Here is a 113918-nt window from a genome sequence, read left to right as displayed (position 1 = left end):
TGTCCCGCGAGGTCATCGACTTCCAGCGCGCCACCCATCCGCTCTCCGCGGTGATGGTCGCGCTCGAACGCGGCACCGCGAAGTACGGCGTCACGCAGGAGCTCGAACGCCGCCTGCGCGACGTCGCCGACCACCTCACCCAGGTCAACGAGCGGGTGGACGGCTTCCGCTACCTCCTGCGCGACATCCTCACGGTGAACTCCACTCTGGTGTCCGAGCGTCAGAACGAAGAGATGACCCGGCTCGCGCTGTCGACGCACGAGCAGGGCGAACAGGTCAAGAAGATCTCGTCCTGGGCGGCCATCCTCTTCGCCCCGTCGCTCATCGCCGGCGTCTACGGCATGAACTTCACGCACATGCCCGAACTGGAATGGCAGTTCGGGTACCCCCTCGCGATCGTCGCGATGCTGGGGCTGAGCACGCTGCTGTACGTGCTGTTCAAGAAGCGCGGGTGGATGTAGCGGCACGCACTCGTCAACAGGCCCTCGTCAGCGCGCGGTTGGCAGCTGCTCAAATGAGCAGTCGCCAACCGCGCGCGCGTTTGTAACGCTTGCATGAAGAAGCCGGATTTTCGAACGGAGCGGTTCGTCACATTCGGTAACGTCAATGCATACCCTGGCCGGCGGGCACCCACGCCGGTCACGCATCTTGGAGGACAACCTTGACAATCACAGCTCGTAAGGCCGGCCTCGTCGGTCTTGCAGCGACCGGCGTCATCGCGCTGCTCGCCGCATGTTCCGCTGCTCCGTCCGACAGCTCGTCGACCGGCGCCGCGAAGAGCGACTTCCTGCCCTGCATGGTCTCCGACTCGGGCGGATTCGACGACCACTCGTTCAACCAGCTCGGCTACGAGGGCCTGACCGAGGCGGCCAAGTCGCTCGACGTCACCCCGAAGTCGGCCGAGTCGAAGAGCGAGAACGACTTCGCCCCGAACATCCAGAGCATGGTCGACGCGAACTGCAACATCGTCGTCACCGTCGGCTTCCTGCTCGCCGACGCGACGAAGAAGGCGGCCGCGGCCAACCCCGACGTCAACTTCGCCATCATCGACGACAACTCGATCCAGGCGAAGAACGTCAAGCCGATCATCTTCGACACCGCCCAGGCGGCGTTCCTCGCCGGCTACGCGGCCGCGAGCTACTCGAAGACCGGCATCGTCGGCACCTTCGGCGGCATGCAGATCCCGACCGTCACCATCTTCATGGACGGCTTCGCCGACGGCGTGAAGTACTTCAACGACCAGAAGAGCAAGTCGGTCAAGGTCGTCGGCTGGGACGTCGACGCCCAGAACGGCTCCTTCACCGGTGGCTTCGACGCCAACGAGACCGCGAAGAACACGGCTCAGGGCATCATCGACCAGAACGCCGACGTGATCATGCCGGTGGGTGGCCCGATCTACCAGTCGGCCGCGCAGGCCATCAAGGACTCGGGCAAGTCGATCGCCATGGTCGGCGTCGACGCCGACGTCTACGAGTCGGACCCGAGCGTCAAGGACCTGCTCCTCACCTCGGTCATGAAGGGCATGAAGCCCGCCACCAACGACGTCGTCAAGCAGGCCGCGGACGGCAAGTTCGACAGCACCCCGTACGTGGGCACGCTGAAGAACGACGGCGTCGGCATCGCCCCGTTCCACGACTTCGCCTCGAAGGTGGACTCGGGCCTGCAGGGCGAGCTCGACAAGATCAAGGCCGGCATCATCGACGGCTCGATCAAGGTCACCTCGCCCTCGTCGCCCAAGCAGTAACGACGTAGGACGCGCACTCGACGGGGAGGTCAGCGAAGCTGGCCTCCCCGTTGTCGTGCACTTGCCCAGATGCTCATCTGAGCAGAGACTGACATATGCGCAGAAGGTAGATTGAAGGCGCGCAACGGGGCCTCTGCCGCTGTCGCGTGCCATCGCTCAATCACTCTGCGCTCACACCGGGCGAGTAGAGAAGGAAACCCACCCGAATGAAGCTCGAACTCCGCGGCATCACCAAACGGTTCGGTGCCCTGGTCGCAAACGACCACATCGACCTCACGGTCGAACCCGGCGAGATCCACTGCCTGCTCGGCGAGAACGGCGCCGGCAAGTCGACCCTCATGAACGTGCTCTACGGCCTCTACCAGGCCGAGGAGGGCGACATCCTCCTGGACGACGTCGTCCAGCACTTCGCCGGCCCGGGCGACGCCATGAAGGCCGGCATCGGCATGGTGCACCAGCACTTCATGCTGATCCCCGTATTCACCGTCGCCGAGAACGTCATGCTCGGCCACGAGCAGACCAAGTTCGGCGGTCGCCTCGACCTGGCCGCGGCCCGCGCGAAGGTGCGCGAGATCTCCGCCCGGTTCGGGTTCGACGTCGACCCCGACGCCCTGGTCGAGGACCTCCCGGTCGGCGTCCAGCAGCGCGTCGAGATCATCAAGGCGCTGTCCCAGAACGCGAAGGTCCTCGTCTTCGACGAGCCCACCGCCGTGCTGACGCCGCAGGAGACCGACGAGCTGATGGCGATCATGCGCCAGCTCAAGGAGCAGGGCACCGCGATCGTCTTCATCACCCACAAGCTGCGCGAGGTGCGCGAGGTCGCCGACCGGATCACGGTCATCCGCCTCGGCAAGGTGGTCGGCGAGACCGAGCCCACCGCCACGAACGCCGAGATGGCCTCGATGATGGTCGGACGCGCCGTGTCGCTCACCGTCGAGAAGCAGGCCGCGACCCCGGGCGAGCCCGCGCTCGTCGTCACGGAGCTCTCGGTGATCGACCCGATCGGCCAGCTCGTGGTCAACCGGGTCAGCTTCGAGGTGCGGGCGGGCGAGATCCTCGCCATCGCCGGCGTCCAGGGCAACGGCCAGACCGAGCTCACCGAGGCGATCCTCGGGCTCCAGCCGCGCGTCGAAGGCCGGATCGTCCTCGACGGCAAGGAGATCCAGGGCAACAGCCCGCGCAAGGTCCTCGACGCCGGCGTCGGCTTCGTACCGGAGGACCGCAACGAGGACGGCCTGGTCGGCGAGTTCACCATCCAGGAGAACCTGATGCTGGACCGCTCGACGGGCGAGCCCTTCGTCAAGGGCGGCAACATCCAGTTCTCGTACCTCAAGCAGTTCGCCGAAGAGAAGGTGCGCGAGTTCGACGTGCGCACCCAGTCGATCGACACCGCCGTCGGACGGCTCTCGGGCGGAAACGCGCAGAAGGTCGTCCTCGCACGCGAGCTCAGCCGTGAACTGCGGCTCTTCGTGGCGGCGCAGCCGACCCGCGGCCTCGACGTCGGCTCGATCGAGTTCGTGCACAAGCGCATCGTCGAGACCCGCGACTCGGGAGTGCCGGTCATCGTCGTCTCGACCGAGCTCGACGAGGTCGCGGCGCTGGCCGACCGCATCGCGGTCATGTACCGCGGCGGAATCGTTGGAATCGTGCCGGGGGACACGTCTCGCGACGTCCTCGGCCTCATGATGGCCGGCGAATCGCCGGAGCAGGCAGGAGCAGCAGCATGACGGGGACCCCCACCCCCAGCCAGCCCGTGGCACCGGCCCAGCCGGCACCGGCGGGTCAGCCGGCCGGCAAGCCGGAGAACGACGACCGCTGGAACAAGGCGGTCCGCGACATCATGGGCGGACCGGTGATCATCTCGATCCTCGCCGTGGTGCTCGCCCTCATCGTCGGCGCGATCCTGATCGCGGCCACCGACCCCGAGGTCCAGAAGGCGGCCGGCTACTTCTTCGCCCGCCCGGGCGACACGTTCAAGGCGATCTGGGACTCCGTCTCCAGCGCCTACGTGTCGATGTTCCAGGGTGCCATCTACAACTTCCGGCGCCCGAGCTTCGCCGCCGGCATCCGGCCGCTCACCGAGACCCTGACATTCGCGACCCCGCTCATCGTGAGCGGTCTCGGCGTGGCCCTCGCCTTCCGCGTCGGCCTCTTCAACATCGGCGGCCAGGGGCAGATCCTCATCGCCGCCGCCGCCTCGGCCTGGGTCGGCTTCTCGTGGAACCTGCCCCCGGTCATCCACCTCGTCCTCGCGGTCGTCGCGGGAATCGCGGGCGGTGCGATCTGGGCCGGCATCGTCGGCGTGCTGAAGGCCAGGACGGGCGCGCACGAGGTGATCGTGACGATCATGCTCAACTACATCGCCTTCTACCTGATCTCGTACATGCTGCGGACCCAGGGGCTGCTGCAGGCGCCCGGATCGAACAACCCGAAGGCCCCGCCGATCCACGCCAACGCGGTGTTCCCGCCGCTCTTCGGCGAGCAGTACAACCTCACGTGGGCGTTCGTCGTGGTGATCGCCGCCACCGTGTTCGTCTGGTGGCTGATCAACCGCTCGAGCCTCGGCTTCCGCTTCCGCGCGGTCGGTGAGAACCCGAACGCGGCCCGCGTCGCCGGCATCAACGTCAAGAACATCTACCTCTACGCGATGCTCATCGCGGGTGGTCTCGTCGGCATCGCCGGTGCGAGCCAGGCGCTCGGGGTCTTCCCGCAGGGCATCAGCTCGGGTGTGGACGCGGGGATCGGCTTCGACGCCATCACCGTGGCACTCCTCGGCCGCTCCCGGCCGTGGGGCGTCTTCATCGCCGGTCTGCTCTTCGGCGCCCTGAAGGCGGGCGGCTACACGATCCAGGCCGCGAACGACATCCCGATCGACATCGTCCTCGTGGTGCAGTCGCTCATCGTCCTCTTCGTCGCCGCCCCGCCGCTGGTGCGCGCGATCTTCCGCCTCCCGACGCCGGGCAGCACGCCCCGGAGACAGCGTCCCATCGTCACGAAGGAGGTGGCGGCCAAGTGACCACCACGGCCCCCGTCGTCCCCGACTCCGCACCCATCGTGCTGGAGAAGGCCGAGATCCGCTCCTGGAAGGCCCCGATCGCCTTCGCGGTGTTCGTGGTCATCAGCCTCGTCCTCTTCCTCGGCTTCTCGCGCCACGGCCAGAGCACCTTCCGGTTCTCCGAGTCGTCCGACGCGATCAAGCTGCCCAACCTCGTCGTCGACACCTTCTCGACGACCATCGTCGTGATCGTGCTGCTCGCGATCGTCACCGGGTACAGCGCCTGGCTGTCCTGGAACGCGCGCAAGACGCCGATCTGGATGGTCGTCGTGTTCGCCCTCGTGTTCATGTTCGGGTTCCTCTCCTGGGCCGGCTCGGGCGAGCTCCCCGTGCCCGTCACTGGTCTGCTGCTCGGCACGATCAGCCTCTCGGTCCCGCTGGTCTTCGGTGCGCTCGGCGGAGTGATCTCCGAGCGCGGCGGCGTCGTGAACGTCGCGATCGAGGGGCAGCTGCTCGCCGGCGCCTTCGTGTCGGCCATGACCGCGACGCTGACCGGCAGCTGGGTCGTCGGCCTCCTGGCCGCGATGGTCGCCGGTGTGCTCGTGTCGTTCGTGCTGGCCGCGTTCGCGATCAAGTACCTGGTCGACCAGGTCATCGTCGGCGTCGTGCTCAACGTGCTCGTCACCGGGCTCACGAGCTTCCTCTACTCCAAGGTCCTGGCGGCCGACCCGACAGTTCTCAACCACCCGCCGCGTCTGCCGGACTGGCCCATCCCGTTCCTCAGCGACATCCCGATCCTCGGCAAGGTGCTGTTCAACCAGACGATCATCGAGTACCTCATGTACATCGCGATCTTCGTCGTCTGGTTCGGCCTGTTCAAGACCCGGTGGGGCCTGCGCCTGCGCTCGGTCGGCGAGCACCCGGAGGCCGCGGACACCGTCGGCATCAAGGTCAACAGCACGCGGTTCTGGAACGTCTCCCTCGCCGGTGCCGTGGCCGGCCTCGGCGGTGCGTACTTCACGCTGGGCTCGGTCGGCGCCTTCTCCAAGGAGATGACGGCCGGACAGGGCTTCATCGCCCTCGCCGCCGTGATCTTCGGACGCTGGGACCCGATCCGCGCCACCCTCGCCGCCCTGCTGTTCGGCTTCGCGTCGAACCTGCAGAACGTCCTCGGCATCATCGGCTCGCCCGTCCCGAGCGAGTTCATGCTCATGCTCCCGTACGTGGTGACCATCTTCGCGGTCGCCGGTCTCGTCGGGATGTCGCGGGCTCCCGCCGCCGACGGCAAGCCGTACATCAAATCATGACGGAGCAGACCGACGTGACCGCGACGATCGACTGGGAGGCCCTGCGCGTCTCGGCGACCGAGGCGATGTCGCACGCCTACGTGCCGTACTCGAAGTTCCCCGTGGGCGCCGCGGCGCTGGTGGACGACGGGCGGATCGTCAGCGGCTGCAACGTGGAGAACGCCAGCTACGGCGTGACGCTCTGCGCCGAGTGCGGGCTCGTCTCGTCGCTCGCGATGACCGGCGGCGGACGTCTCGTCGCCTTCACCTGTGTGAACGGCGGCGGCGACATCCTCATGCCGTGCGGACGCTGTCGCCAGCTGCTCTACGAGCACTCGGCCGAGGGGATGCTGCTGCAGACCGTCTCCGGCATCCGCACCATCGACGAGGTGCTGCCCGACGCCTTCGGGCCGCGCCAGCTCGACGAGTACCGCAACAACGACTAGGAAACAGATCCCGTGACCCAGACTGCAGGAGCGGTCGAGGCGTTCGACGCCGTCGACCTGATCAGGACCAAGCGCGACCGTGGAGAGCTCGGCACCGCCGAGATCGACTGGCTGGTCGACGCGTACACGCGCGGCTACGTCGGCGACGAGCAGATGTCGGCGATGATCATGGCCATCTTCCTCAACGGGATGACGCGCCGTGAGATCAAGGACCTCACGATGGCCATGATCGCCTCGGGCGAGCGGATGGACTTCTCGGGCCTCGACAAGCCGACCACCGACAAGCACTCCACGGGCGGAGTCGGGGACAAGATCACCCTCCCGCTCATGCCGCTCGTCGCGACCTTCGGCGTCGCGGTCCCGCAGCTCTCGGGTCGCGGGCTCGGTCACACCGGCGGCACCCTCGACAAGCTCGAGAGCATCCCCGGCTGGCGCGCCAACCTCACCAACGAGGAGATGTTCGCCCAGCTGCAGAACGAGGGCGGCGTCATCTGCGCTGCCGGATCGGGCCTCGCGCCGGCCGACGGCAAGCTGTACGCCCTGCGCGACATCACCGGCACGGTCGAGGCCATCCCGCTGATCGCGTCGTCGATCATGTCGAAGAAGATCGCGGAAGGGACCAGCGCGCTGGTCCTCGATGTGAAGTTCGGTTCGGGCGCGTTCCTCAAGGACATCGAGAAGTCGCGCGAGCTCGCCCGCACGATGGTCGAGCTCGGCAAGGACGCCGGCGTCGCGACCTCCGCCCTGCTGACGGACATGAACGTCCCCCTCGGCCTCGCCATCGGCAACGCCAACGAGGTCCGGGAGTCCGTCGAGGTGCTGGCCGGCGGCGGTCCCGCCGACATCGTGGAGCTGACCGTGGCCCTCGCGCGCGAGATGCTCGCGCTCGCCGGCCGCCCGGACGAGGACGTCGAGGCCGCGCTGAAGGACGGGCGCGCCATGGACAAGTGGCGCGAGGTCATCCGCGCCCAGGGCGGCGACCCCGAGGCTCCGCTGCCGGTCGCGAAGGAGACGCACACCGTCGTCGCCGAGTCGGACGGCATCCTGGTCGAGCAGCAGGCGCTCCCGTTCGGCATCGGCGCCTGGCGCCTCGGCGCCGGTCGCGCCCGCAAGCAGGACCCGGTGCAGCACGCCGCCGGTATCGACCTGCACGCGAAGCCCGGCGACACCGTCCAGAAGGGCGACCCGCTGTTCACCCTGTCGGCCGACGAGCCCGCGCGCTTCGAGCGCGCGCTCGAAGCGATCGAGGGCGCCTACCGCATCGCTCCCGTCGGCACGCCGTTCACCCGAGGCCCGCTCATCGCGGACCGCATCTCCTGACCGGACCCGCCGACCGATAGATTGAAGGACATGAGCGAACAGAACGCCGGGTACGCACTCGCCGACGGGACCGACATCCGCGCACTGCCGAAGGTGTCCCTGCACGACCACCTCGACGGGGGCCTGCGCCCCTCGACGGTGATCGAGCTGGGCGACACGATCGGCCTCGAGCTGCCGACGACCGACCCGGTCGAGCTGGCGCGCTGGTTCGGCGAGAAGTCGAACTCGGGCTCGCTGGTCGAGTACCTGAAGACGTTCGACCTCACGACCGCCGTGATGCAGACCCGCGAGGGTCTCACGCGCGTCGCGCGCGAGTTCGTGCAGGACCTGGGTGCCGACGGCGTCGTCTACGGCGAGATCCGCTGGGCTCCCGAGCAGCACCTGACCCGCGGCCTGAGCCTGGACGAGACGGTCGAGGCGGTGCAGGAGGGCATCGAGGCCGGCATCCAGGATGTGCGTGCCACCGGTAAGCGGATCCGCGTCGGCCAGCTCGTCAGCGCAATGCGCCACCTCGACCGCGGTCTGGAGATCGCGCAGCTGGCGGTCCGCCACCGCGACAACGGCGTGGTCGGCTTCGACATCGCCGGTCCCGAGGCCGGCTTCCCGCCCGCGAAGCACCGCGCCGCCTTCGACTACCTCGCCGAGAACTTCTTCCCGGCCACCGTGCACGCGGGGGAGGCCGACGGCCTCGACAGCATCCGCGGCGCCCTCCTCGACGGACGCGCCCTGCGGCTCGGCCACGGCGTCCGCATCGCGGAGGACATCTCCATCGAGCGGCAGGACGACGAGAACACCTACGTCACGCTCGGCACGCTGTCGCAGTGGGTCAAGGACCGCGAGATCGCACTGGAGACCAGCCCGACCTCGAACCTGCAGACCGGCGCCATCGCGGCGTGGGGCACGGACATCCTCGACCACCCGTTCGACCTGCTCTACCAGCTGGGCTTCCGTGTGACGGTCAACACCGACAACCGCCTGATGAGCGGGACGACGCTGACCCGCGAGCTGAGCATCCTGGCCGACGCCTTCGCCTACGACCGCACCGACCTGGAGATCTTCCAGCTCAACGCGGCCGCCGGCGCGTTCCTCCCGTTGGAGGAACGTGAGGAGCTGGCGGACATCATCACAGCGGGTTTCGAGGGTTCCTGACCCGGCGGCGGCTACGCTGGGATCATGCCGCTGCCACCGCTGCCCGAATCCGCCGTCACCGTCGGGGCGCACGCCTCCGACTGGCGTGAGGCGGTGCGGCTGGCGGGGGAGGCGCTCACCCGTTCGGGTGCGACCGAGCAGGGCTACGGCGACCGGATGATCCAGGTCATCGAGGAGTTCGGGGCGTACATCGTGATCGCTCCGGGGCTGGCTCTGGCCCATGCGCGGCCGGGGCCCGACGTGAACCACGACGGGCTCGCCGTGGTGACGCTCGCGGAGCCGGTGGTGTTCGGCCACCCGCACAACGACCCCGTCTCCGTCGTGCTCGGCCTCGCGGTGTCCACGCCGGAGGCGCACGTGACGAGCGTCGCGGAACTGGCGAACGTCTTCAACGACCCCGCGGCCATCCCCGCACTCGCAGCTGCGCGCGACGTCGACGACGTCCAGCGGGCGCTGGCCCGCTCGGAGGAGGGGGCCCGATGAAGATCGTCGCGATCTGCGGCGTCGGGCTTGGCACCTCCGGGATCCTCAAGGTGAACGCCGAGCGCGTGCTCGACCGCCTGGGGATCGACGCGGACGTGACCGCGACGGACGTCGGGAGCCTCTCGGCTGCGGCGGCGGACGCGCAGGTCATCCTGTCGTCGCCCGAGCTGGTCGAGCGCATCGGCCGGACGAACGCGGACGTCATCGTCGTCGAGAACTACTTCGATCTCGACGAGCTCGAGCGCAAGCTCGACGAAGCGCTCGGCTAGTCGGTCAGCAGGGCCTCGATCAGCCCCGGGAACCGGGCGTCGAGCTCGGCCCGGCGCAACTGGATGTCGTGCGTGCGGCCGCTCACGATCGTGTTCGTCAGACCGGCCTCGCGCAGCGTCTTGAAGTGGTGCGCCATCGTCGACTTCTGGACGTCGCACCCCCATTCGGTCAGGGCTTTGGGGTGCGGCTCGCCGTCGGCGAGGACGCGCACCATCTGCAGCCGCACGGGGTCGGCCACGGCGCGGAGCAGATCCACCAGCTCGACCTCGTCCATCGGCGGCGAGGGGTATTCGGTCATGCGGCGTCCAATTGTTTGACAATCATCGAACTATCGCCCTACCCTAACCGTATGACGATCATCGAACAATCGTACCGCAGGACCACCCCGGCCCTCGTGGTGCTCGCCCTCGGCCTCTTCGTCGTCGGCACCAACGCCTTCGTCATCGCCGGTCTGCTGCCGCAGATCGCGAGCACGCTCGGCACGACGGCCTCCGCCGTCAGCGTGTCGATCACGACGTACTCGCTGGTCGTGGCGGTCGCGGCGCCCGCCATCTCCATCCTGCTGCCGCGCGTGCCGCGTTCCGCCCTCATGGGCGTCGGGCTCGCGCTGTTCGCCGTCGGCACGGCCGTCGCCGCTCAGGCACCCGACCTCGGCTGGTTCGTCGCGGGCCGGACCTTCTCCGGCATCGGCGGGGCGGCGCTCGTCCCGACCGCGACGGCCGCGGCCGCCTCTCTCGCCGCCCCCGAGAAGCGCGGGCGAGCGCTGGCCCTCGTCGGCGCCGGCTTCACGCTCGCGACCGCCGTCGGTTCACCGCTCGGTACGGCGCTCGGCGGCATCGCCGGCTGGAGGTTCGCCCTCTGGTGCGTCGTCGGGCTCGGCGCCGTCCTCGCAGCCTCGATCCCGCTGCTGGTGCGGCGCATCCCGCTCGCACCTCCCGCGACCCTGCGCCGGCGCCTGGCCACGCTGGCCGACCTACGGGTGCTCGCCCTTCTCGTCACCACCGTGTTCATGATCGCCGGCTTCAACATCGTCTACATCTTCTCCGCGAGCGTCACACACGCCTCCACCGGCGGCTCCGGTCCGCTGCTGGCCGTGCTGCTGCTGGCGTACGGAGTCGCAGGAGTGATCGGCAACGTGGTCGCAGGACCGTTGACCGACCGATTCGGCAGCCGCTCGGTCGCCGCGGTCGGGCTCATCGGGCAGGTCGTCGCGCTGGCCGTGCTCCCGTTCGTCGAAGCGTCCTTCGCGGCGTCTCTCGTGGTCTTCGCGCTCTGGGGCGTGACAGCGTTCGCCATCGCGATCCCGGTGCAGCACCGACTCGTGCACGTCGACCCCGCGTCGTCCGCGCTCGCGCTCTCGTGGTACTCGACCGCGATGTACGTCGGAATCGCGATCGCACCGCCCATCGGGACCCTCGCACTGGGTGCGGGCGGGGCCGAGGCCGTGCCGGTCGCCGGAGCGATCGTGACGGTGGTGGCGCTGGCCGCGTTCCTGCTCAGCTACGCGGCCCGCGCCACCTCCCGGCCGGTCCCTACTCCGTGAGCGCCCGCATCGCCTCGCCGAGGGCGGCGACGCGCGCGGTCGCGGACGCGCGCCGCTCGGCGACCGTCCCCTCGTCGCTCGACGCGTCGATGTAGATCTTGAGCTTGGGCTCCGTGCCGCTCGGACGGACCATGACGCGGGAGCCGTCCGCCAGGGCGATGCGCAGCACGTCGCTCGGAGGCAGCCCATCGAAGCCGTCGCGGAGGTCGTCGATCCGCTCGACCCGCACGTCGCCGACATGGCTCGGCGGCGTCGCACGCAGGGCGGACATGATCTCGTCGATCCGGGAGAGATCGGTGACGCGCAGCGAGATCTGGTCACTGGCGAAGAAGCCGAACCGCTCCGCGAAGGCGTCCAGGCGGTCGGCGATGGTCTGCCCCGCTGCGGCGAGCCCGGACGCCAGATCGAGGAGGGCGGTCGCGGCCGAGATGCCGTCCTTGTCGCGCACGGTCTCCGGGTTGACGAGGTAGCCCAGGGCCTCCTCGAATCCGAAGATCAGGCCGGGAGCGCGCGAGACCCACTTGAACCCGGTGAGGGTGTCGGCGAAGTCGAGATGGTAAGCGCTCGCGACCGCGGCCAGCGCGGGGGAGGACACGATCGAGCAGGCGAGCACGCCGTCGGCGGCGCCGTCGCCTCCGGTCGCCTCGGCCAGCTCAGCGGCGCGCCAGCCGAGCAGCGCTCCCACTTCGTTGCCGCTCAGCCGGCGGTAGCCCGCCTCCGACGACGGGTCCGGGACGGCGACCGCGAGCCGGTCGGCGTCGGGGTCGTTCGCGATCACCAGATCCACACCGGCGGCGCGGGCGGTCTCGAACGCGAGGTCCATCGCCCCCGGCTCCTCCGGGTTGGGGAACGAGACGGTCGGGAACGCAGGGTCGGGATCGATCTGCGCGGCGACGACCTGGGGCTCGGCGAATCCGGCGGCTGCGAATACGTCGCGGGCGGTGCGCCAGCCGACGCCGTGCATCGCCGTGTATGCGTAGGTGACCGCGTCGCGCGGGGCGTTCGTCGTCGCCACGCGGGCGGTGGCCTCGATGTAGGCCCGCTCGACGTCGTCCGACGCGATCTCGTACTGCTCCGAGCGGGGGAGGTCGAGCACGCTTCCGGCGGCGACGTCGAGGATCCGCGCGGCGATCTCGGCATCGGTCGGCGAGACGATCTGCGAGCCGTGGTCCGTGCCGCCCAGGTACACCTTGTAGCCGTTGTCGTTCGGCGGGTTGTGGCTGGCGGTGACCATCACCCCGGCGCTCACGTCGAGATGGCGCACCGCGAAGGCCAGCACGGGGGTCGGCAGGAGGCGGGGGAGCAGCACGGCGCGCACGCCGGCGCCCGCCATCAGCTCCGCGGTGTCGCGCGCGAAGACGTCCGAGTTCTTGCGGCCGTCGTAGCCGATCACGACGGAGGGGATCCCTCCCTCGGCGTGCTCCAGCAGCCAGCGGGCGAATCCGGCGGCGGCCTGCGAGACCAGCACGCGGTTCATCCGATTGGGGCCGGCGGCGATCTCGCCGCGGAGCCCCGCCGTACCGAAAGCGAGCCGCGTGTCGAAGCGCGAGTGCAGATCGGCCAGGGCATCGCCGTCGCCGTCCGCGGCGGCGGCGACCAGGGCCTCCACCTCGTCGCGGGTGTCCGGATCCGGATCCTGCTCCTGCCAGGCGCGGGCCGCCGCGAGCAGATCCGCCGTGTCGAGCGCGGGGCTCACAGCGCCGCCACGATCCGGGCGAGCAGCGCGCTGATCACCGGCTCCGCCGCCTGTCCCGCCTCGATGACCTCGGCGTGGCTCAACGGCGTCTTCTGGATGCCGGCGGCGAGGTTGGTGATGAGCGACATCCCCAGGATCTCCATCCCGGCCTGCCGGGCGGCGATGGCCTCCAGCGCGGTCGACATCCCGACGATGTGGCCGCCGATCGTCTTCGCCATCTGCACCTCGGCCGGCGTCTCGTAGTGCGGTCCGCGGAACTGCGTGTAGACGCCCTGGTCGAGCGACGGGTCGATGGACGTCGCCAGCTCGCGCAGCCGGCTCGAGTAGAGGTCGGTCAGGTCGATGAACGTCGCGCCCTCGAGCGGGGAGTCGGCCGTCAGGTTGATGTGGTCGCTGATGAGCACCGGGGTGCCGGGCGTCCAGTGCTCCTTGATGCCGCCCGCACCGTTGGTGAGGATCATCGTGGTCGCGCCGGCCGCGGCCGCAGTGCGCACGCTGTGCACGACGCGGCGGACGCCGTGCCCCTCGTAGTAATGGGTGCGGGCGCCGATGACGAGGGCGCGCTTGCCGCTCGGCAGCAGCACCGAGCGCAGCGTGCCGACGTGGCCGGCCAGGGCCGGCTTGCCGAAGCCCACGATCTCGGTGGCCGGGATCGTCGCGGTGGTCTCGCCGATGAGATCCGCTGCCTTGCCCCATCCGCTGCCGAGGGTGAGTGCGATGTCGTGCTTCTCGACGCCGGTCTTCTCCGCCAGCTGCTCCGCCGCCAGGCGGGCGATCTCGAAGGGGTCGGCCTGCGGGTCGTCGAGAGGATTCGTGTTCGTTTCGAGCATGAGCCAACTCTACTGAGCGCACTCCGCGCGTCCAGGCGGCACCGGATGCGCATCGGCGCGTGCGCATGCGGAAGAATGGTGCCCATGGCCTTTGAATTCGAGCGCAAGCAGCGCATCGCCGTCCTCGGCGGCGGACCCGGCGGATACGAGGCGGCGATCGCCGGCGCACAGCTCGGAGCCCACGTGACCCTGATCGAGCGCTCCGGCGTGGGAGGTTCCGCCGTCATCACCGACGTGGTCCCCTCGAAGAGCCTCATCGCCACGGCCGAGGCCACCAACTCCATCGCCGAGGCCGCCGACCTCGGCGTCCAGTTCTACACGCGCGGCGCCCACGGCAAGCCCGTGCGCCCCGAGCTCGCCGTCAACCTCGCTGCGGTCAACAAGCGCCTGATGGGGCTCGCCCGCCAGCAGTCGGAGGACATGCGCGCAGAGCTCGTCCGTGCCGGTGTGCACATCGTCAGCGGCGAGGGCCGGCTCGACGGCGACGGGGCCATCATCGTCTCGACGGCCCGCGGCGGCTCCGGCACCGACTTCGACCGCGTGGAGGCCGACACGATCGTCATCGCCGTCGGCGCGCGACCCCGGGTGCTTCCGACCGCGGTGCCGGACGGGGAGCGCATCCTCACCTGGACCCAGCTCTACGACCTCGATGCCGTTCCGGAGCACCTCATCGTGGTCGGCTCCGGCGTCACCGGTGCCGAGTTCGCCTCGGCCTATACGGCGCTCGGCTCCAAGGTCACCCTGATCTCGTCCCGCGACCAGGTCCTCCCCGGCGAGGACGCGGACGCGGCACGCGTGATCGAGAACGTCTTCAAGCGCAACGGCATGCAGGTCCTGTCGAAGTCCCGTGCCGAGTCCGTCGTGCGCACCGAGGACGGCGTCGTCGCGACCCTCGCCGACGGGCGCACCGTCGAAGGCAGCCACTGCCTCATGGCCGTCGGGTCCATCCCGAACACCTCGGGGATCGGGTTGGAGGAGGCGGGCATCCAGCAGACGCCGTCCGGCCACATCCGCGTCAACCGGGTCGCTCGCACGTCCATCCCGAACATCTACGCCGCGGGCGACTGCTCCGATCTGCTGCCGCTGGCGTCCGTGGCATCCATGCAGGGCCGCACCGCCGTCTTCCACGCCATGGGCGATGCGGTCAACCCGATCGAGCTGCGCAACGTGACCTCCAACATCTTCACTCAGCCCGAGATCGCCACCGTCGGGTGGAACCAGAAGCAGATCGAGGACGGCATCGCCCAGGGCGACATCTACAAGCTGCCGCTCAAGTCCAACCCGCGCGCCAAGATGCTCGGGCTGCGCGACGGCTTCGTCAAGCTGTTCGCCCGCACCGGCTCGGGCACGGTGATCGGCGGAGTCATCGTCGCCCCGCGTGCGTCCGAGCTGATCTTCCCGCTCGCCCTCGCCGTGGAGCACCGTCTCACGGTCGACCAGGTCGCGCGTGCCTTCACCGTCTATCCGTCGCTCTCGGGCTCGATCTCCGACGCCGCGCGCGCGATGCACATCGTCCTCTGAGGGAAGGGCCCTGGCCATGGAGATCGGACTCGTCGTCGGAGTGCTCGCCGTCCTGGCCATCGCGGCAGCGACCACCATCGGCCCGAAATTCGGAGTCGCCTCGCCTCTGATCCTGGTGGTCGCCGGCATCCTGGTCAGCCTGCTGCCGTTCGTGCCGGCGCTCGACATCGAGCCGCAGTGGATCCTCGCCGGAATCCTGCCGCCCCTGCTCTACTCCGCCTCCGTCTCGATGCCCTCGATGAACTTCCGCCGCGAGTTCACCGCGATCGGCGGTCTGTCGGTGCTGCTCGTCGTGATCAGCTCCGTGGTGCTCGGCGTGTTCTTCTCCTGGGCGATCCCGGGCCTCGACCTCGCCTGGGGCATCGCGCTCGGCGCCATCGTCAGCCCGACGGACGCGGTCGCGACCTCCATCGTCAAGCGCAGCGGGGTGTCGCCGCGCGTCGTGGCGATCCTCGAAGGCGAGAGCCTGCTGAACGACGCGACGGCGCTGGTCCTGTTGCGCGCGGCCATCGCGGCGGCCGCGGCCTCCTTCGCCATCGGCACCGTCATCTGGACCTTCACGTACTCGGTGGTGATCGCCGTCGTCTTCGGCTGGGTCGTCGGGCGGGTCAACCTGATCGTGCGGGCCCGGGTGACCGATGCGACCGTCAACACGGTCATCTCGTTCACGGTGCCCTTCATCGCATCCATCCCGGCTGAGGCCCTCGGAGCCTCCGGCCTCGTCGCGGCCGTCGTGGCCGGCCTCGTCACGGGCAGCCGCGCGCCGCGCGTGCTCTCGCCGCAGCACCGGCTGTCGGACGCGCAGAACTGGCGCACGGTGGAGATGGTGCTGGAGGGGATGGTCTTCCTCACCATGGGGCTGCAGCTGTTCGGCATCCTGCAGAAGGTCGAGGAGGTGCACGAGGGCGTGCTGCCCGCCGCCCTCGTCGCGGGCGGCGCGCTGCTGCTCACCATCTTCGTGCGGGCGGCCTATGTCGCCCCGCTCCTGCGGTCCCTCGGCAGCCGGGCGCGGCGCAGTGAGAAGATGCGGCCCCGCATCGAGACGATGCAGCAGCGGATCGCGGACTCGGACAACGATCCGGCGGCCCTCGTGCGCTCGAGCGGGCCGGGTTCGGGCCGCGTGCCGTCGGAACGCGATGTGGGGCGGTTCACCACCCGGCTGCGCCGTACGCTCGCCGACATCGACTACTTCACGGGCGCCCCGCTCGGCTGGCGGGAGGGCACGGTCGTCGTCTGGGCCGGGATGCGCGGGGCGGTCACCGTCGCGGCCGCCCAGACTCTCCCCACCGAGGGCACGCCGTCGCGGCCCGTCCTCGTGCTCGTCGCCTTCCTCGTCGCGGCCGGTTCGCTGCTCATCCAGGGCGGGACCATCGGCTGGCTGCTGAAGCTCGTGAAGCCGGCCCAGGTGGACCGCGAGATGCAGACCGCCGAGCGTCAGCGCGTCATGTCGATGCTGCACGATGCCGCGAAGCACATCGCCGTCCCCGAGTCGCGCGAGCGCACCCCGGAGAACATGGAGGTGATGAAGAAGTTCGCGCTCGAGCGCCTGCACGCGCAGCGGACCGCCCTGCTCGACGCCCGCGACGACGGCACCTTCGACGCCGACGTGCTGGCCTCCGCCCTCACCAACCTCGACGCCGACGAGATCAGCATCTCCCTGAAGGGCTCGCCCCCCGAAGACTGACCGGCCGCGCGCCCCGGCCTCCGCCGACGTCAACGGAGGAGATCCTCCGCCAAGCCCCCGAGATCCCCTCCGTACGCGGTTCATTCGCGGTGTGTCATCGCGCGGATCCTCCGTTCCCGGCACCGGCGTTCTCCACAGATCCGCTGTTCTCGTCCCGGGCCAAGCGCGGTCAGCGGGAGCATGGCCGAATGTCATGGACTACTCGACTCGATGAACTCGGCGGCGCTGCGACGATGAAGCAGCTCCGGATGGATGGTGCGGCAGATCGATCGATCCGCCGCGCCCTCGCGAATGGGCGCCTGATCCGTCCACGTCGTGGGGTCTATGCACGGCCCGATCTGCCGCCCACAGCGATCGCGGCCCTGAGAATCGGCGGGAGGATCTCGTGTGTCACAGCCGCTCGGTCGTATGGACTGTGGGGCGGTGTCGACGGTCGCCTCCACGTCACGCTTCCCTCGCATGCAGGACGCGCGGGCGAGGCCGATGTGCGGCACTGGGACGCCATCGAGCCTGACTCCGAACTCTGGAGGGTGTCGATCGCCGATTGTCTGCGTTCGACGGTCAGGTGCGCCGACGAGGAGACCGCCGTCGCTGTGCTTGACACCGCGCTCTCGTCGGGCGCGGTGACACCGGCTCGCCTCGACCGGATCTTCGCGGCGGAGCCGGCACGATGCCGGGCAGTCGCCGGCGCTGCGAGGCCCGGGTCGGACTCGGGTGTCGAGTCCATCCTGCGGCAGCGGTTGGTGGCGCGGGGGCATCTGGTCGAGCAGCAGATCGCCGTCCCCGGTGTGGGGCGTGTCGACTTCCGCATCGGAGGGGTTCTCCATGTCGAAGTCGACGGCTATGCCTATCACTCCGACCGTGCGGCGTTCGAAAGGGATCGCCTTCGGGATACCGCTCTCGAGCTCCAAGGGCTGCGGCGGCTCCGTTTCACTGCTCGGCACGTCCTTGACGACGTGGATGCGGTGGTGGCGACGATCGAGGGAGTCGTGGCGGCAACGGAGGACATACGACCGGATCGAACCCGGAAAGGCAGCTAGCGGAGGAGATCTGCCCCGGATGGGGTCAGATCTCCTCCGCTGCGCGGTCGCCGCGCCGGGCGCTAGACGATGGTGAGGAGGAGGTGGCCGGAGGAGACCGTCTCGCCGACGGCGGCGTTGATGCCGGTGATGGTGCCGTCCTTGTGGGCGGTGAGGGGCTGCTCCATCTTCATCGCCTCGAGCACGAGCACGAGGTCGCCCTTGACGACCTCGTCGCCGTCCGCGACGGCGACCTTGACGACCGTCGCCTGCATCGGCGCGGTGAGCGAGTCGCCCGTCGCCGTGTCGACGGCTCCCGAGACTCCGCGTCGGCGCGGGGCCGGAGCGGTGGCGCCCGAGGCCGAGCCGCCACCGGTCAGGAGCTTCGCGGGCAGGGACACCTCGATGCGCTTGCCCTCGACCTCGACCACGACGCTGCTGCGACGCTCGGCGGGGGCCTGGTCGCCCAGCTCGCCCGACCACGGCTCGATCTCGTTGGTCCACTCGGTCTCGATCCAACGGGTGTAGATCGAGAACGGTTCGCCGTCCTGCGGCGCGAACGCGGGGTCCCGCACGATCGCCCGGTGGAAGGGCAGCACGGTCGGAAGCCCGGCGACCTCGAACTCGTCGAGGGCGCGGCGGGAGCGCTCGAGCGCCTCCTCGCGGCTGGAGCCGGTGACGATGAGCTTGGCGAGCATGGAGTCGAATGCGCCGCTGATCTCGTCGCCCGCCTGGATTCCGCTGTCGACGCGCACGCCGGGGCCGCCGGCGGCCTTGAACACGTGGACCGGGCCGGGGGAGGGGATGAACCCGCGACCGGCGTCCTCGCCGTTGATGCGGAACTCGAACGAGTGGCCGCGCGGGGTCGGATCCGCGTAGTCGAGGGTGCCGCCCTCGGCGAGGCGGAACTGCTCGCGGACCAGGTCGATGCCGGTGACCTCTTCGGAGACGGGGTGCTCGACCTGCAGGCGGGTGTTCACCTCGAGGAACGAGACCGTGCCGTCCTTGCCGATCAGGAACTCGCAGGTGCCGGCGCCCTGGTAGCCGACCTCTTTCAGGATGGCCTTGGACGCGCTGTAGAGCTGCTCGGTCTGGGCGGCGGTCAGGAAGGGGGCCGGCGCCTCCTCGACGAGCTTCTGGTGACGGCGCTGGAGCGAGCAGTCGCGGGTGGAGACGACGACCACGTTGCCGTATGCGTCCGCGAGGCACTGGGTCTCGACGTGGCGCGGCTGGTCGAGGTACTTCTCGACGAAGCACTCGCCTCGACCGAACGCGGCGATGGCCTCGCGGGTGGCGGATTCGAACAGCTCGGCGACCTCGTCGCGCTCGCGGGCGACCTTGAGGCCGCGACCGCCGCCGCCGAACGCCGCCTTGATGGCGACCGGGAGGCCGTACTGGTCCACGAACTCGAGCACCTCGTCCGCGTTCGCCACGGGGTTGAGGGTGCCGGGCGCGAGCGGCGCGCCGACCTTCTCGGCCACATGGCGGGCCGAGACCTTGTCGCCGAGACGCTCGATGGCCTCCGGCGACGGGCCGATCCACGTCAGGCCGGCACCGATGACGGCGCGGGCGAAGTCGGCGTTCTCGGCGAGGAAGCCGTAGCCCGGGTGCACGGCGTCGGCGCCGGACCTCCGGGCGATCGAGAGGAGCTTGTCGATGACCAGGTACGTCTCTGCACTGGTCGTGCCTTCGAGGGCATAGGCCTCGTCGGCGAGCTTCACATGGAGGGCGTCGCGGTCCTGGTCGGCGTAGACGGCGACGGAGCCGATCCCGCTGTCCTGAGCGGCGCGGATGACACGAACGGCGATCTCGCCCCGGTTTGCGATGAGGACCTTGCTGATGGCTGGCACAGTTCTCTAGCCTATGCCGCCGGACACCCCTCGTTTTGGACGATCCTCACAAAAATGGATCAACCGATGGTTGGAGGGTCTACAAGCGGTTCCAGAGGGAGGTCCATTCGACGCCGAGCTCCCGCGCGAGCGAGCGCAGAGTGGAGAGCGAGAGGCCCACCACCGTGCTCGGATCGCCGTCGACGCTCGTGATGAAGGGGCCGCCCAGGCTATCGATGGTGAACGCGCCCGCGACCTCGAGCGGTTCGCCGCTCGCGACGTACGCGTCGATCTCGGCGTCGGTGACGTCCGCGAAGGTGACCGAGGCGACGGCGGTGGCCCCGACCGATCGGTTCTCCCGCCCGTCGCGGTGGTCGATCAGCCAGTGCCCCGAGTGCAGTTGCCCGGTGCGGCCGCGCTGGGCGAGCCAGCGCTCACGCGCGATCTCCGGCCGATGGGGTTTGCCGTGGATGCGACCGTCGATCGCGAAGGCCGAATCGCCTCCGAAGATCAACCCGTCGATGGGCTCGCCGTTCAGCGTGCCGCGGACCGCCTCGGCCTTCAGCCGCGCCAGCAGCTGGACCATCGCGGCAGGCCCGAGGGGTCCGTGCTCCGCCTCCGCAGCGGCGACGGCGGCCGGCTCGTCGACGTGGGACGGCACCACGATCGGCTCGATCCCGGCCGCACGCAGAAGCGCGAGGCGGGCGGGGGACGTGGAAGCGAGGTAGAGGCGCATGGTCACCTGTGGGATGCTCGAAGGATGCCCCAGAACGAAGAGGTCGACCTCGACATTACCAACGTCGCCCACGGCGGCGTGTTCGTCGCACGCCATGAAGGGCGCGTCGTCTTCGTGCCGGACACCCTTCCCGGCGAACGCATCCGCGCCCGCATCTCCGACCGCACCCACGACCGCTTCTGGCGGGGGGAGGCGGTGGAGGTCGTCGACGCCGCGCCCGAGCGCCAGGAGCACGTGTGGGACGCCGCGTCGATCGATCGCGCCCCCGGTCAGCGGGCCGGTGGGGCGGAGTTCGGTCACATCCGCCTCGACCACCAGCGCGAGCTCAAGCGGCGCGTGATCGAGGACGCCCTCCAGCGCACCGCCCGGCTGGACGCCGACGCGATCGCGCAGGTGGGCCCCACCGGCGGCCGCGTCGAGGTGGAGCCGATCTCCGGCGAGTCGCCGGACGGCACCGGATGGCGCACCCGCGTCCGTCTCCAGGTCGGCGAGGACGGCCGGGTCGGCCCCTACGCGGCACGAACCCACAACATCATCCCGGTCCGCAGTCTCCCGCTGGCCACCGAGCTGGTGCAGGAGAGCGCACCGTTCGGCCAGACCTTCCCGGGCGCGGAGTCCATCGACGTGGTCGCGACCGGCTCGGGAGCCGCGCACGTGCTCGTCAACGACGCGCCGATCCGCACGGGCAAGCGGCTCGCGCGGCCCCGCCGCCGCCCGGTCCCGATCCGCGAGCAGGTCGGTGACCGGGAGTTCCGGCTCGACGCGCGCGGGTTCTGGCAGGTCCACCGCGGCGCAGCGGCGACGCTGACCGCCGCGGTGCAGGATGCGGTCGACGAGGCCCTCTTCGACCCGCGGGCGGCGAACCTCGACCTCTACGGCGGCGTCGGCCTGCTGGCTGCCGCGCTCGGCGACAAGTTCGGGTCGACCCTGCGGATCACCTCGGTCGAGAGCGACGAGGCCGCAACGGACGACGCCGCGGAGAACCTCGCCGAATGGGTCGGGGCCTCCGCCGTCACGGCTCGCGTCGAGCACTTCGCCGCCGATCTCGCCGCAAGTGCGAGCGCGACCGACCGGGCCCGCCTGCGGGCGGCGACCGTCGTGCTCGATCCTCCGCGTTCGGGAGCCGGTCGCGCCGTCGTCGACTCCATCGCCTCCCTCCGGCCGGCGCAGATCGTCTACGTCGCCTGCGACCCGGTCGCCCTCGCACGCGACCTCGCGTTCTTCGCCGAACGGGGATACCCGCTGCGGTCGCTGCGCGCGTTCGACCTGTTCCCGAACACCCACCACGTCGAAGCCGTCGCCACGCTGACGCCCTGACGGGGGTCAGCGCCTCCCGCACCACTACGATGAACCACATGGTGCGGGTATCTATCGTCGACGATCACGAGTCGGTGCGTCTGGGGCTGAAAGCAGCCTGTCAGGACGCCGGCTACGAGGTCGTCATCACCGCCGCGACGGTCGACGAATTCGTCGCCGAGCTCGGCGGCCAGGAGTGCGACGTGGTCGTGCTCGATCTCTCCCTGGGCGACGGGTCGAAGGTGACCGACAACGTCAAGCGCGCCCAGGCGACCGGAGCGGCGGTGCTGGTGCACAGCATCGCCGACCGGGTGGCCAGCGTCCGGGAGGCGCTCGCCGCGGGGGCGGCCGGTGTGATCCCCAAGTCGTCGCCGACGACCACGGTCATGAACGCGATCGCCACGGTCGCCCGCGGCGATGTGCTCAACAATCTCGAGTGGGCGACGGCGATCGACGCGGACAGCGACTTCGCCAAGGCCCAGCTCGGCCGTCGCGAGCGCGACGTCCTGCACCTGTACGCATCGGGACTTCCGCTGAAGGCGGTCGCGGCGCAGCTCGGGATCGCGAACTCGACCGCGCGCGAGTACCTCGACCGCATCCGCGTGAAGTACGTGGAGGTCGGGCGTCCGGCGCCGACGAAGGTCGACCTGCTCCGGCGCGCGGTGGAAGACGGCATCCTGCCGGGTCTCGATCCCGACACGGGCAATGAGCGCGTCTGACCTGGCGCGTCCCGGGAGCGTTCCGGGAGCTCCGCGCGAGACATCGAAGCCTCGCAACCCCCTGAGCCGGGCGCGCATCGAGCGCATCGCGGACCGGACCGTCGCCGCGTTCGGCGTGGTCTTCGGGCTGCAGACGATCCCGACGGCCATCGCGCAGCAGCACATCCTCGTGCAGCCGTGGGGTCTGGTGATGACGGCCGTCATCTTCGGCGGCATCGTCGTGACCGTCCTGCTCGCGATCCTCCAGCGCTGGGTCAAGGGCGCCATGGCGATCCTCGCCGTCCTCTACCTCGTCGCGATCGTCACCTGGCCGTTCGTCGTCGCGGATCCGGCCGCCTTCACGGCGGACAAGCCGTGGATCTGGTTCCTGTGCAACGTCTTCACCGCCTTCGCCGCGGTGGCGTATCCGCTGTGGCTCGCCGTGGTCTACACGCTGATCGCGCCCATCGCGTACGGCGTGATCCGCGCTCTTCCGGCCGGCGGCGGGGTCGGTGCGGAGCTCGCCGGACTCGACGCCGTCTACGCGATCATCCTCGGCGGCGCGATCCTCGCCATCATCGCGATGATGCGTCAGGCGTCCTCGGGCGTCGACGTGGCCCAGAGCCAAGCCCTGGCGCGCTACGCGAACGCCGTCCGTCAGCACGCGACCGAGGTCGAGCGCGTCCAGGTCGACGCGATCGTCCATGACAGCGTGCTGACCACCCTGCTCTCGGCGGCCAGCGCCCGTTCGCCCGAGCAGAAGGAGCTCGCCGCGACGATGGCCGCCGATGCGATCGGCCACCTGCACGCGGCCGAGGCGTCCAGTCCGGAGGACCAGTCCCTGGTGGGCCTCGACCGGCTGAGCGACCGGCTGGTGACGGCCGCGAACGCGTTCTCGTCGCCGTTCGTCATCGAGGTGCAGGACGTGGAGGTCCACAGCCTCCCGGTCAACGTGGCAGAAGCCGTGTACTCCGCGAGCGTGCAGGCGATGGTGAACAGCATGCAGCACGCCGGCGGCCCGGAGGTGCAGCGCAGCATCAGCATCCGTGGTGGCAGCCCGGCGGCGACCGTGCACATCGTGGTCCGCGACGAAGGGCGCGGCTTCGCCGCCGAGGAGGTGCCCGCCGAGCGCCTCGGACTGCGTGTCAGCATCCGGGACCGCCTCGCGAAGGTCGGCGGCCGGGCCCGGATCGAGTCCGAGCCCGGCAACGGGACCACGGTCGTGATCCTCTGGCCCTCGTCCGACCGGGAGCAGGAGGTCGTCGAGTGATCACGCTCAACCGCGTCCTCTTCCTGGGCCTCGGCGCTCTCTTCTCCGCCTACCACCTCTTCCTGGCGCTCTCGTCGCTGTCGATCCCGGAGAACCCCGGGCCCCCGATCGTGGCGATGGCGCTCTATGCGGTCGCGACGGTCATGAGCCTCTGGCCGACGAGCCCGACGAAGATGCCGCTCTGGCTGGCGGCCTTCGATCTCGCCGTGTGCGTGGTCATCCCGATCCTCGTGACCAGTCAGCTCGATCCGGCGAAGGACAACGGCTACGGCACCTGGTACGTCGCGGCGGTGGGCACCTTGATGACCATCTGCGCCGTGCGCAGGCAGTCGCTCTTCGCGTGGCTCGGCGTCGGCTTCCTCGCGGTGCAGACCGTCTTCTGGGCCGGGCCCGGCGCACTGGCCGGTATCGGTGTGATCGGTTCGGTCGTGTGGGTCGGCGTTGCCGTGGTGATCGCGGGCTCGCTCGCGAAGGCGGGGCGCGATTCCCTGCAGTTCGCGCGGGCGGAGCGCGAGGCCACCGAGTGGCAGGCCGCTCAGGAGGCCCACGTCATGGAGCGTCAGCTCCGGCTGCGGCAGACCTATCGGGTCGCGGCGCCCATGCTCGCCGAGATCGTGCGGCGTGGAGGAGACCTGACCGAGGCGGAGCGTCGCGAATGCCGTTACCTCGAAGGCGCCATCCGTGACGAGATCCGCGGACGCCGGCTCCTGAACGACGATGTGCGGCGTGAGGTGATGGATGCGCGCCGTCGCGGTGTGGTGGTCAGCCTCCTGGACGAGGGCGGGATCGACGACCTCGACCAGCACGGCCTCGAGACGGTCCTGCGGAGGCTCGCCGAGGCGATCCGCGGGACGACGACGGACAAGCTGATCGTGCGCACCGTGCCCCGCTCGTCGAAGACCGCGGTCACCGTGGTGGGGCTGCGCATGTCCGACGACGGTGCCGCCAATGCGCTCGGGGCCGAGTCGGACGACGACGAGGTCGATCTCTGGCTGGAGATCCCGCGCCCGGTGGTCTGAGGGTTCGGCGGCGGCGCGTGCGCTGTGCCGGAGAACCGTCACCCGGCCCCTGTTCGGGTTAAAAGGGGAAAGGGGCCGACACCCGAATTGTCGGCCCCTTTTCAAACCCCGAGTCAGGGCGACAACCCGAATATCGCCCTGACTCGCCCCCAAAGCACTCGCCTGCTTACCCTAGTCGACGAGTGATTCGGCGGTGTGACTCACGAGGAGAGACACCTAGCAATAACTATATTGACGTCATTCCCAGGGATTACATAGTCGTCATTTTGGAGGACACCGGGGGACATTCGGAGTCCTCCTCGGTCGAGGCGAGCACGAATCCAGGCTGTCCCACATGTGGGGGACGTCCGGTTCGGGGTACAAATCGGGGGACGCCGGCCTGTCGAGGCGGCCTCCGGAGGGGTGTCAGCCCGCGAACGATCTCCAGGCCCCGTCGCCGGGGGTGAGCGGTGTGCGCAACCGGCGCTGGCTGCGTTCCCACGCGTCCGGGCCGGTCGACGGGCGCGCGTCGCCCGCTGCTGCCGCCTGCTCGGCCGCCGCAGCCGTCAGCACGGCGGTGACCGCGGCGATCTCCTCCGCCGTCACCCCGCGGGTGACGAAGCGGATCTGAGACGCGTCGAGCTCGCCGGTCACAGCGGGATGTTCCCGTGCTTCTTCGGCGGCATGGTCGCGCGCTTGGTGCGCAGCGCCCGCAAGGCCTTGATGACCGAGACGCGGGTGGCGGCCGGCTCGATCACGCCGTCCAGCTCGCCGCGCTCCGCCGCGAGGAAGGGGCTGGCGACGTTGTAGGTGTACTCGTTGGCGAGCTTGGTGCGGACGGCCGCGACGTCCTCGCCGGCCTCCTCCGCGCGCTTGATCTCGCCGCGGTAGAGGATGTTGACCGCGCCCTGACCGCCCATGACCGCGATCTCGGCGGTCGGCCAGGCCAGGTTGATGTCGGCCCCGAGCTGCTTGGAGCCCATCACGATGTAGGCGCCGCCGTAGGCCTTGCGGGTGATGATGGTCACGAGTGGGACGGTGGCCTCGGCGTACGCGTAGAGGAGCTTGGCCCCGCGGCGGATGACGCCGGTCCACTCCTGGTCCGTGCCGGGCAGGTAGCCGGGGACGTCGACCAGGGTCAGGATCGGGATGCCGAAGGCGTCGCAGAACCGCACGAAGCGCGAGGCCTTCTCGCCCGCGTCGATGTTGAGCGTGCCGGCCATCGCGTTGGGCTGGTTCGCCACGATGCCGACCGACCGGCCCTCGACCCGGGCGAACCCGATGACGATGTTCGGTGCGAAGAGGGGCTGCACCTCGAGGAACTCGCCGTCGTCGACGATGCCTTCGATGATCGTCTTGACGTCGTAGGGCTGGTTCGGGGAGTCGGGGATGACGGTGTTGAGCCGCCGGTCGGCGTCCGTCGTCTCGAGCTCGGGCTCGGACTCGTACTGGGGGAGCTCGGCCAGGTTGTTCTGCGGCAGGAAGCTGAGGAGGTTCCGCGCGTAGTCCAGCGCGTCCTCCTCGTCGCTCGCGAGATAGTGCGAGACGCCCGAGACCTTGTTGTGGGTGAGTGCTCCGCCGAGCTCCTCGAAGCCGACGTCCTCGCCGGTGACCGTCTTGATGACATCCGGACCGGTGACGAACATGTGGCTCGACTTGTCGACCATGATCACGAAGTCGGTGAGGGCGGGGGAGTACACGGCGCCGCCGGCAGCCGGCCCCATGACGATCGAGATCTGCGGGATGACCCCGGACGCCGCGGTGTTGCGGCGGAAGATCTCGCCGTACTTGCCGAGGGCGACGACGCCTTCCTGGATGCGGGCGCCGCCGGAGTCGAGGATGCCGATCATCGGCACGCCGGTCTTGAGCGCGTGATCCATCACCTTGATGATCTTCTCGCCCGCCACCTCGCCGAGGGAGCCGCCGAAGATGGTGAAGTCCTGGCTGAAGACCGCGACGTTGCGGCCGTGGATGGTGCCGACGCCGGTGACGACGGCGTCGCCGTAGGGGCGCTTGGCCTCCATCCCGAAGGCGTGGGTGCGGTGGCGGACGAACTCGTCGAACTCGACGAAGGAGCCCTGATCCAGGAGGAGGTCGATCCGCTCGCGGGCGGTGAGCTTGCCCTTGGCGTGCTGCTTCTCGATCGCGGCCTGGCCGCTGGCGGTGACGGCCTCGTGGAACCGGTCCTTCAGGTCCGCGAGTTTGCCGGCGGTCGTGAAGAGATCGGGGGTCTGGCGTGCATCGGTGTCGGTCACGCCGTTCACTCTACCGGCCAGTGCGGAGGCCGTGCCGTTGACGGGATCCTACAAATCCGGGGCCTGTCACTGGCAGACTGGGCCAATGCAGCCGAGCGATCCTGTGGACTTCCGTCGGAGCCGAGCCGTCGCCCCCGGGCTGGAGGTGCTGCCGGAGGCGGGGTCGACGAACGATGTGCTGAGCGCGCGAGCGGGCGGCCTGGCGGACCTCGCCGCCGTCGTCACGATGAACCAGACGGGCGGCCGTGGACGTCTGGGCCGGGTGTGGGTGGCGCCTCCCGGGCGCACCCTGGCGATCTCGGTCCTCCTGAGGCCGGAGGGGCTCGCCGTCGACGCGTTCGGCTGGTTCCCGCTGCTCGCCGGGCTGGCGATGAGTCGCGCGATCGCGCCGTTCGTGCCCGGCACGGTGTCGGTGAAGTGGCCCAACGACGTCCTCATCGACGGTGCGAAGGTCAGCGGGACCCTGTCGGAGCTGCTGCCGGATCTCTCGGGCCTCGTCATCGGCGTCGGCGTGAACCTCTTCCAGGAGCGCGACGAGCTCCCGACCGCGACCTCCACCTCCCTCGTGGTGGCGGGCGCGGATGCGCCGGACGCGGATGCCGTGCTCGCGTCGTACCTCACCCACCTGATCACGCTGTACCGCGAATACCTGACGGCCGGCGGCGATCCGGTCCGCAGCGCACTGCGCGACGAAGTCGTCGAGGCGTGCCACACGATCGGCCGTTCGGTGCGCGTGGAGCTGCCCGGGGGTGGCGAACTGCTCGGCACGGCCGTCGATCTCGACATCGACGGACGGCTGATCGTGGAGTCGGATCGGGGGCGCACGGCTGTCGCAGCGGGAGACGTCACCCACCTGCGGTATTAATGGGAGGCATGAGCAACACGACGGACGGGGTGCCCGGCCAGCCCCCGGAGCGGGTCGTGGCGCGGCTGCGCCGAAACGCCCGGGTGCTGTTCTGGCCGAGCCTGGCCCTCATCGCCGCGAGCGGAGGCGTCGGCTACTTCGTCGGGCGCCTCGACGAGGTCTGGGAGATCGTCCTCCTGTGGTCGGCGGCCGCCGCGGCCGTCCTGCTGCTCTTCCTCCTGCCGCTCGCGGCCTGGCTCAGCCGGCGCTACACGATCACCACACGACGGATCGTCATCCGGCACGGCTTCTTCGTGCGCGTGCGCCAGGAGCTGCTGCACAGCCGCGGCTACGACGTGAGCGTCAAACGCACGTGGCTGCAGAGCGCGTTCCGGTCGGGGGATGTGCGGATCAACGCCGGGCTCGACCATCCCGTGGTCCTCAAGGACGTTCCGAAGGCCGATCAGGTGCAGCGCACCCTCGGCGAGCTGATGGAGCACGCGCAGAACGTCGTCGGTCTGCGCCGCCAGCAGTCCGAGTCAGTCTCCGACGAGACCACCGTCTGGGGAAGCCGCTAGCGTCGACCCCGTCAGCACGGCGGGTTCGGCGGGTCGTGCGGCGCCCCGCTTCGCGCGACGGTCGGCGCGATCCGGGGAGAACACCCACCAACGGTAGAAGCCGAAGCGGAAGACCATCCCGAGGGCGAGGCCCACGACGTTGTTGGCGATGTTGTCCGCGAGCAGGGACGTGTAGCCGAGGAGGTAATGCGATACCCACACGCAGAGCAACGGGATGGCCATGCCCGCGAGGCTGACGATGAGGAACTCGGCGCCCTCGCGTGCGGTGTTCGCCTGGCGGTTCTTCGAGAACGCCCAGTAGCGGTTGCCGACCCAGTTGGTCCCGATGGCGACGAGGGTGGCGATGGCGGTCGCGATCAGCGTCTTGTGGGGCACTCCGGAGAGCACGGTGAGCATGAGCCCGTTGAACACGGCGAGGTTCACGACGAAGCCCACCGCCCCCACCGCGCCGAACTTGATCAGCTGGGGGAGGAGCCGCGCCTTGCGCGCTGCGGGAGGATTCTCGATCGTCATGCTCCGGCCGTCGTGATGCGGGAAGATAGGAAGTGCGCTCGCCACGATACGCGAGCCCGGTAGCCCGATGCTGAGAGTTGCCACGGGGTGCATGAAGAGTCGAGGAGAGAGCGTTCGATGGTCAGGAACACAGTCGGAGTGATCGGCGGCGGCCAACTGGCACGGATGATGATCCCTCCGGCGGTGGAGCTCGGCATCGACATCCGCGTCCTCGAGGAGGCCGAGGGGATGAGCGCCGAGATCGCCGCGACGGGCGTCGGCGACTACCGCGACCTCGACACCGTCCTCGCGTTCGCCGAGACGGTCGACGTCATCACGTTCGACCACGAGCACGTCCCCCCGGCGATCCTGCGCGAGCTGGTCGAGCGGGGCGTCCCCGTCCATCCCGGCCCGGACGCGCTGCTGTACGCCCAGGACAAGATCCAGATGCGGGCCAAGCTCAGCGAGCTCGGGCTGCCCGTGCCCGATTGGGCGGCGGTGGAGTCGGCCGACGAACTCGCGACGTTCCTCGCCGACCACGGCGGCCGCGCGGTGGTCAAGACGGCTCGCGGCGGCTACGACGGCAAGGGCGTGCGGGTCGTGTCCGAGGCGAACGAGGCCGACGACTGGTTCCTCGCCCTCGCCGAGGACGGCCGCGGCGGCGCCCTGCTGGTGGAGGAGCTGGTCTCCTTCCGGCGCGAGCTGGCGCAGCTGGTCGCGCGGCGCCCCTCCGGCGACTCCGCCGTCTGGCCCGTCGTCGAGACGGTCCAGAAGGGCGGCGTGTGCGCCGAGGTGATCGCGCCCGCCCCGGGTGCGGCCGGGCGGACGGCAGAAGCGGCGGCCGAGATCGCGACGCGCATCGCGGACGGCCTCGGCGTCACCGGCGTGCTCGCCGTCGAGCTGTTCGAGACCACCGATGGCCGGATCCTCGTGAACGAGCTGGCGATGCGGCCGCACAACAGCGGTCACTGGAGCATCGAGGGCGCCGTGACCAGCCAGTTCGAGCAGCACCTGCGCGCCGTCCTCGACCTGCCACTCGGCGAGACCCGGCCGCGCGACGAGTGGTCGGTGATGGTCAACATCCTCGGCGGTCCGGCCGAGGGCACCCTTCAGGACCGGTACCCGGCGGCGCTCGCAGCGCATCCCGAGGCGAAGTTCCACGGATACGGCAAGGAGCCTCGACCGGGCCGCAAGGTCGGTCACGTGACGGTCGGCGGCGACGACCTCGACGACGTCGTCTATCGAGCACGTGCCGCGGCGGCGTATTTCGAGGGCTGACCCCGTCGGCCGCGATTCGCGCGTGCCGTAACCCGGACGCGGGGGTGCGCGCCCGTACGATTATTGCCATGCCCGAGAACCCCCAACCCCTGGTGTCCGTCGTGATGGGTTCCGACTCGGACTGGTCCGTGATGCAGGAGGCGTCGCGCCTCCTCACCGAGTTCGGTGTCGCCCACGAGGTCGAGGTCGTCTCCGCGCACCGCACGCCGGTCAAGATGATCGACTTCGGCACGGCCGCAGCCGGTCGGGGCATCCGTGTGATCGTCGCGGGCGCGGGAGGCGCGGCCCACCTCCCCGGGATGCTGGCCGCCGTGACGACCCTCCCGGTGATCGGGGTGCCCGTCCCGCTGGCTCGTCTCGACGGGCTCGACTCGCTGCTGTCCATCGTCCAGATGCCGGCCGGAGTGCCCGTCGCCACCGTCTCGATCGGCGGCGCCCGGAACGCCGGGCTGCTCGCCGTCAAGATCCTCGCAACGGCCGATCCTGCTCTGGCCACGGCGCTCGAGCGCTTCGCCGCCGAGCTGGAGGCCAGCGTCGAGCAGAAGAACGCGGCGCTGCAAGCGAAGCTATGAACCCCACGAGCCCGCTGCGTCATCCGGACGCGTCGTCCGCGCCCGCCATGACCAAGCGGGGCTGGTGGCTCGTGCTCCTGAACGTCCTGCTGCCCGGCTCGGTGCAGATCGTCGCCGGCGACCGGCGGCTCGGGCGGATCGGCCTCATCGCGACCGGGCTGCTCTGGCTGCTGGCGATCATCACGCTGGTCGTCTACCTCGTCGCTCCTGCGACGATCTACACGTTCGCCACGCAGGCGGGCAGCCTCACGGTCCTCCAGATCCTCCTGGTGGCCTATGCCGTCCTCTGGGTGGTGCTCACGCTCGACACTCTGCGGCTGGTCCGTCTCGTCAAGACGACTTCGAAGGCACGCGGGATGATCGCCGCCTTCGCGGTGGTCGTGCTCGTCGGCCTGACGGGGACGGCCGGTTACGCCTCCGTCGTCGCCGGCTCCGCCCGGGGCGCCCTGGGCGAGATCTTCTCCGCCGGGCCGTCCGAGCCTCCGGTCGACGGCCGCTACAACATCATGCTGCTCGGCGGCGACGCCGGACCCGATCGTGACGGGCTGCGCCCGGACAGCATGTCGGTCGTCAGCATCGACGCGACGACCGGCAAGGCCGTCACCATCGGACTCCCGCGCGATCTCGACCCGGTCCCGTTCCCCGAGACGTCGCCGCTGCACGCCCTCTACCCGGACGGCTACGGCTACGACGACCGCTGCGACGTCGACGTCTGCCAGCTCAACTCCATCTACACCGAGGTCGAGGTCTACAAGACGGACCTCTACCCGAACGCGACGAAGAACAAGAGCGAGCCCGGGATCGAGGCGATGCGGGACGCCCTCGAGGGAGCGACCGGCCTCACCATCCAGTACTACGTGCTGATCGACATGCAGGGCTTCTCGGACCTCATCGACGCACTGGGCGGCGTCGACATCACCGTGACGGACCGCGTGCCGATCGGCGGCGACGAGGAGCTGAACGGAGTGGCCGAGTGGATCGAGCCCGGCCAGCACCACATGGACGGGTACCACGCCCAGTGGTACGCCCGGTCCCGTCACGGCTCCAGCGATTACGACCGGATGGCGCGGCAGCGTCAGCTGCAGGACGCGATCCTCAAGCAGGTCAACCCCGTCAACGTCGTCAGCAAGTTCGAGGGCATCGCCAAGGCGGGCTCGCAGGTGATGAAGACCGACATCCCGCAGTCGATGCTCGGGTACTTCGTCGACCTCGGGATGAAGACGCGAAAACTGCCGGTCGACCAGCTCGAACTCGTGCCGCCGACGATCGACCCGACGAACCCGGACTACGCCCAGATCCACCAGCTCGTGCAACAGGCGGTCGCCCCCGCGACGCCGTCGCCGGCCGCGAAGTAGGCGCCGCGCATCCAGCTGACCCCTGAACAGGTCACAGATACTGCACAGGCACCACCCGTAGCGTCGCCCGCCTATGACGGGTACAGCTGGAAAAATGGACGAGACGACGACACCCCGACCGGCGAGCAGCCGGCTGACGGCGCTGGACGGACTCCGCGGGCTCGCGGCGGTGATCGTCGTCTTCCACCACGCCATGTACACCAACCCCGACTTCCCGGGGACCCCCGGCGGCGGGAGCGCTCCCGTCGGGTCCGCCATGTGGTGGATCAGCTACACGCCGCTCAAATTCATGACGGCCGGTGTCGAGTCGGTCATCGTCTTCTTCGTGCTGTCGGGTCTGGTGGTCACCCTCCCCGTGGTCCGGCACCGCGGTTTCGACTGGGTCGCCTACTTCCCGCGCCGGGTGGTGCGCCTGATGGTCCCCGTGGCGGCGTCAGTGCTGCTCGCCGCGGCGTGGGTCGCCGCGATCCCGCAGATCTCGACCCAGGCCTCCGGGACCTGGCTCAGCAACTCGTCGACGCCGAACTTCAGTTGGGAGTACATCGTCAAGGCCGTCGATCTGCTCGGCGGTGACGGACAGATCAACAACCCCCTGTGGTCGCTGCGCTGGGAGCTGCTGTTCTCGCTCGCACTGCCCGTCTTCGCGGTGGTCGCCATCGCCGTCCGCAAATGGTGGATCGGCGGCCTGGTGCTCGCCTGCACGCTGACCTGGCTCGGCTCCCGCGCGGGGTCGGGCGAGCTCGAGTACCTGCCCGCGTTCTTCGTCGGAGCAGTGATCGCGGTGCGCATGGACGCCGTGCGCAACGTGGCCGACCGCATCAACGCCCGCTGGTACCGTCACCCGCTGTGGGCCGCGCTCACGGTCGGGAGCGGTCTGCTGCTGATCGCCCCCTGGCTCTTCGGCCCCGGCATCGCCCAGCTTCCCGAACTGGGACACGCGCTCAAGGGTCTCGTGCCGCTCGCGGCGGCCGGCCTGGTCGTCGCCGTCCTCGGCTGGAAGCCGCTGCGAGCCGTTTTCGAGTCGCGGCCCTTCCAGTTCGCGGGGACGATCTCGTTCAGCCTGTACCTCGTGCACGTGCCGATCCTCATCTTCAGCACCTACCTGTTCGCTGGCGAGCCGTGGTTCGTGCCGCTGCTCTTCGGCATCCCGCTGGCGGTCGCCGTCTCGGTCGCCTTCACCTGGCTGCTCGAGAAGCGCAGTCACGGCTGGGCGAAGGCCGCCGGTGTGTGGGCGTCGGAGCGGTATCGTGCCTGGTTCGGGCGCGAGGAGACGGCGCTCGAGGCCGGTCGCCCGGCCGAGGAGCGCGAGGGCTCCCGGGAGTCGGCCGGGCATCGCTAGGGCCCGTCCGGCGCCCGTCTTCGCTACAGGTCGGCGTGCAGCTGCCAGACCCGCTCGGCGGAGTCCCGCCAGCTGAAGGCGCGCGCCCGATCGGAGGCGAGCACGCTGAGCCGTTCGCGCAGAGCCGAGTCCGCGAGCACGCGGCCGATCGCCGCGGCCAGTCGCTCGGCGTACTCGCTCTCGTCGGCGTCCGTCGGGGAGGGACGCTCGATGGCGAGGCTCGCCCCTCCGGCGACCTCGACGAGCGCGGGATCGTCGGAGTGGATGACAGGGAGGCCGAACTTGAACGCCTCCACGATCGGCAGGCCGAAGCCCTCCGCGAGGCTGGGGTAGACGAAGAGGCTCGCCCGGTCGAGCACGACCGCGAGATCGGCGTCCTCCAGTTGACCGAGGGCGCGCACGCGGTCCTCGGGGAGGCCGGCCGCGGCGGCGACGCCGGTGGCCGAGCCCTCGCCGAACCGGTCCGGCCCGGCGATGAGCAGGGGGAGGCCGCCGGCCTCCGGGCGTGCCATCGCACGGATCAAGGGGGCGACGCCCTTGCGCGGCATGATCGAGCCGAGGGTCAGAGCGTACGACTCCGGCAGGCCGAGGCGCGCCGCGCGGGCCTCGGCATCGGCCGGAAGCCGGAGCGCGGTCGCGGGAGCACCTCCGATGACCCGGATGCGATCGCCGAAGTCGAGCTCGTCCGCGAGCCGGGCGGCGACCGCGTGCGTCGGCACCACGATGGCGTCCGCGTGCTTGCGTGCGCGCTTGGCCATCGCCTTCGTCCACATCGCCTGACCCGACCCGAGCGACCCGGGGTGCGTCCACGCGAGGGTGTCGTGGATGGTGACCGCGACCTGATCGTCCTCGTGGCCGCCGCGCCGGCGTCGCAGGGGAGCGAGCAGGGTCGGCGCGTGCACCATCCCGTGGATGCCGCCGAGACCGAGTCCGGACTGCCAGGCGATCGTGAGCTCGCGATGGGCGAGGGGGAGGCGGGTGATGTCGGCGAGGCCGGGCAGGCGCAGACGGAGGTCGTCGAGCTGCTCGTCGGAGACGGCAGAGACGATCCCGATGACGTCGCACCCGCGGGGAGCGGTCGTGATGAGCTGCCGGGTGAGCTCCTCGGTGTAGCGGCGTGCGCCGCCGGGAGCTTCGCCGATCAGCTCATCGATCACCACATGGAGTGACGTCCTGGTCGTGGCCATCCTTCTCCCGTCTCCCGACCGACGACAGCGAGACTATCAGCGGATGCTCGACGTCTCCTCGGCGACCGCCATGATGGACTCGATCTTGCCGGTGTCGGCCCAGATCGCAGGTGAGTCGTACGGACGGTCGGGATACGCGCCGTACTCCAGCGCGATGTCGTACCCGCTGTCGGCGATGTAGCTCTCCACCTGGGCGCCGAGTGAGACGGGGACGCCCGAGCCGCAGTTGATGACGCCGGTCACCGCGTCCTGCAGCGATGTCGCGGCGATCTGCGCGGCCAGGTCCTCGACGCGGATGAAGTCGTACTGCTTCGTCCCCGACGTGAAGGGGAAGGTGGCCTTGCCATCCTCCGCGGCGGCGCGGAGATACGTGAAGATCGACCGGTTGTACGCGTCGTCACCGTAGATGTAGAAGCAGCGCAGCCACTGGAAGACGACCTCCTGCTGCTGGGTGTAGAGGGTGAGCGCGCGGCGGAGGGCGTCCTTGGCGACACCGTAGAGCGACTGAGGATCGGTCGGGGCGTCCTCGGGCAGGCGGCCCTCGAAATAGCCGACCTCGTGCATGGATCCGAGACCGACGACATGTCGCACGCCGGACTCGACGAGTCCCGTGATCAGACGGTAGTGGTCGCTCAGCCGGAGCATGTGCGCTGGCGATGAGTGGACGAATCCCGACTCCCAGGCGAGGTGGACCACGATATCGGGAGCGCCGGAGGCCTCGTACACGTCGACGGAGGCGTCGAGGACGTCGACGGCCAGCAGCTCGGCGCGGGGGTCGATGTGACCGGCCGGCCGCTCCGCTCCGCGCCGGTCCGCCGCTACGACGACGGCGCCTCGGTCGGCAAGGGCGGTGACCACGTGCCGGCCGATGTAACCGCCGGCGCCGGTCACCAGGACCCGCGGAGCGCCGCTCATCGGGCCGCCCCGCGGAACACGCCGGCCGCTGCGGCGTCCTGGAGGGCGACGCGCCAGTCGCGCATGGGCTCGAGGCCCGCCTGCGTCCACGCGTCGTGACCGAGCACGGAGTAGGCGGGACGCGGCGCAGGGCGGACGAAGCTGGAGCTGTCCGTGGGGAGCACGCGCTCCGGATCCAGGCCGGCGAGCTCGAAGACGGCGCGAGCGAGGTCGTACCAGGTCGCGATCCCGCTGTTCGTCCCGTGGTAGACGCCGGCTGGGGCCTCGGCGTCCGCGAGGGCGACGAGCTGCCGCGCGAGGTCCGCGGACCACGTGGGTTGGCCGCGCTGGTCGTCCACGACCGAGACCGTCTCGTGCGAGGCCGCGAGCCTCAGCATCGTCGCCCCGAAGTTGGAGCCGCCGGCCCCGTAGAGCCAGGCCGTGCGCACGACGGAGGTGCCGTCCGGGTGCGCGGCGAGGGCGAGCTCCTCGCCGGCGGCCTTGGTGCGACCGTACGCGTTGATGGGATCGCGCGGCGTGTTCTCGGCGTACGGCTCGGTGGCGAACCCGTCGAAGACGTAGTCGGTCGACACCGTGATGAGTCGGGCGCCGCTCTCGGCCGCGGCGGCGGCGAGGTTCTGCGTCCCGGTGGCGTTGATCGCGAAGGCGTCGTCCTCGTGGGTCTCCGCGTCGTCGACCTTCGTGTACGCGGACGCGTTGAAGACGACGTCGTGCCCCGAGACCGCGTCCCGGACCGCCTGGCGGTCCGTCACGTCCAACTCCGCCCGGCCGAGGGCCGTCACCGCGCGTCCGTCGAGGGCACGCCGGAGGTCTTGGCCGAGCATGCCGCGGGCGCCCGCGATCAGATAGCGCGTCATCGGGCCGGCGCTCAGGCGTCCAGCGCGGCGCGGGCCTTGAGCGGCTCCCACCACTCGCGGTTGTCGCGGTACCACTGCACGACGTCGGAGAGGCCCTGCTCGAACGGGACCTGCGGCTCGTAGCCCAGCTCGTCCCGGATCTTCGAGATGTCGACGGAGTAGCGCAGGTCGTGGCCGAGACGATCGGCGACGCGGTCGACGTACGACCAGTCCTTGCCGGTGGCGTCGAGCAGCAGCTGGGTCAACTCCTTGTTGGTGAGCTCCGTCCCGCCGCCGATGTTGTAGATCTCGCCCGCGCGACCGCCGACGAGCACCATCGCGATGCCGCGGGTGTGGTCGTCGACGTGCAGCCAGTCGCGGATGTTGTTGCCCTCGCCGTACAGCGGGACGTGCTTGTCGTCGATGAGGTTCGTGACGAACAGCGGGATGACCTTCTCGGGGAAGTGGTAGGGCCCGTAGTTGTTCGAGCAGCGCGTGATCGACAGGTTGAGGCCGTGCGTGCGGAAGTAGCTGCGGGCGAGGAGGTCGCTGCCGGCCTTCGAGGCGGAGTAGGGCGAGTTCGGCTCCAGCGGACGGTCCTCCGCCCACGACCCCTCGGCGATCGACCCGTAGACCTCGTCGGTCGAGACGTGCACGAACCGCTTCAGGTCGTTGCGCAGCGCCGCGTCGAGCAGCTGCTGCGTGCCGAGGACGTTCGTCTCGACGAAGATCGACGCGTCCCGCACCGAGCGGTCGACGTGCGACTCCGCGGCGAAGTGGACGACGGCGTCGACGGTGGGGAAGAGCTGGTCGAGCAGCGCGCCGTCGCGGATGTCGCCCTTGACGAAGGTGTAGCGCGGGGAGTCCGCGACCGGGGCGAGGTTCGCGAGGTTGCCCGAGTAGGTCAGGGCGTCGAGGACGACGACCTCCGCGCCTTCCAGGCCCGGGTACGCGTCCTGCAGGGTGCGGCGGACGAAGTTGGAGCCGATGAAACCGGCTCCGCCGGTGACGAGAATCTTCATGGGAGAAATGGGTGCTTTCTGTCGATGAACCGTGCAGGAGTCTACCGTGCAGGCCTGATTGGTAGACTCCCGGGGTGCAGATCCGAGAACTCTCCATCCCTGACGCCTACGAGATCACTCCGAAGCAGCACGCCGACGACCGCGGCATGTTCACCGAGTGGTACCGCTTCGACCGTCTGGAGGAGGCCGTCGGCCACCGCCTGGACCTGAGGCAGGGCAATCTCTCGGTCTCCAAGCGAGGCTCGGTGCGCGGCATCCACTTCGCCGACATCCCGCCGAGCCAGGCCAAGTACGTCATGGCGCCGCACGGGGCCGTTCTCGACTTCGTCATCGACATTCGTGTCGGCTCCCCGACGTTCGGGCAGTGGGACAGCGTGCTGCTCGACGACGTCGACCGTCGCGCGATCTACGTCGCCGAGGGGCTCGGCCACTGCTTCGTCGCCCTCACCGAGGGCGCGACGGTGAGCTACCTGGTCACCGACACCTACAGCCCGACCCGCGAGCACGGGATCAACCCGCTCGACCCCGACATCGCGCTGGTCTTCCCGCCCGAGGCGGGCGAACCGCTGCTGTCGCCGAAGGACACCCAGGCCCCCGGCCTCCTCGAGGCGCGCGACACCGGACTACTCCCCGACTGGGATGCTGCGCGGGCCTTCTACGCGTCGCTCGACAAGAACTGAGGAACGACGAGAACATGCGCGGAATCATTCTGGCCGGCGGATCCGGCACGCGGCTGTGGCCGATCACCAAGGGCATCTCGAAGCAGCTGATGCCGATCTACGACAAGCCGATGATCTACTACCCCCTGTCGACGCTGATGATGGCCGGGATCAACGAGATCCTCATCATCACGACGCCGGAGTACAACGAGCAGTTCCGTGCGCTCCTCGGTGACGGGTCGCAGCTGGGCATCCGCCTCGAATACGCGGTGCAGCCGTCGCCCGACGGTCTCGCCCAGGCCTTCATCATCGGCGAGGAGTTCATCGGCGACGAGTCCGTGGCCCTCGTCCTCGGCGACAACATCTTCCACGGCGCCGGGCTCGGCTCGTCGCTGCGCAACCACAACTCTCTCGACGGGGCACTGATCTTCGCGTACCACGTGAGCAACCCGAAGGCCTACGGGGTCGTGGAGTTCGACGACGACTTCAAGGCCGTCTCGATCGAGGAGAAGCCGGTCACGCCGAAGAGCAACTACGCCGTCCCGGGGCTCTACTTCTACGACAACTCCGTCGTGGAGATCGCGAAGACGATCGAGCCCAGCGCACGCGGCGAGCTCGAGATCTCGACGGTGAACGAACGCTACCTCGATGCGGGCAACCTGCAGGTGCAGGTGCTGGATCGCGGGACAGCCTGGCTCGACACCGGCACCTTCGAGTCCATGATGCAGGCCTCCGAGTACGTGCGCGTGATCGAGGACCGGCAGGGCTTCAAGATCGGCTGCATCGAAGAGATCGCCTGGCGCGCCGGCTGGATCGACGACGCGCAGCTGGCCGAGCTCGCTGCCCCGCTCGTGAAGAGCGGCTACGGCAGCTACCTCCGGAACCTGCTGAACGCATGAGCGAGGTCCGGACCCAGCCTGACGAGCGGCCGGTGCGCGCGGGTGCCGCGAATCGATTCCGCGGCTGGGCACTTCTCAACTGGGTTCCGATCGTTCTCGTCTTCGCCTCGTTGCTCGTCACGGGGATCGTGACTGCACGGCACACGCAGGCCCTGTCGCCGCTCGACGAGTGGGTCTATTACGACTACACGCTCAAGATCCCATCGCAGGGCATCGTGCGCCAAGGCGAGTCGATCGGCGAGGGCGCGCTCGAGCAGATGTCGTGCTACGGCGACTTCTTCGGGCAGCGCGGAGATCCCTGCGGCAGCAGCTATTCGGACGTCAGGTCGTACCCGCAGGACGGCAAGACCACGGCCGACATCTATACGCCGATCTACTTCGCGTTCACCTGGGGCGTCGGCGAGGCCATCCATGCGGTCACTGGGCTGAAATTCCTGACGGCCGCGCGGTTGTCCGGCTTCTTCTGGCTGTCGGGCGGCGTCCTCGTGTTGTACATGTTGATGCGCCGATTCGGCATTCCGAAGCTGGTCACCCTCGGCATCGGTTTGGCGGTCATCGCGTCTCCGTCGACGATCTGGTCGTCCACCTATATTTCGACGGATGCGCCCGCGCTTCTCGCGGGCGGTGCCGCCCTCCTGTTCGCGTTCCGTGCGATCGACAGGAAACGCGGTGCCTGGTGGCTGATCCCGATCGCCGTGGTGAGTATCTGGCTCAAGGTCACGACGATCTTCGGAATCGGCCTGGCTGTTCTGATCCTGCTGATCTATGCGCTCTGGCGGCGAAAGGATCAACCGCTCGAGAGGGACCATCGACGTCGGCTCGTCGTCCTCGGCGTCTCGACCGCCGTTGCCGCTGTCGCAGCCGAGGTGCTCTGGCTGGGAATCCATGCGGCGATCGCCCTCGGGCCGGGTCCGTCGCAGGGCCTGGCAGCTCCGTTCTCCTGGCGCACCCTCCTCGATCTCGGCGCGATCTTCCTCACGCCGGGCCCTTTGATGGCCGGCGGATGGAACGCCGGGTATGGACTGCCGAACCTTCTGATGCTCCCCATGACCTGGGTTCCCGTCGCCGGAATCATCGGCGTGCTCTTCATGGCCACCCGGTCGATCGCCGTCAAGTCGTTCGGGATCGCGACCGCGATCTCGGCCATCGCGTTCGCGCCGGCGTTGTTCTTCGCCATGAACGTGGTGCTCGGATCGGTGTTCCCGGTGATCCCGAGATACGGGATCGCGCTGATCCCGGCGTTCGTCGTCGCGGCGGGACTGATCGTGCGCAACCGCCTCGGCACCTGGGTCACCGTCGTCTACGGTGCGGTCTGCGTCGTGGCGATCATCGCCGCGGCGCTCCTCACCCGCTAGATATCGACAGCGTGGGCGACGACGTCCGGCCACGTGTACAGCGGAGTTCCGAAATCGGACTCCGTATGGATCGCCTTCCCCATGCGGGCGAGCCACTTCTCACGATAGATCGGGAAGTTGTCGACGTAGTAGCGGCAGGTCTCCTCCCACTGCTGCTCCGAGAGGGCCTTTCCGTAGTGCTGGCACTCGAAGCGGTCGATCAGCGGGCCGGTGACCCCTTGGGGCTCGCGGGCATCCTTCGTGGTGAAGTCCACGGAGGCATCCGGCCTCCAGGCCATGAGGATGCGGCGGCGCTCGGGGCCGAACGACGAGCGGAAGTCGAGAAGAGGGACACCCTCACGATGCGGCAGCGCGTCGTCGGCCGTCATGTATGCGTCGAAGAGATTGATCCGTAGTCCTCGGACCTCGGGCCCGGCGTCATGCAGGAAGCCGCGGATATCCCCGACGAAGCGCTCGTCAGCATCGCTGTAGAAGACCCAGGCTGGTCGCAGCCGCTTCGCACGCGCGTAGAGGATCCGACGGTTGGCCGTCTCCTCCCAGATGCGGTTGCGCCGTCGCCAGTGCCGGTTCTGGACGACCTCGACGACATGCCGGTGGGAGAGCGCGATCTCTCGACTCCGATCGGTGCTCGCATCGTCGAAGACGACGATTCCGTCGACGATCGTACTGAGGTGATCCAACGTGTCCTGCAGGAGGTCTTCCTCGTTGCGCAGCCTGATCATGCCGATGATCGATCCCGGCGCAACGGTGCGCAGGCCCTTCCGGATACGGAAGAACGGGCGGGCGTTCCTCAGGGTGACGTTGAGCGTGTAGTCGAGATCTCTCACTTGACCAGTGTCGCACCGCCGGCGGCGGTCCAGCTCACAGTGCCTCCGTCGAAGGTCTGTTGGCAGGCTGTGCCCGTCGCGTTGCATGCGAGCGATTTCGCCGGCCATCCGAGCGAACTCGCAAGGCCGCCCTGTGCGTTGAAATAGTCGCGGATCGGTCCGAGCAGGACGATCGCGTCCCCTCCGGTCTTCTGCGTGACGGCGCCCTTTTCGAAGCCCTGCACAGACCCGCCACCTGCGTAGCCCACCGCGGTCACGTCGGAGGTCGGCCACCCGATGGAACCGCCGATCCCGCCCACCGTGGCGTAGGCCGTGCGGAATGCGCCGCTCAGCACGTGGGCGCCGGCGCCGGAGGTGTAGGTGATCGCAGCGTTCTGGAAGGCCTGCACGAGTCCGCCGTTGGTGCTGATCGGACTGGTCAACGGCCAGCCCACGGGACCGGGGATGCCCCCGGCGGCGTTGTAGGCCGCTCGGATGTCTCCCGAGAGCGGGTAGGCGCCGGAGGCCGTCGTGGCCAGGATGACGCCGTTCTGGAAGCCCTGCACGAGGCCGCCGCCGTTCTGGGGGAATGCGTTGGCCGCGGTTACTGGCCATCCGAATCCACCCGTGACGCCCCCGAGCGCGTTGTAGGCCGCTCGGATGTCACCGGTCAGTGCGTACGCCCCGGCGCCGGGGGTCCAGGCGATCGCGCCGTTCGCGAATCCCTGGACGAGCCCGCCCGTGAAGCTGATGGTCGTGCCGACGGGCGCCCCGAGGGACCCGGATGCTCCACCCATCGAATTGTAGAGGGCAAGGATCTCGGCGGAGATCGCCGAAGACGAACCGTTCTTGTCTGCGTAGATCGTGCCGCCCTGGAAGGCCTGAGAGCACGTGTTGGAGGCATCGCACGCCATGTCGCCGGTCGGCCAGCCGAGGTAGCTGCTGAGGCCACCCAGTGCGTTGAACATGGAGCGGATGGAGCCGCTGAGCGAATGAGCTCCGCCCGTCGATGTCGACGTGATGACCCCGTTGGCGTAGGCCTGGATGAGGCCGGTGCCCGAGGCGAGGTTGGCGGTCGTGACGCCGACTGCGGCTCCCAGTGCGCCGGATGCTCCGCCGGCCGCCGTGTAGGCAGCGGCGATCTTCGCGCTCGCGATGGTGTACGAGCCACCGCTCGTGCTCAGAGTCGCCTGCTCGAAAGACTGTTTGCACGTCGAGCCGGAGCAGGACGCGTCTCCCGAAGGCCAACCGAGCGGCCCGGAGAGCCCACCCGTGGCGTTGTATGCGGTGCGCAGGGCTCCACTCAGCACTCGTGGGCCGGTCGCGGAGGTGTAGGTGATCGCGCCTCCCTGGAAGCCTTGCACCAGACCGGCGCCCGCCGTATTGGCATTGCTCGTGGGCCAGCCGAGGCTCCCGCCGATTCCGCCGTTGGCGTTGAAGTAGTCGCGGATGGGATTGCTGATGATGAACGCTCCGTACGCCTTCGTCCACGCGATTGCGCCTCCGGCGTAGCCGCGAACCATCCCTCCGCCGTTGTCGCTGAGCGTGATGTACCCCGTGGCCGGGTCGCCGAGGGGCCCGCCGGCGCCGCCGGTGGAGTTGTACAGCGCGTCGATGAACGACGGACCTGCATTGCCCGTGGAGCCGAACCAATCGGTGAAGTACATGAAGAAGTTGCGGTTGCCGTAGCTGGCGCAGCGGTCCGATGATGCTCCGTAGCCGGCCGCAAGCGCGTTGTTGTTCGGCTGATAGGGCGTGTAGTAGTACAGGGCGGCCGTCGCCTTATTGGAGATGTACACACGGCTCGAACCGCACGACGAGTCCGGGTTGTAGAGAACGTTCGCGTAGCCGCCGACGGGGTACCAGGTGAAGAAGTTCGACGTCCCCGGCGGGTTCCCGTAGCGCTTGAACTGCCACGAGCCGGAGTAGACCTGATTGTAGAAGCCGTAATACTGCGTGTCGCAGGCGGCCGTGTCCGGGCAGGCGTAGCCCATCGACGCCTTCCAGGCCCAGGCGCTCGGAGCAGTGGATGTGACGAGAGCCTGTTCCTTCTGGAGTGTCGCAAGGATCACCTGAGGATTGATGCCGCAGGCCTGGGCGACCTTCACGATGATGCGAGCGGCGGGCTCGTTGGGGGCGCCCGCGTACGGCCCGCACATCGCGTCGCCTCCACGCGAGGTGGTCGTCTGGCTGAAGTTCTTCAGGCAGGTGTAACCCGCCGAGCAATTGGGGACGATCGCATTGAGGAAGGCCTGCACGCTGGCCTCGTTCATGGTGTTCGGGTTGTAGAACACATCGTCGCTGATGATGTTGCTGGGGTTGAAGTCGAAGGCGTTCGCCGCCTCTGTGCGCGCTGGCGCGGCGAATTGAAGGGCGCCGACAGCCAGCACGAGGACGAGGACGAACCCCAGAGATCGGATCAGGCTGCGCAAGAGAACCCCTTTAACGTGTGAATGCAGCCCATGCTAGGACGAACGCCAACATCCAGCTAGAACGCACCGCCGACGTCTTCGAACTCCGGTATGCACCCCGTTGGGGGGCGGCGACCCCGTCGCTCAGAAGGAGGACTTGTAGGCCGCGACGGTCGATTCGGTGTCGCCTACGGCTCGGAGCGTCCCGTTCTGGAGCCATGCGGCCCGGTCGCACATCCGTTCGACGGTGTCGAGGGAATGGCTCACGAGGATGACGGTCTTCCCCTCGGAACGGAGGTCCTCGAACTTCTGCTGGCACTTCTTCTGGAAATCGGCGTCGCCGACCGAGAGGACCTCGTCGACGACGAGGATCTCAGGCTCCACGCTGATCGCGACCGAGAATCCCAGACGGACATACATGCCGGACGAGTAGTTCTTCACGGGCTGGTCGATGAAGTGCTCGACCCCGGAGAACGCGACGATCTCGTCGAACTTGCGGTCGATCTCCTTGCGTCCCATGCCGAGGATCGAGCCGTTGAGATAGATGTTCTCGCGTCCGGACAGCTCGGGATGGAATCCGGATCCGACCTCGAGCATGGCTGCGAGCTTGCCGTGCGCGGTGATGCTCCCGGTCTCGGGGTAGAGGATCTTCGCCAAACACTTCAGGAGCGTGGACTTGCCCGACCCGTTGCTCCCGATCAGTCCGAACGTGGACCCGGCGGGAACCTCGAAGGAGACATCCTGAAGCGCCCAGAAGTCTTCGTGCACGGATACCCGGCGTCGCATGACGGCGGACTTCAGGCTCTGGTTTCGTTCGTGATAGAGCCGGAACTTCTTGCTGACGTTCGACACGTCCACGGCGATGTCGGTCACAGGAGCTCTGCCAATCTCTTCTCCTTGCGGGAGAAGACCCAGGCGCCGCCGACGAGGGCGACGAGTGCCCACACGATGCAGGCGATCACATCGGGGAGCATCGGCCAGGTGTTGTCGTACAGCAGTGTTCGGAAGACTCCGACGAAGTGGAGCATGGGATTCAGTTCATAGATGTCGAGGATCGTTATCGGGGTGCCGAAGATTCCGCCGATGCGGTCCGACTGACCGGCCACGAGGGAAACCGGGTAGACAATGGGGGTCAGATACATCCAGATCTGAAGGATGATACCCAGCAGGTACTGCGTGTCGCGGAAATACACGTTGGCGATCGACAGCAGCAGGCCGACGCCGGTGGCGAAGACCGCCAGCACCACCATCATCAGGATGACGAACGGCAGCCACGGCCAGACGAATCCTCCGACGACCAGGATCGCGACGACCAGGATGATCATCTCGAATCCCCAGTTGTAGGCGACGGAGAAGACCGAGGAGACCGGCAGCACGAGACGGGGGAAGTAGACCTTGGTGATCAGCCCGGCGTTGCTGACGAGCGAGCCCATCCCCGCGTTGACCGCGTTGGCGAAGAACGTCCACGGGAGGAGACCGCACAGCAGCCAGACCGCGTAGAAGTCGAGTCCACTCGGGTCGCCCTTGGCCGGCTGGACCTTGAACACGAACGAGAACACGAACGTGTAGACCAGCATCGACGCCAAGGGGCTGATCAGGGACCACAGCCGGCCGAAGATCGTACGCTTGTACTGTCCTCTGACCTCTCGGAGCACGAGGTTCGACAGGAGTTCTCGCGCGCCGAGGACTTCTCTGATGTAACTCATCCACCCTCGTTCTGACACTGGCCGACATGGCCGAAAGACACTCCAGCTTACAACTAGGATTGATCAGATCATGACCGAGTCCGAGCCAGGCGCATTGAGCCACGTCGCCGTCGTGACGGTCAGCTTTCACTCAGAGTCCGTCTTGCCGGCCTTCCTCGCAGGACTCGCGGAGGCGCAGGCGGCCGGAGCCCGCGTGATCGTCGCCGACAACGCGGCCGAGTCCGGCTCCACCATCGAGCGGATGGCGACGGCGGCCGGGGCCGAGTACCGGCCGCTGGACGCCAATCGCGGCTACGGCGGAGCTGTCAACGAGGTTGCCGCGTCCCTCCCCTCGGAGATCGAGTGGATCCTCGTCAGTAACCCGGATGTGGTGCTCGAGCCGGACGCGGTCTCGAGGCTGGTGTCCACCGGCAACGAGGCCGACGAGGTCGGCAGCGTCGGTCCCACCGTCCTCACCGCCGAGGGCGAGGTGTATCCGTCCGCGCGGGACGTGCCCTCCATCCGCATCGGGGTGGGGCACGCCCTCTTCGCCAACCTTTGGCCGGAGAACCCGTGGACTCGCCGTTATCAGCGTTCCTCAGAATCGGGAGTACGGCGCGATGCGGGCTGGCTCTCCGGGTCGTGCGTCCTCGTTCGCCGCACAGCTTTCGACGGCGTGGCCGGATTCGACACCGGATTCTTCATGTATTTCGAGGATGTTGACCTGGGATACCGTCTCGGCAAGGCCGGGTACCGCAACGTCTATCAGCCGGCCGCCGTCGTGACCCATACAGGCGCGCACTCTACGCGCTCCAACCAGGCTGCGATGGTCGCGGCCCATCACGACAGTGCGCGGCGGTTCCTCCGTAAGAAGTACAGTGGATGGCAGCTGGCCCCGGTCCGCTGGGTCTTGGGGGTGGGCCTCGCCGCCCGATCATGGCTCGCCGAGCGCAGAGCGGACACCTGATCGCCGCGCTCGCCACCGGAATTCGAGGAGACGAGCAATGACGCTTCCATTCGACGGCACCACCGTCCTGATCGGCCAAGCCTCCCTGTTCGACATCGCGGGCTCGGAGGTCGTCACCTACGAGCTGGCCCGGCACTTCTCCCGGAACGGCGCCTCGGTCCTGGTCGTCGTGTTCGGGGCGTCCGACGAGTGGCGTGCCCGTCTCACGGAGCTGCCTCGCGTGGACATGATGCGGTACGACGACCCGGAGCTGTCCGCCCGGATCGCCGACGAGCGTCCCGACCTCGCCTGGATCCACCACGGTGTGATCCCGGAAGCGCTCCTTCGCGACCCGGGCGACACACGGTTCGTGTTCCACCACATGTCGGCCTACCAGTTCCAGGAGTTCCCGCACTCGCCGATCGTGGAGGCCGCCCTGGCGTCGGCGATCGTGTTCCCGGCCCCGGAGTCGCGTGATGCGCACCTCGCCAGCGGGCTCTACGAGGGGGTCGAGCCGTCGCTGCTGACCGTGCTCGGGAATCCCGCGCCGGACGACTTCGCCCGCGTCGCCCCCGACGGGCCGGCGCGGCTGCGGCGGATCCTGCTGGTCTCCAACCACCCGCCGCAGGAGCTCCAGGAGGCGCTCGACCAGCTCTCCGCGCGCGGCGTCGAGGTGGTCCGCTTCGGCGGCTCCCCGACCGATCCCGCGCCGAAGCGACTCGTGACGCCGGCGGACATCCATGGTGTGGACGCGGTCGTCTCCATCGGCAAGACGGTCCAGTACTCCCTCGTCGCCGGAGTGCCGGCCTTCGTGTACGACCACTTCGGCGGCCCCGGCTGGCTCACGCCGGAGGCCTTCGACGCCGCGCGGGAGACCAACTTCTCCGGCCGCGGCTTCTCCTCGCGGGAGGCGGGAGAGCTCGCCGACGAGCTCGTCGAGGGATTCGACGCGGCGGCGGACGCGGCCACCGCGCTCCGTGAGCGGTACGGGGACGAGTTCCTGCTGAGCTCCGCCGTGGCCCGGATCATGGAGGCACCGGCCGTCCAGCACCAGTCCATCGATCAGCGGGAACTCGCGGCGGCGGTCCTCCGGTCCGAGCTGATGAACGGACTCGTCAACGCCGTCGAGGCGCGGACGCTCAGCGTGAAGGACCTGACGACACGGGTCGGTCTGCTCGAGGCGCAGAAGGCCGAGCTCGAGCAGACGCTCGGCTCGCGCGACGCCGAGATCGCCCACATCCGCAGCACCCCGGGGTTCGAGGCCGCGCGGAAGGTGTTCGACACCGCCAGCCGGGCGAAGCGGCGCATCACGCGCAGCTGAGCGCGGTCAGCGTCGGCGCAGGCGCTGGATCGCGTCCTTCGCGGAGCGGATCGGCTTGGTCATCCGCCAGGACGTGCTCGACTCGATGCCGTCGATCCGCGTGCGCAGGTCGTTGACGATCCTGTTCCGCGGCGTCTCGAGCGTGAGCGGGGAGTCCGGCGCGGGGTGGGGGTCGACGACGAAGTCGAGCAGCGGCTCGAGCACCTTCCGCCAGCGCATCGTCTCCGCGAACTCCCGGATGTTGGCCTGCGCCTCGGCGTGCGCGGACTCGTCGTAGAGGAGCGCTTCCAGCGCGTCGGCGAGAGCATCCGCGTCGGTGGGCGGCACTACCCGTCCGAGACCGTGCTCCTGGACCAGCGCCGCGAACGTGTCGCCGCCGGTGGTGACGATGGGCAGCGTCGCCCACAGATAGTCCAGGATCCGCGTGCGGAAGCTGAAGGCCGTCTCCAGGTGGTCGAAATGCGTGCTCGCGCCGAGGTCGGCGTCGAGGAGGAAGTCAGCGCGCTCCTCGTAGGGCACCCAGTCGTCGTGGAAGAACACGAAGCGATCGGTGAGGCCGCGCTCTCCGGCGAGATCGCGGGCCCGTGTCACCATCTCCATCTTCGGCACGTGCCGGTTGGGGTGGCCGGCGCCGAGGAAGAACAGGCGCACGTCGGGGTGCGTGGCGCTGAGTTTCTCCACGGCCTCGATGAGGGTGATCGGATCGAACCAGTTGTAGATGCCGCCGCCCCAGAGGATGACCTTGTCCGTCGGGGCGATGCCGGGGACGGTACCCTTGATCCCGTGGGAGCGCTGGAGAGGCGCGGCGTCCTGGAGGCCGAACGGCACGACGGAGAGGAGCCGGCGGAGGCTGGCGTCGTCGCCGTAGGTCAGCGGATTGATCCGGAAGGTCGCCGCGAGCTGGCCGAGCCAGAAGTCCCGCTGCTTCTCCGAGGCGCACATCATGAAGTCGGCGCGCTCGATCTGGTCGTTGAGGACCTCGGCGGTCTCGAGGATCGCCTTCAGGCGGCGCTCCTCGGGCATTCCGACGGTCTGCTCCAGCTGCTCCAAGTGCATCGGATCGTAGATGTCGGCGACGATGATCTTCGCGTGCCGCTTGATCCACGGGTAACTGGAGAGCGTGTGACCCTGGAACACAAGCACGTCGGACCAGGCGACGAGCTCCCGCAGGCTCTTCTCGTCGGTGAAGGAGACCGGGAAGTCGTCCGACTCCAGATCGGCGGCCACGGTCGAGACCAGGCGCACCTCGGCGACCGTGTGGATGGCCTTCGCCATCTCCCATGCGCGGATCGCGGGACCCGCCATCCGCTTGCCGAGCGAATCGGGGGTGACGACCAAGACTTTTGTGCGCTTCCGCGCATCCACATCTGACACTTGAGTTCCGTATTCTCGTTCGAAGAAGTCCGCTAGGGACAGTAGCACGCGCGTCTCGGGCGCGGCTCTACCGGCTTTGCTAGAATCGTCGCCATTGCCCGCAATGAAAAGGATGCAATGACAGCGAGGAAACCTGGCGTCGTCTCGGTAGTGCTGGTGAACTTCCGGGGGACGGAGGACACGCTCCAGGCGCTCCGCCATCTGCGGGAGATCGACTGGCCCGCCGAACGTCTCGAGATCGTGGTCGTCGAGAACGGATCGGGGGACGACAGTCTCGAGCGACTCCGCGCCGACGCCGACCCCGGGGTCGTGATCGTCGAGTCGCAGGAGAACCTGGGATTCGCCGGCGGCTGCAACCTGGGAGTCGCGCGCAGCAGCGGCGAGTTCGTCGCGTTCCTCAACAACGACGCGCGCCCCGACACCGCCTGGATCAAGGCGGCCGTCGCCCGTTTCGGTGAGAACGCGCGCATCGGCGCGATCGCGAGCAAGGTCCTCGACTGGGAGGGCGAGAAGGTCGACTACATCGACGCTGCCCTCACCTGGTTCGGGATGGGCTACAAGCCGCTCACCGCCGAGCCGGCGCCCGCCGAAGACGGCCGGGCCCACGACGTGCTCTTCGGCACGGGGTCGGCGATGTTCGTCCGGCGCGACGTGTTCGACGCCCTGGGCGGCTTCGACGAGGCGTACTTCATGTTCTTCGAGGACGTCGACCTGGGCTGGCGGCTCAACCTCGCCGGGTGGCGCTACGTCTACGAGCCCGGCTCGGTCGCATTCCACAAGCACCACGCGTCGATGGGGGGATTCGGGGCCTACAAGGAGGATTACCTCCTCGAGCGCAACGCCCTCTACACCCAGTACAAGAACCTGGGCGACGAGATGCTCGGCACCACGCTGCAGGCCACGATGGCCCTCAGCGTGCGCCGCGGCATCGAGAAGGGCGGCGTCGACACGACCGTCTTCGACCTCCGCTCCGGCGACGACGACTCGGCCGAGAAGGCGGACGTGCCGAAGGTCGCGCTGTCGAGCCTCTACGCGATCGACCAGTTCGTGTCCCGCCTCCCCGAGCTGCGCGCCCAGCGCGAGGAGATCCAGGCCACGCGGGTCGTCTCCGACGCCCAGATCTGGCGCCTGTTCGGGCAGAACGACGCTCCGTCGTTCACCACCGACCGCTACCTCGAGGGCTACGAGTCCCTCGTCGAGTCCTTCGACGTGCTCGACGGGCCCGTCGGCACGAAGGTCCTGGTGATCACCGGCGATCCGCTCGGACAGCGGATGGCCGGACCGGCGATCCGCGCCTGGAACATCGCCGAGGCGCTCTCCGCCACGCACTCGGTCACCCTGGTCTCCCTCGAGGGGGTCGGCGACATCACCGCGCCCTTCGACCTGGCCCACGTCCGGCCGGGCGACGACCGCGCGATGAAGGCCATGGAGCAGTGGGCGGACGTCATCGTCTTCCAAGGGCTCGCGATGGCACTCTTCGAATCCATCCGGACGTCGTCGAAGATCATCGTCGCCGACATCTACGACCCTATGCACCTCGAGCAGCTCGAGCAGGCCAGGCAGCTCCCAGAAGCGCAGTGGAAGCGGCAGGTGGCGGACGCCACGGAGGTCCTCAACGAGCAGCTCGCCCGCGCCGACTTCTTCCTCTGCGCGTCCGAGAGGCAGAAGCACTTCTACCTCGGTCAGCTGGCCGGACTCGGCCGGGTCAACCCCGCCACCTACGAGGGGGACCCCGACCTCGACGGACTCCTCGCGGTCGTGCCGTTCGGTCTCGCGAGCGAGCCGCCTGTCCACGTGAAGCCGGTGCTGCGGGGCGTCCGCGACGGCTTCGGCGACGAGGAGAAGATCCTCATCTGGAGCGGGGGCCTGTACAACTGGTTCGACCCGCAGACGCTCATCAGGGCCGTCGCCGTCGTCGCCGAGAATCATCCCCAGGTCCGGCTGTTCTTCCAGGGGGTGAAGCATCCCCACCCGGGAGTGCCCGAGATGGAGATCGTGGCGGAGTCCCGTCGCCTCGCGAAGGAGCTCGGCGTGCTCGACAGCATCGTCGTCTTCAACGACACGTGGGTCGATTTCGCCGATCGCCAGAACTACCTGCTCGAGGCGGACGCGGGCGTCAGCACGCACCACGCCCACATCGAGACGACCTTCTCCTTCCGCACGAGGATCCTCGACTACCTGTGGGCGGAGCTCCCGATGGTCGTCACCGAGGGCGACCACTTCGCCGACCTGGTCCGGGCGGAATCGCTCGGGATCGCCGTGCCCGCCGGAGACGTCCCCGCTCTGGCGGAGGCGCTGGAGCGGGTGCTCTTCGACGACGCGTTCCGGCGCAAGGCGGTCCGCAACCTCAAGCGCGTCCGGCAGTCCTACACGTGGGAGTCGGTGCTCGAGCCGCTGGTCGCGTTCGTCGACGCCCCGCACCATGCCGCCGACCTCGTCGCCGACGGAACCTTCCAGCCGGGCTTCGTCCCCTCCGCGCGACCCGCGCGGCGGAAGAAGCACGGACTCCGCCACGACGCCGAACTGGTCGTGCACTATCTCCGGAACGGCGGCCCCCAGGTCGTCGTCCGCAAGGTCCAGAACCGGCTGCGCCGGAAGAAGTAGGCGACTCATGGCAATCAGCACCCCGGAACGCGAAGAGGACGGGCTCGTCCCGTCCTCCGCGCCCACGACCACGGTCACGTCCGACCCGGGCACTCCGGGGCGCCCGGCGCGCGCGCTGGCGTCGACGCGCGGCTGGCTGCGCTCTGCCGCCGCCGCGGTCCCGCTGAACGAGGGGCTGAGCGGTCGCCACAACGCCCTCGGCCTCATCCGCATCATCCTGGCCGCCGCGGTCATCGTCTCGCACGGGTTCCCCCTCAGCGGCCGTGGCGAGGACCCGGTCCAGCGCTGGAGCGAGAACCAGCAGAACCTCGGCGGGTTCGCCGTCATCGGGTTCTTCGCAATTAGCGGCTACCTGATCACCAAGTCGGGCACCCGGAACGACATCCTGCAGTACATGTGGGCGCGGATCCTCCGGATCTTCCCCGCGTTCCTGGCGGTGCTGGTCCTCTCCGCCTTCGTGATCGGCCCGGTCTTCTGGCTCGCCGAGGGGCGCAGCCTCCAGGAGTACTTCACCGCCTATCCGGCGGGGCCGCTGCAGTACATCACCGGTAACTGGCAGCTGACCATCCACCAGTGGGGCATCAACGACATCTTCGCGCAGACCCCGTACGGACAGGCGGTCGGCGGCGGCAGCGTGTTCAACGGGTCGCTGTGGACGCTCACGTACGAGTGGACCTGCTACCTCATCATCGGCGCCTTCGTGCTCTTCGGCGTGCTCAAGCGGTTCCGCATACTTCTGCCGCTGCTGACGCTCGTCCTGCTCGGGATGCAGATGGCGCGCTTCTCCGGAGCGGGCTTCAACAGCATCGTTCCCTACCTCGGCGACCAGTTCTTGGTGAACCTCGGCTTGATCTTCATGATCGGCGGAACCTTCGCGCTGTACGCCGACAAGATCGTGCTGGATTGGCGGCTTTTCCTCTTCTGCAGTGCGATCAGCGTCTTCACTGCGTTCAAGGGCGGCTTCCAGGTCGTCGGATTCCCCGCGTTCGCATACGTGCTGTTCTGGCTCGCCGCCAAACTGCCGGACGCGTTCAAACGGCTCTTCGCGAAGAACGACTACTCGTACGGCCTGTACGTGTGGGGATTCCTCGTCCAGCAGATGGTGGCGCAGCTCGGCTGGTACCGGTTCGGGTACGTCCCGTACACCCTGATCTGCCTGGTGATCGCCGGAGCCTTCGCCTGGGCGAGCTGGCACGGCGTCGAGAAACACGCTCTCGCGATCAAGAGCTGGGGACCTGGACGAGGACTGCGGTACTGGTGGTCTCGTGTGCGGCGCACCGCGCCCGCCGCATGAGCCGCCGCCTCGCTTACATCCCCCGCATCTCGGAAGCAGGTTCACGATGAGCAACTCGAGCGGAGATGTCCTGGTCACCGGTGGAGCCGGTTTCATCGGCTCCGCGCTGTCTCAGCGATTCGCGGGAGAAGCCGGGCGGTGGGTGGTCCTCGACAACCTCCACCCTCAGGTCCACGCCGATTCGGGCCGGCCGGCGAGCCTGCACCCGGACGCGGAGCTGGTCGTCGGCGATGTGACCGACGCGGCCGTCTGGGATTCGCTCCTGAACGATTTCCGTCCCGACGTCATCATCCACCTGGCCGCGGAGACGGGGACCGCCCAATCGCTCGAGGCGGCGAGTCGCCATGCAGAGGTGAACGTCACGGGGACGACGCGAATGCTGGATGCGCTCGGTCGTGCCGATGCGATCCCAACCCGGATCGTACTGAGCAGCAGCCGGGCCGTCTACGGCGAAGGGCGCTGGCAGCGGGAGAGCGGAGAGACCTTCTATCCGGGCCAGCGCTCGCACGCACAGTTCGAAGCCGGCGAGTGGGACTTCCGTGACGCGAGACCGCTGCCGTCCAGCGCGGGAACGACGACACCCGCGCCGACGAGCGTCTACGGCGCGACGAAACTCGCACAGGAGAACATCCTGACGGCGTGGGCGGGAGCGAAGGAGGCCGAGGTCTCGGTGCTGCGCCTGCAGAACGTCTATGGGCCCGGCCAGTCATTGATCAACTCGTACACCGGAATCGTCTCCCTCTTCTCACAGCTCGCAGAGGCGGGCCGGAGCATACCCGTCTACGAAGACGGCGCGATCACCCGCGATTTCGTCTTGATCGACGACGTCGTCTCGGCCTTCGCCGCCGTTCTCGGAGCCCCGGGCTCTGTCGTGGATCGTGCCGTCTTCGACGTCGGCTCGGGCACGGCGACGACAGTCCTGGAGCTTGCGACGGTGATCGCGGCGTACCACGGCGCGCCCGAGCCGCACATCACCGGGCAGTTCCGCGACGGGGACGTCCGCAGCGCATCGTGCGACATCGGGTCCACGGTCGAGAGGCTGGGTTGGCGGCCGGTCAACGGGCTTTCCGAGGGCGTGGCCCTGTTGCAGGACTGGATGGCGGGGCAGAGTGACCGCATCCGCTGACGGGCCGCCCCCCGCCGCACCGGCGAAAGCCTCACCCCGATTCGGTGGCGCATCGGCGATCCTCATCGCCACCGTCATCGCAGGTGGGCTCACCTACCTCCTCCAGGCCGTCGTCCTCGCTGCGCTCTCCGACGTCGAGTACCTGCAATACAGCATCGTGTGGTCCGTGCTGTATCTGGTCGTCGGTGCTCTGGCGGGCATCCAGCAGGAAGTCTCGCGGGCGACCGTGGTGGTCGCCCCTGGTGCCCCGCACCCCCGCGGCTCGGTGACGGGGAGGTTCGCGGCGACGGCTGCCGTCGTCGCCTTCGTCGTGTTCGTCGTGGCCGGGCTGTTCTGGGCTCCCGACACGATCCGCACGGATCCGGTCCTGATCGTCGTCCTGGTGGGTGCCGGGGCGGCATCATATGTTTTCGTCGCCGCCTTGAGCGGCACCCTCTACGGGCTCCATCGCTGGATCGTGCTCGCGTGGATGATCACCATCGACGCGGCCCTGCGAGCGATCTTCGTCGCGGTCGGTGCCTGGACCGGCTCCTCGCTCCTCGTCCTGGTCGTCGCGATGGTCCTGCCCTTCCCTCTCTCGATCGCCGCGACCTGGCTGATCGTGCGGTCCAGCATCCGAGGACGCACCCGACTGGACGTCGGATTCCGTGGACTGGCATGGAACGCATCGCGGACCGTCGTGGGTTCGGCTGCGACCGCCATCATGGTCAGCGGCTTTCCGTTCCTCCTCGGCGTGACGTCGCCGGGACAGCCGGTCGCTGCTGCCGCGGTCATCGCGGTCGTCACATTGACCCGCGCACCGCTCGTCATACCCGTTCTCGCGATGCAGAGCTTTCTCGTCGTCTACTTCCGAGACAATTCGGCGCGTCTAGGACGCACGCTCGTCACGATCCTCGGCGGGGTGGCGATCGTCACCGCGATCGCCGCCCTTCTTGCCTGGTGGATCGGGCCGGAGGTGCTGCACTGGTTCGGCAAGGACTTCCCGATCAGCGCGTGGGAGATCGCGTTGATCGTCGCCTCGGCCGGTGCGACCGCCGCGCTGTGCGTCACCGGGCCGGCGACGCTCGCCCGGAACGACCATGTCGGGTTCACGACGGGATGGGTGATCGCTGCGCTCCTTGTCGTCGGGGCTTTGCTGCTCCCGCTGGACCCGGCGGTCAAGAGCGCGGTGGCGCTCTGCGTCGGGCCCCTGGTGGGTCTCGCGACCCACCTGTTCTTCCTTGGCAGGAACCGGGGTCGGCGGCCCGCTGCCGTATGAGTGCGTTCTGGCGCGCGAGATGGTCGTCGGTCCTCTTCGCGGTGCTCGTGGTGGCATCCGCCGGCTGTGTCGCCGTCGGGTGGCCGATCTGGTTCCATCTGATCCTCTGCGCGGTTCCCGTCTTCCTCGCACTGCGCGGGCGTGTCGGATGGACGCTGGCGTTCGCCGTGACGGTGACCGGCCTCTTCGCAGTGGTCCAGCTCTCGCTCGTCCTCGCGGCACGAGTGCATTCCGGGATCCTCGTCACCGTCGTGGTGGCCGCGACCAGCGCGGCGGTGTGGGCATGCCTGGCTCCGCAGGCGCATTCCCCTGTCTCCCGCACTCCGGTTCCTCCGCGCATCGTCTGGCTGGGCGCGCTCCTGGGGCCCCTGACCTGGTTCCTTGCGCTCGGCGTCGGCAGCCTCCTCACCGGCGGCCCCCGTATCGCGTGGACGATGCGGGGGGACTCCGCGAACAACCTCCTCATTGCGCGCGACCTGGTCACGGCCGGAGGCATCCCGACCGGCGCCGACGGGAACCCCGCGCCATTGGCCCCTGCATTGCTGGCACTCGGTCTCGTGTCGGGCCGGCGCGGGGGGACCGGGTCCTTGCTCCAGGCAGACATCGGCTCCTTCGCTCTGGTCTGGTTGCTGGTCATCGCACTCACGTGCTTCGTGGCCGGGATCGTGGCTGCGAGCCTCGCGGTCGGCGGTCCGATCTTCGTCTCGATCGTCGCGGCTGCCGCCTCGTTGCTCCCCTTGTCGTGGTTCGTCAGTGGGTACCAGATCGAGTTCGGGTTCTTCAATGCGGACATCGTGATCGTGATCGCGCTTCTGTCCTGGCTCGCCTACGTTCGGTTCGCCGACAGCCCGGCTACAGCTCTGACGACTCTCTTCGTGAGCGGGACGGTGATGCTCGGGTGTTGGGGCCCGCTCGCCGTCGTGCCCGCCGTGTTCGCCCTGGCGCTCGTTCTCACCCGCTGGTCTGTCATCAAGCGGATGCGCGGGGCTGCTCTGACCGTGGTGGCGCTGTCTCTTCTGCAACTCATCGGGTACTCCGTTTTCGTGGCCATTCCACCCGCGCTCGCGTCCGGCAAGGCGCTCACCGCCGCCGGTGCCATCTACGTCTTCGAACCGTTCGTCCCTCTCGTCGTGGTGACGGTGTCGGTCGTTCTCGCGATCGTGCGGATGCTCCTGCTCCGAGACGGGAGAGGATCGAGCGTGCTTCTTCTCGCGCTCGGCCTCGCGGTCAGCCTCGGTGCACTGCTGTTCCTCAACCGTCACGGCGCGAATCCGTGGACCTACTATCCGGTCAAGTGTCTGTGGCTGGGCACGGTCGTCCTGTTGATCGTCACGGTGGGGCTGGTGGCCGGGCTGTTGGGCGGGGTCTCCCGCCGATGGCTGCGCGCGGTCGCGTCCGCCGCGGTCGTGGTCCTCGCCGTCGGCTTCCTGTCGTCGACGCAGACAGTGCCGACGTATCGAGCGTCGTCGGCCGTCGCTCACGCGCTGGCAGACGAGGAGCCGTTCATCGACGACGCGCGCCTTGCCGCGATCTCCCAGTCATTGGACGGCGGCGGCCCCATCGCCTATTGGCGCTCGGGGCTGCCGGGGGAGAAGTACCTGAACTTCTGGCTGCTGCAGATGCACGCGGGACTGTCGCAGGAATCGTTCCCGATCCGTGTCGCCGCGTACGGCCTCGGGCCTTCCGACACGGCGAGCCTCTGTGGACTGGCGGAGGTCCTCGGTCCGGGTCTCCGTGTGCGTACCGCCGACGCCGGGCTCGCCGGAGAAATCGGTCAGACCTGTCCGTCCGCCGCAATCGAGATCTCGGTGGTACCCGTTCGCTGACTCGGTCGGGTGACGGGATCCTTTATTCCGTCGCGCGATCGTCCACGGGTATGGAAAGGTCCCGCGGTCGTTTCGTCCCAGCACGCGACGATCCCCACGACTACTGCGGTGGCCGCGAAGGCGAGCGCTGCGAGCGCGATGAGGCCGATCGACCCGCCGAGTGGCTCCCAGAGAGGGTGGCGGAAGAACTGCACCCAGCTCGCATCGTAGCCAGCACCGTATCGCTTCAGGGCGACGGCGAATGATGCGACCTGCCCCACCCACCACCCCGTCGCGACGGTGGCCACGAGCACCCTGCCGCGAGAGCGAGGCGGCGGCAGCATCGCCGACACGAGCATGACCAGGCACACGAACAGTGGAAGCGCGTAGCGCCCCTGCCAGATGTACCCGCCCTTCGTGACATAAAGGCCGGCAACCACCGCCGGAAGCGCGACGAACACGCACATCCCGACGATGGCCAGCACACGGCGACGACGCCGGAGGGCGATGAGGGAGGCAGCCGCCCCCGCCCCGATGAATGCCGACCAGAGGAAGAACACGATGAACGGAGCGGGCGTGTCGAGCCAGCCGAACAGCGCAACCATCTCACGGCCGTAGTCGAACGTATTTCCGACCGTCACCAGGAAGCCGGCGAGCGGGCTTGTCCCGACACCGGGGTACGTGGCGGTCCCGTCCGGGGAAGGGAGCGAGCCGCTGTAGAGGGTCCACCCGACGGCGAGGACCGCGCCTGCGACGACGACGCCGATGGCGACGAGTACCGAGCGGGTGCGCAACACCTGCCGGATGCGCACCGGCCGCGCGACGAACAGGCAGGAGATGAGCACGACGGCCAGCCACAGCGGAGAGAGCCCCCGGGCGTTGGCCGCCACGAAGCCGGAGACCGCGAGCACTGTCGCCGCCGTTCCGGGGTGGGCCCGGTCGGGATGAAGCACGAGCGTCAGCGCCGCGACGAACGCGGCCAGCATGGTCGTGACCTCCAATGCGTTCGGATTCACCATCCCGCTCAGGAAGAGCAGGGTCGGAGTCGAGGCGACGAGCAAGCCGAGCATCGGCACGAGACGACGGCGCCAACCGGCGATCAGCATGACACTCGCCGCCACGAATACCGACACGAGGATGCCGCTCACGATGCGCATCGCATAGAGTGCGGCCGGTCCGTCGAGTAGGAGACTGGGCCATCCGACGAGGGCGTAGTAGAGGGGGTCGTACCGGTTGGCGGAGGTGTCTGCCGCCACCAAGCCGTGCGGCGGCCGCGGCGCGCTCGTCTGGCACGAAGCCGGCTTGTTGTCGTCGAAAGCAGTGCAGGTCAGGGCGTGGGTGTTCGCGACCACACCCGGCACCTCCACTCTGCCCGGCTGTCCGGCCGGACCGGTGGCGAGGATGTCGCCTCGTGCGACGGATGCCGCCCTGATGAAATGCGCGGGCTCATCGGGAGAAGCGGCGAGCGGCGTACCGATCGCCCAGATCGTCGCGATCAGGGATGTCAGAGCCCACGCGATGAGGAAGGTGGGTAGACGCCGGATGCGTCTGGCTCGGATCGTGTCTTCGGGTCTCGGCACGGGGAAAGAGTACCCGCAAAGGCTGCTCATACCCCGTTCACAGGGTGCGCGTCGGCCTAGTCGGAGGCCTTGTGCTCCATCCGGCCTTCCAATTCGCGGACCCGCAACTCCAGAAGCGCTACGTCTTCCGCGAGCACTCGCGTCTTGTTCTCCAGGCGGGTCGCTTCCGCGCTCTGCTGCAGTGAAACGAGGAAGAGAGCGATGATGCTCACGAAGAAGACGAGGTTGATGGGGATGGCGATGCCCACGAGCCCCGCGAGCCAGACCAGGACAGAGGGGAAGACGGCGATGATCAGGACGAGCACGCCGAACACCAGCCACCAGACGATGTGGCGCTCCCGCAGCCTGCGCCTGCGAAGGAGCTCGATCACCGTCACGAGCGTGAGGGAGGCCGCCACGATCCCGAAGATGTAACTCGCGGTGCTCATACGGGTACCGCCTCGTCGGAGATCACGACACGCGGTCGGAGAAGGGAGATCGTGAGCGCCAGGCCGGCTCGTCCGAGGTAGATCGCGGACTTGAACGGGTTGTGCGACGGCGTTCCCGCGGAGCGCTCGCGCATCGCGACCGGAACCTGGCGGATGATGCAGCCGGCCCGTGCAGCGATCACCAGCGACTCGACCGTGTCGCCGAGGTACTCGGCCGGGTAGTGGCGAGCGAAGAGCTCGACTGCTCGGCGGCCGCTGGCCCGGAAGCCGCTCGTGGTGTCGGTGAGAGTGGTCTTCGCGAGCCTGCTGAGAACACTCGAAAGAACGACCATTGCCCAGTGGCGGGGGCCGCGGACCCGGTATGTCCCGACCCCGGCGAACCGTGCCCCGAGGACGAGGTCGGCGGTCTCGAGCTGGGTGAGCAGCGCCGGAAGGTCGCCGGGGTCGTGCTGACCGTCGGCGTCGACCTGGACCACGTTGCGGAAGCCGTTGGCCAGCGCGAATCGGAATCCCGCGCGCATGGCGCCGCCGACCCCGAGGTTGAAGGGCAGCTGCAGGACCAGGGCGCCTTCGCGACGGGCCACGAGAGCGGTCCTGTCGATCGAGCCGTCGTCCACCACGAGCACGGCGATGCCGGGCAGCTTCTCCTGGACCTCGCGGATGATGGCTGTGATCGCCTCTTCCTCGTTGAGGGCCGGCATCACGATGAGCGTGTCGGCATAGGGGGAGCTCATGACATCCGATCCTATCGACCGAAGACGTGTCGAAGCAGCGACCGCCGGCCGTCGGCGTTCTTGGCACGCAGCGCTGCGGGGATCTCGGTGGCGGCGCTGAGCCGCGACGACCAGTGCCGGCGAGCAGCTCCGGCGGCGCGTCGCCAGCCCAGTGCTCGACAGCGCCGGTCGAACTCCTGGAAGAGCTCACGCTCCTGGGCGAACTTGGAACCGTCCGGGCCCGTCACCGCCGAGACCGACGTCGCGTGTCGCCGGTAGGCGAACACGACTTCGTCGTCGAGGACCAGCGTCCCGCCGTCGAGCGTGATGTCCAGGAGCATGGCAAGGTCCTGCACCACGTCGAGGTCGAGCCGGAACAGGTGGGTGCGAAGCGCCTCCGTCTTCCACACGAGCGACGGGAAGTAGGTCCAGTTGCCGCCGAGAAGGCTGCGCGCAAGTCTTTCGCCCCCATAACTGCGCGGACCGCTTCCGCTCGGGCGCAGCCACGACTTGACGCGATCACCGATCGGACGGTGCACGTGCCCATCCTCGTCGACGACCTCGACCCCGGGCTGGAGGATGTCGGCGTCGGGGAATCGATCGAGGAGTTCCGCGATCCGGCGGACGTAGCCCGGGCGCATCAAGTCGTCGCAGCCCATGATGACGACGTGCGATGTGCGCGCCAGAGAGACGCACTTGCGGTAGTTGCGGCTCGGGCGCAGGTTCTGCTCGTTGCGGATGTACTCCACGCGGGGATCGCCGAGGGACTGCGCCCATTTGCCCGGTGCGAGGTCCGGATAGACATCGTCGACGATGACGAGACGCCAGTCCGGGTCGTCCTGTGCGAGGACGCTCTCGACGGCCGCCTTGAAATGGTCGAACCGCCCATAGAACGGCATCATGATGTCCAGCGTCACCCCGGTACGGTAGCAAGGTCGCCCCGCCAGCACGAATCCGCGTGGATCGCCGGGAGGAGCGGCGCCGACCGCTTCGACTATGCTGGCTGGTGTTTTGGCGCGATGCGCACGCGCTCATCAGGGATTCGGAAAAGGTTGGTCATGACGGAAAGCACGCCGAAGAGAGCCCTCATCACGGGCATCACCGGGCAGGACGGCAGCTACCTCGCCGAGCTCCTGCTGTCGAAGGGCTACGAGGTCCACGGCCTGATCCGCCGCGCCTCGAACTTCAACACGAACCGGATCGACCACATCTACCAGGACGACCACACGGACGACCAGCGCCTGAAGCTGCACTTCGGCGACCTGACCGACGGCTCGCGGCTCGTCACCCTCCTGAACGAGATCCAGCCGGACGAGGTCTACAACCTCGCGGCGCAGAGCCACGTCCGGGTCAGCTTCGACGAGCCCGAGTACACCGGTGACGTGACCGGGCTCGGAACGGTGCGACTGCTGGAGGCGATCCGGTCGGCCGGCGTCCACCCGCGCTTCTATCAGGCGAGCAGCTCCGAGATGTTCGGTGCGACTCCGCCGCCGCAGAACGAGGAGACCCCGTTCTACCCGCGCTCGCCTTACGGCGTCGCCAAGGTGTACTCGTACTGGATCACGCGCAACTACCGCGAGGCCTACGACATCTTCGCCTGCAACGGCATCCTCTTCAATCACGAGTCCCCGCGCCGCGGCGGCACCTTCGTCACCCGCAAGATCACCCGCGCGGTCGCCCGCATCGCGGCGGGCGAGCAGAGCGAACTCTTCATGGGCAACCTCGACTCCGTCCGCGACTGGGGCTACGCCCCCGAGTACGTGGAGGCCATGTGGCGCATGCTGCAGGCCGACGAGCCGGCCGACTACGTCGTCGCCACCGGGACCGCGTACACGGTCAAGGACTTCCTGCAGTTCTCATTCGAGCGCGCCGGTCTCGAGTGGGAGAAGTACGTCCGCTTCGACGACCGCTACCTGCGTCCGACCGAGGTCGACTCCCTGATCGGCGACTTCTCGAAGGCGCAGGACGTCCTCGGCTGGACGCCGAAGGTGCTCACGCCCCGCCTGGCCGAGATCATGGTGGACGCCGACATCGCCGCTCTCGCGGCCGGCGGTTCCTCGTGGATCGACACCGTCGAGCCCGCGTGAGCGGAGCCGTCGACCGGGCCGACGGTCCGCTGCGCGTCGCCCTCTCGATGCTGACGCTCGTCCGTGGCGGCATGGGCGGGAGCGAGACCTACGCGCGCGCCCTCACCGAGCAGCTTTCCGGTCGGGATGACGTCGACGCCTCGGTGTTCCTCACCGAGGCGTCGAAGGGGTTCAGCCAGGGGATCCCCGAGGAGATCGTCGCGGGGGTCCACGCCGGCGGGGGAACCGTCGACCGCCTGCGCACCGTGGCGGGTCTGCAGCTCCGGGCGGCGTCGATCCGGCGCCGGTTCGAGGCGTTCGACGTCGTGCACTACCCGTTCACCGTCCCGGCGCCGAAGCCGGGGAAGGGACAGTCCACGGTCCAGTCCCTCCTGGACATCCAGCACCTGGAGCTCCCCGAGCTCTTCAGCAGGGCGGAGCTGCAGTACCGCAAGCCGTTCTACGAGGGATTCGCCCGACGCGCCGACGCCATCGTGACGATCAGCCGGTTCGCCAAGGACGGCATGGTCGAGAAGCTCGGACTCGATCCCGAGCGGATCTTCGTGGCCTACCTCGGCGTCGACACGTCCCGCTTCGTGCCCCACCTGGGCGAGCGCGAGAATTTCGTGCTGTATCCGGCCCGCGGCTGGCCGCACAAGAACCACGCCCGCCTGTTCCAGGCCGTGGAGATCGCCCGACGCTCGAATCCGGAGCTGACGCTCGTGCTGACCGGGGGAGGTCTCGACACCCTCGGGGACGTCCCCGACTGGGTGGACCGGCGCGGCCTCGTGTCGGACGAGGAGCTGCGCGACCTCTACCGACGTGCCGGCGCGATGGTCTTCCCGAGCCTCTACGAAGGATTCGGACTGCCGCCGCTGGAGGCCATGGCATCCGGGTGCCCGGTGGCGGCGTCCGACGCCGGTTCGCTGCCGGAGGTGGTCGGCGACGCGGCCGTGGTGTTCGACCCGACCGATCCGGACGCGATCGCCGCAGGCATCCTGTCGGCGCTGGAGCGTTCGTCGGAGCTCTCCGAGGCGGGCGTCCGGCACGCGCAGTCCTTCACCTGGGAGCGCTGCCGCGACATGCACCTCGACGCCTACCGGTTCGCGCACGAGCACCGGCGATGAGCGCCGAGCGGTTCCTCGTCACCGGCGCCGGCGGGCAGGACGGTCGCTACATGCTCGGCCGTCTCGCCGCTGACGGGGCCGAGGTGCACGCGATGGTGCGCACCCGATCGAGCGCGGAGGAGCTCGCGCGGCGCGCGCCCGTGGCCGTCGGCCATGTCGTCGACCTGACGGACGCGGCCGCGACCACGGCTCTGGTCGCCGAGCTGCGCCCGACCCACATCGTCAACCTTGCCGGGATCACGTCAGTGGCGCGATCCTGGGCGGAGCCGGCCGAGACGGCCGACGTCCTGGGCGTCGGCCCGGTGTCGCTCATGGAGGCCGCCTGGGACCTCACGCAGAGCGGGCACGACGTGCGTTTCGTCCAGGCATCGAGCGCGGAGGTCTTCGGCGACGCCGAGGAGGTGCCGCAGACCGAGCAGACGCCGCTGCGCCCGGTCTCGCCGTACGGGGCGGCCAAGGCGTTCGCGCAGACGATGGTGCGGGTCTTCCGTGACCGTGGGCTCTTCGCCTCCTCGGGGATCCTCTACAACCACGAATCCCCGGAACGACCGGAGAGCTTCGTATCGCGCAAGATCACCCGCGAGGTGGCCAGGATCTCGCGAGGGCTGTCCGACGGGCTCACGCTCGGCAACCTCGACGCCGAGCGCGACTGGGGCTACGCCCCGGACTACGTCGACGCCCTGCTCCTGATCGCCCGCGCCGAACGCCCCGGCGATTTCATCGTCGCGTCGGGGGAGTCCCACTCGGTGCGGGAGTTCGTCGACGCCGCGTTCCGGCACGTCGGCATCGAGGAGTGGGAGCCGCTGGTCGGCGTAGATCCCGCCTTCTTCCGTCCGGCGGAGCCCAACCGGCAGATCGGCGACGCAGCGCGTCTGCGCGCGCTCGGCTGGCGACCGTCCCTCGGCTTCGCGGAGCTGGTGGGCCTCATGGTCGACGCTGATCTGAGGGCACTGGACGGATGAGCGACCTCCGCCGGTCGGTCTCCGTCGCGTTGTGCACCTACAACGGCGAACGGTACGTCGAGGAGCAGCTGGGCAGCATCCTGGCGCAGTCGACGGCCGTCCGCGAGATCGTGGTGTCGGACGACGCGTCATCGGACGGGACGATCGCGCTCGTCGAGAAGGCGGCGGCGGCGATGCCCGGCGATGTCGCGTTCCAGCTCCTCCGCAATGCGCCGGGCCTCGGTGTCGTGCGCAACTTCGAGCAGGCCGTGAGCGCCACGACCGCCGAGATCGTCGCGCTGAGCGATCAGGACGACGTCTGGCATCCCGACAAGCTCGACACCGTGCTCGGCGTGCTGGAGGCGCACCCGGAGGTCGCGTTCGTCCACACGGATGCGCGGCTGGTGGATGCCGACGGGGCCCCGCTCGGCAGCACGCTCTTCGACTATCTCGAGGTCTCCGCCGACGTCCTCGACGAGGAGGAGTCGGCGCGCGGGTTCGAGACGCTGCTCCGCCGCAACCTGGCCACGGGCGCGACGGTCGTCTTCCGCCGCAGCCTTCTCGAGCAGGCCCTGCCGTTCCCCGAGGAGTGGGTCCACGACGAATGGCTCGCCGTCATCGCGGCGGCGACCGCGCGGGTCGGAGTCGTGCGTCGCCCGACGGTCGACTATCGGCTGCACGGCTCGAACGAGATCGGGGTGGCGGCGCCGACCCTGAGGAACAAGGTCGGGCGTGTGCTCGACGCGGACGGATCCCGGAATCGGCTTCTCGCGGCCAAGTTCGCGGTGCTCGCGGAACGGTTGCGGGCCCTGGACGTCGCACCGTCCCTCGTCGAACTCGCCGACGCGAAGGCCGCATTCGAGCGGCGGCGTGCCGAGCTGCCCTCATCGCGGCCTCGGCGGGTCCCCACGGTGCTCCGGATGGCGCGCGCCGGGCTGTACGGGAGCTTCGCGAGTCAAGGCCGGATGGACGTGGTGCGCGACCTCCTCCGTCGCCCCTAGACGGTCAGGACCCGTCGCTCACGCACCGTCGCGGCGGGGCAGCCGCAACCGCCAGCTCATCCCCTGCGAGGCCTTGACCGTGCAGACGATCAGAAGCATCCAACCTGCCTCGACCAGGATCGAGCTCTCGAAGACGCTGGTCACCAGCAGGGCGACGAGTACGAGGGGAGCCCACGCGTACACGACGCTGCGCCGGTTGGAGGCGAGTAGCCACGAGCGAACGAACGCGAGTGCGACGAGCGCGATGAACAGCAGGAGACCGATGATGCCGACCTGCAGGTAGACATCGAGGTAGGCGTTGAGGCCGTCCGAGTGATACGCCCCGGTCGCCGACTGGATCGCGGTGAAAGGGTACAGGTCGGTCGGCCATGCTCCGGCCCAGCCCCAGCCGACTCCTTGTTGCACCGGGATCAGCTCCCAGATCTGGATCCAGAGCTGATAGCGCACTTGGAAGTCCGCGCGGGCGTTCAGGAGATCGATCACCCGGGTGCGATAGATGTAGGCGACCACCAGGGCCGCGATCGTGAGCACCGCGAGGCCCCACTGCACGTACGGACGCTGATGCGCGGGGACCTTGCGCATCAGGTACAGCGCCAGGGTCGCCAGGCCGACGACGAGGGACACCGCGGCGATGACGGGGGAGTGCGCCAGCAGGATGCAGAGCACGGCGAGAGTGATCGAGTACGCGGCCTTCGGAGGCCGCACCGAACGCGTGCGCAGCTCGACGAGGAAGGTGACGAATGCGATCAGCGCGACGATGCTGAGCTGATTGCGCGTGCCGAAGAGTCCCTGGATGGGCCCGCCCGAGGCGATGTTGCCCTGGATGCCGAGGAAGGCGATCGGCAGGTCGAGCAGGAGCCCGCTCAGGACTTCGAGGGCGAGCGAGACGGTGAGCAGGAATCGGAGGGCGTCTCCGACGACGCGCACGATCTGGATCGCATCGCGCACCAGCGCGATGTACACGGCGAGGAACGCGAACAGCAGCTGATAGATGACCCCGGCGAGGGTCGCCCACTGGTACTGGCTCCACAGGATCGACAGCGCGCACCAGCCCACGAAGAGCAGGGCGGAGACCGGGAGGAGGCCGTGCCATTCGATCAGCCGCCACTGCGCGACGAACGACAGGGCGGCGAGCACGGCGAGGACGGAGAGCGCTCCGATGAGGCCCGGCCAGCCGATCAGCGCGCGGATCGCGTGGGTGGAGAACGCGGTGCCGACCGCGAGCACGGCGAGCGCGGAGTTGAAGCGTGCCGATCCCAAGAACTCGGTCACCGCGGCGGGGACCCGTGGGCTGCGCGGTTCGGCCATACCTGGAATCCTACGGTGCGGCTTGTTTCGTCTTCACCGCGAGCACCACCAGGAGGGTCCAGCCCGCCTCGATCAGGATGCGGCTCTCGGCGAGCGACTGGGCGAGCAGGGCGGCGAGCAGGAGCAGGGGGAGCAGCGTGTAGGCGGTGTACGGGAGGCGGTCGGCGACGTCCACCCGGGGCCGGTCGACGGCCGTGAACCACGAGCGCCACAGGGTGCTGATCACGAGCAGCGCGAAGAACACCAGACCGACGATGCCGACCTGGAGCCAGACGTCGAGCCACGCGTTGTGCGCCTGGAGGTAGACGACGCCGTTGCGTTCGGCAAGGTCGTGGAACGGGGACACCCACGGGGCCCAGTAGCTCACCCAGCCCCAGCCGAAGACGGGACGCTGCTGCGCCAGGCCGATCACCTTGTCCCAGATGTCGAGCCGGCCGGTGAGGTCCTCGCTCTTGCCCAGGAGGGCCGGTATCCGCGAGGCGAAGACCGATACGAGCACGACGACGGCGACCGCGGCGACCGCGGCCGTCACAGAGACGGGGCGCCGCCGTTCCGGGCCGACCCGACGGGTCCACAGGGCGAAGCCCAGCACGACGGCCGTGACCAGGGCTGCGACGATGACCGTCGACGACCGGGTCAGAGCCAGCGTCAGCGCGGCCACGACGAGCCAGGCGATCACCACGCCGCGCCGAGGCGCCCGGTCCGCGAGCTGGATGCCGAAGACGATGAGGGCGAGGAGCGCCACCATCGCGAGGAGGTTGCTGTTGCCGAGGATCCCCTGGATCGGCCCGCCGTGGAAGAGCAGGTCGCGACTCCAGTAGAACGCCGACGGCAGCTTGCCGGAGGGGACGGGCTGGATCGGCGTGAGCGGCAGCACGGGCTGCCGGACGACGATCGCGACGACCAGCTCGAACACCAGCGAGAGGCCGAGGACCCATTTGAACGCATTGCTCAAAGCGGCGACCAGGCCCTGCCAGCTGAGGCACAGCGCCAGGAAGACGGCACCCGCCGTCGTGGCGAGCTGGGCGAGCACGCCCAGGGCGCTGGCGCCGGGATACGCCGACCAGGCGATGGACACGACCGCCAGCAGCAGGAAGAGCAGCAGCGTCTTGGGAGTCTTGCGCCACCGGAACGCCGGCCGCAGACGAATCAGGAACACGACGCTCCCGGTCGCGAGCAGTGCCGCGAGGACGAAGTAGCCCGGCCAGCTGATGAGGTTGCGCCAGAAGTCGCCGGCGAACAGCGTGAAGAGCAGCAGCGAGGCGAAGACGGAGGCGGCCGTCCCCGTGGTCGCCCGGGCGGCGCGGGCGCGCGCGTCGAGCGGCGAGGAAGCGGTGGTCACCCGGGCAGGATAGCCGACACGGCCGCGCGGGTTCACCGGTTGGGGGTCGCGACGAAGAGCGTTCCCGCGCCGGTGACGGTCAGCGGGCCTTCGTCGGCGGTCACGACGGCGGCCTCGCCGCGGGCCAGGCCGAGGGCTCCGGTCGACCCCGTGAGCTCGACCGCGCCGGACGTGCACAGGGCGAGCGCGGTGCCGGGAAGCTCAACCGGGGCGGATGCCACGGCGCCGCCGACGACCACGTGGTCGAGGGCGAAGTCGGGGACGTCGGGACGGAAGACCTCGACGCCGGCGGCCGGCTGCTCCGGTGCGAGCGGCGTCGCCACGATGGGGGAGAAGTCGAGCACGCTTACCAGCTCGGGGACGTCGATGCGCTTAGGCGTGAGCCCGCCGCGGAGCACGTTGTCGGAGGCGGCCATCAGCTCGATGCCGAGACCGTCGAGGTAGGCGTGGATGTTGCCCGCCGGCAGGTAGAGCACCTGCCCCGGCCGGAGGGTCGCCCGGTTGAGGAGCAGGGCGAGGACGATCCCGGGGTCGCCCGGGAAGGCGGCCGACAGCATCCGCACCGTGCCGGCGTCGCGATCGACCGGGTCCTGCGCGGCGGCGACCACGGCCTCCACCAGGCCTGCGACGGCGGGGTCTCCGCCGAGCAGCCACTCGGTGGCGCGGCGCAGCACGACGTCCGGCTCGCCGTAGAGGGTCTCGGCGAAGGCTGCTATCCGCTGGTCGCCGGACACCGCGGCCAGGGAGTCGAGCACGCTCCGGCTGACCGCCGGGTCGCGGAAACCGCACAGTGCCTCGAACGGATCGGAGAGGGCGAAGATCAGCTCGGGCTTGTGGAACGGGTCCTTGTAGTTGCGTTCGGGGGAGTCCGGGGCGAGCCCCGCCGCGTTCTCGCGCTCGAAGCCGGCGCGCGCCTGCGCGGAGGACGGATGCGCCTGCAGGGACAGCGGACCGGCCGCGGCGAGGACCTTGAGCAGGTACGGAAGGTGGGCCGTCTCCGGCCAGGCCGCGAGGTCGGCCGCCCCGCCCGTCTGAGCGGGGTCGAGGATGCGCGCCGGCGACCCGGCGTGCGCACCGAGCCACAGCTCCGCCTCCGGCGCGCCGCTGGGCGTGGTGCCCAGCAGGTCGGCGATCGCGGTGCGCGATCCCCAGGCGTAGTCCCGCGGCGTGTTGCCGATGCGCACAAACATCCGTCGTCTTCCCTTCGGTCCGGTTAGATCAAACTACCAACGGCTTTGTGCGAGCCGTCGCCGGTCCCTAGGCTGACGCTGGCCGCATCGCGGCCCGCCGACCCCTGGACGCACTGGAGCAGACATGGCCTTCGAGACACTCGCGAGCGACTTCTACGGCTTCGAGGACCTCCTCGGCGAGCGGGAGAAGGAGTTCATCGTGAACCTCCGCTCCGAGCTCGAGACGAAGATCAAGCCGATCGTCAACGAGTACTGGGAGCGCGCGGAGTTCCCGCACCAGATCGTCGAGGTGCTGCACGGCACCGGGACGATCGGCCTGGGCTTCCCCGAGACGGCGGCGTTCGAGAACTCGGCCGTGTTCCGGGGCTGGGTCGCTCTCGAGCTCGCTCGAGTGGACGCGTCGGTGAGCACCTACGTCGGCGTGCAGAACGGACTGGCGCTGGGCGCCGTCGGCGTCTGCGGCTCCGACGAGCAGCGTGCCGAGTGGCTCCCGAAGCTCGCGAGCGGCGAGGTCATCGGCGCCTTCGGGCTCACCGAGCCGACGTCGGGCTCCGATTCGGCGCAGGGTCTGCAGACCGTCGCCACCCGTGACGGCGACAACTGGATCCTGAACGGCTCGAAGCGCTGGATCGGCAACGCGACCTTCAGCGACATCACGGTGATCTGGGCGAAGAGCGCGGAGGACGGCCAGGTCAAGGGCTTCATCGTCCCGACCTCCACCCCCGGCTACACGGCGACGAAGATCGAGGGCAAGCAGTCGCTGCGCATGGTGCAGAACGCCGACATCACCCTGGAGGACGTGGTCGTCCCGGAGTCGCTGCGACTGCAGAACGCCAACAGCTTCAAGGACACCGCTGCCGTGCTGCGGCTGACCCGCGCCGAGGTGGCGTGGGCGTCGGTGGGTGTCGCGATCGGCGCCTACGAGGCCGCCTTGAAGTACTCGAAGGAACGCGTCCAGTTCGGCAAGCCGATCGCCAAGCACCAGCTCATCCAGGACCTCCTGGTGAAGTCGATCGGCAACATCACCGCGTCCATCGCGCTGTGCATCCGGGTCTCCCAGATGCTCGACGACGGCAAGCAGCGCGACGAGCACTCGGCACTCGCCAAGGCGTTCGCCACGTCCCGCATGCGCGAGACCGTCGCGTGGTCCCGCGAGATCCTCGGGGGCAACGGCATCGTGATCGACTACGACGTCGCCCGGTTCTTCGCCGACGCCGAGGCCCTCTACTCGTACGAGGGCACCCGCGAGATGAACACTCTGATCGTCGGCCGCGCGATCACCGGGGAGGCGGCGTTCGTCTGACCCGCCCGCGATAGGGTTTCCCCTGCACTCAGTTGGTGAGCAGAGCAGGAGGACCGTCGTGGCGTGGTTGGTGACCGGAGGAGCAGGCTACATCGGCTCGCACGTGGTGCGGGCGTTCCGCGACGAGGGCATCGACGTCGTGGTGGTGGACGACCTCTCCAGCGGCCACGAGGACTTCGTTCCGGCCGGCGTGCCGTTCTACCGCGGGACGATCCTCGACGGGGCGCTCCTCGAGAAGGTCTTCGCCGAGAACGCGATCAGCGGCGTCGTGCACGTCGCGGGGTTCAAGTACGCAGGCGTGTCCGTCCAGCGCCCCCTGCACACGTACGAGCAGAACGTGACGGCGACCGCCGTGCTGCTCGCCGCGATGCAGGAGGCGGGCGTCGACGCCGTCGTCTTCTCGTCGTCGGCCGCGGTCTACGGCACCCCCGACGTCGACATCGTGACCGAGACGACGCCGAAGAGCCCGGAGTCGCCGTACGGCGAGTCGAAGCTCATCGGCGAGTGGCTGCTGCGCGGTCAGGGCATCGCAGCGGGCCTGCGCCACACTTCGCTGCGCTACTTCAACGTCGTCGGCTCCGGCGATCCCGCTCTGCGCGACACCAGCCCGCACAACCTCTTCCCGCTGGTGTTCGACGCGCTCGTCGATGGCCGCGCTCCGCGGATCAACGGGACGGACTACCCGACGCCGGACGGCACGTGCGTGCGCGACTACATCCACGTGGCCGATCTCGCCGTCTCGCATGTCGCCGCGGCCAAGCGGTTGGACGCGGGGGAGTCGATCGAGCCCGTCTACAACCTGGGCAGCGGTGACGGGGTGAGCGTCGGGGAGATCATGTCGACGGTCGCCGATGTCACCGGTATCGCCTTCACCCCAGAAGTGGGGCCTCGACGTGCGGGCGACCCGGCGAGGATCGTGGCTTCCGGTGAGCTCGCCGCGCGCGATCTCGACTGGAAGATGCGACACAGCCTCGATCAGATGGTGCGCAGCGCCTGGGAAGCACGCCAGGCAGCATCCTGAAGCCGCTTCGGCGGGGGTAGAACGCCCGGGCGTGTCGCGATTGTTGTCGACCCTCGGCGCGTCGTGAAGTCTCGACTACGGCTTAAGGCTTTACGATTCGCGACTTGACGGGAGCGAATGACAACGGTGTAATTATCCCGACACGTCTTTCGCGTGTCCCAGCAGTTGAGGGGTGGGGAGACCGATATGACAGTTCCTGAATATCGTTCTGGGGTACCCGACGACTGGTTCATCGATCCGGTCCGGCTCGGGGTGCCGGGAGTGCGGTCGAACGTCGAGGACGCGGAGGAGAATCCGCTCGCCTGGCAGACGGACGCCCTGTGCGCGCAGACCGACCCGGAGGCCTTCTTCCCGGAGAAGGGCGGCTCGACGCGCGACGCCAAGCGCATCTGCACATCGTGCGAGGTCCGGTCGCAGTGCCTCGAATACGCTCTTGCCAACGATGAGCGGTTCGGCATCTGGGGCGGCCTCTCCGAGCGGGAGCGCCGCAAGCTCCGCAAGCGCGCCGGCTGACCCGGGCAGAAGCTCGTCGAATCCACGCCGCGCCCGACGCACTACCGGGATCGGCGTGACCCCAACTTAGGCTGACTCCGATGTATCCGAGAGTCACCGCCATCGTCGTCGCCCACAGCGGCGGCCCCCGCCTCCAGCGCACTCTCGACGCCCTCGCGGCTCAGACGAGGAAACCCGACGCCGTGATCGCCGTCGACTGTGCGTCGACCGACGACGCCGCCCGCCTGCTGGCGGAGTCCGGGCCGACGCAGCTGCTCTCCATCCCCGAGAGGCTCGCCTTCGGAGCGGCCGTGGGGACGGCGATCCGTGTCCTCCCCCCGACGACCTCGTCGGACGAGCTGATCTGGCTGCTCGCACACGACACGGCTCCCGAGCCGGAGGCCCTGGCGGCTCTGCTGGCCGCTCTCGAAGTCTCCCCGTCGGTCGCCGTCGTCGGGCCCAAACTCGTCGACGCCGACGACCCGGCGTTCATCCGCGAGTTCGGCGAGGCGATGACGCCGTTCGGCGCAGCGGTGCCCCTGGTCGAGAACGAGCTCGATCAGGCGCAGCACGACGGCCTGAGCGACGTGCTGGCCGTCTCGTCCGCCGGGATGCTCGTGCGGCAGACCTTGTGGGAGGCCCTCGACGGCTTCGACCCGGCGCTTCCCACCGCCGACGACGGTCTCGACTTCTGCACCAGGGCGCGCCTGGCCGGTTACCGCGTCACGCTCGTCGCACAGGCCCGGGTCGCCATCGGCGGCGACGGCCTGGCCGGTCCCAACCTCTCCCCGAAATGGCGCACCCGGCGACGGCTGGTCACCGAGCGCCGCGCCGCGCAGCTGCATCGCCGGATGGCGTACGCGCCGGGGTGGGCGGTGCCGTTCCACTGGCTGAGCCTCGTCCCGCTCGCGATCCTGCGGTCGCTCCTGCGTCTGCTCCGCAAGGAGCCGGGATCGATCGGCGGCGAGCTCGCCGCGGCGTTCCGGGTCGCGTTCTCCGGCATGGCGGTCGGCAACGCACGCCGCCGGCTGGCCAAGAGCCGCACGGTGACGTGGGCGGCGGTGGCGCCGCTCCGCATCCCGTTCGCCGAAGTGCGGCGGGCTCGCGCGCTCAAGCGCGAGGCGGCGCTCGTCTCGCAGCAGGGCGAGAAGCAGGACCTCGACTTCTTCGGCACCGGAGGCGGCTGGACCGTGCTGGTCGCCCTCGTCGCCGGTGCGCTCCTGTTCTTCCCGCTCGCCGGTTCCGGGGCGCTCGGCGGCGGCGGCCTCCTCCCGCTCGACACGTCGGTCGGCCAGCTGTGGGCGAACCTCGGATACGGCTGGCGCGATGTCGGTCTCGGATTCACAGGCGCCGCCGACCCGTTCTCCGCCGTCCTGGCGGTGCTCGGCTCACTGACGTTCTGGCAGCCGTCCCTGTCGCTGGTCGTCCTGTACATCGTTGCGCTCCCACTCACCGCACTCGGGGCGTGGCTCGCCGCAGCACGGCTCACCTCCCGCACGATGCTGCGGGTGTTCGGGGCGCTCGTGTACGCGTTCGCGCCGACGATGTTCATCGCGATGCAAGATGGCCGCCCGTCGGCCGTCCTCACGCATCTGCTGCTGCCCTGGGTGTTCTTCGCCGGGCTCGCGGCCCGACGGTCGTGGGCGGCGAGCGCGACGACCGCCCTCCTGGCCGCCGCGACGGCGGCCTGTGCGCCCATCCTCCTTCCCGCCCTCCTCGTCGTATGGATCGCCGCGATCGTCTTCGCAGGGCGGCGTGCCGCGCGGATCGTCTTCATCCCGCTGCCGACGATCGTGCTGTTCGCCCCGCTGATCTGGCAGCAGGGTTCGCGCGGGGCGTGGCTGTCGATCCTGGCCGATCCCGGTGTCCCCGTGGATGCGCGTCAGACGCCTGCGTGGCAGCTCGCCCTCGGGTTCCCGGACGGACTCCTCGGCGGCTGGCACACCCTGCTGAGCGTGGACGCCTTCTCCCACGCGCCCACGATCGCCGTGGCGATCCTGCTCGCGCCGCTCGGTATCCTGGCGCTCCTCGCTCTGTTCCTGCGTGGGACGGTGCGCGCCATCGTGGCGCTCCTGGTCGCCCTCGCCGGGTTCGTGACGGCCGTCGGCGCCCTGCACCTCCAGGTCGCCGTCACCGGCGGCACCGTCGTGCCGATCTGGCCGGGGACCGCCGTCAGCCTCTATTGGCTCGGCCTCACCGCCGCCGCCGTGCTCGCCCTCTCCGCACTCGGCCGCGCAGCGGTCTACCCCGCATGGGTCGCCCTCGTGGCGATCGCTGCGGCAGTGGCGCCGGTCGCGATCCTGACGGTCCAGGGCAAGGCCGTCATCGCCGAGAGCGACGGACGCACGATGCCCGCGGTCGTCACGGCCAAGGCATCCACCCAGCCGCGGACCGGGACGCTCCGCCTGACTCCGCAGCCCGACGGCGGCATCGCCGCCGAGGTGGTGCGCGGCGCCGGGCAGACACTCGACGATCAATCCACCCTCAGCTCGACCGAGCGCACGGTGACCGCGGAGCAGAGCGGCCTGGCGACGCTCGCGGGCAACCTCGCCTCTCGGAGCGGCTACGACGCCACCAAGCAGCTCAGCGATCTCGGCATCGACTTCGTGCTGCTCTCGCCGCCCGCCACCGCCCTCGACGGCGGCGACACCACCACAGGGGCGGCCACGCAGACCCGTGCCACCGTCGCCCTCGACGCCAACCCGGTGCTGGCGACCGTCGGCGACACCGCCACCGGACGTCTGTGGGCGTTCGACCGCGGAACGGGTGCGGTGCCCGCCGCCGCCGCCATCCCCGCCGACGCCGGAGGGATCTGGCGGCTCCTGGTCCTGCTCGTGCAGGGCGTCGTCATCGGGGTGACGTTGCTCATGTCCATCCCGACGACGCGTTCGGCCGACCGCGTTGCCGAGCTGAACGCCCGGCGTGCGCAGGGCCGAGGCCGCGACGTCGTCGCGGTGGAGCCCGACGATCGGCCGGAGCATCCCGTCGAGGGCGAGGAGACGATCGCCGACGAGAGCCTGGACTCCTACGACGCCGAGCCGGACGACGAGGCGGCGATCGAATCGGCCGACGAGGACGAGGCCCACATCGCGGAGCCCGCCCCTGAGGCCGAACCCGTACCCGTACCCGTACCCGAACCCGAACCCGAGCCCGACCTCGAGCCCGAGTCCGAGCACAGCCCGGAGCCGGAGCCGGAGGCGACGTTGCAGGCTGGACCGCCCGCAGTGCCGCCCACACCGCTCGTGGCCCCGCCTGCCGCCCCGCCCGTGCCTGCCGCCGCCGACCGGGTCCCGCTCGTCGGGCAGGCGCCCGTCGCCGTGGTCCTCCCCGTCGCAGCCCCGGTCTCCGACGAGGCCGCGGAGCCGCCCGCGGACGACGAACCGCGCCTCCCCACCCGCCCGGTCCCCATCGTGGACGAGCAGGCGACGACACTCGAAGACGGACTCGAGGAGACGATCATCCGACCCCGCCCCGTGACCGACGAAGGAGGCGACCGTGGCTGACAGACGTGGACTCGCCCGGATCGGCGCCCGCGCGCTCGGAGGCCTCATCGGCGCCGCCGTCGCGGTCGTCGCCATCGCCGGAGCGACCCTGCTCCCGCTGCCGGACTTCGCCATCGGTGCGCCCTCGAAGACGGTCCGGCCCGTCGCCGCCGACCAGCAGCGCGTGTGTCCCGGGCCCGTCCTCGCCCTCGCAGCGGATGCCGGATCGGCGACACAGGCGAGCCCGATCGGTCAGGCGAGCAGCAGCTACGGCACGGACGGCCCGGATGTCCAGGTGCGCAGCCTCAAGCCGGATTCCGACGCCGACTCCCGCGACCAGGCGCCGCAGGCCCTGACGGTCTCGACGCCCCAGGGGGCCACCGCGCCTCCGCTCTTCGCGGGCGCTCAACTCGAGACGGCGGCATCCGACGACCTCGCCGGCCTCGCAGCGGCCGCCTGCGCCGAGCCGTCGGCCGACAGCTGGCTCGTGGCCGGATCGACCGCTCTCGGTCAGACCAGCCTCCTGCTGCTCGCGAACCCGACCTCGGTCGACGCGACGGTGTCGCTGAGCATCTACAGCGAGACGGGGACGATCAGCGCCCCCGGCGCGACCGGGATCACCGTCCCCGCCGGTGGGCAGAAGGTCGTCCCGCTCGCTGGTCTGGCCCCGGGGGCCGCTGCGCCCGTCGTGCACGTGCAGACCTCCGGCGGCGAGGTCGTCGCCACCATGCAGCAGAGCTACGAGCAGGGCATCCAGCCGCAAGGCGTCGAGCTCACCGGCGCGACCGGTGGCCCCTCGCGCCAGCAGATCATCTCCGGTGTGACGATCGCCAGCCTCGCCGCGGTGACCGCCGCCGAGTCCGGCGAGAGCGTCGGGGTCGAGTTCCCTGCTCTGCGCATCTTCGTGCCGGGAACCACCGACGCCGATGTCACGGTCGGCGTCGTGGGGGAGGAGGGCACCGCCGCGGGAACCTCGCACGCTCAGACCGTGAAGGCCGGAAACGTGGCCGAGATCCCGCTCGATGATCTCAAGGACGGCAGCTACACGGTCACGGTGAACTCGTCCGTGCCGGTCGTCGTGGCCGCCCGGACGACCACCATCGCCGGTGCCAAGCGTGACTTCGCGTGGTTCGTCTCCTCGGACCCGCTGGCGTCCACGCTCCTCGCCACGGTGCCGGACGGCGCCCCCGCGACCCTCCATCTGGCCAACCCCGGCGAGGAGGACCGCACGGTCAGCGTCCAGTCCGTGTCCGGCGCGCCGGCGCGGCTCGTCGTGCCGGCCGAGGGCGCAGCGAACATCGCCGTGCGAGCCACCCAGTACACGATCTCCGACGCCGACGGATTGCGCGGCAGCATCAGTTTCGACGCCCCGGGTGCGAACGCCACGCTGCCGCTGGCACCGCCCGGTCCCCTCGCGTCCCCGATCGTGGTCTACCCGCGCTGAGCGGACTCCGCGTCAGAAGTGACGGAACCGATCCGGGGCGAGGTCCCACGGGTCCTTGCCGAGCAGTTCGGCGACGGCGCGGAACACGCAGCCCTCGATGTACATGCGCCGATGGATGTCGTCCTCGCGGTGCAGCTTCGTCAACCGCTGGATCGGGACGCGGTAGAGCACGACGCGCCGGCGCGCGTGGTCGACGCGCCAGCGGTCCACCCCGTCGGTGCCGGTGTTGCCGATCGGCGTCGCCGCCACCTCGAAATGGACGTCGGCCAGTTCTTCCGGCCAGACGCCCTTGAGATAGTCGGCGGTGGAGGCGACCGTCATGTCGAAGAAGTCGATGCGGTTCTGCAGCATCGGCAGATGCGGTCCGGTGACCGGCCCTCGCGCGCCGCGCCCGTGCCGGCTGCGCCACCGGCTGGTCGCCGGCGGTTGGCTGCTGGTGCGGCGATTGCGGGGCATGTCGCCATCCTACGTCGGACGGGCTCGGGTAGTCTGAGCGCGATGTTGAGCCGTCCGTGTTCCCGTGTCGCGTGCCCGCGCGATGCCGTTGCGACGCTCACCTACGTATACGCGGACTCGATGGCCGTTCTCGGCCCGCTCAGCCTCTCGCACGAGCCGCACACCTACGATCTCTGCGCTATCCACGCCGAGCGCCTGTCCGCACCCCAAGGCTGGAGCATCGTGCGACACGAGGTCTTCGGTGAAGTAGGTTATGGGTCGTGAACCGACGCGATACCGACTCCCTCCGCCGCCAGCTCGACGCCGTCGTCAAGACCTATGACATCCGGGGCCTGGTCGGCGACCAGCTGACGCCCGAGGTGGTGGAAGCGGTGGGAGCCGCCTTCGTCGACGAGGTCGGCGCGGCCGGCGGCGACCTCGTCGTCGGGCACGACATGCGCGACTCCTCGCCGGGATTCGCCGCGGCGTTCGCGCGCGGCGCCCAGGCGCGTGGCGCGGACGTCGTCTCCATCGGCCTCTGCTCGACCGACGAGTCCTACTACGCCTCCGGCGCCTTCGCTGCCCCCGCCGCGATGTTCACGGCCAGTCACAACCCCGCGACCTACAACGGGATCAAGCTCTCCCGTGCCGGCGCACAGGGGCTCAGCATGGAGACCGGGCTCGGCGGGGTGCGCGATCGCGCGGCAGCGTTCCTGTCCGACGGGATCGTCCCCGTGGCGGCGACGGGCTCGTACCGCGAAGAGGACGTGCTCGCCTCCTACGCGGCGTACCTCCGCTCGCTCGTCGACCTGCGCGGCATCCGGCCGATCACGATCGTGGTGGACGCGGGCAACGGGATGGGCGGGCTCACGGTCCCCTCCGTCCTCGGCGAGACCGCGGGCCTCCCCGCTCTGCCGATCACGATCATCCCGCTGTACTTCGAGCTCGACGGCACGTTCCCCAACCACGAAGCCAACCCGCTCGAGCCGTCGAACCTCGTCGACCTGCAGAAGGCCGTCGTGGAGCACGGAGCCGATCTCGGCCTCGCCTTCGACGGCGACGCCGATCGCTGCTTCGTCGTGGACGAGAACGGCGACGCGGTCACCCCGTCGGCCGTCGCCGCGATCGTGGCGCTGCGCGAGATCGCCCGCGCACGCGCGGCCGACCCCGACGCCGAGATCACCGTCATCCACAATCTGATCACCTCCAACATCGTCCCCGAGACGATCGAGGCGGCGGGCGCCACACCGCTGCGCACCCGCGTCGGCCACTCCCTGATCAAGGACGCGATGCGCGAATCGGGAGCCGTGTTCGGAGGCGAGCACTCGGCGCATTACTACTTCCGGGACTTCTGGAGCGCCGACAACGGCATGCTGGCCGCGATGCACCTGCTCGCGGAGTTCGGCGCTCAGGAGCGGCCGCTCTCCGAGTTCGCCGCGGCCTTCTCGCCGTACGCGATGTCGGGGGAGATCAACTCGACCATCGAGGACGTCCCGTCGGCGTTCACGCGCGTCGTCGAGGCGTTCACCGGCCGGGCCGAGTTCGACGAGCTCGACGGCCTCACGGTCATCGGCCAGGTCGGCCAGGATGAGCCGTTCTGGTGGTTCTCCGTGCGCTCCTCGAACACCGAGCCGCTGCTCCGGCTCAATGTGGAGGCCGCCGACACCGCGACGATGGCGCGGATCCGCGACGAGGTGCTCGCGCTCATCCGAGCCTGACCGGCTCCGCTCGTCACGGAGCACACGCGCCCGCCCGCGCAATGCGAGAATGGGTGCCATGCCAGCTTCGACCGTCTCCGAGACAGCCCTGCCCTTCAAGGTCGCCGACCTCTCCCTCGCCGCCGCTGGTCGTCACCAGCTCCGCCTCGCCGAGAACGAGATGCCGGGACTCATGGCGCTCCGCGAGGAGTTCGGTGCGTCGCAGCCGCTCGCCGGCGCGCGGATCGCCGGGTCGCTGCACATGACCGTCCAGACGGCGGTGCTGATCGAGACCCTCGTCGCCCTGGGCGCCCAGGTGCGCTGGGCGAGCTGCAACATCTTCTCCACCCAGGACGACGCCGCGGCCGCCGTCGCGGTGGGGCCCGAGGGAACACTGGCGGCCCCCGCCGGCGTGCCGGTGTTCGCGTGGAAGGGCGAGACTCTCGAGGAGTACTGGTGGTGCACCCAGCAGATCTTCGACTGGAGCGCGGAAGCCCAGGCAGCGGGCGCCGACTGGACCGGACCGAACCTCATCCTCGACGACGGCGGCGACGCCACGCTGCTGGTCCACAAGGGCCGTGAGTTCGAGGCCGCCGGTGCCGTTCCCGACGATGCCGACGGCGACAGCCACGAGTACCGCGTCATCCTCTCCGTGCTCCGCGAATCGCTGGCGGCGTCGCCCGATCGCTGGACGCGCGTGGCCGACGGGATCATCGGCGTGACGGAGGAGACCACCACCGGCGTCCACCGCCTGTACGAACTGGCCAAGACGGGCGACCTGCTCTTCCCGGCGATCAACGTCAACGACTCGGTCACCAAGAGCAAGTTCGACAACAAGTACGGCATCCGGCACTCCCTCCCCGATGGCCTCAACCGGGCGACCGACGTGCTGATGGGCGGCAAGGTCGCGTTCGTCGCCGGCTACGGCGACGTCGGCAAGGGAGCCGCAGAGGCGCTCCGCGGTCAGGGAGCGCGGGTGATCGTCAGCGAGGTCGACCCCATCAACGCCCTGCAGGCGGCCATGGACGGCTTCCAGGTGGCGCGGCTGGAATCGGTGGTCGACCAGGTGGACATCCTGGTGACCGGCACGGGCAACCTGAACGTCGTCACGCTCGACCACCTGCTCGGTCTCAAGCACCTCGCCGTGGTCGCCAACGTCGGCCACTTCGACAACGAGATCGACATGGCGTCGCTCGAAGCCCTCCCGGGAGCCGAGAAGATCGAGATCAAGCCGCAGGTGCACGAATGGCGGCTGCCGACCGGGCGCAGCGTCCTGGTGCTCTCCGAAGGCCGGCTGATGAACCTGGGCAACGCCACCGGTCACCCCAGCTTCGTGATGAGCAACTCCTTCGCGAACCAGGTGCTCGCACAGCTCGAGCTCTACGTGTCGAGCGAGAACTACCCGGTCGGCGTGTACGTGCTGCCGAAGCATCTCGACGAGAAGGTGGCGCGGCTGCACCTCGATGCCCTCGGCGTCGAGCTGACCGTGCTCACCGACGAGCAGGCGGCGTACATCGGTGTGCCGGTGGACGGCCCGTACAAGGTCGATCACTACCGCTACTGATGACACTCGAATTCGACGATCGCGAGCTGCCCGGCGGACTCACCCTGCGCGTACGCAGAGAAGAGGATGCCGCGGCCCTCGCCGCAGCCTATGTCCGCAACCGCGGTCACCTGGCGCCGTGGGACCCCACCCGGACCGAGGAGTTCTTCACCGCGCCCGGGCAGCTCGCGCGCACCCGTGAGCTGCTCGCTCTGCGGGATCTCGACTCCGCTCTGCCGCTCGTCCTCGTCGACGGCGATGAGATCGCGGGCGGCGTCGACCTGAGCAACGTCGTCCGCGGCGCGTTCCAGAGCGCCATGGTGGGCTACTGGCTCGACCGGGGGCACACGGGCAAGGGACTCGCATCGACGGCGCTCTCCGCCGTGCTCGAGGCGGCACTCGGATACGGACTGCACCGCGTGCAGGCGGCGACCCTGCTGGCGAACCACGCGTCGCAGTCCGTGCTCACGCGGGCCGGCTTCGAGCGCATCGGGGTCGCACCGCACTACCTTCAGATCGCCGGGCGCTGGCAGGATCACGTGCTGTTCCAGCGCATCCTGCACGACTGACCCGGGTCAGAGTTCCGCGAACGCGCGGACCGGGAACGTCCCGAAACCCTCGACCGCCGGCGGTGCAGCCGTGAAGCGGGCGCCGCGGGCCGGAAGGCCGCCGAGGCCGGTGAGATGCTCGACGACGTGCACCCCGGCGGCCAGGAGCGCGGAATGGACGGGGCGCGCGCCGCCGCCCTCGGTGTCGTCGATGTTGAGCGAGTCGATGCCGACCAGGAGCGCGCCCTGCGCGACCAGGTACGAGGCCGCCTCCTCCCCGAGATAGGGAGCGCCCGAGGCATACGCGGGCGTGCCGAAATGCGCGTCCCAGCCGGTGTGCACCAGCACCGCCGCACCGGCGACGTCGCGGTCGTAGAAGACGGCGGCAGAGACCTCACGGTCGGTGGCGTCGGCGACGTGCACCACCTCCGCGCGCAGGCCGACCAGGGTCGAGAGATCGAGGGAGGCGAGATCGCCACCGTCCGCGTAGCGGTGGAACGGGCTGTCGAGATAGGTCCCCGTGTTCCCGATCATCGTGATCACATCCATCGCGAACTCGGTGCCCGGAGCGTACTTCGAGCGCGAATCCTCGCGAGTGAGGTGCGGGGTGATGACCGGCGCGGGAAAGCCGGGGTAGGTGATGAGACCGGCACGGATGGGATGGCTGAGATCGACGATCCGCCGCTCCCGGGGAGCCTCCGGCGGTTCGATGCCGCGACTGCCCCGGTGCTGCTCCTCCACGATCCGCACCCCGTCCAGGCGAACCTCGGCCACGAGCGCGAGCCCGAGATGCTGGACGAAGAGGCGTGCGATGTCCTCCTCCGTCAGATCGGGGGAGGGCAGGTCGAGCCGGAAGCCCTGGGCGCTGAGGCCGCCGCCGTTCGCGAAGGCGACGGTCGCGTCGAAGTGCGCGCGGAACTCGGTCGGTGAATTCTCGGTCACGATGCTCCTAGCGGTCGGGGAAGGCGTGCGGAAGCCCCTCCAGCACCGGGGCGAGCCGATCGAGCCGCTGCTGCTCGAGGGCGAGGCCGCGGGCATCCCGCTGGCGGCGCAGCAGCGCGACGCCGACGAGGAACGTCTCGGCGTCGACGTCGGGCAGGGGCCACACGAACGAGGACGCCTCGCGCGCGAGCTCGGTGCTCAGCCCGTAGCGCGCCGCCGGCGTGAGCTGGGGGGCCTGGCGGACGAACTGCGCGATCCGGCGCGAGAGCCGATCGGGCAGACGACCGACGTCGGCCGTCGTGGCCCACGCCGCGAGCGCGGGAGACAGATACAGCGGGAGCGGCTTCGGCACCGGCACGCGGATCAGCTGGCTGTAGGTTCCCGCGAGCAGGTCGCCGAGCCGCTTGGACTTCGTGTTCAAGAGGCCGGCGAGCGCTGCGATGCCGCCGACGGTGAGGAAGATCTCCAGCACTCCGGTGAGCGCCCGGATGAACGCGTGGCGGAAGCCGATGGCACCGCCGTCGTCGCGCACGATGCGCGCACCGACGGCGAGCTTGCCGAGGGACCGCCCACGGGAGGCCAGCTCCACGGTCATCGGGATGACGACCGTCCCGAGCACCAGGATCAGGATGACGAGTGCCCGGACCAACGCCTCGTCGAGGCCGCCGCCGGTCGCGACCAGCAGCAGGACGCACCCCAGCATGACGAGCATGTAGACGACCCAGTCGATGAAGGTCCCCGCGGCGCGCAGGATGTAGCTGGCCGGCTTGACGTCGAGGGTGACGGCCTCGCCGGTCACCAGTTCGCGCTCGACCGGCTGCGGGAACGCGTCCGTCGCTGCCGTCATGGCTATCATTCAAGCAGATGGATCTCGACGCATACACCGCAGCGCGCAGCGCCGACTGGGACCGGCTGGCCCAGCTGGCGAAGAAGGGGCGCCTCGACGGCGCGGACGCGGACGAGCTCATCGACCTGTACCAGTCCGGCGCCGCGGACCTCTCCGCCATCCAGACCAGCGCCGGCTCGACCGCCGTGGGCGACAGGCTCTCGCTGACGCTGTCGTCCGCACGGCTGCGATTCACCGGCGCCGGCGCCAACCTGTTCTCGCAGATCCCTCGATTCTTCGCCTTGGAGCTGCCGGCGGCCCTTTACCGCATCCGGTGGATCGTGCTCGCCGTCGCGGTGGCCACGATCGTGATCGCGACCCTCTACGCGCTGTGGATCACGGGCAACCCCGACGTGCTGCGCAACCTCGGCAGCGACGCGAACCTGAGGCAGTACGTCGACCACACCTTCATCGACTACTACTCGAACAACCCGGCATCGTCGTTCGCCGGCCAGGTGTGGACGAACAACGCCTGGATCGCCGCCCAATGCATCGCCTTCGGCATCACCGGCCTCTGGGTTCCGTACGTCATCGTGCAGAACGCCGTCGGCGTCGGCACGGCAGCCGGGGTGATGTTCGCGTACGGACGCGGAGACGTGATGTTCTCGTACATCCTCCCTCACGGCCTCCTGGAGCTCACGAGCGTCTTCGTCGCCGCCGCGGCCGGGCTCCGGATCTTCTGGGCCTGGATCGCGCCGGGGGCGCGGACCCGCGGGCAGGCGCTCGCCGAAGACGGTCGTGCCCTGTTCACGGTGGCGGTCGGCTGCGCCATCAGCCTGTTCGTCTCCGGACTGATCGAGGGCTTCGTCACGCCGTCGTCGCTCCCGGTCTGGGCGAAGATCTCGATCGGGGCGCTCGCGCTCGCCGCGTTCCTCTTCTACATGCTCGTCGTCGGTCGCCGCGCCGTCCGGCTCGGCGAGACGGGCGACCTCGCCGAGTTCGACGCGGGAGCCCGCCGTATCGTCGCCGCCTGACGCGGCTCTCAGAGCCTCCCGGCCGCCTTCAGCGCCAGGTAGCGGTCGGAGAGTGCGGGAGGGAGGTCCTCCGGCGATCCGGTCACGACCTCGCCGCCGAGCCGCTGGACCGCGGCCGTCACCCGGCCGATGTCGAGCAGGGACCGCTCGGCCGCCGCGGCCCGATACGTCTCGGTGCGGTCGCTGCGCCGGCCGGCGGCCTCGAGAGCATCCGGATCGGTGACGCTCGCCACCACGACGACGTGCTTCCTGGTGAGCTGGGGGAGGACCGCGAGCAACCTGCGGGAGGCGCCAGGAGCGTCCAGGGAGGTCAGCAGCACGACGAGGGAGCGCTGACTCGTCATCGCCGCCACCTGTGCGGGCACCGCGGACCAGTCCATCTCGATCAGAGCCGGGTCGATCGTGGCCATCGTATCGACCATGCGGGAGAGCAGCTCGGGCCCGTTCGCCCCCTGCACGCGACCGCGGACCCGTCGGTCGTAGGCGAGGAAGTCGACGCGATCGCCGGCACGGGTGGCGAGTGCCGCAAGCAGCAGCGACGCCTCGAACGACGTGTCGATGCGCGGTTCGTCGGCGATTCGTGCCGCAGAGGTGCGTGCGGTGTCGACCACGACGACCACACGTCTGTCGCGCTCGGGCCGCCAGGTGCGCACCATCACGCGCGCGCCTCGTCCCGACGTCGGGTCGTGGCGACGGGCCGTCGCACGCCAGTCGATCGAGCGCACGTCGTCGCCGCGCACGTACTCGCGGAGGGAGTCGAACTCCGTCCCTTGCCCGCGCAGGAGCACGCTCGTGGTGCCGTCGAGCTCGCGCAGCCGGGCCAGCCGGGACGGGAGGTGCTTGCGCGAAGAGAACGGCGGGAGGACCCGGATGCGCCCCGGCGCGGCGAGCGTGGCCTGCCTGGCCCAGAGGTGGAGCGGGCCCCAGGCGCGGACGGTGACCTGAGCGACCCGGCGCTCGCCGCGGCGCCACGGTCGCAGAGTGGTCGTCAGCCGGCGGCGTTCGCCGGCGGGGAGCACCAGCGCCTGGCGGGTCGGAGACGCACTCGCGGACGGCTCCCAGGCGTCGCGGAGGGTGCCGTGGATCCGCCGCCGGCCCGTGTTCGTCACGTACAGCTCGGCGACCGCTTCCGCTCCGAGCCGCACCCGTCCCGGGACCGAGCGCTCGAGGACCACACGCCGGGGTGACGCGGCGACGGCGAGATCGACGATGCCGAGGATGGCGCACAGGACGACCCAGCCGCCGAGAGCGGCATACGCGAGGGCGGCCTCCCCTCCTAGCACGACGACGGGGACGACTCCCAGCGCGAGCAGGGCGACGAAACGTCCGGATACGGTCATGGGGCGTCCTAGATCGGGACCTGGACCTGCTGGAGGATCGAGCGCAGGATCGCGTCGGCGCCGACCCCCTCGAGCTCGGCCTCGGGGCGCAGCTGGATGCGGTGCCGCCAGACGGGTACGAGCATCGCCTGGACGTGGTCGGGCGTGATCGAGTCGTATCCCGAAAGCCACGCCCACGCCTTGGCCGCCGCGAGCAATGCCGTCGTGCCGCGCGGGCTCACGCCCAGGCGAACCGACGGGCTCGTGCGCGTCGCTCGGGCGAGATCCACGATGTAGGCGAGCACGTCGGGGTTCGCCCCGACCGCCGCCGCCGATTCGCGCGCGGCATGCAGTTCGGCCGCGGACAGGACCGGGGCGACTCCCGCCGCGGACAGGTCGCGGGGGTCGAATCCCGCGGCGTGACGGCGCAGGACCTCGACCTCGGCCTCCCTTTCGGGCACGTCGAGGGTGAGCTTGAGCAGGAACCGGTCGAGCTGCGCCTCGGGAAGCGTGTACGTGCCCTCGTATTCGATCGGGTTCTGCGTCGCTGCGACGATGAACGGGTCGGGCAGTCGCCGGCTCACGCCGTCGACGCTCACCTGACGCTCCTCCATCGCCTCGAGCAGGGCGGACTGCGTCTTGGGGGGCGTGCGGTTGATCTCGTCCGCCAGGAGGATGTTCGTGAACACCGGGCCTTCGCGGAAGACGAATCCGCCGGTCTGAGCGTCGTAGACGAGGGAGCCGGTGACGTCGCCGGGCATGAGGTCGGGCGTGAACTGCACGCGTTTGGTGTCGAGGCTGAGCGCCTGGCTCAGGGAGCGCACCAGGAGGGTCTTGGCGACTCCCGGGACCCCCTCCAGGAGGACATGGCCGCGCGCGAGCAGGGCGATGATCAACCCGGTGACGGCGCCGTCCTGCCCGACGACGGCCTTGCCGACTTCGGCGCGCACGCGGGCGAGCGTCTGGCGCAGGGCGGCGGCGTCCGCCGTGGGTGCGGGGGAGGCGGGGACTCCGGTCGTGACGTCGGTCATGGCTCCATTCTTCCGGTCGGGCCCGCCTCGGCGGGGGAGAGGGCTGCTGCGGCGGCTCGTTCGAGCGTCGCGAGGTGGTCGGAGAGAGCGATCAGGTCGCTGTCGGTGCGGGGGACGTCGTCGACGAGCAGACCCCGGACGTGCTGACGGTCCTGCCCGACGAGCGCAGCGATCGCGTCGGCGACCTCCGTGACGCTCGCGGTGCGCGGAAGGCCCGCGACGGCGGCGAGCCGGCCGATCGCGCCGATGCGCAGCGCGTCCGCGGCGCGCAGCCGGGCGGACGAGCGCTGGTACAGCCGGGCGCGGCCCTCGCGGGTCTCCCCGGCGCGGACGACGACGGGGAGGTTCTCGACCACGAGGGGACCGAGCCGCCGTCCGCGCCACACCGCAGCAGCGATGAACACGAGGACGAGCAGCAGGAGGACGGGCGTCACCCAGCCGGGCGTGAGCGCGGCGATGTCCGGCGGCCCGGTGACGGGCCGGTCGTCGAGGCCCGGGAGGTACCACACGAGCGTGCGATGCTGCCCGAGGAGGTTCAGGCCGAGCGCGGCGTTGCCCGCCCGGTCCACCCCGTCGTTCATCAGGAGCGGCGCCGATCCGACGAGGTAGAGCGTCGCGCCCTTGAACATCGTGCGCACGAGCGAGGACGCGCCCGAAGCGTCGGCGAAACACGCGGCACCGTCGTCCTGCACGCGGAAGGTTCCCGGGACCGTCGCTCCGGCGGTGTTGTCCGTGGGGCGCGGGTCGATCCGCCCGGCGCGCTCTGCGGCGGGGACCGCGCATCCGGCGTCCATCGGCCCGGAGGGCTCCCCGCTCGCACGTGCCCCGGGGGCCACCTCGCCGAGAGTCTGGAACGACGGTTCGACGATGACGATCGTCTTCGCGATCTGCGCGAGCTCGTCGTAGGCGGAGGGCGCGAGGTTGCCGGCGTCGTCGAAGACGAGAACGGTCGCCTCGTCGCCGCCCCAGGCCGCCGTGCGCACCTGATCGAGGGATGTGGCGCTCTCGACGTCCACTCCGCGCGCGTGGAGGACCTGCGCGAGAGCCTTGCCCCCGGTCGGTGCGGCGCTCGCGGGGTCGAGAGGGGCCCCGGAGTGGGAGCGCCCCCCGGTGAGCAGGATCCCGGCCAGGGCGACGACGACGGCGATCGCGCCGAGGACGATCCAGGGCACGGCGCGTCGTCCGGTCTGTCTCAACGTCGGCGAGACCGGTGTCGCATCAGCGGGTGCGGCCGGACCGGCCGCCCCGCGGTCGGGCGATCGTGTCGAGGTCATGGCACCGCCACCGGGAGGGTCGGACGTGCTTCGAGCAGACGCTGATCCAGCGCGACCAGCTGCTGGTAGGCCGCGGCGGTCCCCGGCCGGTCGAGGTAGCGCACGGCGTCGAACGCCCGGGAGGCGTCCGTCAGGGAGTGTCGTTCGTTCGGGAGGACCTCCGCTGCAGCGGCTGCGAAATGCGTCGCGGTCGTCCCCGGAGTGACGGTCACCAGCGTCCGTTCGTCGAGACCGACCGCGATGGCCCGGAACTGCTCCTCGATCGCGAGCACCCAGTCGCCGCCGTTGGCGGCCGCCTGCGCGGAGCGCCGGAGCTCGTCGGCCGAGCGAGCGTCATCGGCGCCGAACACGGGACGTCGGTCGAGCGCAGAACGGCGGTTGACGCGCGGGCGCCCGAAGATGACGAATGCGACGACGATGAGCGCCACGATCACGAGCACGACGACCAGGAGCAGCACGGGCCAGGCATCTCCCGTCGGGCCTCGGAGCAGCGAGTCGATCCAGTCCTGCACCGCCTTGGAGGCGATGTCGAACCAGGTCGGCTTCGCGGCCTGGTACTCGGGCTTCGCGAGCTCGCCCCGGATCCACTCCTGGCCCTGCGGTCCTGTCGGGTCGACGGGGATGTCGAAGCGCACGGCCCTCAGCTGCCCGGCCAGGGCGGAGTCGCCGTCTGCGGAGCCGTCGGCGCCGCAGGAGCCGGCACCAGGTACGGATCGGGCAGCTCCTGACCTGTCTGGCGCCCCTCGACGAAACGGACGAGCTGCAGGTCGAGCCCCTCTTTGCGCATGCGCAGATCGATGTAGAGGAGGGAGACGGCGGCCGTCTCCACGACGCTGCCGATCGCACCGACGACCGCTCCGACGATGCTCGACAACACGTTGACGCCGAGCTGCCCGACCAGGATCTGCGTGAACTGCGAGGGGTCGTTCGTGCTGAGGGAGGTGGGGGCGAAGACTCCGCCCAGCATGCCGCCGATGACGCCGAAGGGGATCGCGACGATCTGGGCGACCATGTAGATGATGACGCCGATGAGCGCGATCAGACCGAACGTCTTCCAGAAGTAGCCGTTCGTGAGCCGCCACGACCGGGCGAGCGCCTCGCCGATCCGCAGACGTTCGAGCACGATGGCGCTGGGCACGAGAGCGATCTTGGTGTTGATCCAGATCGCCAGGGCGATCAGGCCGAATCCGCCCAGGATGCCGACGGCGACCGCACCGACGATGCCGGCCGGGCCGCCGAGGGCGGCGAGCACGACGATGACGGCGACGACGAGGGCGATCGCCACGAACCAGGCGAACGAAACGAGGAACGTCCAGCCGATCAGCGCGCCGATGCGGCCGCGCACCAACCGCCACAGCGATCGGAACGTCAGCTTCTCGCCGAGCGTCTCGCGGGCGACTTCGCCGACGACGACTCCCTGGAGGAGGGCGCTCGAGATCGCCGAGACGACGACGGAGAGGAGGCCGAGCACGATGGTGCCGCCGATGGCGCCGGCGAGCAGGGTGTTCTGATCGGCGGCGTCGGCGTTCAGCGCACGCTCCACCAGGAGGTACATGGCCCCGGTCAGGATCACGGTGACCAGGATGGTCGGGATGCCCTGCAGCAGCAGCGCCGAGCCGACCGTGATCTTCGGATTGCGGCGGAGCGCCTGGAACGGCGCGCCGAGGAGCGTCCCGAACGGCATCGGCCGCAGCGGCACCAGCCCCGGCTTGGGAGGTGGTGCCCAGCCCTGCTGGGGACCGGGCTGGACGTACTGCCAGCCCTGCTGCTGCCAGCCCTGCTGCTGCCAGCCCTGCTGCTGCGCAGGCGGCTGCTGCCACGCCGGCGGCTGCTGCCCGTAGCCCGGCTGCTGCCCGTAGACCGGCGGCTGCTGCCCGTACCCGGGCGCATACTCGCCGTACCGGGGCTGCTGCGCCCCCGATTCCGCGGGAGGCGTACCTCCCTGGGGCGCCGTCCCCTCGGCTCCCTGCGGTGTCTGACCGATCTGCTCGTCGCTCACGCCGTGCCCTCTCATCCCCGCCCGTCGCGCGTTGGTCCCATGCTGGCACATCCATCGCGCGGACACTGTCCCGCCCACAGGGGGTGGGCGGACTCCCGACTTCTCCACAGGGCACCCGCGGCTGCCTTCCACGGCTCGACCAGGGGACTCGACTACAGTTGTGCCGTTGCATCCGCGGCCGCCGGCCGCCCGAGAGAGGTTCAGGGGAACTTCGCACATGACAAGTCGCATCCTGGTGGTCGACGACGACACCGCCCTCGCCGAGATGATCGGCATCGTGCTCCGCACGGAAGGGTTCGACCCGGTGTTCTGCGAGGACGGCGCGCAGGCCGTCGAGACCTTCCACGCCGCCAAGCCCGACCTCGTGCTGCTCGACCTCATGCTCCCCGGCCTCGACGGTATCGAGGTGTGCAGCAGGATCCGCGCCGAGTCGGGTACGCCGATCATCATGCTGACCGCGAAATCCGACACCGCCGATGTGGTCAAGGGCCTCGAGTCGGGGGCGGACGACTACATGGTCAAGCCCTTCAACCCGAAGGAGCTGGTCGCGCGCATCCGTACCCGTCTGCGCCCCGCCGCGTCGGCTCCGGCAGCGGAGCAGCTGCGGATCGGCGATCTCGTCGTCGATGTCGCCGGTCACGAAGTGCGCCGCGGCGAGCAGCGGATCGCCCTGACACCGCTCGAATTCGATCTGCTCCTCGCCCTGGCGTCCACGCCGCAGCAGGTCTTCACCCGGGAGATGCTCCTCGAACAGGTCTGGGGCTACCACTACAAGGCCGATACCCGTCTGGTGAACGTCCACGTCCAGCGGCTGCGCGCCAAGGTCGAGCAGGACCCGGACAACCCCAAGATCGTCATGACCGTGCGCGGCGTCGGCTACCGCGCCGGCGCTGCGACCTAGCGCGGGGCGATCGCGATGCGGTTCCGATGGCCGGACAGGGAGTGGTGGCGGCAGCTGCCGTCGCGCCTCTCCCGGCAGTGGCGCCGGTCGCTCCAGCTGCGCACCGTCACCATCACCCTCGCGCTGACCGGCGTCGCCATCCTCGTGACGGGGATCTACATGGCGCTCAGCATCTCCAACGACCTGTACCAGTCGCGGCTCGATCAGGCGCTCCGGGACTCGAGTCGGGCGACCACCGCCGCCCAGTCCACGATGAACGCCTCCGACGTCTCGTCCGCCGACGGCGGCCGCAACCTCCTGAACTCCGCACTGCAGTCGGTGCAGACGTCGACGTCGAGCCGCCTGGTCGCCGCGTACCGCGTCCCGGGGCAGGACACAAGCGTGCTCGCGCCCCCGGACCGCGGGAGCCCGGCTCTCAACTCGGTCATCTCGGAGCAGCTCCGGACCAAGGTGCAGAAGGGAGGGACCGAGCAGTTCTACCAGTCGGTCGCCCTGCCCGCGGGAACCGACTCCACCGATCCGGGCATCGTCGTCGGCACCCAGCTCACGCTGCCGTCGTACGGCCGCTACGAGCTCTACATCGGCTACAACCTGCGCGACTCCGAGAACACGCTGCTGTTCGTCCAGAACACCCTCCTCCTTGCGGGTCTCGCCCTCATCGTCCTGATCGGAGCGATCACCTGGGTGATCGTGCGGTTCGTGATCGAACCGATCCGTGTCGCAGCGCGCACCAGTGAGAGACTGGCGGCCGGGGATCTCGCGGTCCGCATCCCCGAGCGCGGCGAGGACGTCTTCGCGACGCTGGCCCGTTCGTTCAACGGGATGGCCGACAGCATGCAGAGCCAGATCAACCAGCTCGCGACCCTGTCTCAGCTCCAGCAGCGATTCGTCTCCGACGTCTCCCACGAGCTGAGGACGCCGCTCACGACGATCCGCCTGGCCGGCGACGTGATCTACGACCAGCGCGCGACATTCCCGCCGGCGACCGAACGCACTGCGGAACTGCTGCACACCCAGATCGAGCGTTTCGACCGTCTGCTCTCCGACCTCCTGGAGATCAGCCGGTACGACGCGGGCTCCGTCGTCCTGGACCCCGAACCCACCAACCTCGTCCGGCTCTCCGAAGACGTCATCGACGAATTGCGGTCCATCTCCGAGCAGAACGGGTCGCCCCTGGTGCTCGATGCGCCGGGCGGCTACTTCGACGTGGGGATGGATCCCCGCAGGATCCGCCGGATCGTGCGCAACCTCATCGGTAACGCGATCGAGCACGGAGAGGGCCGACCCGTCGTCGTGACCGTCGACAGCAACGAGAGCGCCGTCGCTCTCACCGTGCGCGACTACGGAATCGGGATGAGCCACCAGGACGTGAACCACGTCTTCGACCGCTTCTGGCGCGCCGATCCGTCCCGCAAGCGGACGCTCGGCGGGACGGGCCTCGGTCTGGCGATCTCGCTGGAGGACGCCACCCTCCACTCGGGATGGCTGCAGGTGTGGTCCATGCCGTCCCAGGGGTCGTGTTTCCGCCTCACGCTGCCGCGCGTCCCGGGACGCGAGATCGTCGCGTCGCCGCTCCCGCTCCCCCCGACCGACGCGGGGGAGATCCCCGCGGCCTCCTCCTCGGACGAGGACGAGCAGCCGCTCTCAGCGAAGGAGGCCCGCGCATGAACGGCAGGCCGGTCCGTGCGCTCGCCGTCCTGTTGACAGCGGTGCTCGCACTCGTGCTCAGCGGCTGCGTGAGCATCCCCGACGCCGGCCCTGTGCGGCAGGGCGGCCCGGTGACACAGGTGGACGATCCGCTCGACCTCGACTTCAACCCCTCCACGCCGGAGAAGGGCGCATCGCAGCAGCGGATCGTGCAGGGCTTCATCGACGCGGCGTCCAGCCCGAAGAACAACTTCCAGATCGCGCGCGAGTACCTGACCAGAGGGATGGCCGCGACCTGGAACCCCGATGAGTCCGTCACCGTCGACGACGGGCGCAACCGGACGTACGACCACGACGGCGACCAGTGGAGCGTCGAGGTCAACCCCATCGCCAGCGTCGACTCGGTCGGGGCCTTCCATCCCGTGACGACCCGGGCCCCGATCGGGCTGCGTTACGAGCTCGTCAAACAGGACGACGAGTGGCGCATCGCCGTCGCACCCAACGGCGTCGTCATCGACGATCCGACCTTCCGTGCGGTGTACACGCAGCAGACGCTCTACTTCTACAGCCCGGATTTCGGCTACCTGGTCCCGGACGCCCGATGGTTCCCCGCGCGGGTGGCGACGTCGGCCACGCGCGTGGCGAGCGCCGTTCTGGCCGGCCCCGCGAAGTGGCTGCAGGGTGCCGTGGTCAGCGCCTTCCCGGACGGGACTCAGCTCGCCGTCCCCTCGGTGACGACGGCCGGAGGTGTCGCCCAAGTGGACCTGAGCTCCGAGGCGGGGCGCGCCGACGCCGTCCAGCTCCAACGCATGCAGCTGCAATTGGAGCAGAGCCTCGGCAGCCTCGCCCAGTCCGTCCAGCTGTCCATCGAAGGCAACGCGGAGCAGATCGCGCCTCTCAGCTCGGGAGCGGCACCACAGCAGGACCCGTCGGTCGACACGCACCCGATCGTCTACCGGGAGGACGCATTCGGGCTGTTGACCGGATCGAGCGTCGCGTCACTGAGCGGGCTCGGTGACCGCGTCGTCGCTCTGCAGCCGACGGCGGTCGCGCTCGATGCCGCACGCGATCAGGCCGCCGTGCTCTCCGCGGGCGGGGCGTACCTGGTCCGCCGCTCCGGTGACACGGTGCGCGTGGATGCCCGGGCGGGCTTGATCCCGCCGACCATCGACAACAACGGCTGGGTGCTGTCGGTCCCGGGAAGTGCTCCGGCCGGGCTCCAGGCCACGGGGGCCAACGGGGAGGCGCACGCCGTCGCCACCGACTGGCCGGGTGCGATCGGGATCCAGTCGCTCGCCGTCTCGCGCGACGGCACCCGGGTGGTCGCGCTGCTGCGCACCGCCACCGGATACTCGCTCGTCGCCGCGGGGATCGTCCGAGGCTCCGGAGGGGTGCCCGCATCGCTGACCCAGCCGGTCGAGCTGGCGGTCGGCGCGGGAACTCCGCTCTCGGTCGCGTGGACCGGGGAGCTCAGCGTCGCCCTGCTCAACTCGACGAACGGCGACGGGACGAGCATCGTCGAGCAGACGATCGGCGGCGAGCAGACCGTCACGACCGGGCCCGGGGGAGGGCGCACGATCGTCGGGGCGGACGGGCTCGCGCGCTACCTCGTCCTCACGGCGGACGGCAGCCTCCAGGCGCCGACGGGCACGGGGTGGCAGGCGCAGACGGACAAGGTCGGGGCCGTCGCGGTTCAGCTCGGACAGCCGTAGCCGCTTCTCCACAACCCTGTCGCGACGAGCCTCCTCCACACATTTCGTCGTCACCGCCCAGCGTCGGCCGCCGTTCGCGAGGCTGGATCCATGACCTCGATCTCTCTCCTCACCGATTCCCTCCGCGACGCGGCCGCCGTCCTGCTCCCGGTGCGCTGCGCCGGATGCGGCGACCCCGATCGCAGCCTCTGCATCGGCTGCCGACGTGCGCTCGCTCCGGACGTCTCAGCCACGACGGTGGGCGGCGTGCCGGTCTGGTCTGCTCTCGAGTACTCGGGAGCGACGCGTCGCGTCCTGCTGTCGTTCAAGGAATCCGGCCGGGTGGATGCAGCCCCGGCCTTGGGACGAGCGCTGCGAGCAGCGATCGTCGAGGCTCAGCGGTCCGTCCCCGCGCCGCGGAGCGGTCGCCCGGACGCACTCCTGCCGGTTCTCATCCCGTCGACGGCGGTCGCGCGCCGACGCCGCGGATTCCATCCGTCCGGACTGATGCTGTCCCGTGCCGGAATCCTCGTCCCCCCGCTCTGGCGGGCGCTGCGGCTGACCCGCCAGACGCATGACCAGGCCGGCCTCTCGTCGGCGGGCCGCGCGGACAACCGGAGCGGCAGTCTCGCGGCCTCCAGCCGCCTCCGCGGGCGACGTTGCCTGATCGTCGACGACATCGTGACGTCGGGCGCGACCGTCGTCGAAGCCGCGCGCGCGATCACAGCGGCCGGGGGGTTCGTCGTGGGTGCCGCGGCCGTCGCGCGAACGCCACGCCGGAGCCCGACCGGGCTTTCGGAGGGATTCCGGCCGGTTCCCAGCAAATAACATGCGGTTTCCGGTTCCGTTCCCCAGAGGGGAGCACTACGGTTGTCGAAAAGGCGCGAGGGTCGCCCGTGATCAGGACGACACCGCGTCGGATCAGGGAGGTCTCCATGGACATCAACATCATCGGACGCAACCTGGGAATCACCGATCGTTTCCGTGAATACGCGACTGAGAAGTCGGACAAAGTCGCGCATCTGGCAGAGCGGGCCATCTCCTTCGAGATCAAGGTCAGCCGCCACAACGAGAAGCTCGGCGGTCAGAACGGGAACGACCGGGTGGAGCTGACGCTTGTCGGGCCGCGGGCGGTGGTCCGGTCCGAGGCGACCGGAACCGACAAATACGCGGCGTTCGACCTCGCCCTGGGGAAGCTTCTCGAACGCGTGCGCCGGGCGAAGGACCGCCGCAAGGTGCACCGCGGACAGCATCGGCCGACCTCGCTGCGCGAGGCGAGCACGGACGGCTTCAGCGCCGTCGGCCTCGCCGCGGCACCCGTCGCCGTGCTCGACCAGGTGAGGACGGGCAGCGTCCCGGTGGTGCAGGATGCCGAGTCCGGCGACGAGGTCGCCGAAGACGAGTACTGCCCGGTCGTGATCCGCAAGAAGGTCTTCGCGTCGCTCCCGATGACGGTCGATGATGCGCTCTACTACATGGAGCTCGTCGGGCACGACTTCTACCTGTTCGTCGACCAGGAGACCGAGCGGCCGAGCGTCGTGTACCGCCGCAAAGGCTGGGACTACGGTGTGATCTCGCTCGACGACGACGCGGACGAGCTCCAGGAGGTCGCGACCGCCAGCCGCAAGCTCGGCTGACGACGCGCGCCGATGGCGTCCGCCCAGGCGGCGGCCGCCATCGGCGCATCCATGTCGCGGATTCACCCTCCATTCGGCTGGCTTTCAGCTGCCGCTGGAGGAACCCGGTGGCTGATCCCGTACGATGTCTCTAACGTCGCACGGTGCCAGCCGTTCGGCGTGCGTCCGACACGGACGCGGGCACGATCGGCCCGACCGAACACAAGTGGAGTGCATCAGTGGCCTCAGTTCTGGAAAAGGTTCTCCGTCTCGGCGAGGGACGGACTCTCCGTCGTCTCGAGGCGTACGCGAAAGCCGTCAACGCCCTCGAAGACGACTTCTCGGCGCTCACCGACGAAGAGCTCATGCACGAGACCGTCGAGCTCCGGGAGCGGTACAGCAACGGAGAGTCGCTCGACGACCTCCTGCCGGAGGCGTTCGCCGCCGTCCGCGAGGCGGGAAAGCGCACGCTCGGCATGCGGCACTTCGACGTGCAGCTCATGGGCGGCGCCGCCCTCCATCTCGGCAACATCGCCGAGATGAAGACCGGTGAGGGCAAGACCCTCGTGGCGACCACGGCCGCGTACCTCAACGCCATCGCGAGCCGCGGTGTGCACGTCATCACGGTCAACGACTACCTCGCGAGCTACCAGTCGGAGCTGATGGGCCGTGTCTTCCGCGCCCTCGGTATGACGACCGGTGTGATCCTCGCCGGCCAGACCCCCGAGGAGCGCCGCGAGCAGTACGCGGCCGACATCACCTACGGCACCAACAACGAGTTCGGCTTCGACTACCTGCGCGACAACATGGCGTGGCAGGCGCAGGACATGGTCCAGCGCGGCCACTACTTCGCGATCGTGGACGAGGTCGACTCCATCCTCATCGACGAGGCGCGCACCCCGCTGATCATCTCCGGGCCCTCGTCCGGCGAGGCGAACCGCTGGTTCGTCGAGTTCGCCAACCTCGCGAAGCGCCTCACCGTGGGGGAGGACTTCGAGGTCGACGAGAAGAAGCGCACGATCGGTGTGCTCGAGCCCGGTATCGAGAAGGTCGAGGACTACCTCGGCATCGACAACCTGTACGAGTCGGCGAACACTCCGCTGATCTCCTTCCTCAACAACGCCATCAAGGCCAATGCGCTCTTCAAGCGCGACAAGGACTACGTCGTCATGAACGGCGAGGTGCTCATCGTCGACGAGCACACCGGCCGCATCCTGGTAGGGCGTCGGTACAACGAGGGCATCCACCAGGCGATCGAGGCCAAGGAGGGCGTCGAGGTCAAGGCCGAGAACCAGACCCTCGCCACCGTGACCCTGCAGAACTACTTCCGCCTCTACAAGAAGCTGTCCGGCATGACCGGAACCGCCGAGACCGAGGCCGCCGAGTTCATGAGCACCTACAAGCTCGGCGTCGTCCCGATCCCCACGAACAAGCCGATGCAGCGCATCGACCAGCCCGACCTCGTCTACAAGAACGAGCAAGCCAAGTTCGAGCAGGTCGTCGAGGACATCGCCAAGCGTCACGACAAGGGCCAGCCGGTGCTCGTGGGCACCACCAGCGTCGAGAAGAGCGAGTACCTCTCGCGCGCGCTGGCGAAGAAGGGCGTCCGTCACGAGGTCCTGAACGCCAAAAACCACGCTCGTGAGGCGGCGATCGTCGCGCAGGCCGGTCGACTCGGTGCTGTCACCGTGGCGACCAACATGGCCGGCCGCGGTACCGACATCATGCTCGGCGGCAACGCCGAGTTCATCGCGGTCGCCGAGATGAACTCGCGCGGACTCTCCCCGGTGGAGACGCCGGACGAGTACGAGGAGCAGTGGGACGAGGTCTTCTCCGACGTCAAGGCGAAAGTCCAGGAGGAGGCCGACAAGGTCATCGACGCCGGCGGCCTCTACGTTCTGGGCACCGAGCGTCACGAGTCGCGCCGTATCGACAATCAGCTCCGCGGTCGTTCCGGCCGTCAGGGCGACCCGGGGGAGAGCCGCTTCTATCTGTCGCTGACGGATGACCTGATGCGCCTGTTCAACGCCGGTGCGGCCGAGAGCCTCATGGGGCGCACGAGCGTCCCCGACGACATGGCGATCGAGTCGAAGGTCGTCAGCCGCGCCATCCGGAGCGCCCAGTCGCAGGTCGAGGCGCGCAACGCCGAGATCCGCAAGAACGTCCTCAAGTACGACGACGTCCTCAACCGCCAGCGCGAGGCGATCTACGGCGACCGCCGCCAGATCCTCGAGGGCGACGACCTGCACGAGCGCGTGCAGAAGTTCCTCACCGACGTGATCGACGACATCCTCGAGCAGCACACGGGCGAGGGCAACGGGGACGACTGGGACTTCGACGCGCTGTGGGCCGAGCTCAAGACGCTCTACCCGATCGGCGTCAGCATCGACGAGGTCATCGCCGAGGCCGGCAACAAGGGCCGCATCAACCGCGACTTCATGCGCCGAGAGATCCTCTCGGATGCCCGCATCGCCTACCAGCGGCGTGAGGAGACGCTCGGCGCCCCGGCCATGCGTGAGCTCGAGCGACGCGTCGTCCTGTCGGTCATCGACCGTCGCTGGCGCGAGCACCTCTACGAGATGGACTACCTCAAGGACGGCATCGGCCTGCGAGCGATGGCTCAGCGCGACCCGCTGGTCGAGTACCAGCGCGAAGGCTTCGCGATGTTCCAGCAGATGATGGGCGCGATCCGGGAAGAGACCGTCGGGTTCCTGTTCAACCTCGAGGTGGAGGTCAACCAGGCCGCCGGCGAGGTCGAGTCCCCGTCCGTCGCGGCCAAGGGCCTCGCCCGCGGCGAAGGCGCTCAGGCGCTGAGCTACTCCGCTCCCGGCGAGGGCGGCGGAGTCGAGGTCCGCAACCAGCGCGGTCAGATCGAGAAGGCCGCCACCGCCCGGGCGCAGCGCGCCCAGCAGCAGGCGGCGCCCCAGGCCGCCCCGCCGCAGCAGGCGGCGACTCAGCGCGGGGCGTTCGGACAGGCCGTGCCGGCCGACGCCGAAGCCGACGAGGCTCCGGCGAACCGCGCCGAGCGCCGGGCGCAGTCCAAGAAGCGCTGACCCTCCGTTCCCGAACGCCGTATGGCGGCCTGAGCAAGGCCGCCATACGGCGTTCTGCATCGGCGGGCGTCAGAGGACGCTGATGGCTGTGGCGCGCCAGCGTTCCCGATGCCGTTCGAGCCGCAGGGCGATTGCGCGGGAGCGTGTGGGCTGGTGCACCATGACCACCGCTTCGACGATTCCGTCGGCGGGGTGGGACAGCAGGGGCGCCCCGATGCGGAAGCGCGGCCGCATCGCCTCCTGGGCGGCGACGGCGCGCGAGCGCGCTGCGATCACCGTACGACGCAGCAAGTGGACGAACACCGAATCGGTGACCCACCGGCCGATCTGATCGAGTGCGCGGGCACCCGCGAGGATCTCCACGACGCACAGCGCCAGGTTCGCGCACAACAGCGCGGGGTCTTGATCGAGCGTCGCCACGTCGGCGTCGGCGTCGGCCCGACGACGAGTCCCCGCCGGCCGGTCGTCATCGCCTGCGGATTCGAGAGTGGTGCGGGTCTCGATCCCCTGCGGCCGCGGGTGCGGTCGGTGGTTGGCAGGGTGCGCCGCGAACGAGCGCCGTGCCGCCTCCGGAAGTGCCTCGGCGCGGTCGCCGGCCGATCCAGGCCGATTCGGCATCATCAGGTCCGTCGCTCTCGTTGGTGCGCTCGAAGCGGGCTGTTCGATCGTCGTCGCTCTCGTCGACATGGTTCTCCTTGTGCTGTGCTGGATGTGGTGCTGCGTGTGCCGCGGTCGGCGGTGATGTCCGCCGGCGGCGACCGGGCGCCTCCGCCGGTCCGCTCTGGAATCCCTGTGCTCACGCCGCCCCCGATCTCTGCCACGGCCCCCCGGCCGCTGTCCGCACGGACTCACTCAAGCAGTGGGGAGCAGGGGAGTCCAGGGTGCCAACGCGCGTGTGGATAACCGGCGTTCGGCTCGAAGGGTCCGCCTACACTAGGGGGGTGTCGACGCTCAGTGATCTCATCCATGCTCAAGGCCGTTCGTCCGAGGTCGACGTGGAATGGCTCCACGGACTCGTGGGGGACTGGCAGCTGCTCGCCGACCTCGCTTTCGCAGACATCGTGCTCTGGGTCCCCACGAACGACGACGACTTCGTGGCCGTCGCGCACGCCCGGCCGTCGAGCGCTGCGACGCTCTTCTACCGCGACTTCGTCGGCCAGCACATCAAGCCCGAGTGGAAGCAGCAGGTGACCGATGCCTTCCGCACCAAAGCGATCATCGACACCTCCGCGCCCGACTGGTACGAAGAGACGCCGACGCGTGTGCGCGCGGTTCCGGTCATCCGCCGTCTCACGGTCCACTCGCCCGACACCGCGGACGAGCCGATCGCCATCATCACGCGGCACACGAACCTCAGCGAGGCTCGCACGCCGAGTCGGCAGGAGCTGACCTTCAACGAGTGCGCGAACGATCTCTTCAGCATGATCGCGACGGGGGACTTCCCCGACCTCGGCGCCCCCGCCGCCCCGCGCCGGGGCGCCCCGCGCGCGGCCGACGGACTCATCCGGCTCGACGTCGACGGCACGACCACGTTCGCGAGCCCGAACGCCCTGAGCGCGTTCAACCGGATGGGGTTCACCGGCGAACTGGAGGGACAGTCACTGGCCACCGTGACCACCGGTCTCGTGGCGGGGACGCTGACGGTCGACGAATCGCTCCCGCTCGTGGTGACCGGCCGCGCGCCCTGGCGGACCGACATCGAAGCGCGTGGGGTGACGGTCTCGCTGCGTGCCATCCCGATCCGCAACCGCGGTGAGCGCGTGGGCGCGATCGTGCTCTGCCGCGACGTGTCCGAGCAGCGGCATCAGGAGCGCGAGCTGATCACGAAGGACGCGACGATCCGCGAGATCCACCATCGCGTCAAGAACAACCTCCAGACGGTGGCGTCCCTCCTGCGCATCCAGGCCCGCCGTACGCACTCGGAGGAGGCGCGCGAGGCCCTCAGCCAGGCGATGCGCCGGGTTGCGGCGATCGCGGTCGTCCACGACACGCTCTCGACCGGTCTCGCCCAGATCGTGAACTTCGACGATGTCTTCGACCGGGTGCTGCTGCTGGTGGCCGAGGTGGCGGCCAGCCACACCACCACCGTGCACCCGAAGAAGACCGGGTCGTTCGGAACGCTTCCGAGCGAGTACGCGACCCCGCTCGCGCTCGCCCTGACCGAGCTGGTCACGAACGCGGTGGAGCACGGGCTCGCCGGACGCGAAGGTCAGGTGGAGATCATCGCCCATCGCTCGGCCGAGTCCCTGACCGTCAAGGTCGTCGACAACGGCTCCGGTCTGCCGGAGGGCAAGGTCGGCACGGGCCTGGGGACGCAGATCGTGCGGACTCTGATCCAGGGCGAGCTCGGTGGAGCGATCGACTGGCACACCCTGATGGGGCAGGGCACCGAGGTCACCATCGAAGTGCCGCTGCGCTACCTCACGACCGTCTGACGACGGCCCCGGGCATGGCGGAGCCCCGGACACGGAAATGCCGAGGGGCGCTCCGCGATGTCGTTGCTGTTCGGGGTGCTAGGTGTCCGTCCAGCTGGATGCGGAGCGCCGCCTCGGCGGTGCTGTGGTGCGTGGTGACGAGTACGTTCTGTGGAGCTGTGCCTCAGGAGGCGCGGCGGGCGCGAGCCGCGCGACGCTTGAGCGCGCGGCGCTCATCCTCGGAGAGTCCACCCCAGACGCCCGAGTCCTGGCCGGTCTCGAGTGCGTACTGCAGGCAGATCTCGGTGACGGTGCAGCGAGCGCAGACCGCCTTCGCCTTGTCGATCTGATCGACAGCGGGACCCGTGTTTCCGACGGGGAAGAAAAGCTCGGGGTCCGCGGTCAGGCAGGCGGCTTTGTCGCGCCAATCCATGAAGATATGCTCCTTGTTCGCTGAATGTTTCCTGGCCTGAATGGCCTAGAATGCAGGTAAGCAGTCGGGTTACAGGGTTCTTCAGATCCGTTTGGGAAAAAGACCTGCCCACCACCCTGTGAGCACTAACTCGACCTCCAATATGCTCCCATAGCGCTTAACTCGAATCAATAGTTTTGTATGGGATAACGCTGAGAACACAAGACGGAAATGGTGGGGTGGTATAGTGCCCGGTTCGGCCGTGCGTCCTCCGGCGCTCCTGGCGCTCGCGGTGATCCTGTTCCTGGAGGCCGCGCTGGTCACCGGTCTGGCCGTCTGGCTGCTGATCGATCTACTGACCCTGACACCGCAGTACCTGACGACCGCGATCGCCATCTTCGTGCTGACGGCGCTGGCGGCCGTCTGGGTCATCATCACCGCCGCAGGCATCCTGCGCCGTCGCGCCTGGGCGCGTGCGTCGACCGTGACCATCCAGATCCTGCAGATCGCGGTCGCCGTCGGCTGCTTCCAGGGCCTGGTCGCGCGCCCGGACGTCGGCTGGGCGCTGCTCGTGCCGGCCGTGGTGGCGGGCGTCCTGGCGCTGACCCCGTCGGTCGTCCGTGCCACCGTGCGCAACACAGAGCAACACGAATGAGCACTCCGGGGGAACAAGACGCAGACTGAGTGCGTTATGCCCGATATCGTGACTGATCCCTCCGCCCCGCAGCAGACCACCGTGCCCACCGCCGCAGCCGCCGCCGCAGCTCCCGCCACCATCGATGCAGCCCGTTCCGGGTACGACGCGTGGCGCGCCGGGCGGCTCGCGTCCGTCGTCGCCCCGACCGGCAACCTCGCGCTCGTCGAGACCCGTTGGCTGACGCCCGGCGACGCGACGACCGTCGACGATGCGCTGGAGGGCCGGCCCGACACGGTCACCGCGACGGAGCTCACCCGGCGCAACCTCGAGACCGGCGAGCCCGAGCGCGGAATCCGGCTCTGGGACGCGGACTCGCCCGCCATCCGCGCGTTCGACACCATCGAGGCGTTCCCGTTCGACCCGGCATGGGTCGTCGAGGCGGAGTTCCACCCGGTGTCCGCCGACCGCACCGTGCCGTTCGAGCACCTGCGCGACAACGGGCTCACCCGTGAACTCGTGGTGCCGGGCGACATCACCTTCCGTCTCGACGGGGTCGAGCACACGCTGAGCGCGTTCGACGACGACGGCACCCTGCTGCTCGTCTTCGCCGACGCGACCAACGGCGCCGAGGGGGACGACGGGACCTACGCGTCCGGCCGGTTCCTCTTCGTGCAGCGCGACGGCGATCGCGTCGTCCTCGACTTCAACCGCGCCTTCGTGCCTCCCTGCGGCTTCTCGGACCAGTACAACTGTCCGCTGCCGCCGCGGAACAACCGCTTCGCCGTGCCCGTCCCCGCGGGTGAGAAGCGCGTCGTGCTCCGCACGGGCGGCGCGCTCTAGCGCATCCGGCTCCACCTCCCTTCCCCCTCCACACAGCACAGGAGAACTCCGTTGAGAAAGACCCCCCTTCTCGCCACGCTCGCGATCGGCCTCGCGGCAGCACTGGCTCTCGCCGGCTGCTCGGGCGCCTCGTCGTCCTCGTCGGCGTCCGGCACCGACGCGACGATCGCCGTCGGCTCCCAGAACGAGCCCGTGCACCTCGACAACACCGCCGGCAGCGGCAGCGGCGTCACCGAGGCGTTCAACGGCAACGTCTACGAGGGCCTCTTCAAGCTCACCGACGACGGCAAGGTCGAGCCCCTCCTCGCCACCAAGTACACGACGAGCGAGGACGGCCTCACCTACACGTTCACGCTCCGCGAGGGAGTGAAGTTCCACGGCGGCTCCGAGTTCACCAGCGCCGACGTGAAGCGCAGCATCGAGCGCGTGACCGCGGACGACTCGCAGTCGGCCCGCAAGTCGCAGCTCGCGGTGATCTCCGGTATCGAGACGCCCGACACGCACACCGTCGTCATCACGCTGAAGAGCCGCTCGATCTCGCTGCCCTACAACCTCAGCTACGTCTGGATCTACGGCCCGGGCGTCAAGGACTACAAGACGGCGGAGGACGGCACCGGTCCGTACACCCTCGGCACGTGGAAGCGCGGCAGCTCGCTCAGCATCGAGCGCTGGAGCGGCTACTGGGGCGAGAAGGCGAAGAACAAGGAGGTCGTCTTCGACTACTTCACCGACGCCTCGGCCCTCTCGAACGCGCTGCTGACGAACCAGGTGGACATCGTCACCAACATCCAGAGCCCCGACGCCCTGGCGCAGATCAAGGACAACAAGGATTACACGATCAACGACGGCAAGTCGACGGTCAAGGAACTCCTCGCGTTCAACGACCGCGTCGCACCGTTCGACAAGGCCGAGGTCCGCAAGGCCGTGTACTCCGCGATCGACACGAAGAAGCTGCTGAACTCGATCTGGGGCGACTACGGCACCCTGATCGGCTCGATGGTGCCGCCGAGCGACCCCTGGTACGAGGACCTCACCAAGGTCAACCCGTACGACACCGCTCTCGCCAAGAAGGAGCTGGCCGACGCCGGCTACCCGAACGGCTTCACGTTCACCCTCGACACCCCGAGCTACGACCCGCACCCCGCGGTCGCCGAGTTCGTGAAGAGCGAGCTGGCGAAGGTCGGCATCACCGTCAACATCACCACGATCTCCGCCGACGAGTGGTACTCCAAGGTCTTCAAGGAGAAGAACTTCGAGGCGACCCTGCAGGAGCACGTCAATGACCGCGACGTGGTCTGGTACGGCAACCCCGACTTCTACTGGGGCTACAACAACCCGCAGGTGACCCAGTGGGTGAACGAGGCCGAGCAGTCGTCGACCACGGCGGAGCAGACCGCGAAGCTGAAGCTGGTCAACGAGCAGATCGCCAAGGACGCCGCCAGCGTCTGGCTCTACCTCACCCCGCAGATCGTGGTCGCGTCGAGCGACCTCTCCGGGTACACCGTCAACGGACTGAACTCGACGTTCTACACGTACGACATCGTCAAGAAGTAACGCTCCGAGCGAGTTCTCCACCGATCGCCCGGGGAGTCCCTGACGGACTCCCCGGGCATCTACGCTGAAAAGACCATGGCCCCTTATCTGTTGCGTCGCACCGCGTTCCTCGTGGTGTCGCTGCTGCTCGCCATGGTCGTGCTCTTCTTCCTGCTGCGCGTGCTGCCGGGCGACCCGGCGAACGCGCTGCTCTCCGTCAACGCGACGCCGGAGCAGATCGCCGCGGCGCAGGAGCAGGTGGGCAGCAACCGTCCGCTGATCGAGCAGTTCTTCACGTGGTTCGGCAGCCTCCTGCGCCTCGACCTCGGCACGTCGTTCATCAGCTCCCTGCCCGTGGGGCCCGAGATCGTGTCGCGGCTGGCCGTCACCGTCCCGCTCACGATCCTGTCGTTCCTGCTCGCCCTCGTGATCGCGCTGCCCGTCGGCTTCGTCGCAGCGTGGAAGGCCGATCGCTGGTACGGGATCGCGCTCTCCGCGTTCTCGCAGCTCGGCATCGCCGTCCCGGTGTTCTGGGTCGGGATCCTGTTGGTCAGCGCCTTCTCCATCAACCTCCGCTGGTTCCCGTCGGGCGGCTTCCCCCGCGACGACTGGGCCGATCCCGCAGCCGCCCTGGAGTCGCTGGCGCTGCCCATCATCACGATCGCCATCGTGATGAGCGCATCCATCGCCCGCTACGTGCGCAGCGCGACGCTCGACGTGATCGGGAGCGACTACCTGCGCAATGCGCGCGCACTCGGCTCCGGCTTCGGCACGGCCATGTGGCGCCACGGCCTGCGCAACGGCGCGGTGCCGGTCATCTCCATCCTGGGCATCGAGCTGGCCACCACCTTCCTCGGCGCCGTGGTCGTCGAGAGCGTCTTCACCCTTCCTGGGCTCGGAAGCATGCTGCTCCGGGCGATCGAGCAGCACGACTTCCAGAGCATCCAGGGGATCCTCTTCGTGTCGACGTTCGCCGTGCTCATCATCGGCTTCGCGGCCGACGTCGCGCAGCGGCTCGTCGACCCGCGCCTGCGTCACAGCATCTCGGGGAACCGATGAGCGCGGTCGTGGATCAGGCCGCGGCGCAGGGCGCCGCTCCGCAGCGGGCGACGCGACGCCGCGCACGGCGCTCGGTCACGCTCGGCATCGGGCTCACGCTCGTCGGTCTGGTCGTGATCGTCGCCCTGGTGTCGTTCTTCTGGTTGCCGTACGCGCCGAGCGACACCGCGGGCGGGAGGCTCGAGCAGCCGGGCCCGGAGCACTGGCTCGGCACCGACAAGCTCGGTCGCGACCTGCTGTCGCAGCTGATGGTCGGCGCGCGGATCGCGCTCGCGGTCGGCGTCGGCGCTGTCGCCATCGGAGCGCTCGTCGGCATCACGATCGGCCTGCTCGCGGCCTTCGCATCGACCTGGCTCGACGACACGATCTCCGCCGTCCTCGACATCCTGATCGCCTTCCCGACCCTGCTGCTCGCCATGCTCATCGTCGCGGCCCAGGGAGCATCGCTCGGCACCGCGATCCTCGCCATCGGCCTGGCGATGTCGGCTGTGATCGCGCGACTGACACGCGTGCTGTCCAAACGCGTCCTCTCGCAGCAGTACGTCACCGCGGCGCGGACGTCCGGCACGAGTTGGCCCGGAGTCGTCGCCCGGCACATCCTGCCCAACATCTGGCCAACGCTCCTGGTCAACCTCGCCCTGCAGTTCGGCATCGCGGTGCTCGCCGAGGCGAGTCTGTCGTACCTGGGGCTCGGCGCCCCGCCGCCGAACGCCTCGTGGGGCCGGCTGCTGCAGGAGGCGCAGGGGACCGTCGCCGTCGCGCCGGTGGGCGCGATCGCCCCGGGTGTCGCCCTGGTCGTGCTGGTGATCGGCGTGAACCTGGTCGCCGACGGCCTCCGCGACGTCGCCGACCCGACTCGGAGGAGGTCGCGATGAGCCTGGATGTGCGCAACCTCTCCGTCGCGGCGCGCGACGGGTCGCCACTGGTGCACGACGTGTCGTTCTCGATCGGCGCGGGTGAGCGGGTCAGCCTGATCGGCGAGTCGGGGTCGGGCAAGTCCCTGACCTCCTTCGCGGTCGCGGGTCTGCTGCCCGACGGCTTGACGGCAGGCGGCAGCGTCGACCTGGACGGTGTCCAGGTCGTGGGCGCCAAGGAGCGGGATCTGGTGCCGCTGCGCGGGAAAGCCGTCTCGTTCGTCTTCCAGGAACCGCTGACCGCGCTCGATCCCCTCATGCGTCTCGGCCGACAGGTCGCGGAGCCGCTGCGGCGCCATCTCGGCCTGCGCGGAGGCGAGCTCCGGGCGGCCGTCCGTGAGGCGCTGGACGAGGTGCGTCTGCCCGACCCCGATCGGATCGCCCGCGCGTACCCTCACGAGATCTCGGGGGGCCAGCGTCAGCGGGTCGCGATCGCCGCGGCTCTGGCCTGCCGTCCGCAGCTCCTGATCGCCGACGAGCCGACGACCGCGCTCGATGTGACGGTGCAGGCCGACGTGCTCGCGCTCCTGGATTCCCTGATCGCCGAACGCGGGATGTCCCTCCTCTTCGTCAGCCACGATCTGGCCGTCGTCTCGCGGATGACCGACCGGGCGCTCGTGCTCCGTGCCGGCCGCGTGGTGGAGGAGGGCCCCATCCTGAGGCTTCTCGAGGCACCCACCGACCCGTACACGATCGAGCTCGTCCGCAGCGCCCGCGAGCTCGACGCCGCCCTGGAGGTGCCGTGACCGCCATCCTCGAGCTCCGAAACGCCGGCTTCCAGTACCGGCGTGCCACCGGCCCCGCCCTCGAAGGCGTCTCGCTGACGGTCGAGGCCGGCCGCAGCGTCGGCCTGGTCGGCGAATCCGGCGCGGGCAAGACGACCATCCTCTCCCTCCTGCTCGGACTCACCGGGCCGACCAGCGGGGAGGTCCTCTTCGACGGCAATCCGCTCGATCGGCGGGACCGTGATCGCATGCGGGAGTTCCGCCGCAGTGTGCAGACGGTCTTCCAGGACCCGTACTCGTCCCTCGACCCCCGACAGAACGTCGGCCGTATCGTGGGGGAGCCGCTGACCTCCCTCCGGCTCGCGACCGGCTCCCAGGCCCGCGAACGGGTCGCGGCCGCCCTCGAGGCGGTCTCGCTCCCGGCAGACGCGGCGAAGCGGTTCCCGCACGAGTTCTCGGGCGGCCAGCGCCAGCGCATCGCGATCGCGCGCGCCATTGTCTCGAGGCCGCGGGTGCTCCTCGCCGACGAACCGGTGAGCGCTCTCGACGTGACGACGCGCATCCAGATCGTCGAGCTTCTCGGTCGCCTGGCCGCGGACGAGGGCATGACCGTCGTGATGGTGTCGCACGACCTCAGCGTCGTCGCGTCGCTGTGCGCCGACACGGTCGTGCTGCGCGGTGGCCGCATCGTGGAACAGGGGCCGACCCGGGAGGTCCTGCGCTCCCCGGCCGACCCCTACACGCAACGGCTCCTGGCGTCGGTCCCGCGGCTCCCGGCCTGACCGGTCCGGGTACCGCTCGTGTCAGTCGAGACCGAGCTTCTTCCGGAGCGAGGCGACGTGACCGGTCGCCTTCACGTTGTAGAGCGGCAGCCGCACGGAGCCGTCGGGGTCGACGACGAACGTCGAGCGGATGACGCCCTGCACGACCTTGCCGTAGAGCTTCTTCTCTCCGTAGGCGCCGTACGTGTTGTGCACGGCGAGGTCCTCGTCCGAGAGGAGCGGGAAGTTCAAGCCCTCCTGCTCCTGGAACTTCTTGTTCTGCGCGGGGGCGTCCTTGGAGATCCCGATGACCCGGTAGCCGCTCGACTTCAGCGAGTTGAGGTTGTCCCGGAAGTCGCACGCCTCTTTGGTGCAGCCCGGCGTCATCGCCGCGGGGTAGAAGTACACGATGACGTTCTCCCCGGCGTAGTCGCCGAGCGAGACGGGGGAGCCGTCCTGGTCGGCAAGGGTGAACGCGGGGGCCTTCTGGCCGGCTTCGAGTCGCACGTCAGTCATGTCACCATTCTGGCGCACCCGGCGACGGATGGCGCCGTGCCGGTCAGCGTGCGAACGTCGTCAGCAGGCGTTGCAGCGAGTCGAGCCGGGCGCGTCCCGCGTCGCCCAGGGCGCCGGACTCGACGGCCTCGACGATGGCGCAGTCCGGCGCATCCAGGAGGTGCGTGCAGCCGCGCGGGCAGTCCTCAGCCAGCTGAGCGAGGTCGGTGAAGGATTTCAGGATGCTGTCCGTGTTCACATGCCCGAGGCCGAACGAACGAACGCCCGGGGTGTCGATCACCCAGCCGTGGCCCTCGCCGTTCTCGACCCTCAGCGACACCGTGGAGGAGGAGGTGTGGCGCCCGCGGCCGGTCACGACGTTCACATGGCCGGTCGCCCGGCGCGCGCCGGGGACCAGCTCGTTGACCAGCGTGGACTTGCCGACCCCGGAGTGCCCGACGACGACGGTGTCGTGGCCGACCAAGGCCGCCTTGATCTCGTCGACCGGGATGCGGTCCTCCCGGCTGGTGAAGACCGGCAGGTCCAGCCCGGCGAAGTTCTCGAGGAACGGGCCGGGGTCGGCGAGGTCGATCTTGGTCACGCAGAGCATCGGCTCGATTCCCGCATCGTATGCCGCGACCAGGTAGCGGTCGACCAAACGGGTGCGCGGCTCGGGGTTGGCCGCGGCGACCACGATCAGCATCTGGTCCGCGTTGGCGACGACCACGCGCTCGACCTCGTCCGTGTCGTCGGCGCTGCGGCGCAACAGCGTGGATCGCTCCTCGATGCGCACGATGCGCGCGAGAGTCCCCTCCTCGCCGGTCGTGTCGCCCACGACGGCGACGCGGTCGCCGGTGACGATCGGCTGGCGGCGCAGTTCGCTCGCGCGCGCAGCGGTCAGCTGGTGCTCGTCGCCGGTGTCCTCGTCCAGCAGCACGGTGTAGCGTCCGCGGTCGACGCCCAGCACGCGGGCGATACGGGCGTCGGCGTGCTCCGGGCGGGTCTTGGTGCGGGGACGATTGCCTTTCGGGTTCGGCCGCGTGCGGATGGTCGACTCGTCGTAGACGTCGTATTCGTCGTCCTCGTCGTCGTCCTCCCACCAGGCTCCCGTGTTCTCCGTCACTGCGGGCTGGTGCCTTCCGCGAGCATCCTGGTCCACAACTGGGTGAACTGGGGCAGCGTCTTCGCCGTCGTCGCGACGTTCTCGATCTCGACACCGGGGACCACGAGCCCGACGATCGCGCCGGCGGTCGCCATCCGATGGTCCTCGTAGCTGCGCCACACGCCTCCGTGGAGCGGGCGCGGCTCGATCCGGAGGCCGTCCTCCAGCTCGGTGACCGCACCGCCGAGACCGTTGATCTCGGCGGCCAGCGCGGCGAGCCGGTCGGTCTCGTGGTGGCGGATGTGCCCGATGCCGGTGATCTCGCTCGGCCCATCGGCCAGCGCGGCGATCGCGACCAGGGCCGGGGCGAGCTCGCCGCCGGTGGTGAGGTCGAGGTCGACGGCGCGGATGCGCTCCCGTCCCGTCACGGTCAACCGGTCGCCGTCGCGGCTCACGGTCGCGCCGAAGAGCGGCAGGAGGTCGGCGAGGTCGGCACCGACCTGCGTGGTCGTCTCGGGCCATCCCGTGATCGTCACGGAACCGCCGGTCACGACGGCCGCGGCGAGGAACGGAGCGGCGTTGGACAGGTCGGGTTCGATGTCCACGTCGAGAGCGCCGATGGCGCCGGGGCGCACGATCCAGCGACCGACCTCGGGAGACTCCACCCGCACTCCGCGCGCGTCGAGGGCGGCGATGGTCATCTCGATGTGCGGGAGGCTCGGGAGGCGCTCGCCGGAATGCGTCAGATCCAGCCCCTCCTCGAAGCGGCTGGCCGAGAGCAGGAGCGCGCTGACGAACTGGCTGGAGCTGGAGGCGTCGATGCCGATGGCTCCGCCGGTGACCGTCCCCGTTCCGTGCACGGTGAAGGGCAGGGAGCCGCGGCCGTCGTCGTTCACGTCGACGCCGAGCGCGCGGAGGGCAGCGATGATCGCGCCCATCGGCCGGCCGCGCGCGGAGTCGTCCGCGTCGAACGAGGTCGGGCCGAGGGCGAGCCCGGCGATCGGGGGCACGAACCGCATCACGGTGCCGGCCTGTCCGCACTCGATGGTGGTGCTGCCGAGGAGCTCGTCGGCCGGCGTCACGAGCAGGTCGGCGCCGAACTCGCTGTCGCCGCCCTTCTCCTCGATGCCGACGCCCAGCGAGCGCAAGGCCTCGACCATGTTCGCGGTGTCGCGCGAGTGCAGCGGGGCGCGCAGCAGCGACGGGCCGTCGGCGAGGGCGGCGAGGACGAGCTCGCGGGCGGTCAACGACTTCGATCCCGGCAGCGACACCGACGCCGAGACCGGCCCGGATGCGACGGGAGCGGGCCAGAGCAGGTTCGGCTCCTCCGTGCGGGCATCGCCGTACGGATCGAAGTCGGGAGCGGAATATTTCGAGATCAGCATTGTTGTCAAGGGTATCCGTGTTCCCGTCTGAAGGAAGGACATCCCGTGGCATCAAGGACCGCCGTTCTCGACGCTCCGCCTGCGGCGACGACCCGTCGCCCGGCCGCCGGGACCCGATCCGCAGGGACGGTGCGGCGCCGCCGGAACGCTTCGGCCGTCGCGCAACTAGACTTGCCCCTGATGAGCACCGAAACCGAGGACAGCGGTCGCCTCTTCGAGGAGCAGGCCCTGCCGTTCATGGACCAGCTGTACGCAGCGGCCCTCCGCATGACCAGGAATCCCTCCGACGCGCAGGACCTGGTGCAGGAGACCTACGTCAAGGCGTACGCCGCGTTCGCCCAGTTCCAGCAGGGCACGAACCTGAAGGCGTGGCTGTACCGCATCCTCACCAACACGTTCATCAACACCTATCGCAAGAAGCAGCGCGAGCCGTATCAGGGGACGATCGACGAACTCGAGGACTGGCAGCTCGGCGGGGCGGAGTCGATCTCCGCGTCGTCCAGCCGGTCGGCTGAGGCGGAGGCGATCGACCATCTGCCCGACAGTGCCGTCAAGGACGCGCTGCAGGCCATCCCGGAGGACTTCCGGCTGGCCGTCTACCTCGCCGACGTGGAGGGGTTCTCCTATCAGGAGATCGCCGACATCATGAAGACCCCGATCGGCACGGTGATGAGCCGGTTGCACCGCGGCCGCAAGATGCTGCGGGAACTCCTCACCGACTACGCGCACGAGCGCGGGCTCTCTGCTGTCCAGCCCGCCGCCGTGCAGACCACCAGGAGCACGAAATGACGGACTGCGGCTGCGACAAGGCCAAGAAGGACCTCGAGGAATACCTGCGCAACGAGCTCTGCCGCGAAGATGCGGCGGACATCCGCGAGCACCTCGCGAACTGTGACGGCTGCACCAACGAGGCGCACCTGAACGTGGTGCTGACCGAGGTGGTTCAGCGGGCGTGCAAGGAGACGGCGCCCGAGACGCTGCGCACCGAGGTGCTGCTGCGCATCCGGTCGTTCCAGGCGACCGCCCACTGAGCGAGTCCGGCGGTCAGTCGGTCCACTGAGGGGTCGGCTCCCCGGCTCCCGAGAAGCGCGCGTCCCAGATGGCGTCGAGTTCGGCCACGGTCGTCTCGTCCAGCGTGATGTCGCCGACGGCGACGTTCTCGGCGAGGTGCTCCGCGCTCGATGTGCCGGCGATCAGCAGCGTGTTCGGCGCGTGGCCGAGGAGCCAGGCCAATCCGACCTGTGCGGGCGTCGCCCCCAGGCGCTCGGCGGCCGCGATGACCTCGGGCTGCTCGGTCGCCTTCGGGATGCCGGGAAAGCCGGAGCCGAGCGGGAAGAACGGCACCCAGGCGATCTCGTTCTCCGTGCACAGCTGGAGCATCGGCTCGAACCGCCGTGCGACGACCCCGTAGGCGTTCTGAACGCACGCGATCCCCACCGGGAGGGCGCGGCGGAGTGTGTCGATATCGACGGCGCTGAGCCCGATCGCTCCGATGAGCCCGGCATCGCGGAGCGACACGAGCTCGGCGAGCTGGTCGTCGAGGTCGACGACCTGGTCACCCTCGGCGGTGATGCCCGGGCCGACGTCGAGCCGGCGCAGGTTGACGACGTCGAGGCGGTCGCGTCCGAGAGAGCGCAGGTTGTCCTCGACGGCACGGCGGAGCTCGTCGGGCTTCTGGCCGGGGCGCAGCGGGATCGGTCCGCCCGGGTTCTTGAGCGCGCCCACCTTCGTGACCACCAGGACGTCGTCCTCGGGGCGGAGGGCGCGACGGAGGAGGTCGTTCGAGACGCTGTCGCCGTAGAAGTCCGCGGTGTCGATGTGGTCGATCCCGAGGTCGACCGCCCGGCGCAGCAGCCGTTCGCCTGCGGCCGGGTCGGAGGCGAAGCGCTCCAGCGCCATGGCGCCGTAGCCGATGCGCGCGACGGGCCGTCCGGCCAGGTCGTAGGTGCCGCCGGGGTGGATGGAGGTGTCGCTCATGATGGGTGCGTCCCTATACTCGTCAGAGAGCGGAGGATCCTCCGCTTATAGATTCACTATACGGAGGGGTCTCCGCTTTGTCATCCCCTGAGCCGACCGCGATCCGATCCCGGGCGCCGCGCGCCGATGCGGCGCGCAATCGCGCTCTGCTCGTGGAGGCCGCCCGCGCGGCGTTCGCGGCGGGCGGAGACCAGGCCTCCCTCGACGCGATCGCCCGAGCGGCTGGGGTCGGGATCGGCACGCTCTACCGCAACTTCCCGACCCGAGAGGACCTCGTGGCTGCGGTCTACGCGAGCGAGCTCGACGCCGTGATCGCGGCCGCGGCGGAGGGCGGCGACACGGGGCCGGACGAGGGCCGGCCGGCCGATGCAGGCCTGCGCACCTGGATGGACCGGTACGCCGAGTTCGTGATGGCGAAACGCGGGATGGCGGAGTCGCTGCGCGCGGGGGCGCTCGCCGACGCGGCGAATACGGCGCACACCCGCGAGCGCGTGAACGGCGCGATCGCGGGCTACCTGAAGGCGGGAGCGGCGACGGGGGTTCTGCGGGGGGACCTCGCGGCCGACGATGTCACGACCGCCCTCGTCGGGGTGTTCCTCGCGACGCGCGACGTCGCCGACCGGGAGCAGATCGCCCGCCTGCTCGACCTGCTCGTCGACGGCCTCCGCCCGCGCAGCTGACGCGGCGTCGGGCGGCTCAGGCCCCCGTGCCGACCTGGTGGAGGAAGAAGAGGCCGCCGAGCGGATCGGTCGCCTGGGCGAATCGGCCGAACTCGCTGTCCCACGGATCGCGCACGACGGATCCGCCGAGCTCCACCACCCGCTGCGAGGCGGCCTCGGCGTCCGCGACACCGAAGTAGACCACCCAGTGGGAGGGGACTCCGGGCGGGAGCATCCCGTCGGCGTCGTAGACCCCGCCGCTCGGCGACTCCGGATCCCCGAACGTCGCGTAGCGGAAGTCGGCGGTGTCTCCGAGGACCTGAGTCTGCCACCCGAACACCCTCGTGTAGAAGTCGATCTGCGCCGGGTAGGCGCGGGCGTAGAGCTCGTGCCAGGCGATCCCACCGACCTCGTTGACGAGCTCGAAACCACGGTGCTCCCGCGGCTCCCACAATCCGACCACGGCGCCTCCCGGATCGGCGATCACCGCGAGACGCCCCTCTGTGCCGACATCCATGGCGGCGGCGATGGTCTGCGCGCCGGCCTCCACCGCCTCCCGTTCGGCGTCCTCGGCGTACTCGACGAGCAGATGCGTCAGCCAGGCGTCCTGCTGCCCGCCGGGCATCGCCGGTCCGATGCCGGCGACGGTGCGGCCGTCCTTCCGCATCGTCAGGTAGCCGCCGTACTCCGCGCCGGCTTCGTCGAAGGTCCATCCGAACAGGGCCGAGTAGAAATCGCGGGCGCGTGGCACATCGGAGGAGGCGAGGTCGACCCAGCAGGGCTCGCCGAGACGGTGTGTGGTCAGGACGGTCATGCGGCCACCGTACGCCCGGTGGAACCGGGTGCGGAAGGCCCGCCGGAACGCGAGAAGCGGGGGGGGGGGGGGGCGGCCGGCGCCGTCGGGCCCCCCCGCCGCGCGCGCCGCCTCGGCGAACCCCCCCCGCGGCGGAGCAGGCGGACCGAGGCCGACGAGCCGGAGTGG

Annotated in this window: 103 protein-coding genes and 1 pseudogene (1 of these 104 cut by a window edge); 65 read left to right on the top strand and 39 right to left on the bottom strand. The window is 69.5% G+C overall.

Going from position 1 to position 113918, the window contains the following annotated elements:
- From ACFVU2_RS14570 to ACFVU2_RS14525, 10 genes are all read left to right on the top strand, one after another.
- A protein-coding gene (locus ACFVU2_RS14570; protein ID WP_387875585.1) for a magnesium and cobalt transport protein CorA crosses the window boundary here: on the top strand, positions 1–461 show its 3' end. The gene continues 676 nt to the left of window position 1, outside the view; only the last 461 of its 1137 coding nucleotides appear in the window; its start codon lies beyond the left edge, outside the window; it ends in the stop codon at positions 459–461.
- A gap of 200 nt (positions 462–661) precedes the next feature.
- Positions 662–1744: a BMP family protein gene (locus tag ACFVU2_RS14565; protein WP_387875582.1), complete on the top strand. Its 1083-nt coding sequence runs from the start codon at positions 662–664 to the stop codon at positions 1742–1744.
- Positions 1745–1950: 206 nt separating this feature from the next.
- A complete protein-coding gene (locus ACFVU2_RS14560) occupies positions 1951–3471 on the top strand; it encodes an ABC transporter ATP-binding protein (RefSeq protein ID WP_387875581.1) in 1521 nt (506 codons plus the stop codon).
- Positions 3468–4760 carry an ABC transporter permease gene (locus tag ACFVU2_RS14555; protein WP_387875578.1) on the top strand — a complete coding sequence of 431 codons (1293 nt, stop codon included), beginning with the start codon at positions 3468–3470 and terminating at the stop codon, positions 4758–4760. Before ACFVU2_RS14560 ends, ACFVU2_RS14555 begins: the two co-directional genes overlap by 4 nt.
- A complete protein-coding gene (locus ACFVU2_RS14550) occupies positions 4757–6046 on the top strand; it encodes an ABC transporter permease (RefSeq protein ID WP_387875575.1) in 1290 nt (429 codons plus the stop codon). The genes ACFVU2_RS14555 and ACFVU2_RS14550 overlap by 4 nt, the downstream gene beginning before the upstream one ends.
- Positions 6043–6471: a cytidine deaminase gene (locus tag ACFVU2_RS14545; RefSeq protein ID WP_387875574.1), complete on the top strand. Its 429-nt coding sequence runs from the start codon at positions 6043–6045 to the stop codon at positions 6469–6471. The genes ACFVU2_RS14550 and ACFVU2_RS14545 overlap by 4 nt, the downstream gene beginning before the upstream one ends.
- Before the next feature lie 12 nt (positions 6472–6483).
- A complete protein-coding gene (locus tag ACFVU2_RS14540) occupies positions 6484–7791 on the top strand; it encodes a thymidine phosphorylase (RefSeq protein WP_387875571.1) in 1308 nt (435 codons plus the stop codon).
- Positions 7792–7821: 30 nt separating this feature from the next.
- Positions 7822–8940 carry an adenosine deaminase gene (locus ACFVU2_RS14535; RefSeq protein ID WP_387875568.1) on the top strand — a complete coding sequence of 373 codons (1119 nt, stop codon included), beginning with the start codon at positions 7822–7824 and terminating at the stop codon, positions 8938–8940.
- A gap of 24 nt (positions 8941–8964) precedes the next feature.
- Entirely contained in the window at positions 8965–9423 is a 459-nt protein-coding gene (locus ACFVU2_RS14530; RefSeq protein ID WP_387875565.1) for a PTS sugar transporter subunit IIA, read from the top strand.
- A complete protein-coding gene (locus ACFVU2_RS14525; protein WP_290471673.1) occupies positions 9420–9692 on the top strand; it encodes a PTS sugar transporter subunit IIB in 273 nt (90 codons plus the stop codon). Before ACFVU2_RS14530 ends, ACFVU2_RS14525 begins: the two co-directional genes overlap by 4 nt.
- Here the strand turns inward: ACFVU2_RS14525 and ACFVU2_RS14520 are convergent.
- Positions 9689–9991, bottom strand: a complete 303-nt coding sequence (locus ACFVU2_RS14520) for an ArsR/SmtB family transcription factor (RefSeq protein WP_387875564.1) — start codon at positions 9989–9991, stop codon at positions 9689–9691. The two genes, ACFVU2_RS14525 and ACFVU2_RS14520, sit on opposite strands and share 4 nt — an antisense overlap.
- Before the next feature lie 51 nt (positions 9992–10042).
- Here ACFVU2_RS14520 and ACFVU2_RS14515 point away from each other — a divergent pair, with 51 nt between their 5' ends.
- Positions 10043–11236: an MFS transporter gene (locus ACFVU2_RS14515; RefSeq protein WP_387875562.1), complete on the top strand. Its 1194-nt coding sequence runs from the start codon at positions 10043–10045 to the stop codon at positions 11234–11236.
- Here the strand turns inward: ACFVU2_RS14515 and ACFVU2_RS14510 are convergent.
- On the bottom strand, positions 11226–12932 hold the full coding sequence (locus ACFVU2_RS14510; RefSeq protein ID WP_387875560.1) for a phospho-sugar mutase: 1707 nt from the start codon (positions 12930–12932) through the stop codon (positions 11226–11228). The two genes, ACFVU2_RS14515 and ACFVU2_RS14510, sit on opposite strands and share 11 nt — an antisense overlap.
- On the bottom strand, positions 12929–13762 hold the full coding sequence (locus ACFVU2_RS14505) for a purine-nucleoside phosphorylase (RefSeq protein WP_387875557.1): 834 nt from the start codon (positions 13760–13762) through the stop codon (positions 12929–12931). Before ACFVU2_RS14505 ends, ACFVU2_RS14510 begins: the two co-directional genes overlap by 4 nt.
- A gap of 84 nt (positions 13763–13846) precedes the next feature.
- On the opposite strand from ACFVU2_RS14505, the gene ACFVU2_RS14500 reads away from it, so the two are divergent.
- The 3 genes from ACFVU2_RS14500 to ACFVU2_RS14490 all read left to right on the top strand — a co-directional run bounded on the left by ACFVU2_RS14500 (position 13847) and on the right by ACFVU2_RS14490 (position 18007).
- A complete protein-coding gene (locus ACFVU2_RS14500; protein WP_387875555.1) occupies positions 13847–15283 on the top strand; it encodes an NAD(P)H-quinone dehydrogenase in 1437 nt (478 codons plus the stop codon).
- Between the two features lie 16 nt (positions 15284–15299).
- Positions 15300–16967 carry a cation:proton antiporter gene (locus tag ACFVU2_RS14495; protein WP_387875552.1) on the top strand — a complete coding sequence of 556 codons (1668 nt, stop codon included), beginning with the start codon at positions 15300–15302 and terminating at the stop codon, positions 16965–16967.
- Positions 16968–17200: 233 nt separating this feature from the next.
- Positions 17201–18007, top strand: coding sequence for a DUF559 domain-containing protein (locus ACFVU2_RS14490; protein WP_387875550.1), 807 nt, complete (start codon positions 17201–17203; stop codon positions 18005–18007).
- A gap of 62 nt (positions 18008–18069) precedes the next feature.
- Here the strand turns inward: ACFVU2_RS14490 and ACFVU2_RS14485 are convergent, their stop codons facing one another.
- Together ACFVU2_RS14485 and ACFVU2_RS14480 are read right to left on the bottom strand one after the other, a co-directional pair.
- Positions 18070–19836, bottom strand: coding sequence for an acetyl/propionyl/methylcrotonyl-CoA carboxylase subunit alpha (locus ACFVU2_RS14485; protein ID WP_387875548.1), 1767 nt, complete (start codon positions 19834–19836; stop codon positions 18070–18072).
- A 79-nt stretch (positions 19837–19915) separates the two neighbouring features.
- On the bottom strand, positions 19916–20551 hold the full coding sequence (locus ACFVU2_RS14480; RefSeq protein WP_387875778.1) for a Maf family protein: 636 nt from the start codon (positions 20549–20551) through the stop codon (positions 19916–19918).
- 24 nt (positions 20552–20575) lie between these two features.
- Between ACFVU2_RS14480 and ACFVU2_RS14475 the strand changes: the two genes are divergently transcribed.
- Genes ACFVU2_RS14475 through ACFVU2_RS14460 form a run of 4 tightly spaced genes read left to right on the top strand, consistent with a single transcriptional unit; the run spans position 20576 to position 24834 of the window.
- Positions 20576–21868, top strand: a complete 1293-nt coding sequence (locus ACFVU2_RS14475; protein WP_387875546.1) for a class I SAM-dependent RNA methyltransferase — start codon at positions 20576–20578, stop codon at positions 21866–21868.
- Positions 21869–21906: 38 nt separating this feature from the next.
- On the top strand, positions 21907–22566 hold the full coding sequence (locus tag ACFVU2_RS14470; RefSeq protein ID WP_039922616.1) for a response regulator transcription factor: 660 nt from the start codon (positions 21907–21909) through the stop codon (positions 22564–22566).
- Complete coding sequence (locus tag ACFVU2_RS14465) at positions 22553–23815, top strand: ATP-binding protein (protein ID WP_387875544.1); 1263 nt, start codon at positions 22553–22555, stop codon at positions 23813–23815. The genes ACFVU2_RS14470 and ACFVU2_RS14465 overlap by 14 nt, the downstream gene beginning before the upstream one ends.
- Complete coding sequence (locus ACFVU2_RS14460; protein WP_387875541.1) at positions 23812–24834, top strand: hypothetical protein; 1023 nt, start codon at positions 23812–23814, stop codon at positions 24832–24834. The genes ACFVU2_RS14465 and ACFVU2_RS14460 overlap by 4 nt, the downstream gene beginning before the upstream one ends.
- 405 nt (positions 24835–25239) lie before the next feature.
- Here the strand turns inward: ACFVU2_RS14460 and ACFVU2_RS14455 are convergent, their stop codons facing one another.
- Both ACFVU2_RS14455 and ACFVU2_RS14450 read right to left on the bottom strand, forming a co-directional pair.
- Positions 25240–25467, bottom strand: a complete 228-nt coding sequence (locus ACFVU2_RS14455) for an acyl-CoA carboxylase epsilon subunit (protein WP_387875539.1) — start codon at positions 25465–25467, stop codon at positions 25240–25242.
- Entirely contained in the window at positions 25464–27077 is a 1614-nt protein-coding gene (locus ACFVU2_RS14450) for an acyl-CoA carboxylase subunit beta (RefSeq protein ID WP_387875537.1), read from the bottom strand. The genes ACFVU2_RS14455 and ACFVU2_RS14450 overlap by 4 nt, the downstream gene beginning before the upstream one ends.
- Before the next feature lie 76 nt (positions 27078–27153).
- Here ACFVU2_RS14450 and ACFVU2_RS14445 point away from each other — a divergent pair, with 76 nt between their 5' ends.
- Both ACFVU2_RS14445 and ACFVU2_RS14440 read left to right on the top strand, forming a co-directional pair.
- Entirely contained in the window at positions 27154–27933 is a 780-nt protein-coding gene (locus ACFVU2_RS14445; RefSeq protein ID WP_387875534.1) for a biotin--[acetyl-CoA-carboxylase] ligase, read from the top strand.
- A gap of 8 nt (positions 27934–27941) precedes the next feature.
- On the top strand, positions 27942–28490 hold the full coding sequence (locus ACFVU2_RS14440; RefSeq protein ID WP_387875531.1) for a PH domain-containing protein: 549 nt from the start codon (positions 27942–27944) through the stop codon (positions 28488–28490).
- Here the strand turns inward: ACFVU2_RS14440 and ACFVU2_RS14435 are convergent.
- Positions 28452–29003: a GtrA family protein gene (locus ACFVU2_RS14435; RefSeq protein WP_387875529.1), complete on the bottom strand. Its 552-nt coding sequence runs from the start codon at positions 29001–29003 to the stop codon at positions 28452–28454. The two genes, ACFVU2_RS14440 and ACFVU2_RS14435, sit on opposite strands and share 39 nt — an antisense overlap.
- Before the next feature lie 87 nt (positions 29004–29090).
- Here ACFVU2_RS14435 and ACFVU2_RS14430 point away from each other — a divergent pair, with 87 nt between their 5' ends.
- From ACFVU2_RS14430 to ACFVU2_RS14415, 4 genes are all read left to right on the top strand, one after another.
- On the top strand, positions 29091–30260 hold the full coding sequence (locus ACFVU2_RS14430; protein ID WP_387875527.1) for a 5-(carboxyamino)imidazole ribonucleotide synthase: 1170 nt from the start codon (positions 29091–29093) through the stop codon (positions 30258–30260).
- Positions 30261–30328: 68 nt separating this feature from the next.
- The gene (gene purE, locus ACFVU2_RS14425; protein ID WP_387875524.1) at positions 30329–30832 is read left to right on the top strand and encodes a 5-(carboxyamino)imidazole ribonucleotide mutase; all 504 of its coding nucleotides are present in this window, start codon (positions 30329–30331) and stop codon (positions 30830–30832) included.
- A complete protein-coding gene (locus tag ACFVU2_RS14420) occupies positions 30829–32187 on the top strand; it encodes an LCP family protein (RefSeq protein WP_387875522.1) in 1359 nt (452 codons plus the stop codon). Before purE ends, ACFVU2_RS14420 begins: the two co-directional genes overlap by 4 nt.
- A gap of 94 nt (positions 32188–32281) precedes the next feature.
- Positions 32282–33526, top strand: coding sequence for an acyltransferase family protein (locus tag ACFVU2_RS14415; RefSeq protein ID WP_387875519.1), 1245 nt, complete (start codon positions 32282–32284; stop codon positions 33524–33526).
- Positions 33527–33549: 23 nt separating this feature from the next.
- On the opposite strand, the gene ACFVU2_RS14410 is transcribed toward ACFVU2_RS14415, so the two are convergent.
- Genes ACFVU2_RS14410 through rfbB form a run of 4 tightly spaced genes read right to left on the bottom strand, consistent with a single transcriptional unit; the run spans position 33550 to position 37486 of the window.
- Positions 33550–34713, bottom strand: coding sequence for a glycosyltransferase family 4 protein (locus ACFVU2_RS14410; protein WP_387875516.1), 1164 nt, complete (start codon positions 34711–34713; stop codon positions 33550–33552).
- Positions 34714–34749: 36 nt separating this feature from the next.
- Entirely contained in the window at positions 34750–35628 is an 879-nt protein-coding gene (locus ACFVU2_RS14405) for an NAD-dependent epimerase/dehydratase family protein (RefSeq protein ID WP_387875514.1), read from the bottom strand.
- On the bottom strand, positions 35625–36485 hold the full coding sequence (rfbD, locus tag ACFVU2_RS14400; RefSeq protein WP_387875511.1) for a dTDP-4-dehydrorhamnose reductase: 861 nt from the start codon (positions 36483–36485) through the stop codon (positions 35625–35627). Before rfbD ends, ACFVU2_RS14405 begins: the two co-directional genes overlap by 4 nt.
- Before the next feature lie 11 nt (positions 36486–36496).
- Positions 36497–37486, bottom strand: a complete 990-nt coding sequence (gene rfbB / locus ACFVU2_RS14395; protein ID WP_387875509.1) for a dTDP-glucose 4,6-dehydratase — start codon at positions 37484–37486, stop codon at positions 36497–36499.
- 74 nt (positions 37487–37560) lie between these two features.
- Between rfbB and ACFVU2_RS14390 the strand changes: the two genes are divergently transcribed.
- From ACFVU2_RS14390 to ACFVU2_RS14380, 3 genes are read left to right on the top strand one after another with little or no spacing between them, the layout of a single operon-like run.
- Entirely contained in the window at positions 37561–38166 is a 606-nt protein-coding gene (locus tag ACFVU2_RS14390; RefSeq protein ID WP_387875508.1) for a dTDP-4-dehydrorhamnose 3,5-epimerase family protein, read from the top strand.
- 14 nt (positions 38167–38180) lie between these two features.
- Positions 38181–39044 (top strand): glucose-1-phosphate thymidylyltransferase RfbA, encoded by an 864-nt coding sequence (gene rfbA / locus ACFVU2_RS14385; protein ID WP_387875506.1) that lies wholly within the window; start codon positions 38181–38183, stop codon positions 39042–39044.
- Entirely contained in the window at positions 39041–40399 is a 1359-nt protein-coding gene (locus tag ACFVU2_RS14380; RefSeq protein WP_387875505.1) for a hypothetical protein, read from the top strand. Before rfbA ends, ACFVU2_RS14380 begins: the two co-directional genes overlap by 4 nt.
- On the opposite strand, the gene ACFVU2_RS14375 is transcribed toward ACFVU2_RS14380, so the two are convergent.
- The 4 genes from ACFVU2_RS14375 to ACFVU2_RS14360 form a co-directional block, all read right to left on the bottom strand.
- Positions 40396–41226: a glycosyltransferase family 2 protein gene (locus ACFVU2_RS14375; protein WP_387875502.1), complete on the bottom strand. Its 831-nt coding sequence runs from the start codon at positions 41224–41226 to the stop codon at positions 40396–40398. The two genes, ACFVU2_RS14380 and ACFVU2_RS14375, sit on opposite strands and share 4 nt — an antisense overlap.
- The gene (locus ACFVU2_RS14370) at positions 41223–43637 is read right to left on the bottom strand and encodes an LGFP repeat-containing protein (RefSeq protein WP_387875499.1); all 2415 of its coding nucleotides are present in this window, start codon (positions 43635–43637) and stop codon (positions 41223–41225) included. The genes ACFVU2_RS14375 and ACFVU2_RS14370 overlap by 4 nt, the downstream gene beginning before the upstream one ends.
- Before the next feature lie 123 nt (positions 43638–43760).
- On the bottom strand, positions 43761–44489 hold the full coding sequence (locus tag ACFVU2_RS14365; RefSeq protein ID WP_387875497.1) for an ABC transporter ATP-binding protein: 729 nt from the start codon (positions 44487–44489) through the stop codon (positions 43761–43763).
- Positions 44486–45322 carry an ABC transporter permease gene (locus tag ACFVU2_RS14360; RefSeq protein WP_387875495.1) on the bottom strand — a complete coding sequence of 279 codons (837 nt, stop codon included), beginning with the start codon at positions 45320–45322 and terminating at the stop codon, positions 44486–44488. The genes ACFVU2_RS14365 and ACFVU2_RS14360 overlap by 4 nt, the downstream gene beginning before the upstream one ends.
- A 70-nt stretch (positions 45323–45392) precedes the next feature.
- Here ACFVU2_RS14360 and ACFVU2_RS14355 point away from each other — a divergent pair, with 70 nt between their 5' ends.
- Positions 45393–46268, top strand: a complete 876-nt coding sequence (locus tag ACFVU2_RS14355) for a glycosyltransferase family 2 protein (RefSeq protein ID WP_387875493.1) — start codon at positions 45393–45395, stop codon at positions 46266–46268.
- 37 nt (positions 46269–46305) lie between these two features.
- Positions 46306–47568 carry a glycosyltransferase family 4 protein gene (locus ACFVU2_RS14350; RefSeq protein WP_387875491.1) on the top strand — a complete coding sequence of 421 codons (1263 nt, stop codon included), beginning with the start codon at positions 46306–46308 and terminating at the stop codon, positions 47566–47568.
- Positions 47569–47574: 6 nt separating this feature from the next.
- Here ACFVU2_RS14350 and ACFVU2_RS14345 read toward each other — a convergent pair whose 3' ends face one another.
- Positions 47575–48942: a glycosyltransferase gene (locus tag ACFVU2_RS14345; protein ID WP_387875488.1), complete on the bottom strand. Its 1368-nt coding sequence runs from the start codon at positions 48940–48942 to the stop codon at positions 47575–47577.
- Between the two features lie 117 nt (positions 48943–49059).
- On the opposite strand from ACFVU2_RS14345, the gene ACFVU2_RS14340 reads away from it, so the two are divergent.
- From ACFVU2_RS14340 to ACFVU2_RS14320, 5 genes are read left to right on the top strand one after another with little or no spacing between them, the layout of a single operon-like run.
- Positions 49060–51546: a glycosyltransferase gene (locus tag ACFVU2_RS14340; RefSeq protein ID WP_387875485.1), complete on the top strand. Its 2487-nt coding sequence runs from the start codon at positions 49060–49062 to the stop codon at positions 51544–51546.
- A 7-nt stretch (positions 51547–51553) separates the two neighbouring features.
- Complete coding sequence (locus tag ACFVU2_RS14335) at positions 51554–52840, top strand: acyltransferase family protein (protein ID WP_387875483.1); 1287 nt, start codon at positions 51554–51556, stop codon at positions 52838–52840.
- A 46-nt stretch (positions 52841–52886) separates the two neighbouring features.
- The gene (locus ACFVU2_RS14330; RefSeq protein WP_387875481.1) at positions 52887–53966 is read left to right on the top strand and encodes an NAD-dependent epimerase/dehydratase family protein; all 1080 of its coding nucleotides are present in this window, start codon (positions 52887–52889) and stop codon (positions 53964–53966) included.
- Positions 53950–55224 (top strand): hypothetical protein, encoded by a 1275-nt coding sequence (locus ACFVU2_RS14325; protein ID WP_387875478.1) that lies wholly within the window; start codon positions 53950–53952, stop codon positions 55222–55224. Before ACFVU2_RS14330 ends, ACFVU2_RS14325 begins: the two co-directional genes overlap by 17 nt.
- Before the next feature lie 47 nt (positions 55225–55271).
- Entirely contained in the window at positions 55272–57050 is a 1779-nt protein-coding gene (locus ACFVU2_RS14320; RefSeq protein WP_387875475.1) for a hypothetical protein, read from the top strand.
- On the opposite strand, the gene ACFVU2_RS14315 is transcribed toward ACFVU2_RS14320, so the two are convergent.
- The 4 genes from ACFVU2_RS14315 to ACFVU2_RS14300 are packed head-to-tail and all read right to left on the bottom strand — an operon-like array spanning position 56999 to position 60667.
- A complete protein-coding gene (locus ACFVU2_RS14315) occupies positions 56999–58609 on the bottom strand; it encodes a DUF2142 domain-containing protein (RefSeq protein ID WP_387875473.1) in 1611 nt (536 codons plus the stop codon). The two genes, ACFVU2_RS14320 and ACFVU2_RS14315, sit on opposite strands and share 52 nt — an antisense overlap.
- 56 nt (positions 58610–58665) lie before the next feature.
- The gene (locus ACFVU2_RS14310; RefSeq protein WP_387875471.1) at positions 58666–59037 is read right to left on the bottom strand and encodes a DUF2304 domain-containing protein; all 372 of its coding nucleotides are present in this window, start codon (positions 59035–59037) and stop codon (positions 58666–58668) included.
- A complete protein-coding gene (locus ACFVU2_RS14305; RefSeq protein ID WP_387875468.1) occupies positions 59034–59771 on the bottom strand; it encodes a glycosyltransferase family 2 protein in 738 nt (245 codons plus the stop codon). The genes ACFVU2_RS14310 and ACFVU2_RS14305 overlap by 4 nt, the downstream gene beginning before the upstream one ends.
- 11 nt (positions 59772–59782) lie before the next feature.
- Positions 59783–60667, bottom strand: coding sequence for a glycosyltransferase family 2 protein (locus ACFVU2_RS14300; RefSeq protein ID WP_387875465.1), 885 nt, complete (start codon positions 60665–60667; stop codon positions 59783–59785).
- A 141-nt stretch (positions 60668–60808) separates the two neighbouring features.
- Between ACFVU2_RS14300 and gmd the strand changes: the two genes are divergently transcribed.
- The 4 genes from gmd to ACFVU2_RS14280 are packed head-to-tail and all read left to right on the top strand — an operon-like array spanning position 60809 to position 64885.
- Positions 60809–61837 carry a GDP-mannose 4,6-dehydratase gene (gene gmd / locus ACFVU2_RS14295; protein ID WP_387875462.1) on the top strand — a complete coding sequence of 343 codons (1029 nt, stop codon included), beginning with the start codon at positions 60809–60811 and terminating at the stop codon, positions 61835–61837.
- The gene (locus ACFVU2_RS14290) at positions 61834–62943 is read left to right on the top strand and encodes a glycosyltransferase family 4 protein (RefSeq protein WP_387875459.1); all 1110 of its coding nucleotides are present in this window, start codon (positions 61834–61836) and stop codon (positions 62941–62943) included. Before gmd ends, ACFVU2_RS14290 begins: the two co-directional genes overlap by 4 nt.
- Positions 62940–63905 (top strand): GDP-mannose 4,6-dehydratase, encoded by a 966-nt coding sequence (locus ACFVU2_RS14285; RefSeq protein ID WP_387875456.1) that lies wholly within the window; start codon positions 62940–62942, stop codon positions 63903–63905. Before ACFVU2_RS14290 ends, ACFVU2_RS14285 begins: the two co-directional genes overlap by 4 nt.
- Positions 63902–64885: a glycosyltransferase family 2 protein gene (locus tag ACFVU2_RS14280; protein WP_387875453.1), complete on the top strand. Its 984-nt coding sequence runs from the start codon at positions 63902–63904 to the stop codon at positions 64883–64885. The genes ACFVU2_RS14285 and ACFVU2_RS14280 overlap by 4 nt, the downstream gene beginning before the upstream one ends.
- 18 nt (positions 64886–64903) lie before the next feature.
- Here the strand turns inward: ACFVU2_RS14280 and ACFVU2_RS14275 are convergent, their stop codons facing one another.
- Genes ACFVU2_RS14275 through manA form a run of 3 tightly spaced genes read right to left on the bottom strand, consistent with a single transcriptional unit; the run spans position 64904 to position 68725 of the window.
- On the bottom strand, positions 64904–66193 hold the full coding sequence (locus tag ACFVU2_RS14275; protein ID WP_387875451.1) for an O-antigen ligase family protein: 1290 nt from the start codon (positions 66191–66193) through the stop codon (positions 64904–64906).
- 10 nt (positions 66194–66203) lie between these two features.
- Positions 66204–67535 (bottom strand): O-antigen ligase family protein, encoded by a 1332-nt coding sequence (locus tag ACFVU2_RS14270; RefSeq protein WP_387875448.1) that lies wholly within the window; start codon positions 67533–67535, stop codon positions 66204–66206.
- Positions 67536–67567: 32 nt separating this feature from the next.
- Positions 67568–68725, bottom strand: a complete 1158-nt coding sequence (gene manA / locus ACFVU2_RS14265) for a mannose-6-phosphate isomerase, class I (protein WP_387875445.1) — start codon at positions 68723–68725, stop codon at positions 67568–67570.
- 124 nt (positions 68726–68849) lie between these two features.
- Here manA and ACFVU2_RS14260 point away from each other — a divergent pair, with 124 nt between their 5' ends.
- The 5 genes from ACFVU2_RS14260 (at position 68850) to ACFVU2_RS14240 (ending at position 76467) form a co-directional block, all read left to right on the top strand.
- Positions 68850–70028: an acyl-CoA dehydrogenase family protein gene (locus ACFVU2_RS14260; protein ID WP_387875443.1), complete on the top strand. Its 1179-nt coding sequence runs from the start codon at positions 68850–68852 to the stop codon at positions 70026–70028.
- A 58-nt stretch (positions 70029–70086) separates the two neighbouring features.
- Positions 70087–71049, top strand: coding sequence for a UDP-glucose 4-epimerase GalE (gene galE, locus ACFVU2_RS14255; protein ID WP_387875440.1), 963 nt, complete (start codon positions 70087–70089; stop codon positions 71047–71049).
- A gap of 186 nt (positions 71050–71235) precedes the next feature.
- Entirely contained in the window at positions 71236–71562 is a 327-nt protein-coding gene (locus ACFVU2_RS14250) for a WhiB family transcriptional regulator (protein ID WP_387875437.1), read from the top strand.
- Between the two features lie 80 nt (positions 71563–71642).
- A complete protein-coding gene (locus ACFVU2_RS14245; RefSeq protein WP_387875434.1) occupies positions 71643–75044 on the top strand; it encodes a glycosyltransferase in 3402 nt (1133 codons plus the stop codon).
- Positions 75037–76467, top strand: coding sequence for a DUF5719 family protein (locus ACFVU2_RS14240; protein ID WP_387875432.1), 1431 nt, complete (start codon positions 75037–75039; stop codon positions 76465–76467). Before ACFVU2_RS14245 ends, ACFVU2_RS14240 begins: the two co-directional genes overlap by 8 nt.
- A gap of 12 nt (positions 76468–76479) precedes the next feature.
- Here ACFVU2_RS14240 and ACFVU2_RS14235 read toward each other — a convergent pair whose 3' ends face one another.
- Positions 76480–76923, bottom strand: a complete 444-nt coding sequence (locus tag ACFVU2_RS14235) for a metallopeptidase family protein (protein ID WP_387875430.1) — start codon at positions 76921–76923, stop codon at positions 76480–76482.
- A gap of 42 nt (positions 76924–76965) precedes the next feature.
- Between ACFVU2_RS14235 and ACFVU2_RS14230 the strand changes: the two are divergent.
- From ACFVU2_RS14230 to ACFVU2_RS14215, 4 genes and pseudogenes are all read left to right on the top strand, one after another.
- A pseudogene (locus ACFVU2_RS14230) lies at positions 76966–77151 on the top strand (DUF3499 family protein); the annotation flags it as partial.
- A gap of 32 nt (positions 77152–77183) precedes the next feature.
- Positions 77184–78620, top strand: coding sequence for a phosphomannomutase/phosphoglucomutase (locus ACFVU2_RS14225; RefSeq protein ID WP_387875428.1), 1437 nt, complete (start codon positions 77184–77186; stop codon positions 78618–78620).
- A gap of 58 nt (positions 78621–78678) precedes the next feature.
- Positions 78679–80163 (top strand): adenosylhomocysteinase, encoded by a 1485-nt coding sequence (ahcY, locus tag ACFVU2_RS14220; RefSeq protein ID WP_387875426.1) that lies wholly within the window; start codon positions 78679–78681, stop codon positions 80161–80163.
- A complete protein-coding gene (locus tag ACFVU2_RS14215) occupies positions 80163–80711 on the top strand; it encodes a GNAT family N-acetyltransferase (RefSeq protein WP_387875423.1) in 549 nt (182 codons plus the stop codon). Before ahcY ends, ACFVU2_RS14215 begins: the two co-directional genes overlap by 1 nt.
- A gap of 6 nt (positions 80712–80717) precedes the next feature.
- Here ACFVU2_RS14215 and ACFVU2_RS14210 read toward each other — a convergent pair whose 3' ends face one another.
- Both ACFVU2_RS14210 and ACFVU2_RS14205 read right to left on the bottom strand, forming a co-directional pair.
- Positions 80718–81632, bottom strand: a complete 915-nt coding sequence (locus ACFVU2_RS14210; protein ID WP_387875421.1) for a cyclase family protein — start codon at positions 81630–81632, stop codon at positions 80718–80720.
- 7 nt (positions 81633–81639) lie between these two features.
- The gene (locus tag ACFVU2_RS14205; RefSeq protein WP_387875418.1) at positions 81640–82479 is read right to left on the bottom strand and encodes an RDD family protein; all 840 of its coding nucleotides are present in this window, start codon (positions 82477–82479) and stop codon (positions 81640–81642) included.
- 17 nt (positions 82480–82496) lie between these two features.
- On the opposite strand from ACFVU2_RS14205, the gene ACFVU2_RS14200 reads away from it, so the two are divergent.
- A complete protein-coding gene (locus ACFVU2_RS14200; protein WP_387875416.1) occupies positions 82497–83492 on the top strand; it encodes a stage II sporulation protein M in 996 nt (331 codons plus the stop codon).
- A gap of 8 nt (positions 83493–83500) precedes the next feature.
- Here the strand turns inward: ACFVU2_RS14200 and ACFVU2_RS14195 are convergent, their stop codons facing one another.
- Genes ACFVU2_RS14195 through ACFVU2_RS14175 form a run of 5 tightly spaced genes read right to left on the bottom strand, consistent with a single transcriptional unit; the run spans position 83501 to position 89115 of the window.
- Positions 83501–84832 carry a DUF58 domain-containing protein gene (locus ACFVU2_RS14195; protein ID WP_387875413.1) on the bottom strand — a complete coding sequence of 444 codons (1332 nt, stop codon included), beginning with the start codon at positions 84830–84832 and terminating at the stop codon, positions 83501–83503.
- A gap of 8 nt (positions 84833–84840) precedes the next feature.
- Positions 84841–85842, bottom strand: a complete 1002-nt coding sequence (locus ACFVU2_RS14190) for an AAA family ATPase (RefSeq protein ID WP_387875410.1) — start codon at positions 85840–85842, stop codon at positions 84841–84843.
- Positions 85839–87116 carry a DUF4350 domain-containing protein gene (locus ACFVU2_RS14185; RefSeq protein WP_387875408.1) on the bottom strand — a complete coding sequence of 426 codons (1278 nt, stop codon included), beginning with the start codon at positions 87114–87116 and terminating at the stop codon, positions 85839–85841. Before ACFVU2_RS14185 ends, ACFVU2_RS14190 begins: the two co-directional genes overlap by 4 nt.
- Complete coding sequence (locus ACFVU2_RS14180) at positions 87113–87751, bottom strand: DUF4129 domain-containing protein (protein ID WP_387875407.1); 639 nt, start codon at positions 87749–87751, stop codon at positions 87113–87115. The genes ACFVU2_RS14185 and ACFVU2_RS14180 overlap by 4 nt, the downstream gene beginning before the upstream one ends.
- Before the next feature lie 5 nt (positions 87752–87756).
- Positions 87757–89115, bottom strand: a complete 1359-nt coding sequence (locus tag ACFVU2_RS14175) for a hypothetical protein (protein ID WP_387875404.1) — start codon at positions 89113–89115, stop codon at positions 87757–87759.
- A gap of 217 nt (positions 89116–89332) precedes the next feature.
- On the opposite strand from ACFVU2_RS14175, the gene mtrA reads away from it, so the two are divergent.
- The 6 genes from mtrA (at position 89333) to secA (ending at position 98023) form a co-directional block, all read left to right on the top strand.
- Entirely contained in the window at positions 89333–90016 is a 684-nt protein-coding gene (mtrA, locus tag ACFVU2_RS14170; RefSeq protein WP_387875401.1) for an MtrAB system response regulator MtrA, read from the top strand.
- A gap of 15 nt (positions 90017–90031) precedes the next feature.
- On the top strand, positions 90032–91684 hold the full coding sequence (gene mtrB / locus ACFVU2_RS14165) for an MtrAB system histidine kinase MtrB (RefSeq protein ID WP_387875398.1): 1653 nt from the start codon (positions 90032–90034) through the stop codon (positions 91682–91684).
- The gene (locus tag ACFVU2_RS14160; protein ID WP_387875395.1) at positions 91681–93375 is read left to right on the top strand and encodes a GerMN domain-containing protein; all 1695 of its coding nucleotides are present in this window, start codon (positions 91681–91683) and stop codon (positions 93373–93375) included. Before mtrB ends, ACFVU2_RS14160 begins: the two co-directional genes overlap by 4 nt.
- Positions 93376–93465: 90 nt before the next feature.
- A complete protein-coding gene (locus ACFVU2_RS14155) occupies positions 93466–94182 on the top strand; it encodes a ComF family protein (RefSeq protein WP_387875394.1) in 717 nt (238 codons plus the stop codon).
- A gap of 107 nt (positions 94183–94289) precedes the next feature.
- Positions 94290–94991, top strand: a complete 702-nt coding sequence (hpf, locus tag ACFVU2_RS14150; RefSeq protein WP_387875391.1) for a ribosome hibernation-promoting factor, HPF/YfiA family — start codon at positions 94290–94292, stop codon at positions 94989–94991.
- A gap of 218 nt (positions 94992–95209) precedes the next feature.
- The gene (gene secA / locus ACFVU2_RS14145) at positions 95210–98023 is read left to right on the top strand and encodes a preprotein translocase subunit SecA (RefSeq protein WP_387875389.1); all 2814 of its coding nucleotides are present in this window, start codon (positions 95210–95212) and stop codon (positions 98021–98023) included.
- A 69-nt stretch (positions 98024–98092) separates the two neighbouring features.
- Here secA and ACFVU2_RS14140 read toward each other — a convergent pair whose 3' ends face one another.
- The gene (locus tag ACFVU2_RS14140) at positions 98093–98710 is read right to left on the bottom strand and encodes an Rv3235 family protein (protein ID WP_387875386.1); all 618 of its coding nucleotides are present in this window, start codon (positions 98708–98710) and stop codon (positions 98093–98095) included.
- A 254-nt stretch (positions 98711–98964) separates the two neighbouring features.
- Here ACFVU2_RS14140 and ACFVU2_RS14135 point away from each other — a divergent pair, with 254 nt between their 5' ends.
- Positions 98965–100458 (top strand): sensor histidine kinase, encoded by a 1494-nt coding sequence (locus ACFVU2_RS14135; RefSeq protein ID WP_387875383.1) that lies wholly within the window; start codon positions 98965–98967, stop codon positions 100456–100458.
- A gap of 163 nt (positions 100459–100621) precedes the next feature.
- Here the strand turns inward: ACFVU2_RS14135 and ACFVU2_RS14130 are convergent, their stop codons facing one another.
- Positions 100622–100870, bottom strand: a complete 249-nt coding sequence (locus ACFVU2_RS14130; RefSeq protein ID WP_018190103.1) for a WhiB family transcriptional regulator — start codon at positions 100868–100870, stop codon at positions 100622–100624.
- Between the two features lie 241 nt (positions 100871–101111).
- On the opposite strand from ACFVU2_RS14130, the gene ACFVU2_RS14125 reads away from it, so the two are divergent.
- The 7 genes from ACFVU2_RS14125 to ACFVU2_RS14095 all read left to right on the top strand — a co-directional run bounded on the left by ACFVU2_RS14125 (position 101112) and on the right by ACFVU2_RS14095 (position 107339).
- Entirely contained in the window at positions 101112–101504 is a 393-nt protein-coding gene (locus ACFVU2_RS14125; protein ID WP_387875379.1) for a hypothetical protein, read from the top strand.
- Between the two features lie 48 nt (positions 101505–101552).
- Positions 101553–102326 carry a DUF1684 domain-containing protein gene (locus tag ACFVU2_RS14120; protein WP_387875378.1) on the top strand — a complete coding sequence of 258 codons (774 nt, stop codon included), beginning with the start codon at positions 101553–101555 and terminating at the stop codon, positions 102324–102326.
- Positions 102327–102377: 51 nt separating this feature from the next.
- Complete coding sequence (locus ACFVU2_RS14115) at positions 102378–103880, top strand: ABC transporter substrate-binding protein (protein WP_387875375.1); 1503 nt, start codon at positions 102378–102380, stop codon at positions 103878–103880.
- A gap of 75 nt (positions 103881–103955) precedes the next feature.
- A complete protein-coding gene (locus ACFVU2_RS14110; protein WP_387875374.1) occupies positions 103956–104918 on the top strand; it encodes an ABC transporter permease in 963 nt (320 codons plus the stop codon).
- Positions 104915–105793: an ABC transporter permease gene (locus ACFVU2_RS14105; RefSeq protein ID WP_387875373.1), complete on the top strand. Its 879-nt coding sequence runs from the start codon at positions 104915–104917 to the stop codon at positions 105791–105793. The genes ACFVU2_RS14110 and ACFVU2_RS14105 overlap by 4 nt, the downstream gene beginning before the upstream one ends.
- Positions 105790–106578 (top strand): ATP-binding cassette domain-containing protein, encoded by a 789-nt coding sequence (locus tag ACFVU2_RS14100; RefSeq protein ID WP_387875370.1) that lies wholly within the window; start codon positions 105790–105792, stop codon positions 106576–106578. The genes ACFVU2_RS14105 and ACFVU2_RS14100 overlap by 4 nt, the downstream gene beginning before the upstream one ends.
- A complete protein-coding gene (locus ACFVU2_RS14095) occupies positions 106575–107339 on the top strand; it encodes an ABC transporter ATP-binding protein (protein ID WP_387875366.1) in 765 nt (254 codons plus the stop codon). Before ACFVU2_RS14100 ends, ACFVU2_RS14095 begins: the two co-directional genes overlap by 4 nt.
- 21 nt (positions 107340–107360) lie before the next feature.
- Here the strand turns inward: ACFVU2_RS14095 and bcp are convergent, their stop codons facing one another.
- Genes bcp through aroA form a run of 3 tightly spaced genes read right to left on the bottom strand, consistent with a single transcriptional unit; the run spans position 107361 to position 110300 of the window.
- Positions 107361–107834 carry a thioredoxin-dependent thiol peroxidase gene (gene bcp / locus ACFVU2_RS14090; RefSeq protein WP_387875363.1) on the bottom strand — a complete coding sequence of 158 codons (474 nt, stop codon included), beginning with the start codon at positions 107832–107834 and terminating at the stop codon, positions 107361–107363.
- 43 nt (positions 107835–107877) lie between these two features.
- The gene (gene rsgA / locus ACFVU2_RS14085) at positions 107878–108936 is read right to left on the bottom strand and encodes a ribosome small subunit-dependent GTPase A (RefSeq protein WP_387875362.1); all 1059 of its coding nucleotides are present in this window, start codon (positions 108934–108936) and stop codon (positions 107878–107880) included.
- The gene (aroA, locus tag ACFVU2_RS14080; RefSeq protein WP_387875361.1) at positions 108933–110300 is read right to left on the bottom strand and encodes a 3-phosphoshikimate 1-carboxyvinyltransferase; all 1368 of its coding nucleotides are present in this window, start codon (positions 110298–110300) and stop codon (positions 108933–108935) included. The genes rsgA and aroA overlap by 4 nt, the downstream gene beginning before the upstream one ends.
- Before the next feature lie 180 nt (positions 110301–110480).
- Between aroA and ACFVU2_RS14075 the strand changes: the two genes are divergently transcribed.
- Positions 110481–111089, top strand: a complete 609-nt coding sequence (locus ACFVU2_RS14075) for a sigma-70 family RNA polymerase sigma factor (RefSeq protein WP_223360088.1) — start codon at positions 110481–110483, stop codon at positions 111087–111089.
- Positions 111086–111331, top strand: coding sequence for a zf-HC2 domain-containing protein (locus ACFVU2_RS14070; protein ID WP_021759686.1), 246 nt, complete (start codon positions 111086–111088; stop codon positions 111329–111331). The genes ACFVU2_RS14075 and ACFVU2_RS14070 overlap by 4 nt, the downstream gene beginning before the upstream one ends.
- A gap of 13 nt (positions 111332–111344) precedes the next feature.
- Here ACFVU2_RS14070 and ACFVU2_RS14065 read toward each other — a convergent pair whose 3' ends face one another.
- Positions 111345–112277 (bottom strand): aldo/keto reductase, encoded by a 933-nt coding sequence (locus tag ACFVU2_RS14065; RefSeq protein WP_387875357.1) that lies wholly within the window; start codon positions 112275–112277, stop codon positions 111345–111347.
- Positions 112278–112354: 77 nt separating this feature from the next.
- Between ACFVU2_RS14065 and ACFVU2_RS14060 the strand changes: the two genes are divergently transcribed.
- A complete protein-coding gene (locus ACFVU2_RS14060; RefSeq protein WP_387875355.1) occupies positions 112355–112957 on the top strand; it encodes a TetR/AcrR family transcriptional regulator in 603 nt (200 codons plus the stop codon).
- 16 nt (positions 112958–112973) lie between these two features.
- Here ACFVU2_RS14060 and ACFVU2_RS14055 read toward each other — a convergent pair whose 3' ends face one another.
- Positions 112974–113750, bottom strand: a complete 777-nt coding sequence (locus tag ACFVU2_RS14055; RefSeq protein ID WP_387875352.1) for a VOC family protein — start codon at positions 113748–113750, stop codon at positions 112974–112976.
- Positions 113751–113918: the final 168 nt, after the last annotated feature.

This window comes from Leifsonia sp. NPDC058194, assembly GCF_042883605.1.
GTDB lineage: Bacteria > Actinomycetota > Actinomycetes > Actinomycetales > Microbacteriaceae > Leifsonia.
The sequence above is the reverse complement of the archived record's forward strand: the minus strand, read 5'-3'. Positions and strand labels throughout refer to the sequence as shown.

Bases quoted from the DNA above. Each gene is read 5' to 3' on its own strand.
- ACFVU2_RS14560 (WP_387875581.1), top strand. From the start codon at position 1,951: ATGAAGCTCGAACTCCGCGGCATCACCAAACGGTTCGGTGCCCTGGTC.
- ACFVU2_RS14555 (WP_387875578.1), top strand. From the start codon at position 3,468: ATGACGGGGACCCCCACCCCCAGCCAGCCCGTGGCACCGGCCCAGCCG.
- ACFVU2_RS14545 (WP_387875574.1), top strand. From the start codon at position 6,043: ATGACGGAGCAGACCGACGTGACCGCGACGATCGACTGGGAGGCCCTG.
- ACFVU2_RS14535 (WP_387875568.1), top strand. From the start codon at position 7,822: ATGAGCGAACAGAACGCCGGGTACGCACTCGCCGACGGGACCGACATC.
- ACFVU2_RS14530 (WP_387875565.1), top strand. From the start codon at position 8,965: ATGCCGCTGCCACCGCTGCCCGAATCCGCCGTCACCGTCGGGGCGCAC.
- ACFVU2_RS14525 (WP_290471673.1), top strand. From the start codon at position 9,420: ATGAAGATCGTCGCGATCTGCGGCGTCGGGCTTGGCACCTCCGGGATC.
- ACFVU2_RS14520 (WP_387875564.1), bottom strand. From the start codon at position 9,991: ATGACCGAATACCCCTCGCCGCCGATGGACGAGGTCGAGCTGGTGGAT.
- ACFVU2_RS14515 (WP_387875562.1), top strand. From the start codon at position 10,043: ATGACGATCATCGAACAATCGTACCGCAGGACCACCCCGGCCCTCGTG.
- ACFVU2_RS14505 (WP_387875557.1), bottom strand. From the start codon at position 13,762: ATGCTCGAAACGAACACGAATCCTCTCGACGACCCGCAGGCCGACCCC.
- ACFVU2_RS14500 (WP_387875555.1), top strand. From the start codon at position 13,847: ATGGCCTTTGAATTCGAGCGCAAGCAGCGCATCGCCGTCCTCGGCGGC.
- ACFVU2_RS14495 (WP_387875552.1), top strand. From the start codon at position 15,300: ATGGAGATCGGACTCGTCGTCGGAGTGCTCGCCGTCCTGGCCATCGCG.
- ACFVU2_RS14490 (WP_387875550.1), top strand. From the start codon at position 17,201: ATGAAGCAGCTCCGGATGGATGGTGCGGCAGATCGATCGATCCGCCGC.
- ACFVU2_RS14480 (WP_387875778.1), bottom strand. From the start codon at position 20,551: ATGCGCCTCTACCTCGCTTCCACGTCCCCCGCCCGCCTCGCGCTTCTG.
- ACFVU2_RS14475 (WP_387875546.1), top strand. From the start codon at position 20,576: ATGCCCCAGAACGAAGAGGTCGACCTCGACATTACCAACGTCGCCCAC.
- ACFVU2_RS14470 (WP_039922616.1), top strand. From the start codon at position 21,907: ATGGTGCGGGTATCTATCGTCGACGATCACGAGTCGGTGCGTCTGGGG.
- ACFVU2_RS14465 (WP_387875544.1), top strand. From the start codon at position 22,553: ATGAGCGCGTCTGACCTGGCGCGTCCCGGGAGCGTTCCGGGAGCTCCG.
- ACFVU2_RS14445 (WP_387875534.1), top strand. From the start codon at position 27,154: ATGCAGCCGAGCGATCCTGTGGACTTCCGTCGGAGCCGAGCCGTCGCC.
- ACFVU2_RS14440 (WP_387875531.1), top strand. From the start codon at position 27,942: ATGAGCAACACGACGGACGGGGTGCCCGGCCAGCCCCCGGAGCGGGTC.
- ACFVU2_RS14435 (WP_387875529.1), bottom strand. From the start codon at position 29,003: ATGACGATCGAGAATCCTCCCGCAGCGCGCAAGGCGCGGCTCCTCCCC.
- purE (WP_387875524.1), top strand. From the start codon at position 30,329: ATGCCCGAGAACCCCCAACCCCTGGTGTCCGTCGTGATGGGTTCCGAC.
- ACFVU2_RS14420 (WP_387875522.1), top strand. From the start codon at position 30,829: ATGAACCCCACGAGCCCGCTGCGTCATCCGGACGCGTCGTCCGCGCCC.
- ACFVU2_RS14415 (WP_387875519.1), top strand. From the start codon at position 32,282: ATGGACGAGACGACGACACCCCGACCGGCGAGCAGCCGGCTGACGGCG.
- ACFVU2_RS14410 (WP_387875516.1), bottom strand. From the start codon at position 34,713: ATGGCCACGACCAGGACGTCACTCCATGTGGTGATCGATGAGCTGATC.
- ACFVU2_RS14405 (WP_387875514.1), bottom strand. From the start codon at position 35,628: ATGAGCGGCGCTCCGCGGGTCCTGGTGACCGGCGCCGGCGGTTACATC.
- rfbD (WP_387875511.1), bottom strand. From the start codon at position 36,485: ATGACGCGCTATCTGATCGCGGGCGCCCGCGGCATGCTCGGCCAAGAC.
- rfbB (WP_387875509.1), bottom strand. From the start codon at position 37,486: ATGAAGATTCTCGTCACCGGCGGAGCCGGTTTCATCGGCTCCAACTTC.
- rfbA (WP_387875506.1), top strand. From the start codon at position 38,181: ATGCGCGGAATCATTCTGGCCGGCGGATCCGGCACGCGGCTGTGGCCG.
- ACFVU2_RS14380 (WP_387875505.1), top strand. From the start codon at position 39,041: ATGAGCGAGGTCCGGACCCAGCCTGACGAGCGGCCGGTGCGCGCGGGT.
- ACFVU2_RS14360 (WP_387875495.1), bottom strand. From the start codon at position 45,322: ATGAGTTACATCAGAGAAGTCCTCGGCGCGCGAGAACTCCTGTCGAAC.
- ACFVU2_RS14355 (WP_387875493.1), top strand. From the start codon at position 45,393: ATGACCGAGTCCGAGCCAGGCGCATTGAGCCACGTCGCCGTCGTGACG.
- ACFVU2_RS14350 (WP_387875491.1), top strand. From the start codon at position 46,306: ATGACGCTTCCATTCGACGGCACCACCGTCCTGATCGGCCAAGCCTCC.
- ACFVU2_RS14340 (WP_387875485.1), top strand. From the start codon at position 49,060: ATGACAGCGAGGAAACCTGGCGTCGTCTCGGTAGTGCTGGTGAACTTC.
- ACFVU2_RS14335 (WP_387875483.1), top strand. From the start codon at position 51,554: ATGGCAATCAGCACCCCGGAACGCGAAGAGGACGGGCTCGTCCCGTCC.
- ACFVU2_RS14330 (WP_387875481.1), top strand. From the start codon at position 52,887: ATGAGCAACTCGAGCGGAGATGTCCTGGTCACCGGTGGAGCCGGTTTC.
- ACFVU2_RS14310 (WP_387875471.1), bottom strand. From the start codon at position 59,037: ATGAGCACCGCGAGTTACATCTTCGGGATCGTGGCGGCCTCCCTCACG.
- ACFVU2_RS14305 (WP_387875468.1), bottom strand. From the start codon at position 59,771: ATGAGCTCCCCCTATGCCGACACGCTCATCGTGATGCCGGCCCTCAAC.
- gmd (WP_387875462.1), top strand. From the start codon at position 60,809: ATGACGGAAAGCACGCCGAAGAGAGCCCTCATCACGGGCATCACCGGG.
- ACFVU2_RS14285 (WP_387875456.1), top strand. From the start codon at position 62,940: ATGAGCGCCGAGCGGTTCCTCGTCACCGGCGCCGGCGGGCAGGACGGT.
- ACFVU2_RS14280 (WP_387875453.1), top strand. From the start codon at position 63,902: ATGAGCGACCTCCGCCGGTCGGTCTCCGTCGCGTTGTGCACCTACAAC.
- ACFVU2_RS14275 (WP_387875451.1), bottom strand. From the start codon at position 66,193: ATGGCCGAACCGCGCAGCCCACGGGTCCCCGCCGCGGTGACCGAGTTC.
- manA (WP_387875445.1), bottom strand. From the start codon at position 68,725: ATGTTTGTGCGCATCGGCAACACGCCGCGGGACTACGCCTGGGGATCG.
- ACFVU2_RS14260 (WP_387875443.1), top strand. From the start codon at position 68,850: ATGGCCTTCGAGACACTCGCGAGCGACTTCTACGGCTTCGAGGACCTC.
- ACFVU2_RS14250 (WP_387875437.1), top strand. From the start codon at position 71,236: ATGACAGTTCCTGAATATCGTTCTGGGGTACCCGACGACTGGTTCATC.
- ACFVU2_RS14245 (WP_387875434.1), top strand. From the start codon at position 71,643: ATGTATCCGAGAGTCACCGCCATCGTCGTCGCCCACAGCGGCGGCCCC.
- ACFVU2_RS14235 (WP_387875430.1), bottom strand. From the start codon at position 76,923: ATGCCCCGCAATCGCCGCACCAGCAGCCAACCGCCGGCGACCAGCCGG.
- ahcY (WP_387875426.1), top strand. From the start codon at position 78,679: ATGCCAGCTTCGACCGTCTCCGAGACAGCCCTGCCCTTCAAGGTCGCC.
- ACFVU2_RS14215 (WP_387875423.1), top strand. From the start codon at position 80,163: ATGACACTCGAATTCGACGATCGCGAGCTGCCCGGCGGACTCACCCTG.
- ACFVU2_RS14205 (WP_387875418.1), bottom strand. From the start codon at position 82,479: ATGACGGCAGCGACGGACGCGTTCCCGCAGCCGGTCGAGCGCGAACTG.
- ACFVU2_RS14200 (WP_387875416.1), top strand. From the start codon at position 82,497: ATGGATCTCGACGCATACACCGCAGCGCGCAGCGCCGACTGGGACCGG.
- ACFVU2_RS14195 (WP_387875413.1), bottom strand. From the start codon at position 84,832: ATGACCGTATCCGGACGTTTCGTCGCCCTGCTCGCGCTGGGAGTCGTC.
- ACFVU2_RS14190 (WP_387875410.1), bottom strand. From the start codon at position 85,842: ATGACCGACGTCACGACCGGAGTCCCCGCCTCCCCCGCACCCACGGCG.
- ACFVU2_RS14185 (WP_387875408.1), bottom strand. From the start codon at position 87,116: ATGACCTCGACACGATCGCCCGACCGCGGGGCGGCCGGTCCGGCCGCA.
- mtrA (WP_387875401.1), top strand. From the start codon at position 89,333: ATGACAAGTCGCATCCTGGTGGTCGACGACGACACCGCCCTCGCCGAG.
- mtrB (WP_387875398.1), top strand. From the start codon at position 90,032: ATGCGGTTCCGATGGCCGGACAGGGAGTGGTGGCGGCAGCTGCCGTCG.
- ACFVU2_RS14160 (WP_387875395.1), top strand. From the start codon at position 91,681: ATGAACGGCAGGCCGGTCCGTGCGCTCGCCGTCCTGTTGACAGCGGTG.
- ACFVU2_RS14155 (WP_387875394.1), top strand. From the start codon at position 93,466: ATGACCTCGATCTCTCTCCTCACCGATTCCCTCCGCGACGCGGCCGCC.
- hpf (WP_387875391.1), top strand. From the start codon at position 94,290: ATGGACATCAACATCATCGGACGCAACCTGGGAATCACCGATCGTTTC.
- ACFVU2_RS14140 (WP_387875386.1), bottom strand. From the start codon at position 98,710: ATGTCGACGAGAGCGACGACGATCGAACAGCCCGCTTCGAGCGCACCA.
- ACFVU2_RS14130 (WP_018190103.1), bottom strand. From the start codon at position 100,870: ATGGATTGGCGCGACAAAGCCGCCTGCCTGACCGCGGACCCCGAGCTT.
- ACFVU2_RS14110 (WP_387875374.1), top strand. From the start codon at position 103,956: ATGGCCCCTTATCTGTTGCGTCGCACCGCGTTCCTCGTGGTGTCGCTG.
- ACFVU2_RS14105 (WP_387875373.1), top strand. From the start codon at position 104,915: ATGAGCGCGGTCGTGGATCAGGCCGCGGCGCAGGGCGCCGCTCCGCAG.
- ACFVU2_RS14100 (WP_387875370.1), top strand. From the start codon at position 105,790: ATGAGCCTGGATGTGCGCAACCTCTCCGTCGCGGCGCGCGACGGGTCG.
- bcp (WP_387875363.1), bottom strand. From the start codon at position 107,834: ATGACTGACGTGCGACTCGAAGCCGGCCAGAAGGCCCCCGCGTTCACC.
- aroA (WP_387875361.1), bottom strand. From the start codon at position 110,300: ATGCTGATCTCGAAATATTCCGCTCCCGACTTCGATCCGTACGGCGAT.
- ACFVU2_RS14075 (WP_223360088.1), top strand. From the start codon at position 110,481: ATGAGCACCGAAACCGAGGACAGCGGTCGCCTCTTCGAGGAGCAGGCC.
- ACFVU2_RS14070 (WP_021759686.1), top strand. From the start codon at position 111,086: ATGACGGACTGCGGCTGCGACAAGGCCAAGAAGGACCTCGAGGAATAC.
- ACFVU2_RS14065 (WP_387875357.1), bottom strand. From the start codon at position 112,277: ATGAGCGACACCTCCATCCACCCCGGCGGCACCTACGACCTGGCCGGA.
- ACFVU2_RS14055 (WP_387875352.1), bottom strand. From the start codon at position 113,750: ATGACCGTCCTGACCACACACCGTCTCGGCGAGCCCTGCTGGGTCGAC.